The organism is Sorangium sp. So ce834 (assembly GCF_051521425.1).
In the GTDB taxonomy this organism is placed as follows: domain Bacteria; phylum Myxococcota_A; class Polyangia; order Polyangiales; family Polyangiaceae; genus Sorangium; species Sorangium cellulosum_D.
Genome location: NZ_CP150351.1, coordinates 807,400 through 922,742, shown reverse-complemented (window position 1 = coordinate 922,742; position 115,343 = coordinate 807,400). Strand labels below are relative to the sequence as shown.

89 protein-coding genes and 1 pseudogene (2 of these 90 only partly in view) are annotated in these 115,343 nt (G+C 73.2%); 41 read left to right on the top strand and 49 right to left on the bottom strand.

The genetic code is table 11. The features are described 5' to 3' along the window. Both WMF20_RS03480 and WMF20_RS03475 read right to left on the bottom strand, forming a co-directional pair. Positions 1–125, bottom strand: the start of a protein-coding gene (locus tag WMF20_RS03480; protein WP_129572999.1) for a hypothetical protein. 145 nt of this gene lie to the left of the window's left edge; 125 of the gene's 270 nt are visible here — the first part of the coding sequence; its start codon is at positions 123–125; its stop codon lies beyond the left edge, outside the window. Positions 126–163: 38 nt separating this feature from the next. Continuing rightward, positions 164–265, bottom strand: coding sequence for a peptidylprolyl isomerase (locus WMF20_RS03475; protein WP_165373769.1), 102 nt, complete (start codon positions 263–265; stop codon positions 164–166). A 513-nt stretch (positions 266–778) separates the two neighbouring features. On the opposite strand from WMF20_RS03475, the gene WMF20_RS03470 reads away from it, so the two are divergent. From WMF20_RS03470 to WMF20_RS03435, 8 genes are all read left to right on the top strand, one after another. After that, positions 779–3,079: a hypothetical protein gene (locus WMF20_RS03470; protein ID WP_437610651.1), complete on the top strand. Its 2,301-nt coding sequence runs from the start codon at positions 779–781 to the stop codon at positions 3,077–3,079. Position 3,080: 1 nt separating this feature from the next. Continuing rightward, complete coding sequence (locus tag WMF20_RS03465) at positions 3,081–5,597, top strand: hypothetical protein (RefSeq protein WP_437610649.1); 2,517 nt, start codon at positions 3,081–3,083, stop codon at positions 5,595–5,597. A 135-nt stretch (positions 5,598–5,732) separates the two neighbouring features. Continuing rightward, entirely contained in the window at positions 5,733–6,077 is a 345-nt protein-coding gene (locus WMF20_RS03460; RefSeq protein ID WP_437610647.1) for an HU family DNA-binding protein, read from the top strand. A gap of 173 nt (positions 6,078–6,250) precedes the next feature. Next, entirely contained in the window at positions 6,251–7,480 is a 1,230-nt protein-coding gene (gene tyrS, locus WMF20_RS03455) for a tyrosine--tRNA ligase (RefSeq protein WP_437610645.1), read from the top strand. Continuing rightward, entirely contained in the window at positions 7,473–8,513 is a 1,041-nt protein-coding gene (locus tag WMF20_RS03450) for a hypothetical protein (RefSeq protein WP_129572994.1), read from the top strand. Before tyrS ends, WMF20_RS03450 begins: the two co-directional genes overlap by 8 nt. Positions 8,514–8,550: 37 nt before the next feature. Beyond that, the gene (locus WMF20_RS03445; RefSeq protein ID WP_437610643.1) at positions 8,551–10,599 is read left to right on the top strand and encodes an alpha/beta hydrolase; all 2,049 of its coding nucleotides are present in this window, start codon (positions 8,551–8,553) and stop codon (positions 10,597–10,599) included. Positions 10,600–10,721: 122 nt separating this feature from the next. Next, positions 10,722–12,083 carry a metallophosphoesterase gene (locus tag WMF20_RS03440; protein ID WP_437610641.1) on the top strand — a complete coding sequence of 454 codons (1,362 nt, stop codon included), beginning with the start codon at positions 10,722–10,724 and terminating at the stop codon, positions 12,081–12,083. Positions 12,084–12,151: 68 nt separating this feature from the next. Continuing rightward, positions 12,152–12,757, top strand: a complete 606-nt coding sequence (locus WMF20_RS03435) for a Uma2 family endonuclease (protein WP_129572991.1) — start codon at positions 12,152–12,154, stop codon at positions 12,755–12,757. A gap of 36 nt (positions 12,758–12,793) precedes the next feature. On the opposite strand, the gene WMF20_RS03430 is transcribed toward WMF20_RS03435, so the two are convergent. The 6 genes from WMF20_RS03430 to WMF20_RS03405 form a co-directional block, all read right to left on the bottom strand. Beyond that, positions 12,794–13,378, bottom strand: a complete 585-nt coding sequence (locus tag WMF20_RS03430; RefSeq protein WP_437610639.1) for a DUF2914 domain-containing protein — start codon at positions 13,376–13,378, stop codon at positions 12,794–12,796. Positions 13,379–13,583: 205 nt separating this feature from the next. Then, positions 13,584–14,912, bottom strand: coding sequence for a multicopper oxidase family protein (locus WMF20_RS03425; protein ID WP_437610637.1), 1,329 nt, complete (start codon positions 14,910–14,912; stop codon positions 13,584–13,586). Position 14,913: 1 nt separating this feature from the next. After that, on the bottom strand, positions 14,914–16,395 hold the full coding sequence (locus WMF20_RS03420) for a TolC family protein (RefSeq protein WP_437610635.1): 1,482 nt from the start codon (positions 16,393–16,395) through the stop codon (positions 14,914–14,916). Continuing rightward, positions 16,385–16,828 carry a hypothetical protein gene (locus tag WMF20_RS03415; RefSeq protein ID WP_437610633.1) on the bottom strand — a complete coding sequence of 148 codons (444 nt, stop codon included), beginning with the start codon at positions 16,826–16,828 and terminating at the stop codon, positions 16,385–16,387. Before WMF20_RS03415 ends, WMF20_RS03420 begins: the two co-directional genes overlap by 11 nt. Positions 16,829–16,857: 29 nt before the next feature. Further along, a complete protein-coding gene (locus WMF20_RS03410) occupies positions 16,858–17,238 on the bottom strand; it encodes a cupredoxin domain-containing protein (RefSeq protein ID WP_437610631.1) in 381 nt (126 codons plus the stop codon). A 213-nt stretch (positions 17,239–17,451) separates the two neighbouring features. After that, positions 17,452–18,954 carry a L,D-transpeptidase gene (locus WMF20_RS03405; protein ID WP_437610629.1) on the bottom strand — a complete coding sequence of 501 codons (1,503 nt, stop codon included), beginning with the start codon at positions 18,952–18,954 and terminating at the stop codon, positions 17,452–17,454. A gap of 1,087 nt (positions 18,955–20,041) precedes the next feature. On the opposite strand from WMF20_RS03405, the gene WMF20_RS03400 reads away from it, so the two are divergent. Further along, positions 20,042–22,564, top strand: a complete 2,523-nt coding sequence (locus tag WMF20_RS03400; RefSeq protein WP_437610627.1) for a glycoside hydrolase family 31 protein — start codon at positions 20,042–20,044, stop codon at positions 22,562–22,564. Between the two features lie 205 nt (positions 22,565–22,769). Here WMF20_RS03400 and WMF20_RS03395 read toward each other — a convergent pair whose 3' ends face one another. The 3 genes from WMF20_RS03395 to WMF20_RS03385 all read right to left on the bottom strand — a co-directional run bounded on the left by WMF20_RS03395 (position 22,770) and on the right by WMF20_RS03385 (position 26,059). Further along, a complete protein-coding gene (locus tag WMF20_RS03395) occupies positions 22,770–23,705 on the bottom strand; it encodes a hypothetical protein (protein WP_437610625.1) in 936 nt (311 codons plus the stop codon). A 78-nt stretch (positions 23,706–23,783) separates the two neighbouring features. Then, positions 23,784–25,403 (bottom strand): S53 family peptidase, encoded by a 1,620-nt coding sequence (locus tag WMF20_RS03390; RefSeq protein ID WP_437610623.1) that lies wholly within the window; start codon positions 25,401–25,403, stop codon positions 23,784–23,786. A gap of 47 nt (positions 25,404–25,450) precedes the next feature. Then, a complete protein-coding gene (locus tag WMF20_RS03385) occupies positions 25,451–26,059 on the bottom strand; it encodes a hypothetical protein (protein ID WP_237244995.1) in 609 nt (202 codons plus the stop codon). Between the two features lie 346 nt (positions 26,060–26,405). Between WMF20_RS03385 and WMF20_RS03380 the strand changes: the two genes are divergently transcribed. From WMF20_RS03380 to WMF20_RS03370, 3 genes are all read left to right on the top strand, one after another. Continuing rightward, entirely contained in the window at positions 26,406–27,323 is a 918-nt protein-coding gene (locus tag WMF20_RS03380) for a homocysteine S-methyltransferase family protein (RefSeq protein ID WP_437610621.1), read from the top strand. A 168-nt stretch (positions 27,324–27,491) separates the two neighbouring features. Then, positions 27,492–28,184 carry a glutathione S-transferase N-terminal domain-containing protein gene (locus WMF20_RS03375; RefSeq protein WP_437617078.1) on the top strand — a complete coding sequence of 231 codons (693 nt, stop codon included), beginning with the start codon at positions 27,492–27,494 and terminating at the stop codon, positions 28,182–28,184. A gap of 425 nt (positions 28,185–28,609) precedes the next feature. Beyond that, a complete protein-coding gene (locus tag WMF20_RS03370; RefSeq protein WP_437610619.1) occupies positions 28,610–29,263 on the top strand; it encodes a hypothetical protein in 654 nt (217 codons plus the stop codon). A 221-nt stretch (positions 29,264–29,484) separates the two neighbouring features. Here the strand turns inward: WMF20_RS03370 and purU are convergent, their stop codons facing one another. From purU to WMF20_RS03355, 3 genes are all read right to left on the bottom strand, one after another. Continuing rightward, positions 29,485–30,381 carry a formyltetrahydrofolate deformylase gene (purU, locus tag WMF20_RS03365; protein WP_437610617.1) on the bottom strand — a complete coding sequence of 299 codons (897 nt, stop codon included), beginning with the start codon at positions 30,379–30,381 and terminating at the stop codon, positions 29,485–29,487. Positions 30,382–30,445: 64 nt separating this feature from the next. Next, positions 30,446–31,183, bottom strand: a complete 738-nt coding sequence (locus WMF20_RS03360) for a histidine phosphatase family protein (RefSeq protein WP_437610615.1) — start codon at positions 31,181–31,183, stop codon at positions 30,446–30,448. A gap of 123 nt (positions 31,184–31,306) precedes the next feature. After that, complete coding sequence (locus WMF20_RS03355; protein WP_437610613.1) at positions 31,307–31,612, bottom strand: hypothetical protein; 306 nt, start codon at positions 31,610–31,612, stop codon at positions 31,307–31,309. A 315-nt stretch (positions 31,613–31,927) separates the two neighbouring features. Between WMF20_RS03355 and WMF20_RS03350 the strand changes: the two genes are divergently transcribed. Continuing rightward, positions 31,928–32,533 carry a hypothetical protein gene (locus WMF20_RS03350; RefSeq protein ID WP_437610611.1) on the top strand — a complete coding sequence of 202 codons (606 nt, stop codon included), beginning with the start codon at positions 31,928–31,930 and terminating at the stop codon, positions 32,531–32,533. Positions 32,534–32,642: 109 nt separating this feature from the next. Here the strand turns inward: WMF20_RS03350 and mgtE are convergent, their stop codons facing one another. Beyond that, positions 32,643–33,977, bottom strand: coding sequence for a magnesium transporter (mgtE, locus tag WMF20_RS03345; RefSeq protein ID WP_129572979.1), 1,335 nt, complete (start codon positions 33,975–33,977; stop codon positions 32,643–32,645). Positions 33,978–34,346: 369 nt separating this feature from the next. Here mgtE and WMF20_RS03340 point away from each other — a divergent pair, with 369 nt between their 5' ends. After that, a complete protein-coding gene (locus WMF20_RS03340) occupies positions 34,347–35,396 on the top strand; it encodes a LacI family DNA-binding transcriptional regulator (protein ID WP_237244994.1) in 1,050 nt (349 codons plus the stop codon). Positions 35,397–35,453: 57 nt separating this feature from the next. Here WMF20_RS03340 and WMF20_RS03335 read toward each other — a convergent pair whose 3' ends face one another. Next, positions 35,454–36,071, bottom strand: a complete 618-nt coding sequence (locus WMF20_RS03335) for a Maf family protein (protein WP_437610608.1) — start codon at positions 36,069–36,071, stop codon at positions 35,454–35,456. Between the two features lie 552 nt (positions 36,072–36,623). Here WMF20_RS03335 and WMF20_RS03330 point away from each other — a divergent pair. Further along, on the top strand, positions 36,624–38,216 hold the full coding sequence (locus WMF20_RS03330; protein WP_437610606.1) for a right-handed parallel beta-helix repeat-containing protein: 1,593 nt from the start codon (positions 36,624–36,626) through the stop codon (positions 38,214–38,216). A 25-nt stretch (positions 38,217–38,241) separates the two neighbouring features. Here the strand turns inward: WMF20_RS03330 and WMF20_RS03325 are convergent, their stop codons facing one another. After that, positions 38,242–40,431, bottom strand: a complete 2,190-nt coding sequence (locus tag WMF20_RS03325) for a bifunctional alpha,alpha-trehalose-phosphate synthase (UDP-forming)/trehalose-phosphatase (protein ID WP_437610604.1) — start codon at positions 40,429–40,431, stop codon at positions 38,242–38,244. 100 nt (positions 40,432–40,531) lie between these two features. Continuing rightward, positions 40,532–42,220 (bottom strand): serine/threonine protein kinase, encoded by a 1,689-nt coding sequence (locus WMF20_RS03320; RefSeq protein WP_129572975.1) that lies wholly within the window; start codon positions 42,218–42,220, stop codon positions 40,532–40,534. A 467-nt stretch (positions 42,221–42,687) separates the two neighbouring features. Here WMF20_RS03320 and WMF20_RS03315 point away from each other — a divergent pair, with 467 nt between their 5' ends. Next, positions 42,688–43,659, top strand: coding sequence for a tetratricopeptide repeat protein (locus WMF20_RS03315; protein WP_437610602.1), 972 nt, complete (start codon positions 42,688–42,690; stop codon positions 43,657–43,659). A gap of 15 nt (positions 43,660–43,674) precedes the next feature. Here the strand turns inward: WMF20_RS03315 and WMF20_RS03310 are convergent, their stop codons facing one another. After that, positions 43,675–45,129, bottom strand: coding sequence for a hypothetical protein (locus WMF20_RS03310; protein ID WP_437610600.1), 1,455 nt, complete (start codon positions 45,127–45,129; stop codon positions 43,675–43,677). Between the two features lie 386 nt (positions 45,130–45,515). Here WMF20_RS03310 and WMF20_RS03305 point away from each other — a divergent pair, with 386 nt between their 5' ends. Next, positions 45,516–46,469: a hypothetical protein gene (locus WMF20_RS03305; RefSeq protein ID WP_437610598.1), complete on the top strand. Its 954-nt coding sequence runs from the start codon at positions 45,516–45,518 to the stop codon at positions 46,467–46,469. A 76-nt stretch (positions 46,470–46,545) separates the two neighbouring features. Here WMF20_RS03305 and WMF20_RS03300 read toward each other — a convergent pair whose 3' ends face one another. After that, positions 46,546–47,352, bottom strand: a complete 807-nt coding sequence (locus WMF20_RS03300) for a hypothetical protein (protein WP_437610596.1) — start codon at positions 47,350–47,352, stop codon at positions 46,546–46,548. 47 nt (positions 47,353–47,399) lie between these two features. Then, positions 47,400–50,114 carry a hypothetical protein gene (locus tag WMF20_RS03295; RefSeq protein ID WP_437610594.1) on the bottom strand — a complete coding sequence of 905 codons (2,715 nt, stop codon included), beginning with the start codon at positions 50,112–50,114 and terminating at the stop codon, positions 47,400–47,402. An 83-nt stretch (positions 50,115–50,197) separates the two neighbouring features. On the opposite strand from WMF20_RS03295, the gene WMF20_RS03290 reads away from it, so the two are divergent. Then, a complete protein-coding gene (locus tag WMF20_RS03290; protein ID WP_437610592.1) occupies positions 50,198–51,664 on the top strand; it encodes a WD40/YVTN/BNR-like repeat-containing protein in 1,467 nt (488 codons plus the stop codon). Here WMF20_RS03290 and WMF20_RS03285 read toward each other — a convergent pair. The 6 genes from WMF20_RS03285 to WMF20_RS03260 all read right to left on the bottom strand — a co-directional run bounded on the left by WMF20_RS03285 (position 51,661) and on the right by WMF20_RS03260 (position 59,380). Then, on the bottom strand, positions 51,661–52,359 hold the full coding sequence (locus WMF20_RS03285) for a YsnF/AvaK domain-containing protein (RefSeq protein ID WP_437610590.1): 699 nt from the start codon (positions 52,357–52,359) through the stop codon (positions 51,661–51,663). The two genes, WMF20_RS03290 and WMF20_RS03285, sit on opposite strands and share 4 nt — an antisense overlap. 349 nt (positions 52,360–52,708) lie before the next feature. Then, the gene (locus tag WMF20_RS03280; RefSeq protein ID WP_437610588.1) at positions 52,709–53,602 is read right to left on the bottom strand and encodes a hypothetical protein; all 894 of its coding nucleotides are present in this window, start codon (positions 53,600–53,602) and stop codon (positions 52,709–52,711) included. 16 nt (positions 53,603–53,618) lie between these two features. Next, positions 53,619–54,443: a hypothetical protein gene (locus WMF20_RS03275; RefSeq protein ID WP_437610586.1), complete on the bottom strand. Its 825-nt coding sequence runs from the start codon at positions 54,441–54,443 to the stop codon at positions 53,619–53,621. Positions 54,444–54,780: 337 nt separating this feature from the next. Next, positions 54,781–56,355 (bottom strand): vWA domain-containing protein, encoded by a 1,575-nt coding sequence (locus WMF20_RS03270; RefSeq protein ID WP_437610584.1) that lies wholly within the window; start codon positions 56,353–56,355, stop codon positions 54,781–54,783. An 11-nt stretch (positions 56,356–56,366) separates the two neighbouring features. After that, positions 56,367–57,653: a hypothetical protein gene (locus WMF20_RS03265; protein ID WP_437610582.1), complete on the bottom strand. Its 1,287-nt coding sequence runs from the start codon at positions 57,651–57,653 to the stop codon at positions 56,367–56,369. A 569-nt stretch (positions 57,654–58,222) separates the two neighbouring features. Continuing rightward, positions 58,223–59,380, bottom strand: coding sequence for a zinc-dependent alcohol dehydrogenase (locus tag WMF20_RS03260; protein ID WP_437610580.1), 1,158 nt, complete (start codon positions 59,378–59,380; stop codon positions 58,223–58,225). 182 nt (positions 59,381–59,562) lie between these two features. Between WMF20_RS03260 and WMF20_RS03255 the strand changes: the two genes are divergently transcribed. Then, complete coding sequence (locus WMF20_RS03255) at positions 59,563–60,615, top strand: DUF58 domain-containing protein (protein ID WP_437610578.1); 1,053 nt, start codon at positions 59,563–59,565, stop codon at positions 60,613–60,615. A 1-nt stretch (position 60,616) separates the two neighbouring features. Continuing rightward, the gene (locus WMF20_RS03250; RefSeq protein ID WP_437610576.1) at positions 60,617–62,698 is read left to right on the top strand and encodes a VWA domain-containing protein; all 2,082 of its coding nucleotides are present in this window, start codon (positions 60,617–60,619) and stop codon (positions 62,696–62,698) included. Positions 62,699–62,714: 16 nt separating this feature from the next. Here the strand turns inward: WMF20_RS03250 and WMF20_RS03245 are convergent, their stop codons facing one another. The 3 genes from WMF20_RS03245 to WMF20_RS03235 all read right to left on the bottom strand — a co-directional run bounded on the left by WMF20_RS03245 (position 62,715) and on the right by WMF20_RS03235 (position 65,792). Next, complete coding sequence (locus WMF20_RS03245) at positions 62,715–63,731, bottom strand: zinc-dependent alcohol dehydrogenase family protein (protein ID WP_437610574.1); 1,017 nt, start codon at positions 63,729–63,731, stop codon at positions 62,715–62,717. Positions 63,732–63,898: 167 nt separating this feature from the next. Then, positions 63,899–64,498, bottom strand: a complete 600-nt coding sequence (locus tag WMF20_RS03240; RefSeq protein ID WP_437610572.1) for a Uma2 family endonuclease — start codon at positions 64,496–64,498, stop codon at positions 63,899–63,901. 79 nt (positions 64,499–64,577) lie between these two features. Then, positions 64,578–65,792, bottom strand: a complete 1,215-nt coding sequence (locus WMF20_RS03235) for a serine/threonine-protein kinase (RefSeq protein WP_437610570.1) — start codon at positions 65,790–65,792, stop codon at positions 64,578–64,580. A 317-nt stretch (positions 65,793–66,109) separates the two neighbouring features. Here WMF20_RS03235 and WMF20_RS03230 point away from each other — a divergent pair, with 317 nt between their 5' ends. Further along, complete coding sequence (locus WMF20_RS03230; RefSeq protein ID WP_437610568.1) at positions 66,110–69,277, top strand: VWA domain-containing protein; 3,168 nt, start codon at positions 66,110–66,112, stop codon at positions 69,275–69,277. 84 nt (positions 69,278–69,361) lie between these two features. On the opposite strand, the pseudogene WMF20_RS03225 reads toward WMF20_RS03230, so the two are convergent. Together WMF20_RS03225 and WMF20_RS03220 are read right to left on the bottom strand one after the other, a co-directional pair. After that, positions 69,362–69,696, bottom strand: a pseudogene (locus WMF20_RS03225) (XisI protein). Further along, on the bottom strand, positions 69,666–69,845 hold the full coding sequence (locus WMF20_RS03220; RefSeq protein WP_129572958.1) for an element excision factor XisH family protein: 180 nt from the start codon (positions 69,843–69,845) through the stop codon (positions 69,666–69,668). Before WMF20_RS03220 ends, WMF20_RS03225 begins: the two are co-directional and overlap by 31 nt. 1,061 nt (positions 69,846–70,906) lie before the next feature. On the opposite strand from WMF20_RS03220, the gene WMF20_RS03215 reads away from it, so the two are divergent. The 4 genes from WMF20_RS03215 (at position 70,907) to WMF20_RS03200 (ending at position 76,977) form a co-directional block, all read left to right on the top strand. Then, entirely contained in the window at positions 70,907–71,353 is a 447-nt protein-coding gene (locus WMF20_RS03215; RefSeq protein WP_129572957.1) for a hypothetical protein, read from the top strand. Further along, positions 71,350–72,003: a PIN domain-containing protein gene (locus tag WMF20_RS03210; protein ID WP_207217731.1), complete on the top strand. Its 654-nt coding sequence runs from the start codon at positions 71,350–71,352 to the stop codon at positions 72,001–72,003. Before WMF20_RS03215 ends, WMF20_RS03210 begins: the two co-directional genes overlap by 4 nt. Positions 72,004–72,056: 53 nt before the next feature. Beyond that, a complete protein-coding gene (locus WMF20_RS03205) occupies positions 72,057–72,683 on the top strand; it encodes a JAB domain-containing protein (RefSeq protein ID WP_437610565.1) in 627 nt (208 codons plus the stop codon). Between the two features lie 172 nt (positions 72,684–72,855). Continuing rightward, positions 72,856–76,977 carry a restriction endonuclease fold toxin gene (locus WMF20_RS03200; protein WP_437610563.1) on the top strand — a complete coding sequence of 1,374 codons (4,122 nt, stop codon included), beginning with the start codon at positions 72,856–72,858 and terminating at the stop codon, positions 76,975–76,977. A 310-nt stretch (positions 76,978–77,287) separates the two neighbouring features. On the opposite strand, the gene WMF20_RS03195 is transcribed toward WMF20_RS03200, so the two are convergent. Next, positions 77,288–77,644 (bottom strand): hypothetical protein, encoded by a 357-nt coding sequence (locus tag WMF20_RS03195; RefSeq protein ID WP_129572952.1) that lies wholly within the window; start codon positions 77,642–77,644, stop codon positions 77,288–77,290. Positions 77,645–77,769: 125 nt separating this feature from the next. Next, complete coding sequence (locus WMF20_RS03190) at positions 77,770–79,164, bottom strand: styrene monooxygenase/indole monooxygenase family protein (protein WP_437610561.1); 1,395 nt, start codon at positions 79,162–79,164, stop codon at positions 77,770–77,772. Positions 79,165–79,806: 642 nt separating this feature from the next. Here WMF20_RS03190 and WMF20_RS03185 point away from each other — a divergent pair. The 4 genes from WMF20_RS03185 to pyrE are packed head-to-tail and all read left to right on the top strand — an operon-like array spanning position 79,807 to position 81,893. Then, positions 79,807–80,232 (top strand): bactofilin family protein, encoded by a 426-nt coding sequence (locus tag WMF20_RS03185; RefSeq protein WP_061623199.1) that lies wholly within the window; start codon positions 79,807–79,809, stop codon positions 80,230–80,232. A gap of 54 nt (positions 80,233–80,286) precedes the next feature. Beyond that, a complete protein-coding gene (locus WMF20_RS03180; RefSeq protein ID WP_020732660.1) occupies positions 80,287–80,601 on the top strand; it encodes a bactofilin family protein in 315 nt (104 codons plus the stop codon). Positions 80,602–80,604: 3 nt separating this feature from the next. Further along, positions 80,605–81,318: a bactofilin family protein gene (locus tag WMF20_RS03175; RefSeq protein WP_437610559.1), complete on the top strand. Its 714-nt coding sequence runs from the start codon at positions 80,605–80,607 to the stop codon at positions 81,316–81,318. Beyond that, positions 81,315–81,893, top strand: a complete 579-nt coding sequence (pyrE, locus tag WMF20_RS03170; RefSeq protein WP_129572949.1) for an orotate phosphoribosyltransferase — start codon at positions 81,315–81,317, stop codon at positions 81,891–81,893. The genes WMF20_RS03175 and pyrE overlap by 4 nt, the downstream gene beginning before the upstream one ends. Positions 81,894–81,974: 81 nt before the next feature. Here the strand turns inward: pyrE and glyQ are convergent, their stop codons facing one another. After that, entirely contained in the window at positions 81,975–82,922 is a 948-nt protein-coding gene (gene glyQ / locus WMF20_RS03165) for a glycine--tRNA ligase subunit alpha (RefSeq protein WP_437610556.1), read from the bottom strand. A gap of 277 nt (positions 82,923–83,199) precedes the next feature. On the opposite strand from glyQ, the gene WMF20_RS03160 reads away from it, so the two are divergent. Together WMF20_RS03160 and WMF20_RS03155 are read left to right on the top strand one after the other, a co-directional pair. Beyond that, positions 83,200–83,760, top strand: a complete 561-nt coding sequence (locus WMF20_RS03160) for a MarR family winged helix-turn-helix transcriptional regulator (protein WP_437610554.1) — start codon at positions 83,200–83,202, stop codon at positions 83,758–83,760. A gap of 1 nt (position 83,761) precedes the next feature. After that, positions 83,762–85,663, top strand: a complete 1,902-nt coding sequence (locus WMF20_RS03155; protein ID WP_437610552.1) for a chloride channel protein — start codon at positions 83,762–83,764, stop codon at positions 85,661–85,663. A 72-nt stretch (positions 85,664–85,735) separates the two neighbouring features. Here the strand turns inward: WMF20_RS03155 and WMF20_RS03150 are convergent, their stop codons facing one another. Both WMF20_RS03150 and WMF20_RS03145 read right to left on the bottom strand, forming a co-directional pair. Then, complete coding sequence (locus tag WMF20_RS03150) at positions 85,736–86,950, bottom strand: pyridoxal-phosphate-dependent aminotransferase family protein (RefSeq protein ID WP_129572946.1); 1,215 nt, start codon at positions 86,948–86,950, stop codon at positions 85,736–85,738. Positions 86,951–87,498: 548 nt separating this feature from the next. Continuing rightward, the gene (locus tag WMF20_RS03145) at positions 87,499–87,756 is read right to left on the bottom strand and encodes a GlsB/YeaQ/YmgE family stress response membrane protein (protein ID WP_020732654.1); all 258 of its coding nucleotides are present in this window, start codon (positions 87,754–87,756) and stop codon (positions 87,499–87,501) included. A 409-nt stretch (positions 87,757–88,165) separates the two neighbouring features. On the opposite strand from WMF20_RS03145, the gene WMF20_RS03140 reads away from it, so the two are divergent. Next, the gene (locus tag WMF20_RS03140) at positions 88,166–88,465 is read left to right on the top strand and encodes a CsbD family protein (protein ID WP_437610550.1); all 300 of its coding nucleotides are present in this window, start codon (positions 88,166–88,168) and stop codon (positions 88,463–88,465) included. A 97-nt stretch (positions 88,466–88,562) separates the two neighbouring features. Here WMF20_RS03140 and WMF20_RS03135 read toward each other — a convergent pair whose 3' ends face one another. The 3 genes from WMF20_RS03135 to WMF20_RS03125 all read right to left on the bottom strand — a co-directional run bounded on the left by WMF20_RS03135 (position 88,563) and on the right by WMF20_RS03125 (position 91,293). Continuing rightward, complete coding sequence (locus WMF20_RS03135) at positions 88,563–89,927, bottom strand: sigma 54-interacting transcriptional regulator (protein ID WP_129572944.1); 1,365 nt, start codon at positions 89,925–89,927, stop codon at positions 88,563–88,565. 201 nt (positions 89,928–90,128) lie between these two features. Beyond that, complete coding sequence (locus WMF20_RS03130) at positions 90,129–90,563, bottom strand: VOC family protein (protein WP_129572943.1); 435 nt, start codon at positions 90,561–90,563, stop codon at positions 90,129–90,131. 100 nt (positions 90,564–90,663) lie between these two features. Beyond that, entirely contained in the window at positions 90,664–91,293 is a 630-nt protein-coding gene (locus WMF20_RS03125) for a hypothetical protein (protein WP_437610547.1), read from the bottom strand. A 151-nt stretch (positions 91,294–91,444) separates the two neighbouring features. Here WMF20_RS03125 and WMF20_RS03120 point away from each other — a divergent pair, with 151 nt between their 5' ends. From WMF20_RS03120 to WMF20_RS03110, 3 genes are read left to right on the top strand one after another with little or no spacing between them, the layout of a single operon-like run. Further along, positions 91,445–92,830: a cystathionine beta-synthase gene (locus tag WMF20_RS03120; RefSeq protein ID WP_437610545.1), complete on the top strand. Its 1,386-nt coding sequence runs from the start codon at positions 91,445–91,447 to the stop codon at positions 92,828–92,830. A 32-nt stretch (positions 92,831–92,862) separates the two neighbouring features. Continuing rightward, the gene (locus tag WMF20_RS03115) at positions 92,863–93,132 is read left to right on the top strand and encodes an acyl carrier protein (protein WP_020732644.1); all 270 of its coding nucleotides are present in this window, start codon (positions 92,863–92,865) and stop codon (positions 93,130–93,132) included. Between the two features lie 10 nt (positions 93,133–93,142). Beyond that, complete coding sequence (locus WMF20_RS03110; RefSeq protein WP_437610543.1) at positions 93,143–94,732, top strand: AMP-binding protein; 1,590 nt, start codon at positions 93,143–93,145, stop codon at positions 94,730–94,732. 100 nt (positions 94,733–94,832) lie between these two features. Here WMF20_RS03110 and WMF20_RS03105 read toward each other — a convergent pair whose 3' ends face one another. The 4 genes from WMF20_RS03105 to WMF20_RS03090 all read right to left on the bottom strand — a co-directional run bounded on the left by WMF20_RS03105 (position 94,833) and on the right by WMF20_RS03090 (position 99,193). Beyond that, positions 94,833–95,300 (bottom strand): carboxymuconolactone decarboxylase family protein, encoded by a 468-nt coding sequence (locus WMF20_RS03105; protein ID WP_437610541.1) that lies wholly within the window; start codon positions 95,298–95,300, stop codon positions 94,833–94,835. A gap of 248 nt (positions 95,301–95,548) precedes the next feature. After that, entirely contained in the window at positions 95,549–97,093 is a 1,545-nt protein-coding gene (locus WMF20_RS03100; protein WP_437617077.1) for a PLP-dependent aminotransferase family protein, read from the bottom strand. A 145-nt stretch (positions 97,094–97,238) separates the two neighbouring features. After that, positions 97,239–98,372, bottom strand: coding sequence for a hypothetical protein (locus WMF20_RS03095; RefSeq protein ID WP_437610539.1), 1,134 nt, complete (start codon positions 98,370–98,372; stop codon positions 97,239–97,241). A gap of 296 nt (positions 98,373–98,668) precedes the next feature. Then, positions 98,669–99,193 (bottom strand): hypothetical protein, encoded by a 525-nt coding sequence (locus WMF20_RS03090; protein ID WP_129572937.1) that lies wholly within the window; start codon positions 99,191–99,193, stop codon positions 98,669–98,671. Between the two features lie 564 nt (positions 99,194–99,757). Between WMF20_RS03090 and WMF20_RS03085 the strand changes: the two genes are divergently transcribed. Both WMF20_RS03085 and WMF20_RS03080 read left to right on the top strand, forming a co-directional pair. Then, positions 99,758–103,660: a serine/threonine-protein kinase gene (locus WMF20_RS03085; RefSeq protein ID WP_437610537.1), complete on the top strand. Its 3,903-nt coding sequence runs from the start codon at positions 99,758–99,760 to the stop codon at positions 103,658–103,660. Positions 103,661–104,482: 822 nt separating this feature from the next. Then, positions 104,483–105,496: a squalene/phytoene synthase family protein gene (locus WMF20_RS03080; protein ID WP_437610535.1), complete on the top strand. Its 1,014-nt coding sequence runs from the start codon at positions 104,483–104,485 to the stop codon at positions 105,494–105,496. Here WMF20_RS03080 and WMF20_RS03075 read toward each other — a convergent pair. From WMF20_RS03075 to WMF20_RS03065, 3 genes are all read right to left on the bottom strand, one after another. Then, positions 105,484–105,852: a response regulator gene (locus WMF20_RS03075; RefSeq protein ID WP_044985472.1), complete on the bottom strand. Its 369-nt coding sequence runs from the start codon at positions 105,850–105,852 to the stop codon at positions 105,484–105,486. The two genes, WMF20_RS03080 and WMF20_RS03075, sit on opposite strands and share 13 nt — an antisense overlap. Then, positions 105,849–107,984 (bottom strand): HAMP domain-containing sensor histidine kinase, encoded by a 2,136-nt coding sequence (locus WMF20_RS03070; protein WP_437610533.1) that lies wholly within the window; start codon positions 107,982–107,984, stop codon positions 105,849–105,851. Before WMF20_RS03070 ends, WMF20_RS03075 begins: the two co-directional genes overlap by 4 nt. Positions 107,985–108,200: 216 nt before the next feature. Next, positions 108,201–108,980, bottom strand: a complete 780-nt coding sequence (locus WMF20_RS03065) for a glycosyltransferase (protein WP_437610531.1) — start codon at positions 108,978–108,980, stop codon at positions 108,201–108,203. Between the two features lie 121 nt (positions 108,981–109,101). On the opposite strand from WMF20_RS03065, the gene WMF20_RS03060 reads away from it, so the two are divergent. Further along, positions 109,102–109,677, top strand: coding sequence for a hypothetical protein (locus WMF20_RS03060; protein ID WP_129572934.1), 576 nt, complete (start codon positions 109,102–109,104; stop codon positions 109,675–109,677). 65 nt (positions 109,678–109,742) lie between these two features. Here the strand turns inward: WMF20_RS03060 and WMF20_RS03055 are convergent, their stop codons facing one another. Both WMF20_RS03055 and WMF20_RS03050 read right to left on the bottom strand, forming a co-directional pair. Next, positions 109,743–110,180: a rhodanese-like domain-containing protein gene (locus WMF20_RS03055; protein WP_129572933.1), complete on the bottom strand. Its 438-nt coding sequence runs from the start codon at positions 110,178–110,180 to the stop codon at positions 109,743–109,745. Positions 110,181–110,212: 32 nt separating this feature from the next. After that, a complete protein-coding gene (locus WMF20_RS03050; protein ID WP_437610529.1) occupies positions 110,213–111,436 on the bottom strand; it encodes a DUF1015 domain-containing protein in 1,224 nt (407 codons plus the stop codon). Positions 111,437–111,639: 203 nt separating this feature from the next. On the opposite strand from WMF20_RS03050, the gene WMF20_RS03045 reads away from it, so the two are divergent. From WMF20_RS03045 to WMF20_RS03035, 3 genes are all read left to right on the top strand, one after another. Continuing rightward, complete coding sequence (locus tag WMF20_RS03045) at positions 111,640–113,298, top strand: helix-turn-helix domain-containing protein (RefSeq protein WP_437610527.1); 1,659 nt, start codon at positions 111,640–111,642, stop codon at positions 113,296–113,298. After that, positions 113,291–114,793 carry an ArnT family glycosyltransferase gene (locus WMF20_RS03040; RefSeq protein ID WP_437610525.1) on the top strand — a complete coding sequence of 501 codons (1,503 nt, stop codon included), beginning with the start codon at positions 113,291–113,293 and terminating at the stop codon, positions 114,791–114,793. The genes WMF20_RS03045 and WMF20_RS03040 overlap by 8 nt, the downstream gene beginning before the upstream one ends. A gap of 148 nt (positions 114,794–114,941) precedes the next feature. Next, on the top strand, positions 114,942–115,343 hold the start of the coding sequence (locus WMF20_RS03035) for a hypothetical protein (RefSeq protein WP_437610523.1). The gene runs 471 nt beyond the window's last position; 402 of the gene's 873 nt are visible here — the first part of the coding sequence; the start codon lies at positions 114,942–114,944; the stop codon falls past the right edge of the window.

The window sequence follows — 115,343 nt, the reverse complement described above, 5'->3', positions numbered from 1 at the left end:
CAGAGCGTCGCGACCGCCCAAGGCGGCGCGAGGAGACCGGCGAACGCGTAAGCCGGGCCGATCACCAGGTGGACGGCGATCCCGACCCAGGGGACGATCTGTGATGCTCGACGCTGCAACTCCACTCGTGCGCTGATCCACCCCGGAGGGCCCGCCACGCTCACTATCGCGTCCGCAGGATGATGTGGAAGCCGAACGCCGTCTCCACGGCCCCGCTCAGCGAGCCGACAGCGACCTTCTCCAGCGCCTGCTCGAACTCCACCACGGATGCGCGCGGGTGACGGGCACGGCGGCGCCGGCCTCCGGCTCGGGCGCCGCAGCGTGGGCCGGCGCCGCGGCGGGGATCGCAAGATCGACCGCCTGCGGGCGCGAGGCCGCCGGTGGCGCCGTGCCCGCAGGCGGTGAGCGGCTCGGGTCGCCTGCGCCATCGGCCCGCGCCGCACCGCGATCCGGCGCATCGGTCCGCGTCGCGCCGGGGGTCACCAGCACAAAAAAACAGAGCGCCCATTCGACGGCCGGGGGGGGGAGACCGTCACGGGCGCTCTGGCCTCTGCCCTAAGCAGGAGGCGGGCCAAGGTACATCTTTCTCGTTTTCGGGCACTTTCCCCATGAAAATGGCTTACGCCTTTCAATCCTGAAGCGGCCGCTTGCAAACGTGCTGGACAGAGCCGTGGGCTGCGGGCGTTCACCCGTCTGCCCGCCCCTCCCCCGCGCCGGCGCCCCTCGCGGACCGGGCTCCGCGGGCTCGGGCCGCGCGAAAGTCGTGTAAAAGAGCCGCGTGTCACCGTCCAGCGCCGAACCCGTGTCCTCCGCGCCGCCCGGAGGAGCTGCGCCTCCGTCTCGGCCGAGCAGCGTCTCCCCTGGCGACACGAACGCCGCGGCCTCGCAGGGCGCCGGTCCGGCAGCGCCCCCGGGCTGGCCCGATCGCGTGGTCGCCGCCTGGCCGCGCCTCGATCCGGTCCTGTTCGCCGTCTACGCGGGCGCGTGCGTGCTCTACGCCGCCGCCGCGTTCTACCGCGCGATGCACGAGCAGACGGGCGGCATGTGGTCGGCGCCGCTCGATGACGTGTTCATCCACTTCGACTACGCCCGCGCCGCGGCGCGCGGATACCCGTTCGAATGGTCCGAGGGCAACGGCTTCTCGAGCGGGAACACCAGCCTGAGCTATCCGTTCGTCCTCGCGCTCGGCTACCTCGTCGGCTTCCGCGGCCTCCTGCTGATGCAGTGGGCGGCGATCGTCGCCTGCGCCTCGACGCTCGGCTTCCTGCTCGTCGGCGCGCGGCTCCTCGAGCCGATCGGGCGCTGGGCGAAGTACCTGCTGCCGCCCGTGGCGCTCTCCATCGGCGCGCTCGACTGGTCGCTGTTCAGCGGGATGGAGAACGCCTTCCACCTCGGCGTCTGGGCCCTCGCCACCCTCGTCGCGCTCTCGGTCGCCGGCGCGGCCGCCGCGCCGCCGGAGCGCCTCGCCCGCCTCGGCTGGCTCGCCGGCCTCGCCGGGGCGCTCCTCTACGCCACCCGGCCGGAGTCGGTCGTCTGCGTCGCGGCCCTGAGCGTGTACGCGGCCGCGGCCGTGGGGCGGGCCCGCGGCGCGCGCGCCGCGATCGCGACGCTGCTCCGGATGTCGGTGCCCGGCGCGATCGCGTGCGTCGCCCAGGCGGTCGCCAACCGCGTGTTCACCGGGGAGTGGTCCGCGAGCGGCGCCATCGCCAAGCTCGCGCTGAACAACCCGTACATGACGTCCCAGGAAAAGTGGGACACCTACGAGTTCCTCGTCCGCTACGTCATCGCCCGCAACGCCAACCACCACTTCTCGGACGCCCTCCCCTGGGGTTGGCTCGTCCCCGCCCTCGCGCTCGTCCCCCTCGCCTCGCGCCGGACGCGCGGGATCGCGGCGCTGCTCTGGGTCCAGGTCGCCGGCTGGCTCGCGCTCGTCGCCCTGAACGGCCAGGTGCGCTGGCAGAACGAGCGCTACACGATGCCCGCGGTCGCCTGGCTGCTTGTGCTCGCGGCGATGGGGCTCGCGCTGCTCGTCGCGCGCGCCGCGTGGGCCGCGCCCGACGGCGGCGCTCCCGGCGGCCTCGCGGCCCGCCTCGGCCTCGCGGGCCGCGGCCTCTGGGCCGCGCGCGTCGCGCTCGCGCTCGCGCTCGCCGCGCTCTTCTGGGTCCACCAGCTGCCCAGGATGCGCGACCAGATCTGGTTCTTCGGCCGCGCGAGCCGCAACATCCGCGATCAGCACCTCGTCGCCGGCAAGGTCCTCGCGCAGCTCGACGTGCGCCGCGTCCTCGTCGGCGACGCGGGCGCGCTCCTCTACGCGTCGGACCGGCCCGGGCTCGACCTCATCGGGCTCGGCGGCTACCACGACCTCCCGTTCGCGCGCGCGGGCGTCCACGGCCTCGGCGCGTCGCTGGAGCTCATCGAGCGCATCCCCGCCGACGACCGGCCCGACGCGCTGGCCATCTACCCGACCTGGTGGGGCGAGCTCCCGGCCATCTTCGGCAAGCGGATCGTCGGGATCCCCGTCGTCGGGAACGTCATCTGCGGCGGCGCCGAGAAGGTCATCTACCAGGCCGACTGGAGCCCGCTCGCGCACGGCGAGCCGCCCGCGTCGATGCGCGCCGGCGAGCAGGTGCTCGACGAGCTCGACGTCGCCGACCTCGTGAGCGAGCGGGAGCACGGCTACGCCTTCCCGCGGCCGCAGGCCGGCTTCGTCAGCTTCAGCGTGCTGCCGGATCCGCGCGGATCCGGGCGCGATCGGTTCGACGCGGGGCGCGTCATCCCGGGCGGCAAGAGCGAGACGGCCCGCCTGCGCGCCCCGCGCGGAGGCCCGGGCCGGCTCGTGGTCCGCACCGCCGCGTCCCGCCCCGCCAAGATCCGCGTGACCGCGGACGGCCGCGAGCTCGGCCACCTCGCCGTCCGCGAGAGCGCCGGCTGGACCGAGGCGTCGATCGACCTGCCCGAAGGGCTGCCCGAGACGTTCACGCTCGCGCTCACGCCGGTCGAGGGAGAGTGGGTCGATCACCACGTCTGGGTCCTCGAGCGCGCCGCGCGCTTCGAGGCGCGCCCGCTCGCCGGGCCGTGACGTGCGCGCCGGCCTGCCCCGCGATCCCGCGCAGTGGATCGCGCTCGCGCTCTCCCTCGCCGCGCTGCTCGCCGGCGCCTGGCTCCTCCGCCGCGGCCGCTCGTCCGCCGCCGCGCGCCCCGGCCCCGCGCCCCCGCGCCCCGGCGCCGCGGGCCTCGATCCACCGCCGCGCCCCGGCCCCGCACCGCCCGGCCCCGCGGCGCGCCCCGGCGCGCCCCGCGGCGTCGCCGTCGCGGCGGCCCTCGGGCTCGCCGCGGCGCTGATCTCGGCCGCGTACGTCGCGGTCTACCTGCGGGGCGGCCCCCGGATCATCGACGCGACGAGCTACTGGCTCGAGGCCCGCGCCATGGCCGCCGGGCACCTCGCGTGGCCGCTCGGCGAGCCCGAGGCCTCCGTGCTCGGCCGCTTCCTCGTCCGCAGCGACGCCGCCGGCGACGCGGCCCGGCGCGGCGCGGCCGAGGTCGCGGTCATCTTCCCCCCGGGCTACCCCGCCCTCCTCGCGCTGGGCTTCCTCGCGGGCGCGCCGCTCGCGGTCGGTCCCCTGCTCGCCGCGGCGCTGACCCTCGCCACGTACGACCTCGCCGCGCGGTTCGCGCCGGCAGCCCCGGCCTCCGCCGGGAGCGGCGCGCGGCTCCCCCTCGCGCCGCTCCTCGCCGCGCTCTTCTCGGCGCTCTGCGCCGCGCTCCGCTACCACACGGCCGACACGATGTCGCACGGGCTCGCGGCCCTCTGCTTCACGGTCGCGCTCGCGTCGGCGCGCCGCGCGCTCGACGAGGCCGCCGCCGCGGCGGGCGCGCCGCGCTGGTGGCGCGATCCCGCCGTCCGCGCCGCCGCGCTCGCGGGCGTCGCGGCCGGCTGGCTCGCGGCCACGCGCCCGCCGAGCGCGCTCGCCCTCGCCGCGGCGCTCCTCGTGGCGCTGCTGCCGGAGCGCCCGCCGGGCAGCGCCGCGGCCGGCCCTCGCGACGCCGCGCCGCGCCCGTCGCCGCGGCTCGGGCGGCTCGCCGCGGCGCTCGCGATCGGCGCCGTCCCCGGCCTCGCGCTGCTCGCCGCGCACCAGCGCGCCGCGACGGGCGCCTTCGCGTCGTCGCAGGGCGCCTACTACGCCGTCTCCGACGGCCCGCCCGGCTGCTTCCGCTACGGCTTCGGCGAAGGCGTCGGCTGCCTCTTCGAGCACGGCGACTTCGTCCGGCACAACCTCGCGGAAGAATACGGTTTTCTGGCCGCCGCCGGCACGACGCTGCGCCGCCTGAAGCTCCACCTGGTCGACGCGCTCAACGCCGAGCCGCTCTCGCTGCTCGTGATCGCCGGCGCCGCGATCGCCCTCCGGCGGCCGCGCTCGCGCGCCCTCGCGATCGCGCCGCTCCTCCAGATCGCCGCCTACGCCCCCTTCTATTTCGACGGCAACTACCCCGGCGGCGGCGCTCGCTTCTTCGCCGACGTGCTGCCGGTGGAGCACGCCCTCGCCGCCCTCGCCTGCGCCGCGATCGCGGAGCGCGCGGGATCGCCGGCCGCGCGCGGCGGCCTCGCGGGGCGGCTCCGCGCGCTCCTCCCGGTGCCGTTCGTTCCAGCGGCGCTCTTCGCGGCGGCGCTCCCCCTCGCCGGCTTCGCCTTCCGCGCGGGCTTCGACCACGCCGCGCTCCGCGATCGCGAGGGCGGCCTGCCCATGTTCGATCCCGCCGCCGTCGCGCGCGCGGGCGTCGCGCGCGGCCTCGTGTTCGTCGACACGGACCACGGCTTCAACCTCGGCTTCGACCCCGCCCCTGGAGACGTCGCGGTGCTGCGCTACCGCGGCGACGCGATCGACCGGATGGCGTGGGAGGCCCGCGGCCGCCCCCCAGCCTACCGCTACCGCTTCGCGATCCCGGACGGCGGCGGCCTCGCCTCGGTCTCGCTCGCGCCGCTCGCCTTCGACGCCGCCCCGCCCCGCGAGGCCCTCATCGAGGGCGAGTCGCTGTGGCCGCCGCGCGCCCAGCGCGGCGCCTGGGCGGCGCCCGAGCACGCCGGCGGCACGTGCGCGTCCGGGGGGCGCCTCCTCGCCGTGCACGCGGCGGCGAGCGGCGAGGCCGTCGTCCGGGTCGGCCTGCCCGCCCCGTGGCTCCGCGGCGCCCGGATCAGCCCGCGCGTGGCGGTCTCGGGCGACGGCGCGGGCGAGCTGGTCCTCGCCGTCGACGGCGCCCCGATCCACGTCTGGCGGGTCGAGCCCGCCGCGCCGGGCGCCCCCGGCGCGCCGCTCACCTGCGCCGAGCTCCCGCCCCACCCGATCCCCGAGGACGCCGTCGGAATCGAGCTCTCCATCGCGCGCGCGAATGCGCGCCAGCACGGAAAGTTGCGGCGGGACGCGCGCGAGGCCCCGCGCGACGAGGCCGGCGCCGCCGCGCCGACGGCCGCGAATGCCGCGCGGATCCGCGTCGGGACCGCCGCTGAGAGCGCTCCGGGAGGCCCGGGCGGCCCCGCGGCCGGAGGCCTCTTTGCGCTCGACGCGGTCGCGGTCGCGGGCGGGAATTCGGTTGACCGCTAGTCCCGTAACATGCGAGCTTTTCATAGGATTCTGTTGTCATGCGGCTCCTGGACCGGCGCATCTCCCGGAGCCCTGCGGTGGAAAGCGGCAAGTCGGGCGCCGGCGGCGGTCCGCTCGGGTGGGGGAGGTGGACCAATGACGAAAAGCGAGCTCATCGACGCGATCGCGGGACGGGGAGAGCTCACCAAGGCTCGAGCCGAGCTCGTGGTGAACTGCGTCTTCGACGCGATGACGCAGGCGCTCCAGCGCAACGAGGGCATCGAGATCCGCGGCTTCGGCAGCTTCACGGTCAGGCCTTACAAGCCGTACAGCGGCAGGAACCCTCGCACGGGCCAGCCCGTGCCCGTGCCCGCCAAGCGGCTCCCGTTCTTCAAGGTCGGCAAGGAGCTCAAGGAGCTCGTCAACGCGAGCCGCGCATACGCCATCTCGGGCGATGACGACGACGAGGACGACGAGGACGAGGACGCCGACGACGAATGAGGCGACGCGCCGGCGACGCCCATGATATCGCCGGCGGCGTGACGCGCCCGCGCACGCCCGCGACGTCGTCGATGTCGGCGACGTCGATGTCGACGCGGGCCGTGCGCCGCGCGCGGCGGGACACGCTCGCCCCCCTGGCGGGCAGTTCCGCTGCGCGGTAGAAGCGGGGCCCCATGGTCCCCGCCGAACGTCAGCTCGAGATTCTCTGCAAGGGTGCCGTCGACCTCCATGTCCGCGCCGAGCTCGAGGAGCGGCTCCGCGAGGGCAAGCCGCTGCGCGTCAAGGCCGGCTTCGACCCGACCCGCCCCGACCTCCACCTCGGCCACACGGTGGTCATGCAGAAGATGCGGGAGTTCCAGGACTTCGGGCACGCCGTCATCTTCGTGGTCGGCGACTTCACGGCGATGGTCGGCGATCCGACCGGCAAGAACGAGCTGCGCCCGCGGCTCTCGCGCGAGGAGGTCGTCGCCGCGGCCGAGACCTACCAGGCGCAGGCGTTCAAGGTCCTCGACCGGAACAAGACCGTGGTCCGCTACAACTCCGAGTGGCTCAACAAGCTCGATCCGACGCAGATGATCGAGCTCTGCGCGAAGTACACCGTGGCCCGCATGCTCGAGCGCGACGACTTCAAGAAGCGCTACGAGGAGGCGCGGCCCATCTACGTGCACGAGTTCATGTACCCGCTCCTCCAGGCCTACGACTCGGTCGAGCTCGAGGCCGACATCGAGCTCGGCGGCACCGATCAGCTCTTCAACCTGCTCGTGGCGCGCGACCTCATGCCCCGCTACGGCAAGCGCGCCCAGATGGTGATGACGATGCCGCTCCTCGAGGGCACGAACGCGCGAATCGAGGACGGCAAGGTCGTGGGCCCGAAGATGTCGAAGAGCGCGGACAACTACGTCGGCATCACCGAGCCGCCGTTCGACATGCTGCAGAAGCTGATGCTCGTCGATGACGGGGTCATCTGGCGCTACATGGAGCTCCTGTCGTCGCGCCCGCCCGAGGAGGTCGCCCGCCTGCGGGAGGCGGTCGTGCGCGGCGAGGAGAGCGTCATCGCGGTGAAGGAGCTCTTCGCGCAGGAGATCGTCGCCCGCTTCCACTCGGCCGACGACGCGCGCGCCGCCCTCGAGCGGCGCCGCAGCGTCGCGGCCGGCGGCCTGCCCGAGGTCGTCGAGGAGCTCCACGTCGCGAGCGACCGCGACGCGATCCCCATCGGCAAGGCGCTCGCGCTGGCCGGGCTCGCCAAGTCGACCTCCGAGGCGCTCCGCCTCGTGAAGGGCGGCGCGGTGCACCTCGACGGCGAGGTGATCAAGGACGACCAGCTCAAGCTCGAGCGTGGGAAGCGATTTCTGGTCCGCGTCGGCTCGAAGAACCGCCGCTTCGCCTACCTCGTCGTTGGCTGACGCGCCCGGGCGGGGGCTCGGCCGCCGCGGCGCGCTCGGCGGCGTCCTGGGCTGCGTCCTCGGCCTCGCGCTGCCGTCGTGCGGCGGCGCGCCGCGGCCGCCCGCTCGGCCGGGCCCGCCGCTGCCGCCCCTCGGCACGGCGGACCTCACGCGCCTCTTGCCGCAGGCGGGGCTCCGGTGGCTCGTCCTGGTCCGGCCCCGCGAGATCGCGACCGTGCCGTGGCTCATCCCCTCGATCGCGCTCGTGGCGCCCGAGGAGAACCTGGCCCGGCACGCTCGCGCGACCGGCATCGACCTGCGGCAAGTGCGCGAGGCCGCGATCGCGTCGTACGCGGGCGCGTCGGGCGAGGCCAGGTTCTACGTGGCGCGTCACAGCGGCGATCCCCGGACCATCGAGCGCCTCTTCCGACAGAGGCTCACGGGCAAGGAGCGGCGGGCGCTCGATCGCCCGGACGTCGTGCGCGTGATGGGCGACATCGGCACGGCGCCGCACGCGCTGGTGCTCCTCGGCGAGGACGTGGTCGGCGTGCAGGACGGCGGCAGCCCGCAGCGCGGGCCGGCGCGGGTGGCGTCGCTGTACGCGCTCGGCCGCCTGAAGCGCTCGCCGACGGCGCTGTCGGAGGGCCCGCTCGCGGCGCTCGCGGCCCGCTTCGGCCCGGCGCCCGCGCGCGCGTTCGCGCCGGGCCCGTTCGACGGGGAGCTCGCCCGCGGCGCGCGCGGCCTGCTCGCGGCGGCGACGGCCGTGGGCGCGGCCGCGAGGCCGAGCGCGCGCGAGGGCATCGCGCTCGCGATCGCGGTGGCGGGCGATTTCTCGACGAGCGGCGCGGCCGCCTCGGAAGAGCTGCTCGCGGCGTGGGAGGAGCTCGCGCACGGCTCGTTCGGCCACCTGCTCGGGCTCGACGCGCCGGTCGAGCCGCCGCTCGCGACGCACGCGGACGACGCGGTGGCCGTCGCCGTCGAGCTGGACCCGCGCGCGCTCGCCCGGGGGCTGGCCGCGGCGACGGGCGCGAAGGTCGAGGAGATGCTTCGATAGGCGCGGCCGCGCCTCGCCGGTAAACCTCATCGGAGCCATGCCCACCACGACCAGCGGCTACTTCCTGCAATGCGCCTCGCGCGGCACGCTCGAGCTCGTCGTGCCCGCCGCCGGGGCGCCGTTCGGCGTCGAGCACCACCGCCGCGAGGACGCCGCCGGGCCGTGGCGCCACGCGGCGACGTTCGCCGCGGACCTCGGCCCGGTCGGCGCGGTGGCGCTCATCCAGAGCAACTTCGGCGATCCGGGCCACCTCGAGGCGGTGGTGCGCGCCGGGGATCGGCTGGCCGCGCTCTGGTGCGCGCCCGCGCGCGAGCCGTCGTGGAGCGCGCCGCGCTTCTTCGCGGAGGGCGCGGCCGGCGACCCCGCCCTGATCCAGGGCGCCTCCGGCGGCCGGGGGAACTTCGAGCTCGTGGTGCCGCACGCGCGCGGCGGGATCGCGCACTACCACCGCGACAACGACACCGCGGAGCTCGGCTGGCACGGCCCGGCGATCTTCGGCGCGGAGCTCGGGCGGTTCGAGGCGGTCGCGATGGTCCAGCGCGGCGCCGGCGCGCCCGGCGCGCCGGGCGATCTCGAGGTGATCGCGCGCATCGGCGATCGCCTCGTGATGTTCCGGCGCCCTCCCGGGGCTGCGTGGCAGGGTCCCGAGGAGGTGGTCTCCGGGGTCCGGGGGACGCCGGCGCTCTTCCGGAGCGCGCCCGGCGGAGAGGGCGCGCTCGAGCTGTTCGCGCCGCTCGCGGGCGTGGGGCTCGCGTGGTGGCGTCGCGGCGACGGCGCCCCGGGCGCGCGCTTCCGCGGGCCGACGGTGTTCGCCACCGCGCTGGGCCGGTGTGAGGCGGTGTCCGTCATCGAGAGCCGCCCGCTCGCGCGGATAGAGCTCGCCGTGCGCGCCGAGGGGCAGATCGTCCACCTTGCGCGCGACGGCGAGCTCTGGTCGCGGCGCGCGGTGCTCCGCAGCGGGCTCGCTGCGGCGGACGCGCCCTCTCCGGCTGGGCCGGAGCCGCCGGCGTCTGCGGCCCCGCAGCCGCCCGCGTCCGCGACGCCGCAGCCGCCCGCGGCCGCGGCGCCGCAGCCGCCCTCGCCCGCCCCCGCCCCCGCAGCGCCGCGCCCCGCCAGCGCTGCGCCGCAGCTGCGCGCCGGGCCGCACCGAGCGGGGTTCCGGCGCATCGGCGCGCTCTCGCTGTCGGAGGACGCCCGCTACCCCGACACCTGGCCGTTCCAGGGCGCCCTCTACCGCTGCCCTGCGCAGGGCGCCGCGCTGCTCTACTACCCCGCGTCGGCGGACGGCGAGGAGGCGCCGCTCTCGCCGGGAGGTCCGTTCCCGGTCATCGCGATCGCCCACGAGCGACGCCTCCCCACGAGCTCCGTCACCGCTGGTGCTGGGTCGCCGGCCGGCATCGGCCAGGATTATCGCCAGCTCGCGGGCGTCATGGCGCACCTCGCGCGCTGGGGCTTCGTCGTCATCGCGCCCGATCTCTCGTGGCTCGCCCCGGACGACGCGCCGCTGCGCCGCGCCGCGGTCCTCCGGGACGCGCTCGCGCACCTCCGGGCCGGCTCGCGAGGCCCGCTCCTGGCCGACTTCGACCACGTGGGCGCCCTCGGCCACGGGCTCGGCGCGCAGGCCGCCCTCGCGCTGGCGCTCGATCCCGCGTGCCCGTTCCATGTCCGCGCCCTCGCGCTGCTCGCGCCGGCGGGCGAGCCGGAGGGATCCCCGCCCATCGACGCGCTCGCGCCTCGCCCGGTGCTCGTCGTCCGCGGCACCGCGGATCCGATCTCCGCCTCGGTCCCGGCGACGCTCTACGGCCGCGCGCGTGCGCCCAAGCACCTCGTGACCCTGCCGGGCGCGAGCCACTTCGGCTACACGACGTCGCTCGGCCTCGCCGAGCCGCTCGACGGCCCTGCCGAGCTCCCGCGCCGCGAGCAGCAGGCGATCGCGATGGGCTACCTCGCCGCGTTCTTCAGCGGCTATCTCCGGGATGCGCGGCGGTGCCTCGACGCGCTCTCGGGCAAGGAGTCGCTCGAGGGGCTCGAAGCGAGGGAGATCCCGGTGAGCGCGGAGACCGCTGGCCGCGGCGCTGGACTCTAGGGCTGGCCGCGCGGCGCGCCGCCGGCGCCGCCGCCGGCGCCGCCGCTCCTCGTGGAGGGGCCGCTCGTTCGTCGGGCGCAGGCGGCCGGACGATCGAGCGGCGCGATGCTACTTTCGAGCACGTGTTCCAGCTCGGCGGCCTCGTCGTCACGCTCGTCAACGCGCTCCTCGGCCTGCTCGTCTGGCGGCGGCTCCGCGCGGCGTTCCCGCGGCACGGAGCGCTGCTCGACGGGCTGTGCGCCGCGGGGCTGCTGCTTGTCGCGCACCCGGCGCTGCTCATGACCGTGGCGAGCTGGCCGGGGCTGCGCGCGCTCCAGCGCCACGTGCCCGAGCCGGTGTCGCTGATCGCCATGGGCGCTCAGGTGGCCCTGCTGATGTACGGGCTGCTCCTCGCGATCGCCGCGACCGCGGCCGCGGCCGTCCGGGCGCTTCGCTGCGGCCGAACGGCCCCGAACGCCGGGGCGGTCATGGGCGCTCAGGTCGACACGAACGCTCGGGCCGATTCAGCCGCTCAGGCCGATTCAGCCGCTCAGACCGCCAATGCTCCAGCCGCTCAGGCCAGCTGCGCTCCCGGAGAAGCCGAGACCGGACCGGAGCCCGTCGACGAGACCCGCCGTCGGCTCGTCGTCGGCGCGTCGTGGGCGCTGCCGGCGGCGGCCGTCGCGGTGTCGATGGGCGGCGTGCTCGCCTCGCGACAGCGTCCGGTCGTGGTGAGGGTCGCGCTGCCCGTGCGGCGCGAGCTGACGAGCCTCCATGGCGTCACCATCGCGCAGCTCAGCGACGTGCACGTCGGCAGCTTCATGGACGCGGAGCGGCTCGACGAGCTCCGCGACGCAATCAACGCGGTCCGCGCCGACATCCACGTCATCACGGGCGATCTGCTCGATCACCACGTCTCCCAGCTCGAGCTGTCCACGCGGCTGCTCCGGGGCCTGCGCCCCGCCCGGGGGCAGCTCTTCTTCTGCATGGGCAACCACGAGTACATCGCCGCGCGCTCGGCCAGCATCCCGGCGATCGTGAAGGGCCTCGAAGAAGCGGGCGCCCAGGTGCTCGTCGACGAGGCGCGCGAGGTCCGCCTCGGCGGCGATCGCCTGTGGATGGGCGCGATCGATTACCCGAGCCGCGCGCGCCCTGGAGAGCCCGCCCGGCGCCCGACGGCCGACGGGCTGGCCCGCGCGCTCGGGCAGATGCAGGACGACGGCGCGCCGCGCGTCCTGCTCAGCCACCACCCGGGCACGTTCCGCGCGGCGCGCGAGCTGCCGTTCGACCTGATGCTGTCCGGCCACACGCACGGCGGGCAGATCTCGCTGGGCCGGATCGGCGATTACGCCCTCACGCCGATGCTGCCGGCCGGGCTTTACCACAACGGCCTTTACGAGCACCGCGGCCGGCGCCTCCACGTCAACGCGGGCGCCGGCGGCTGGCTGCCGGTGCGCATCAACTGCCCGCCGGAGATCACGCTCGTCGAGCTCGTGCCCGCCTGACGCATCGGAGCACGCCGAACGCGGGCTCCGTGTGGACGCGCTCGGCGTCCTGGGTGAAAGTGAGGACCATGGCACAAGCCGCGGCGCGCACGGGCCTTTCGCCCCAGGAATACCTGGCTTTCGAGCGTTCCTCGCCGCTCCGCCACGAGTACGCGGACGGCGAGATCTTCGCCATGGCAGGCGGCACGCTGGAGCACAGCGCGGTCGCCGCGAACGTCATCGGCGAGCTGCGGAGCGCGCTCCAGGGTCGAGGATGCCGTGTGCTCACCTCCGACATGCGCATCAAGATCGCCGCGACGCGCCGCTACGTGTACCCCGACGGCGCGGTCGTCTGCTCGCGCCCCGAGTTCGAGGACGAGCAGCGCGACACGCTCCTGAACCCGCGCCTCGTGGTCGAGGTGCTCTCGGACTCGAGCGAGGCCTACGATCGCGGAGAGAAATTCGCGCAGTACAGGACCCTGCCGTCGCTCGAGGAGTACGTGCTCGCGTCCCAGAAGGCGCCGCGAATCGAGGTCTTCACACGCCAGCCGGACGGGGCCTGGCTGCTCCGAATCCACGGGCCGGGCGAGCGCGCGGCGCTCTCGTCCCTGGGCTGCGCGCTCGACGTCGACCGGGTGTACCTGGACGTCTTCGATCAGGGCGCGACGGGCGACGGGCCGCCGGCCGCGCCCTGACCGCGGCGGAGCGCCCTCCGCGCGCGGCCGCGCCGGCTACAGCGTCACCTCGAACGGCGCGCGCGCGAGCTCCTCGCCCGTCTCCGACCGCACGACGGCCGTCCACTCCCCCGCCTTGCGCACCCCGCGCGTGAAGGCCCACGTCCGCCAGCGCGGCGACGGCCCGACCCCGAGCGTCACGTTGCCGACCGGGGCCCCGCCGTCCGGCGGAACGAACGCCACCGTCACCTCGCCCTCCGCGTCGCCGCGATTCTCGATCTCCAGGAAGGCATAGAGCCGCTCCGTCTCCGGCGCGCGGAACGTCGTCCCCGGCGCCACCGGCTCGCGGTCCTTCACCCCCTCCGCGAGCACCAGCCGCTTCACCTTCAGCTCCGCCGCGCCACTCCCCTTCTCCCTGCCCGCCTTGCCGCCCTTGCCCGCCGCGGCGCTCGCGTCCGGCGCCGGCGCCGCCGCCGTCACCGCCGCGGCCGGCGGGCTCGCGGGCGGCGCCGCCGCGGCGACCACCGGCTCGGGGCACTGCGCCACCGCGGGGCTCGCGGCGGCGGCCGCCGCCGGAGGCCGCGCGTCGTGACGCTCACCGCAGCCAGCGAGCGAAACCGCGCAAAGCACCAGAAACGTCATCCGTCGTGCCATCCTCGTAGCCATCGAAGCACTCCTCCGTGTTCCGGGGCGTCCCCGTCTCGCCGTCGATATGGCAAGGCGCGGACCGCTGCTGATCCATCGGAATCATTGAGGATTTCTCCGGCCACTGTGGTCGCCGGGCCGCGCCCTGTGTGTCCGGCGCGACGGCCGGACCGCGCCGCCGCCGGAGACCACGTCGAGAGGCTCACCCGCCCGACTTCCCTCCTCCGGCCGGGTCGATCCCGTCGGCGCGCATCCTCTCCGCGCTCGCCGGCCCCGCCACGGTGCCGGCCGGGTGCGCGTACCAGCCGGAGGGATCCGCCGTGTCCGGCGCGTCGCGGACCTTCAGGAGGGTGAACATCCCGCCCATGTCGATGTACGAGAACGGCCCGGCCCCGCCGCGCATCGGCAGGCTGTTCGCGGGCATGGGCATGGGCATCTCGCCCATGCCGCCCATCCCCGTGGTCCCCATCGTCATGTAGTCGGGCATCACGCGGCTCATCCGGCGATCGAGCGCGCGGGTGTCGGCGCCGACCATGTTCGGGAGGCCGTGGCCCATCTGCATCATCGTGTGATGGGTCATGTGGCAGTGCACCGCCCAGTCGCCCGGCTCCTCGGGGACGAACTCGATGACCCGCGTGCTGCCGACCGGGACGAGGACCGTGGTCTCCGGGTACTGGGCGGACTCGGGGACATACCCGCCGTCGGTCGCCGTGACCTGGAACCACAGGCCGTGCAGGTGGATCGGGTGGTGATCCATGGGGCCGAGGTTCCCGAGGCGGATGCGCACGCGCTCGCCGCGGCCGACGAGGAGCGGCGCCGTCGCGGGGAACGCCTTGCCGTTGAACGTGAGGACGTTGAAGTCGCTCATCGCGTTCGGATCGGGCCGGCGCGCCCCGGCGTTGATCTTCCACTCGTGCGTCATCAGCACGAAATCCCTGTCCACGCGCGGGCCGCGGGGCCTCTTCGGGTGCACGACGAACATCCCCACCGCGCCCAGCGCGATCTGGGTCATCTCGTCGAAATGCGAGTGATACATGTACGTCCCCGGATACCGCGCGACGAACTCGTAAACATACGTCTCGCCGGGCGGGATCGGCCGCTGGTTGAGCCCGGCGACTCCATCCATGCCGTTCGGCACCACGAGCCCGTGCCAGTGGACCGTGGTGGGCTCGGGCAGCCTGTTCGTCACGTAGATGCGCAGGCGATCGCCCTCGACCGCCTCGATGGTCGGGCCGGGCGTGCTGCCGTTGTAGCCCCAGACCTCGCACTTCAGGCCAGGCGCGAACTCGTGCTCGAGGGGGCCCGCGACGAGGTGGCCGACCTTCACGCCGTCCACCGCCCGCAGCGGGAGCGTGCTGCCGTTCGGCGTCACCACGGCGGGCTGCCCCCCGGGCGCCGCGATCCGGCGGGGCGCCGGCGCCGCGGCGCCGGGCGGCGCGGCCGGGCGCTCCTGGGCGTGCGCGAGCCCGCGCGTGAGCAAGGCGGCGCCGGCGGCCAGGCCGCCCGCGTGAATGAACGAACGTCGATCCATGTCAGTGCCCTCCTTCGCCCGTGCCCGTGGTCCTCGGCATCGCGGCGGGCGCCTCCGCCCCCGCCGCCTCGACGCGGCGCCCCGAGAGGAGCGCGTCGAACGCCGCCTTCGCCGTCCAGTGCTCGCGCAGCGCCTCGACCGCCGCGAGCTCGGCGTCGAGCTGCTCGCGGCGCGCCGAGAGCAGCTGGAAGACGCCGACCTGCATCGCGTTGTACTGGAGCAGCGTCTGCTCCAGGACCCGCTTGCGCGCGGGGAGGACGACGCGCTCGTAGTGCCGCGCCCGCGCGTGCGCGGACACGAGCCGGTTCCGGGCGTCGCGGACCGCCGAGCGGACGTCGACGGCGCGCCCGTGGTAGCGCTCGAGCTGGCTGTCGAACTCCGCCGTCTGCGCGGCCTCGGCGCCGCCCCGCCGGTTGAAGATCGGGAGCGCGACGCGGAGCCCGGCGCCGAGGACCCACGGGTGCCCGTCGACCTCGCCGCGCTCGGGGAGCTCCCGCTCGCCGCGCACGCTGATCGACATGTCCGGCACCCAGCCCTCGGCGCGCAGGGCGCCGGCCCGGCCGGCCGCGGCCTCGAGGCGGCTGCGCAGCTCCGCGAGCTCGAGGCTCGCCCGCACGGCCTGCGTCTCGGCGCGCGCGGGCGTCGCGATCGCCTCGGGCGCCGACGGGAGCGCGCCGGCGATCGTCCACGCGGTCGCCGCGCCCGAGAGGCCGAGCAGCCGGTGGAGCCGCTCGCGCTGCGTGAGGAGCTCCAGCTCGATCTGCGCGGCCGTGACGCGCGCCTCCTCGTAGCCCGCCTCCTGGGTCGCCACGTCGAGCTCCGGGACGTTGCCCGCCGCGAAGAGCGCGCGGGCGGCGTCGCGCGCGGCGGCGAACGCGTCGAGCGCGCGGTTCGCGATGCCGAGGCGCTGCTCCGCCGCCTGCGCGGCGTAGAACGCGGCGCGCACCTGGTAGCCGAGCTCGATGACGGCGCCGGCGGCGCGGAAGCGCGCCGCCTCGTGCTCCGAGCGCGCGGCCCGCGCGCGGAGCGGCGACAGGAGCGCCGAGGTCAGGTCGATCTCGACCGCGAGCTCGACGTGCGTGTGCTCGAGCCCCTCCTGCCGCGGCGTGACCTCGACCTCGATCTCCGGGTTCGGCAGCGCGCCCGCCTGCTCGAGCTGGCCCCGGGCGACGCCGACCTCCTTGAGGGCGGCGCGCAGCTCGCGGTTGTTGAGCAGGGCGAGCCGCACCGCGGCGTCCGCGGTGAGCGGCCGTCGCGACGCCTGGCCGAGGGCGCGCGCGTCGCCGGCGGGCTCCGGATCGACGGCATCGGACGTCGCGCTCGGCGGGAGCTCCGCGCCGGAGAGCGCGCGGATCCGCGCGATGTCGGCGGCGGCCGAGGGGGCGCCGCAGCCGGCCGCGGCCGCGGAGAGGAGGGCGAGGGCCGCCGCGCGCGGCGCGAGGCGCGCGGCGCGCGGGCGCGAGCGACGGGGTTCAGTGGGCATGCGCGGGCTCCTTGGGCCTGGGCAACGCCTGGCCGGCCGGCGGCGCCGGGGCCGGCGCGGCGCCGGGGTCGTGGTGCTGGTGACCGCTCGGCGCCGTCGGGGCCGGCGCGGCGCCGGGGTCGTGGTGCTGGTGACCGCCCGGCGCCGTCGGGGCCGGCGCGGCGCCGTGGTGATGGTGGTGGTGATGCTGGTGAGGATCGGCGCCGGGCGCCGACGCGGGCTCGAGCCCGACCCAGCCGGCGGTGGGCTCTCCGGGCAGAGGAGGGTCCTCCGCGAGGGCGACGCCGATCCGCGGCGAGGGAGCCTCCGCGGCCTGCGGTGAGGCGGCAGACGATGCGGGGAAGCTCGCGGGAACGCTGCGCGGCGCGCAGCCGGCGAGCGCAACGACGAGCATCAGCAGGGCGTTCGGCCCGGCGAGGTGACGTGGTTTCATGGAAGCCGCTCCAGCATCGGCGAGCGCCATCACTTGCGGGGCTCGACGACGATGACGCCCCGTAGCATGTTCATGCCGCATTTGAACTCGATCTCTCCAGGGCTCAGCGCGGGAAGATCGATCACCACCGGCACGTTCGTCGGCAGCTCGCGCCGGATCCCGAGGGAAGCGAACACGACCTCGCGCGAGCACGGCGAATAGTCCCGCCGGACCAGCTTCAGGCGGACCCGCTCGCCCTCGGTGACGACGATGCGGCTCGGCTTGTAGCCGCCGTCCACCGCGATCTCGATCTCGCGGACGGTCTGGGGCGATGGGGTGGGCGCCTCCTCGGCCGCGGCGCTCGACACGAGCAGCGAGGGGGCGAAGAGCGAGGCAGCAAACAGACCGGAGACGACCAGGAGACGCGTCATGACCAGGGGTCCCTTCGTTCGGGGTTGTACCTGGCGGACGCGCACGCTCCGGCGGCATTACACCGCCTTCGATCGGATTCGTTGGCTGCCAGTCCGGAGTCTCATGGCTCAGCCTGCCCGGTGGCGTGTTCGGGTGTCCCGCCCGTCGTCGAGCCGGCCAGCCCGGACATGGGCGCTCTCGCGTGGTGACCCGGGGAGCTGCCCACGTCGAGGCTAGGCGTGGATGTACACGAGCGTCCCGCCCTTGTCGTTGAACGCGGCGTGCCAGCCCTCGGGGACGGGGGGATCGGTCCACTCGAACAGCCACGCGGCGTCGGCGGGCGAGAGGTTCACGCAACCGCTGCTCCGCACCTTGCCGAACGCGTCGTGCCAGTAGACGCCGTGCAGCGCATAGCTGTTGTGGAAGTACTGGACATAGGGCACGTCGCGCAGATCGACCGACGTCTCGCTGAGATCGTCGCCGTCCATCGTCGCCGTGACGTGCTTCTCGCGGACGAAGAACGTGCCCTGCACGGTCGCGCTCGTGGTCGTCGGGTCGGCGAGCTCGCCCCTGCCCGTCGACACCAGGGTCGCGAAGACGGGGCGCACGCCCTCGTAGGCGACGAGCATCTGGAGCTCGATCGAGATGTCGATCCACTTCCGGCCGCGCGCCGCGTGCCCCCAGAAGTCGCGGCCCAGCCGCGCGACGCGCAGCGCGGACGCGGGGATCCACGCGCCCGCGTCCGTCTCGACGTAGGCCCCGCCGGCGGCCGTCTTGCCCGTGAGCACCCAGCCGGACCGGTACGGCGCCCAGGCGTCCGGCTTGAGCTCGCCCGAGGCGTCCGGCTTCAGCATGCGCACCCCGTGGTGCATGACGAACGCGGGGGTCCCCTCGGTCTTCACCTCGACGCCGCGCATCGCCGTGGGGACGACGGCCGAGGTGCGGTCGATCGGGATGAGATCGAGCTCGGTCGTCAGGCCGAAGCGCCGCCCGGTCCACGCGAAGGTCGAGATCAGGCCGAAGGCCGAGTCGGCCCGCGCGCGCCCGCGGTGCGCGGGGAAGCGGACCTTCTCGGCGGCGCCGAACGGCTTCGGCAGGTCGCGGCGGCTCGCGAAGAACGGCGTGAGCGGCTCCGGCTCGCCGAGGAGCGCCTCGTCGCGGAGGGACCACGCCGGGGTGGCCTGGCCGCGCGAGCGCCCCTCGACGCGCCGCTGCTCCGCCTCGCTCGGCAGGTGGACATAGAGGTGCGGCGGCGGCTTCCGCGACACGACGTAGCGGTAGGGATACGGCTGCCCGCGGCGCGGGCCGGCCGGCGTGGCGGCGACGATCTCGTGATTCAGGTCGAGCGAGGCGCCCTTGCCGACGCACACGAAGCCGCGGGGGTGCACGGCGTACCACCCGCCGGGGCACCCCGCGTCGCCCGACGGCGCCGCCGCGCGCTCGATGACCGCGCCGGCCCGCAGGTAGCCCAGCTTGGCGGCGCCGCGCTCGGGCGCGGCGTACACGAACGTGCGCATCGCGATGCTCGCGAGCTTGTCGCCGCGCCCGGGGCGCAACGCCTCCCGGGTCGCCGCGGGCTCGGCCTCGCCGCCGGCGTCGAGGGCGGCGAGCAGCTCGGAGGCGCCCGAGTCGGCCGGCGGCTGCTCGGGGGCCGCCGGCAGCGCGGCGGCCGAGCGCCCCGGCGGCTCCTCGCCCGGGCCGCAGGCGGCTGCGAGGGCGGACGCCGCGAGCGCCATCGCGCGGAGCGACCTACCCGGGCCACCGCGATGCCGCGCGCGCGTTTCCAGGAAAGAGCAAGCCATCATCGACGACGGGCCTCGTCTAGCTCAGAGGCCGCCCGCCGGCCAGAGGGCGTCGGCGCACGGCGCGCCGCCGCGCTGCGCGTGCGCCGAGCTCGAGCGGACCGAGCAGCTCGGTGACTGGCTCCGCTGCCAGCCCGCGTCTCCCATCGTGTGCTGGAGCTGGGGGGCCCGACAGCATGCTATCGAGCAGATCCGCAACCCGAACGCCGAATGTTAACGATAACATATATGATGTGACCAGTCCGCGCGCGGCTATCCGCGACCTGGACTTGTGCGCACTGGTGCGCAGCGGAGGCCGGCCCCGGCGCGCGTGTACCCCCATGATCTCGGCTCGTACGAGCCCATTGGTTCCTGGGGAGGCACCGCCGCGGAGCCCTCGCGCAGGACCACCTCGGTCTCGACCACGACGCTCGACCAGGACCGCCGGTCGCTCGCGATCTGCGCGAGCGCTGGGTGGAGTCGCTGATGTCGAGCTCGGAGGAGCCCTGGCGAGCTCGTAGCCGGAACGCGCGCAGGAGTCGCCGCGCAGAGGAGGCGATATCTCGGCGCCGGCGGCTCCAGCGTTGAGCCGAGCGGGACCGCGGCGACGACGGTCCGGCGCCGGCTCTTCTTGACGCGGCGCTCCGGACGCGACCCGCCAGCCTTGTCCCTCGGTTTGAGAACAGTCGCCGGCCGGCTGATTGGAATTGACGCCCTCGAATGTTAACGTTAACAATATGGTCCTGCGGGGTACCGCCTTGTCTTGAAGGGAGAAGGAATCCCAAGCGCATGGAAACGTCAGGCCCCACCTGACTGCGCTGCCTGGCCGGCAGAGCGTCCTCCGTGCGATCCGGTCCCCCCTGGAAGAGCGACGCTATCTCAACAGGTCGTCCATGCATCCAAGGCGCCGCCCTCACGCCGCCGCCTGCGGGAGTTCGTCCAAAGTTGCCCCCGCGAAGGAGCGTTCCTGGCGAGGTCAGAGCCGGCGCAAACGGCTGAAATCGCGGCGATCCGCTATCAAATCCGTTGTTCGCGAGGAGTCATGCGAAGCTTAATCAATCGATATTTTTACGTGGCACTGATCGGCCTCATACCGCTCGGCGGCGCATGCTCGGACGGGCCCGACCCCGCCCCCGATCCGGGTACCGGCGGCACGGCGACCAACGCCGCTAGCACGACCGGCGTGGGAGGCGGCGCGGGCGGCGCGGGCGGCGCGGGCGGCGCGGGCGGCGCGGGCGGCGGGACCGGAGGCCAGGGAGGCGACGACCAACTCGTCTGCCCGCCCGCACCTGCAGAGACCGGGGCTTATGCTGTCGACGCGACCGGCGTCACCTTCACCTTGGGAGACGGTCTGCTGAAACTGGAGGTTTGCAACGAGAGCACCATCCGGGTCCAGTACACCACCGCCGCTTCGCTCCCCGACAAGATCTCTCTGTCCGTCAACAACAAGTGGGACACACGGAGCTTTTGCGTCGAGGAAGATTCGGGGGTCGTGACCATCACCACCACACGCATGAAGGCCAATGTCGACATGGCCAGCGGCTTGGTCAGCTATGCCGACTTGAACGGCAACGTCATCTTGTCGGAAGACAGCAAGGCCGTGACCCCCGCGACCGTCGAGGGGGTCAGCACGAACCGCGTCAAGACCGTCTTCAAATCGCCTCCTGATGAAGCCCTGTTTGGCCTTGGTCAGCACCAGGACAGCGTGATGAACCGCAAGGGCACCAAACGACGCATCATCAACGCCAACACGGAGATCAACGTTCCGGTGTTGGTGTCCAACAAGGGCTACGGAATCTTCTGGGACAACTACTCCAGCTCGGAGTTCGACGGGACCGATTCCAACAACACGAAGTACAGCTATTCGTCCGAAGCGGGCGAAATGGTGGACTACTATTTCTTCTATGGCCCGAGCATCGACCAGGTCGTCGCCGGTTACCGCACCGCGACCGGCGCAGCCCCGATGTTCCCGAAATGGGCTTACGGGCTCTTCCAGTCGAAGGACAAGTACGGCAGCCAGTCCGAGCTGCTGAGGGTCAAGGACGGCTACCGCGACAACAACATCCCGCTCGACTGCATCGTTCAAGACTGGGACTACTGGACCCCGTACGCGTGGGGCTCCCATCTCATGGATGAGAGCCGCTATCCCAATCCAGCGTCTCTCATCACCCAGATGCATGAAGACAACGTCCATACGATCATATCGATCTGGCCGTTGTACCAACGCGTAAACACGGAGAGGAAGGCGGGAGAGCTGGACAACTATCGCGCGCTCGACGAAATTGGAGCGCTGTACCCCAGCGGCGGCTCACACCATTTCTATGACACCTTCAACCCCGCCGCCAGAGCGCTGGTGTACCAGCAGATCCATGATCGCCTGCTGGGGCCGCATGGCTGGGACGGCATCTGGGCCGACAACACCGAGCCGCAGGGCTATCCGGACCCCGTCAACGTGCGGGCGGCCAGCACCGCGCTCGGCAAGGGGGCGCTGTACGTGAACGCTTATCCCCTGCAACACTCCGCGGGGTTGTACGAGCACTGGCGTGCCATCGGCCCGAAAGGGAAGCGAGTCTACAACCTCACCCGAAGCGCCTTTGCCGGCCAGCAGCGATACGCCACGACGTGCTGGTCGGGAGACATCAACAGCGATTTTGCGACCTATGTCAAGCAGATCCCTGCGGGGCTCAATTTCTCGCTCGCGGGGATGCCCTACTGGACCACGGACATCGGCGGGTACTGGGGCCACAACGTGAACTGGAGCACCAGCGCGAACAATGAGCTCTTCACCCGCTGGTTCCAGTATGGCGCGTTCTCCCCGATCTTCCGGATCCATGGAGGCGGGTCGAGGGAGCTGTACAGCAACAGCTGGAGCGCCGCCACCAAGGCCAACCTCCTCAAAATCGACAATCTGCGCTATCGGCTGATGCCTTACATCTACTCATTGGCATGGAAGGTGACCAGCGAAGGCTACACCATCATGCGGCACCTGGTCTTCGACTACCCCAACGATGAGAAGGTGTTCAATATCAAGGATCAGTTCCTGTTCGGTCCATCCTTCCTGGTCAATCCAGTGACCGCCGCGGGCGCCACCAGCCGCTCCGTCTATCTCCCCGCGGGGACCTGGTACAATTTCTGGACAGGCGCGACGACGAACGGCGGGAGCACGGCCACGGTCCCCGCGCCGCTGAGCGAGCTGCCGCTCTTCGTCAAAGCGGGCTCGATCGTCCCCATGGGTCCCAACATTCAGTACGCGACGCAGAGCATCGACCCGCTGGAGATCCGGATCTACAAAGGTCAAGACGGGTCCTTCACCCTGTATGAAGACGAGGGCGACAGCTATGATTATGAGGATGGGCAATACTCGCAAATCCCGCTCACGTGGGACGAGGCCACCCAGGACTTGACCATCGGCGCAAGGGAGGGGAGCTATGACGGGATGCCGGCCACCAGGACGTTCAAGATCGTGTGGGTAGGCGAGGGTCATGGCGCCGGCATCGACGTCACCGCCGCTGCAGATCAAACGGTCACGTACAACGGCTCGAAGGTGGTCGTGAGCGCAGACTGAGCGACGGCCCGCACCTCCCCGACACCTCGCGGCCTTGCGTCGACGCTCGGGCAGACGGATGCTCCACCGACCAGGCCGCTGGATGGCCAGCGCGCCCGCCGCCGCGGGCGTGCCGGCGGTCGCCGTGGTCGCACCGTGAGCAGCGAAACAAGGCCTCGCTGCGCCCGGTTCGCCGCGGCGAGCTCGTCCTTCGCCTTGCGCGGCCCTAGCGCGAGCGCCACCGCGCGTCGCCCTCGATCGCCCAGCCGAGCGCCCGCCGCGTCTCCTCGGCGATCGGTCCGTCGTACCGGTGCCCGGCCTCCTCGCTGCGCACCACGCGCGTGAGCACGCCAGCCTTCTCGAGGCGCGCGGCCGCCGCCTTCGCCGCGGCGCCGCACCCGGCCTGCGCGCAGACGAAGAGGACGCGCTGCCCGCCGCCGTCCGCGAACGCCCTGGCCGCCTTCGGGGTCCACTTGTCGTGTCCGCCCTCGACCAGCACGAGCCGCGGGAAGAGCGCCGCCCGCCGCGCGGCGATCGCAGAGCCCATGATCGCGCCCAGCGAGAAGCCGGTGTAGAGCACCGCGCCGGCGTCGACGTGCTCGGGAAAGCGCGCGCGCAGCGCCGCGAGCCCCGCGTCGATCTCCTGCTCCAGGCGGGCGTTGCTCTCGTACGTGAAGCGGACGTCGCTCGCCGACGGCGAGTCGGACCGCGCGACGCCGCGCGGGCACAGGATGAAGGCGTCGCCTCCCGCGATGCCGCGCCACACCTGGCACTGCCACTCGGGCCGGTCGTAGTTGCCGTGCGAGGCGATGAGCACCGGGCGCCGCGCCGCGGCGCCGATCGGCACCGACACCACGGCGCTCGCGAACCCGTCGACCGCGAGCTCCACGAACGGCGCGTCCGCGCGGAGCGGCGCGACCTGCGCGGCAGCCGACGCGGCGCCCTCCGCCGCCGGGGCGGGCGCGGCGGCATCCCCCGCCGGCGCCGCGCCCTCTCGCGCCGCGGCCGGCGCCGCGCCTTCCGGCGCCGCGGCGGGCGCGGCGCTGGGCGGCGCGGGCGACGGCCCGGCGGCGCGGCCCGCGCGATCGCATCCCAGCGCCGCCGCCGCGAGGAGCGCAAAGCAAACGAACGGGCGGGAGAGCGATGCGGCGGGGGGCGTCATCCGACCCAGGATGACGCATCGTCGCCGCGGAGACGACGCGCAGGCCGGCGCCAGATCGAGCGCACGAGGCGCCCTGCCCTACGGCAGCGCCTCGGCGAGCTTGTCCGCGAGCGGAGCGCCCCAGCCGGTCGGATAGTCCCAGCCGCGCCCCGCGCTGAACCCCTCGCCGTTCCCGTCGTCGGTCTTGCCCTCCGTGATGTCGCGGAAGGCCGCCTGCACCTTCGCGTCGGTGTAGAGCGCCCGGTTCAGCCACCCCACGACGGGCTTGCCCTGCGCGAGCCGCTGGCTGTTCACCGTCGCCATCAGCCCGGCGAACACCGGCGCGGCGAACGACGTGCCGCTGCGCCGCTCCCACTCGCCCAGGTAGTAGAGCCAGTACGTGGAGTCCCCCGAGGCGTTCAGCGCGACATCGGAGACGGCGCGCCGCCCCTGCGCGTCCAGCACGACGCCCTCCTGCCACCACGGGGTCTCGAACTGGCGCGATCGCCCCGACCCCGAGCCGCTCCACGCGACCTCGCGCGCGACCTCGCCGTCGCCGCCGAACTCGAGCCGGGTCCCGCCGACGCACGTCACGTACGGGCTCGACGACGGCACGTCGGGCTTCGCCGAGTCGCCGGCCGCGACGACGATCGTCATCCCGAGCGCCGCGCCCATCCGCGCCGCCTCGTGGTACTGCTGCCGGATCGGCTCCGCCTCCGTCTCCTCGCGGTGCGCGAACGACGTCGAGAGCACCGACACCTCGCCGGCAGCGATCGCCTCGTTCCACGCGTAGAGGATCGAGAGGGTGCGCGCATCCGGCCCCTCGTACGCGATGAGCTCCGCCTCGGGCGCCATCGCGCCCGCCCACTCCGTGTCCAGCGTCGTCTCGAGGTAGCGCGTCGAGACCGGATCCGCCGTGACCACGACCTCCGGGTTGTCGCGCGACGTGATGCCGAACGATTGCCAGAACGACTGGAGATCGCGGGTCTTGAACGTCGCCCCGACCACGATGCCGAGCTTCACGCCCTGCCCGCGGTGATCCTCGGCGTGGAGCTTGTCGACCGCGTAGGCGCGCGCGATCTGCGCTGGCGTGACCCCCTGCTCTTGCCCCTCCGGCGGCGTCTTCTCGATCGAGCCCGTCTCGCCGGGGAGCGGCGCGGTGTCCGCCGGGACGTCGACCGCGATGACGCCCGACGTGAGATCGATGATCTTCTGCGGCGGCCTGAGCGGATCCAGCGCGCCGAACGTGCGGAGCGGCTTGCCGCCCTTCGAGGGGTTCTCGCGCTCGAAATCGCGCAGCTCCGTGTCGAAGGCGGTGTTGAACTGCTCCACCGTGCCCGCGAACTCGAGCAGGAGCCGGTTCTTGGACCGGCGCCGGATCTCCATCTTGTGCTGGGTGAGCCAGGCCTCGACGGCCGCGATATCGCTCTCGGACGGGGCGTGGCGCTCCATCCACGCGTCGACCGACATGTACTTCCGGAACGTCTCCGGCTTCCCGGGATCGTACATGTCCTCGATCGCGCTCTCGAGCCCGGGGACGTCCCGGGTCGGGAACCCGATCAGCGCGCGGAAGCGGTCCTCCTCCGGCGCCGGGCCGAAGTCGAGGTAGACCCCCGCGAGCGGCCGCGGGAGGCCGCTCGGGAGCACCGGTCCATCATCCCCGCACCCCACCGCGGCGAGGGCGAGCGACGCAACGCACCAAACCGAGAGCGAACGCATCAATGAGGGCCTCGCGAGCGAGGGGGGAGGAGGTCGTCAGGCGAGGCTCAGCACCAGACGTGCTCGACGAGGTAGCAGGTGTACGTCCCCGGATACCAGGTCTCGGGGTGCCCGCCGGTGTCGTTGTCGACGCAGATCTCGCAGTACGCGTGGATGCACTCGGGGTCGGTGCTCTGCGGGCTCGCCCCCGGGGACTTCACGGGCTTCTCCGAGTAGAAGAACCCGTCGGCCTTCAGCTGATCGAGCTCGCTCGCCGACAGCTTGCCGAAGGCGGCCGCGTCCGCGGCGATGCTGAACCTGTCGTCCGAGCTCTCCGTCAGCACGGGCGCCGGGTAGTCGCCGTAGTCGGCGCTCTCCACCGCGGCCATCTGCTCCGAGAGCAGGACCTCCTTGCCGTTGCCGGTGGCGAGCTTGATGCGCGCGTAGTCGATCGGCGCCGCCGAGTAGTCGAGGGCGTAGACCGTCTTCTGGTCCATCTCGAGGCTCAGGAACTTCCCCTCCGGGATGTCGGCCTGCGTGATCCGCTCATGCGTCACCGCGTCATCGACGACCGGCTCCTCCGACGCGCCGCATCCGGTAAAACCGGCCGCCGCGATGACGCCGAGCGCAACACTGAGAGCGAGCGATTTGGAAGAACGGATGGACTGTCGAATCATGTTGGGCATTCCTTTCTATAGGCTCACTGACGGAGGTCACCTAGCCCCGAGCTGGCCAGAGGGAGCTCCACCCCCTGTCGGTCCTTCGAGCGATGGCTGCCTGTCGGACCCCACGACTCCCGCGAGTCGATCGGAATGAGGGGAAGATGATTTCAAACGGTGCCGCAGCCCCCCCATACCTGGCAAGTAAATTCCCGGGGCGAAAGAGAATTCCATCGTTCTTTCTGCGGCATAGTGGTCGGGACGGTGCGCTGTGCGGGCCCGGCATACCTGCTGCAGTACAGCGATCCCACGGCGGGAATCAGGGGTTGCCTTGAGAGCCGGTCACGGACATACCGGAGCCTACATGGTGGACGAGCAGCGCGCGCGGTCCGGGCGAGTCGAGGGGACGGCTGAGGCCGACATCGTGGTGCTTGACGGCCCGCTCGGGACCGAGCTCGCCGCGCGGGGGGTCGAGACGCCGGCGCCGCTCTGGAGCGCGGCGGCCCTGCTCGACGCGCGCGGCTGCGACGTCGTCCGCGCGATCCACCGGGACTACGCGCGCGCGGGCGCCACGGTGCACACGGCGAACACGTTCCGCGCGAAGCGGAGGCAGGCGGGCGCCGCGTGGGCCGAGCTCCTCTCGCGCGCGGTCTCGCTCGCGCGCGAGGCCGTCGGCGAGGTGGACCCGCGGCACCGCGTCGCCGGGAGCATCGCGCCGCTCGAGGACTGCTACCGGCCGGATCTCAGCCCGGCCGACGCGCGGCAGGAGCACCGCGAGCTCGCGCAGGCGCTCGCGGCGGCGCGCGTCGACGTCCTGCTCTGCGAGACGTTCCCGCACGTCGGCGAGGCGCTCGTGGCGCTCGAGGAGGCCGTCGCCACGGGCGTCGAAGCGTGGGTGTCGTTCACGGCGGGACCGGGCGCGGATCTCCTCTCGCCCGAGGACATCGGCGCCGCCGCGCGGGAGGCGGCCGCCCGCGGCGCGCGGGCCGTCCTGGTCAACTGCACCCCGGCGACGCGCACGCTCGAGCACGTCGAGCGGCTCGCGGCGTGCGGCGTCCCGTTCGGCGCCTACGCGAACGCCGGCGCGGAGGCCGAGGGGCTCGGCTGGGCCGAGGGGCAGGGCCGCGCTTCGGCCGCGCGCTACGCCGACCTCGCGCGCGGCTGGATCGAGGCGGGCGCCACGATCGTGGGCGGCTGCTGCGGGACGGGGCCCGCGCACGTCGCGGCGCTGCGCGCGCTCGCCGACGAGGCGGCGCGCCGCCCGGCGGGGCCTCTGCGCTGAGGCGGGGCCTCTGCGCTGAGGCGCCGATCGCCGGTTGCTCTTCCCGGGTCGACGTGCCACCGATGCCCGAGGCGCAGGGCGGCGCCGGCGCGGCGCCCTGCAGACGATCCAGATCCCGAGATGGCACGCAGTCGCGATCGGCGACACACCACGGAGACGGAGCGCACGATGATCGACCTCTATTACTGGCCCACCCCGAACGGCTGGAAGATCAGCATCATGCTCGAGGAGACGGGCCTCCCGTACAAGCTCATCCCGGTCAACATCGGGCGGGGCGATCAGTTCAAGCCGGAGTTCCTCGCGATCAGCCCCAACAACCGGATGCCCGCGATCGTCGATCACGATCCGCCGGGCGGCGGTGCGCCGATCTCGGTATTCGAGTCGGGCGCGATCCTGCTCTACCTCGCGGAGAAGACGGGGCAGCTCATCCCCTCGGACGTCCGTGGTCGTTACGACGTGACCCAGTGGCTCATGTGGCAGATGGGCGGCCTCGGCCCGATGACCGGTCAGGCGGGGCACTTCAGCCAGTATGCGCCGGAGAAGATCCCGTACGCGATCGAGCGCTACACGAACGAGGTCCGCCGGCTCTACGGCGTGATGGACAAGCGGCTCGCGGATCGGCCCTACCTGGCGGGCGAGTACTCGATCGCCGACATCGCGAGCTTCCCCTGGGCGATGCTGTACGAGCGCTACGGGGTGTCCGCCGACGAGCTCCCGAGCTTCAAGCGGTGGATCGACGCGGTGCGCGCGCGGCCGGCCGTCGCGCGGGGGCTCGCGGCGGGGAGCGAGCTGCGGAACCAGAGCCAGTCGCTCGACGACGAGGCGAAGCGCTGGTTGTTCGGCAAGAAGCCCCAGGCGTGAGCCGCCCGTCCGCGGGGCGCGTGAGGCGCGGCCTCCGCGCCCCGCGGCGGCGCGCTCGAGCGTCGCGGGCGCGCAACGCTTCGTGAACGGGGCTGCGGCCTGGGCGGACGGGTCGACCTCGGACGAACCGTCCCGTCCCGGCGCCCCGGCGATGCACACGCGGCTCGAGCGACGCGCCTCCGAGCAGGGCGAGGCCGGCGCGCAACGCGCCTCGCGGGCGGATCTGCGCGCTGCGCTTCGGAGGAGCGGTGCGCCCTGGCTGGACCCGGACGCCGCTCGCGCGCGCTGCATGTTCCGCCGCCCCAACGTCAAGCATGCCGGGAGCGGAAACGTATGCACACGTCGGATAGGCACACACTCTGCTCTGCGGTGAGCCGAGATGTCTGGGCCTGCTGGGCTCTCGTGGACATCGGGGGGAACCGATCATGTCGATGCATAGCAAGATGCTGGTGCCTGCAGTTCTTTTCGCTGCCCTCGCCGCCGGTTGCGCGGTGAGCACGGACGAGGCCGATCTCGATCAAGCCGAGCTCGACGAGGCCTCGATCGTGTCGGCCGAGCAAGCGCTCGAGGGGGCGCGGGGCGGATACATGGGAATGAGCACGTCCCAGCTCGGTCCGGGGCAGGCGGGGCTCGTCCCCAGCCAGGCGGGGCTCATCCCCAGCCAGGCGGGGCTCGTCCCCAGCCAGGCGGGGCTCATCCCCAGCCAGGCGGGGCTCGTCCCGAGCAAGGGCTCTTTCGGTCCGAGCAAGGGCTCTTTCGGTCCGAGCAAGGGTGAGATGATCCCGAGCAAGGGCTCTTTCGGTCCGAGCAAGGGCTCTTTCGGTCCGAGCAAGGGCTCTTTCGGTCCGAGCAAGGGCGGGATCCCGTCCAAGGCTGGGTTCGGCTACGGCCAGCAATCCGGCCAGGCGATGCTGGGTCAGCAGGCCGGCGTTGGCCAGACCGCCGCCCTCGGCCAGACGGCCATCGGCCAATCGGGCGCTTACGGCCACGTCGGCCAGCTGGGCGTCGGCCAGCAGTCGGGCTTCGCGCCCGGCGCCACGGGCCAGACCGGCGGGTACGGCCAGCAGCGCAACCCCTGATCTCCCCGCGCGCGAGCCCCTCCGGCTCACCGGAGCCGCCATGGGCCGCGCCCCGCGCGACGATCCGGAGCACGAGGCCGCCAAGACGCCAGGACCCAAGGAGACGTCCGCTGTCTCCCTCGCGCCCTCGGCGTCTCGGCGGTCGATCTCCTCTCGTCCGAGCCCCCAGGTGACCGCGTTCAGGGCAGGATCCGCCCCTGGATCCGCCGCGCCTCGGGCTGTCAGAACACGACGGTCCGGCGGCCCTCGACGATGACCCGCCGCTCCAGGTGCGCCCGGACGGCGCGAGAGAGGACGAGGCGCTCCACGTCGCGCCCCACCCGGGTCATCTCGTCTGGACCCAGCTGGTGATTCACGCGCGCGACGTCCTGCTCGATGATCGGCCCCTGGTCCAGATCCGGCGTGGCGTAGTGCGCCGTCGCGCCGATGAGCTTCACGCCGCGCGCGTGCGCCTGATGGTACGGCTTCGCGCCCTGGAACGCGGGCAGGAACCCGTGGTGAATGTTGATGACGGGCGGCCCCTCATCGAGGATCTGCTCGGACAGGATTTGCATGTACCGCGCCAGCACGACGAGATCGACATGGTGCCTCTTCAGCAGGTGGAGCACCTGGCGCTCCTGATCGCGCTTCGTCTCCGGGGTGATCGGGAGACAGAAGAAGGGGATTCGGAAGCTCTCGGCCACCGCCTCGAGCGTGGGGTGGTTGGAGATGACGAGCGGGATCTCGCACCGGAGCTCGCCCGCGCGCTGCCGGAGCACGAGATCGTAGAGGCACGCTGGATCCTTGGTCACCAGGATCGCCATCTTCGGGACGTGATCGCTGTAGTCGACCGACCAGCGGGCCGAGAGCGACGTGGCGAGCTCGCGAAAGGCGGCCTCGATCGCGCTGCGGGAGGCCGAGCCGCCCAGGGCGGTGACCGCGGCCGGCGAGGAGAGACCGGACAGATCGACGACGAGGCGCATGAAGAAGCGCGGTCCCTCGTCCGTGAACGCATCCGTGTGATTGCTCGCGTCGATGATGTTCAGGCCGATGTTGTAGAAGAACCCTGCGAGTCGCGCGACGAGACCGGGCTGGTCGGGCGCGGCGACGAGGAAGGTTGCGTGGGCAGGACCCGTCATGCGGGCCATGGTGCTCGCCCCGAGGCAGCGGCGCAAGCGCGGGGCGCGGCGGGCCGGCGGGGCGCTAGCGCCCCTCGCCGCTCTCCGAGGACGGCGGCCCCGACGGATCCTCCGCGCTCCTGGGCGCCAGCGTGGAGAGCTCCGCCCAGGGGATGCGCACGGTGCGCTCGACGTCGCGCAGGTGGGCGCTGTCGTTGTAATAGATGAGGTGCCACGCCTCCGCGCGCCCCCAGCGCCGCCGGCGCTGCCAGTGGGTGAGCGACGTGTGGCGGGTGGCGAAGTGCGCCACCGGAAACGCGAGCGCGTTCATCTTGAAGAAGTGGAGGAACGCGACGTCGATGAAGCCGCCGTGCGTGACGATCGTGATCGTCCGCCCCTCGTGCTCGCGGGTGATGCGATCGAGGGCGACGGAGACCCGCAGCATGAACTGAGCCCAGCTCTCCCCGCCGGGGCTCGCCGGGCGGTACGGCTCGCGCTCGAAATCGATCGCATAACGCACCATCGCCTCTCCGACGGGCATCCCGTCCGCCTCGCCGGGGCGGAGCTCCTGGACGTCGTCGTCGAGCGTGACGGGCAGCCCCAGGGCGGGCGCGATGATCTCGGCGGTCTGCTGCGCCCGGCGAAAGGAGCTCGCGATCAGGACATCGGCGGCGAGCTCGCGCGTCGCGGCCAGGCGATCGCGCAGCCGCTCCGCCTGGAGGACCCCGAGCGACGTCAGCCCGGTGTCCCCGCGCATCCCGCCCACGATATGGTTCACGTTGACGAGCGCTTCTCCGTGCCGGATGAGATAGAGGTTCGTCACGATCTGAGCCTCCGAGGCGCGCGACCTGGCGAGGGGGACGGCCGCGCGGGGCGGTCCGCGCCCGCTAGGAAGAGCAAGGCCCCCCTCGAATGTCAAGGGTTTGTGCCGCGGCCGCGCGGTCGCTCAGGGGCAGCCGTGGAGGAGCGCGAAGAAGGCCGCGCTCTCGGAGCAGACCTGCTCGGCGCGCAGGGCGCTGCAGAAATCGTCGGCCGTGCGGAAGAACTTCTCTCCCGTGCTGCCCTCGATGCAGGAGATCGAATAGACGAACCGCGAGCCGCTCTCTCCGGGGTCGCCGGGGCTCCCCGGCTCGGACGCGCCGCCCACCTGGGCGCCGGTGCCGCCGGCGTCCCCCGGCGGATCGACGCCGAACGCCGGGAATACCACGATGGGCAAGAGGCCGAAGAGGCCTGCTACGAAATGCGGGATCATGAGCTCACCTCCAACGTCGATGAAAATGCATCCGCGTACGAGGTAGCGAGTGCATCTGCCGTATCGATATGCATTCGACAGGCCAGCTCGGGTCATGTCCGCCCATTGCACACGGCCGCGCGGCGAGCGCGCTCCCGAGCGAGGGAGCCGGCCCGTCCGGGCCGGAGGCGCCGGGCCCGGTCGCCGCCGACGGGGACGCGCCGCCGCCCGGGGCCGCGCCGGCGGCGCGGGGGGCCGCGCTCGCCAGAGCGCGGGGCCGCGCTTGCCAGCGCGCTCGGACATGGCCTACAAGGCGGGCCCCCTGAAGGAGACCTCATGTACCGTCGCAGCTTCATCGCGGCCGCGCTGCTCGGCGTCGCGGCCCTCGCCGGGTGCGCGCCGAGCTGGCGCGTCGTGGCCCAGGCGAGCCCCGCTCCGTTCGTGGGCCAGCGGTATTTCGCCCTGATGCCCATCGACTTCGTGGGCCTCCAGATCATCGACCAGTCCGAGGACCGGTACCTCGCCGGCAAGGACGGGGACGACTACCAGCGCTTCATGGCCGACAAGGACTCCATCAACGAGGAGTTCGCGAAGGCCCTGGTCGAGGACGCCAAGGAGGAGGGCATCGAGGTCGCGGAGGCCACCGGCGCGACGTCGGCGCAGTTCGTGCTCAAGCCCTATGTCGGCTACCTGAACCCCGGCTTCTACGCGGTGGTCTCCTCGGCGCCCAGCCAGATCCGGCTGACCTTGCGGATCACGACGCAGGACGGCAAGGTGCTCGACGAGGTCCAGTTCTCGAGCCGCACGCCGTCGCCCATCCCGAACACGGCCATGAGCGCCGCCGAGGCGGACAAGCTGACGATGGGCGGCCGCTGGCGCGAGGACGCGCGCGTGATCGGCGCCTACGCGGCCCGCTATCTCGCGTCGCGCGTCGCCCCCTAGGGCGCCGCGGCGGAGCCGCCCTTCCCCCCTCCCCGGCGCCTCCAGGCCCGGGGAGCCGCGCCCGCGGGGCGCCGCGCGGGCCCCGCGCCGCAGCGGCCGCCCGCCCGCTTCACAGCAGGATCCCGCGGAGCAGGAGCTCGGCCACGCTGAAGTAGATCACGAGGCCGGAGACGTCGACGAGGGTCGCCACGAACGGCGCCGAGGCGCTCGCCGGGTCGAAGCCGAGCGCCCGGAGCGCGAACGGCAGGAGCGCGCCCGCCAGCGTGCCCCACGTCACGACGCCGACCAGGCTGAGGGCGACGGTCAGCGCGAGCAGCACGTAGTGCCGGCCGTAGGCCCCGAAGAGCTGCTCCCAGGCGAGGACGCGCAGGAAGCCGATCCCGCCGAGGATCCCGCCGAGCAGGAGGCCCGACGCGAGCTCCCGGCGGCTGACGCGGAAGAAATCGCCGATCCGGATCTCGCCGAGCGCCATCGCCCGGATGACCAGCGTCGTCGCCTGAGATCCGGAGTTGCCCCCGCTCGAGATGATGAGCGGCACGAAGAGGGCCAGCACGACCGCGCGGGCGATCTCGTCCTCGTAGTGCCCCATCGCGGTGGCGGTGAGGAGCTCGCCCACGAACAGCGCGGAGAGCCAGCCCGCGCGCTTGCCGAGCATCTTGAAGAGCGGGGTCCGGAGATACGGCGCGTCGAGCGCCTGCATGCCGCCGAGCTTCTGGATGTCCTCGGTCGCCTCCTCCTCCACGACGTCCACGATGTCGTCGGCGGTGACGATCCCCTTCATGCGGCCCTCGCCGTCGACGACGGGGATCGCCACGAGATCGTGCTCCGCGAAGCGCCGCGCGACCGCCTCCTGGTCGGCGTCCTCGTTGACCGAGACGACGTCGGTCCTCATGACGTCGCTGATCCGGAGGTGGCCGGGCGTGATCATGAGCTGCCTCAGCGACACCACGCCGCGCAGCCGCTGCTCGGCGTCGAGCACATAACCGTAGTAGATGGTCTCGAGGTGATCCCGGGCCTGCCGCTTGAGGTAGCTGATCGCCTCGTCGACGGTCGCCTCGGGCCGCACGCGCGCGAACCACGGGCTCATGAGCCCGCCGGCCTCGTCCTCCGCGTAGGCGAGGAGGGCGCTCACCTCCCGGCGCGTCGGATGGTCGAGCAGCGAGAGGAGCTCTTCCTGCTCGGCCGGGGACACCTCGAGGAGGATGTCCGCCACGTCGTCGGGCGCGAGCAGGCGGAGCCACAGCCTTCGCTCGCCCTTGCTGAGGGCGGCGAGGAGCGCGGCCTGGTCGGCGGTGGGGAGGCCCTGGAAGAAATCCTCCGCCTCTTCGCGCCGCAGGCGGCGATAGGCCTGCACCCGCTCCTCGTTCTCCAGGGCCGGCCACGACACGGACAGCTCGGCGGCCGAGAGCGTCTCGTTCGCCTGGATGGGCGGGCGTTCCATCATCGCCTCACCTCGTCGAGCGCCTGGCCCGCCCCGTCGGCGTCGCCCGGCAGAAGGTGCTCAGTCAGCGGAGCCCAGCGGCAAGCTCGGCCCTCGATCCACGGTGAGAGACGGGTTAGCAACGCGCGCGCCACGGCCGCGCCAGCCGCGCCGGCCGCGCCGACCGTGCCCGCGGCGCCGCCCGCCTGCGCCAGCGGCCAGCGCTACGCGTCAGCGCTCCGCCTCGGGCGGTCCAATCGCCCTCCGGCACATTCCGACATCCTCGAATTTTTCCTCGACCAATCGAACCGTGTCGACGCGCGGAGTTCGGTTTGACAGAAGCCAGCCGCGACGACTAGAATGGAAGCGCTTTCCTTCGGCTTGTCTTGTATCATGAAATCTTCGCCTCAGGCGGTCACGACGAACTCCGGCGCTCGGCCGTCGGTGCGCATGGAGGAGGTGGCCCGGCACGCCGGGGTGTCTCCGGCGACGGTCAGCCGGGTCCTGAACGACCGGGGCAAGTGCAGCGCGAAGACGCGCGAGCGGGTGCTCGCCGCGATACGCGATCTCGGCTACGTCGCGAACGCGGCCGCGAGGAGCCTCGCGCAGGGCCGGACAGGCTCCCTCGGCTTTCTCCTGCCCACCATCGGCACCGAGTTCATGTCGAGCTTCCTCCAGGTCGTCGCGAGCGCGGCCACCGAGGAGGGGTATGATCTCCTCATCGCACTGCGCTCGGAGAGCTCGCTGCGTCGGATGCTCGGCCGGCACAACACCGATGGCGTCCTGATCTTCGGCTCCGCGATGGGCGAGGCGAGCCTGAGGCGGCTCGCGGCCGAGGGGTTCCCGGCGCTGCTCGTCTATCGAACGCCGCCGCCGGACCTCTCCTTGCCGAGCATCGCCATCGACAACGAGGCCGGCGTGCGGGAGTCGATCGAGCACCTGATCCAGGCGCACGGCCGGCGTCGCATCGCGTTCCTGCGGGGCCCCGCGGGGAACGAGGACGCGGGGCGGCGCGAGGAGGCGTACCGGGCGACGCTCGTGCGCCACGGCCTCCCGGTCGATCCGCGCCTCTGCCGCAGCGGGCTCAGCGCCGAGGAGGCGCGCGCCTCGACGATGGCGTGGCTCCGCGAGCAGGCGGAGCTCGACGCGGTCGTCGGCTGGTGCGACGCCGCCGCGATCGGCGCGATGGATGCGCTGCGGAGCGAGGGCCGGGGCGTCCCCGCCGACGTGTCGGTGGTGGGGTTCGACGACATCGGTCCCGCCCGGCACCTCGATCCGGCGCTCACCACGGTCCGCCCGCCGACGGAGCTCGTCGGGAGGCTCGCCGTCCGGGAGCTCGTGCGGCTCGTCCAGAGCGGCGCCGCGCAGAGCGGCGCCGCGGAGCCGCAGCCACGGCTCCCCGTCGAGCTCGTCGTCCGTCGCTCCTGCGGCTGCTCGCGCTGACGAGCGCCGTTCGCGCGGCGGCGCGCGGCGGCGCGCGCCGCTCCCGCGGCGGGGCGCTCAGGCGGGCGCGGGCGGGCCGAGCGGATCGACCCCGAACCGGCGCAGGAGGCGGCAGAGCGGCACGAGCGGCAGCCCCACGATGGCGGTCTCGTCGGCGTGGCGCACGTCGTCGAACAGCCACGGCCCGTGCTTCTCGAAGAGGTACCCGCCCGCGCTGCCGATGGGCCGATCCAGCGCGACGTAGCGGCGGATCTGCGCGCGGTCGAGCGGCCGGACGCGGAGCTCCACCGTGACGGTCTCGACCAGCGTCCGCGGCTCCCCGGGCGCGAGCGGCAGCCCCGGAGGCGCGTGCACCGCGACGGCGGTGTGGAGGGCGTGGACGCGCCCGGCGAGCCGCCCGAGCTGGTCCGCCGCCTCGTCGAGCGACGCCGGCTTGCGGAGGAGCTCGCCGTCGAGATCGAGCGCCTGGTCGGCGCCGATGATCAGGGCGCCTTCATGCGCGGCCGCGAGGCTCAGCGCCTTCCCCTCCGCGAAAGCGCGGGCGCAGGCGACGGGCGCCAGCCCCTCGGGCGCGATCTCGTCGAACGCCGGCGCGACGGCCTCGTACGCGAGCCCGAGGCGATCGAGGAGCGCCCTCCGGAACGGAGACGTGGAGGCGAGGACAACCTGGGACATGGCCGGATCCATGGCACGGAACGGCGCCCGTGCCGAGGGGGACCGGTCCCCCTGCTCCGCGCGCCGCTCGGACGAGAGGGAGGAGAAGACCGCCAAGCCGCCAAGGACGCCAAGACGGGAACCGTGGGCTTCCCGTGTTCCTCGGCCGAGCTCTTCACCTCAGTTCTTCTTGTTTTCTTGGCGCCTTGGCGGTTTGCCCCGTCGCACTTCTCGCTCTCTTGGCGCCTCGGCGGCTTTCTTCATCTCGATTCATCGCAATCCAACTCCATCTCAATTTCAATCTCAGCTTCAGCTTCAATTCCCGTGCCAGGCGCACCCGGGCGCCGCTCGAATCCCCGCGAAAACAATCCGCACCTCGGCGCCGATTCGCCAACTGCATTCATTCCATCGAATTTGCCTGCGGACACGGAGAGTCAGCAACAGCAAAAACACCGGGGATCCGCGAAAGAATGGCGTACATTGGCCGCCGTAAGGTGTCGCCTGAATTACCCATCATGCATTTCATTAAAAAGCAGCTTGCACTTCGACTCCCCAGCACGTGAGATTGCGGCGATGCAGCAACTCAATACAAGACACCTCGTCACGCTCTCTCTCGTCGCGCCGGGCATCGGGCTCTCCGTGCTGCTCGCGGCCTCGCCGGCGAGCGGAGCGACGTACGAGGTGGGTCGAGGCAAGCAGTACTCGAGCCTCGCGGAGGTCGCCCCTCGCCTCGCTGCGGGGGATGTGGTCGAGGTCCAGGGCGACGCGACCTATCCAGGGGACGTGATCTTCAAGAAATCCGGCACCGAAGCGCAGAAGATCACCATCCGCGGCGTCCGCGTGAACGGCCGCCGCCCCGTGCTGTCCGGAGGGACGAACACGGTGGTCTTCGGTGGCAATCATTACACCTTCGAAGGATTCGAGATCACCCGGGGCGCGAGCCGCTGCGTGTTCAACCGCGCGCACGACGTCACCGTCCGCGACGCGGTGGTGCACGATTGCCCAGGCCACGGCATCCTAGGCGCCGACTCCGAGTCGGGCTCGTTCACGCTGGAGTACGTCGAGGTCTACGCGTGCGGCTCCGGCGACAGCAGGCACCCCATCTACATCGCGACCGACGAGGAGACGCGCCTCGGCTCGGTGTTCCGCATGCGGCATTGCTACGTCCACGACGGCAACGGCGGCAACAACGTGAAGAGCCGCGCCGAGCGGAACGAGATCTATTACAACTGGATCGAGGGCGCGAAATACCACGAGATCGAGCTCATCGGGCCCGACGGCCAGGACGAGGGGCTCGCGCGCGAGGACTCGGACGTGGTCGGCAACGTCTTCGTCAAGACGGGCCAGCACTTCCTCGCGCGCATCGGCGGCGACGGGACGGGGCAGACGTTCGGTCGCTTCCGGTTCGTCAACAACACGTTCCTGCTCGCCCCCGGCTCGCGGCCGGCGATCCGGATGTTCGACGGCATCGAGAGCGTCGAGATGAGCAACAACGTGTTCTATCGGCGCGGCGGCGGCGGCGTGGAGGTCTACGTCGACAGGTCGGCGAGCTGGGTGACGGGAGCGGCGCTCATCGCGGGCGCGAACAACTGGGTTCCGTCCGGCTCCTCGGCCATCCCCGCGGCGTGGACGGGCACGCTGCAGGGCGCCGATCCCAGGTTCGCCGACGTCGGCTCGCTCGACCTCCGCCCGGCGGCGGGCAGCCCGCTCATCGACGCCGGCGCCCGGTGGACGCCGAGCCCGGCCGGGCACCCGTTCCCGAGCCCGCTCGCCGCGCCGCGGTCCGCCCCCGCCAGGGGCGTGCGCGCGGCCAGCGGAGCGCCGCAGCGGCCGACCACGGGCGCGATCGACATCGGCGCCTACGAGTTCGGGCCCGGCCTCGCCGACGCCACGATCGCCATGAGGGCTGCCGACGAGGACGACGCCGGCGGCGCCGCGGCCGAGAGCGACGGCGTGGACAGCGACGCCGCCGGCAACGACGGCGCGGACAGCGACGCCGCCGGCAACGACGGCGCGGAGATCGACAGCGACGCCGCCGCCAGCCACGCCGGCTCGTGCAGCGCCGGCGGGGCGCTCGCAGGTGGCCCGCTCGCCGGCTCCGGCGCCGCCGCCGCCGCGGCCGCCGCGCTCCTCGGGGCCGCCCTCCGGCGCCGCGGCCGCCGCTAGCTCGCGTGCGCCGCAGCGCGGGCGCTCACGCCACGAGCGCGCGCAGGAAGCGCCGCGCCGCGGCCGGATCGGGCAGCTGAAACGCCGCGGAGCTCTCCCCGCCGCCCACGTGGATGGTCAGGGCCGTCGGGGGGAGCGCCGCGAACAGATCCTCGTCCGTCCGGTCGTCGCCGAGCGCGACCACCATCGCCTCGGGCGGCACCGTCGCCAGCACCCGCGGCACGATCACCCCCTTGTTCACGCCGCGCAGCCGCACCTCGAGCACCTTCCGGCCGGGGATCAGCTCGAGGTCGCGCTCGCGCAGCACCTCCTCGAGCTTGGCGGGCACCTCGCGCGCCATCTGGCTGGCGAGCTCCGGGTCGGCCGACCGGTAGTGCCACGCGATCGACGCCACCTTCTCCTCGATGAAGCTGCCCGCCGTGCGGTCGACGAACCCCTGGAGGACGTCGCGGACCCGCGGCTTCCAGTCGAGCGACGCCTCGCGGAGCGCGACCCAGGGCTCGCCGGGGGCCGCGCGGGAGAAGAACCCGTGCTCCGCGTGCAGGCTGATGGGCAGCTCGCCCAGCCAGCGATCGAGATCCTCGCGCGGCCGGCCGCTCACCACGTGCACCTGCGTCCGCGGGCGCGCCGCGAGCTCGCGCAGATCCGCGATGAGCTCCTCGTCCGGCGGCGCGAGCTCGGGCATCGCCGCGAGCGGGACGAGCGTGCCGTCGTAGTCGAGTATCACGACCAGCGACGGGGCGCTGCGCGCGCTCGCGATCGTGTTCAGCTGGGGCGCGTCGGCGCGCCGCCGGACCGCCCCGACCTCGGGCGCCGCGCTGCACGCGCGCTCGAGATCGTTCAGGAAGCAGTGCGCCCAGCGGTGCACGTCGTGCGTGACGACGCGGCGCCGGAGCGCCTGCATCCGGACGCGCTGCTCGGACGGCCGCATGACGAGCGCCCGCTTGATCGTCGCGGCCACCGAGTCGATGTCGTACGGGTTGACCTGGAGCGCCTCGATCAGCTCGGCGGCCGCGCCCGCGAACTCGCTCAGCACGAGGGCGCCGGTGTCGTCGATCCGCGAGGCCACGTACTCCTTGCAGACCAGGTTCATCCCGTCGCGCAGCGGCGTCACCATCATCACGTCGGCCGCGAGGTAGAGCGCAACCACCTCGGACATGGGCATCGACCGGTGCAGGAAGTGGATCGGGACGTCGTCGAGCGTCGCGTAGCTGCCGTTGATGCGGCCGACGAGCTCGTTCACGGTGCGCCGGAAGTCGGCGTAGGCGTCCACCTTCTCGCGCGTCGGCACCGCGAGCTGGATGAACCGGACCTTGCTCCGGAGCTCGGGCTCGCGCTCGAGGAAGCGCTCGATCGCGAGCATGCGCCGCGGGATGCCCTTGGTGTAGTCGAGCCGATCGATGCCGAGCACGATCTTCCGCCCCTGGGCGCGCTCGCGGATGCGCCGCGCCTCGGCGCGGACCTCCTCGTCCCGGGCGAGCCGCACGAGCTCGTCGACGTCGATGCTGACCGGGTAGACGCCGAGCCGCACCTTCCGCCCCTCGACCGCGAGCGTCTCGAGGTCGGGATCGAGGCCGAGCACGCGCGCGGCGGAGTAGACGAAGTGGTACCGATACGACGCCGTGTGAAACCCGACGACGTCCGCGCCGAGCATGCCGCGCAGCACCTGCTCCCGCCACGGCAGGCTCCGGAAGACCTCGGCCGCGGGGAACGGGATGTGCAGGAAGAAGCCGATCCGCGCGTCCGGGATCCGCTGGCGCAGCATCGCCGGCACGAGCGTGAGCTGGTAGTCGTGGATCCAGACGCGGTCGCCGGGCCTGTGCTGCGCGACGATCGCCTCGGTGAAGCGCTCGTTCACCTCGCGGTAGGTCTCCCAGTCGCGCCGGGCGTCGAGGTGGACCTTCTCGGTCAGGTAGTGGAACAGCGGCCACAGCACGCCGTTCGAGAAGCCGTCGTAATAGCGCCGCACCTCGGCCGGCGTGAGGTGCACCGGGACGGTGCCGAGCTGCCGGAGCTGCTCCTCGAGCGCCGCGCGCTGCGCCGCGCCGAGGCGCGAGACGTCGCCCGGCCAGCCCAGCCAGAGCCCGCCGTGGCGCTCGTGGGGGCTCCGCATCGCGGTGACCAGGCCGCCCGCCGACGGGGCGACGGAGACGTCGCCCCGATCGACGTGAACGGTCACGGGCAGGCGGTTCGAGACGATGAGCAGGCGGGACATGCGCGGGCGAAAAAGCTAGCGCATGGCGACCGCGCCGCGCCCTCGCGGCGCGGCGAAATCAGGGACGAGCCGATACGGCTGTTCGGGCTCGTCCTGAACGTCAGCGGTCGATCCGGATCGGGGGCGCGGTGTTCTCGGGGGTGGCGGGCTTCGTCGTGGGCGGAGGCGCGGCCGGGCGAACGGAGCGGCCCCAGTTGCGCTTGCTGCCCGAGTTGGACGGCTCCTCCGTCTTCGCCGGCGCCGCCACTTGCGCGAGCCTCGCGACGGTCTGGACGGACATCTCGGACGGCCCCTGCACGATGGAGTAGGGCTGGAAGCCTTCCTTCTGCAGCGTCAGCCGGCGCGGCGCCGCGCGCACCTGCTCGTTCTCGATCGAGAGCTGGAGCGGCGTGAGCCCGAGCGACTTGCCGTCCTCGAGGACCTCGGCGCCCGGCGGGATCGACTCGATGATGAGCATGAACGACGGCGCGCCCTTGTGCTCGCTGGGCGCGCTCGTCGTCGGCGGCGGCGCGGCGGCGGGCGGGGGCTCGGTCGTGGCCTCGCTCTGCGCGGGGCTGCGGGTCAGCACGAACACGACCGCCGCCACGACGACGGCGCCGATCGCGGCGAGGATCGCCGCCTTGCGTCCGCCGCCGGGGCGCGCCTCCTGCGACCCCGCGGCGCCCTTCGACGCGTCCGCCGTGGTCGCCGCCGAGACCCCCGTGCCGACGCCCGAGGTGCGGCCGCTCGCCTCGTCGTCCGTCGACGGCGCCGGGAGCGTCACCGCCTCCTTGAGCGCCTGCACGGTCGACGAGCGCGACGAGATCTGCACGCCGGGCAGCGACTCGAACGAGGTGATCTGCGTGCCGCCGAACGCGGTGGTCACGCCCATGCCGCGGGCGCACTCGCCGAGGCCCTGGATGAGCGCGTCCATCGTCGCGGGCCGCCCGTCCGGATCCTTCGCCAGACAGCGCATCACGAGCGCCTCGAGCGGCTCCGGGATGTCGACGTCCGGGTTCCGATCCTTCATGCGCGGCACCGGCTGCTGGAGGTGCGCCATCAGGATCTGGATCGACTTCTCGGACTCGAACGGGACCTTCCCGCAGAGCATCTGGTAGAGGATCACGCCCAGCGAGTAGATGTCGGTCCTGAGATCGACCTTGCCGTGCGAGATCTGCTCGGGCGACATGAAGCGGGGCGATCCGAGGAACGCGCCCTGCTGCGTGAGCTCCTCCGAGTCGTCGCCGAGCTGCTTCACCAGGCCGAAGTCGAGGATCTTGACCGCCTCCTCCGAGTCCTCGTTGGAGACGAGCATGACGTTCGACGGCTTGAGGTCGCGGTGGACGACGCCGTGCTTGTGCGCCTCGCGCAGCCCGCGCGCGATCTGCCGCGCGATGCGCATCGCCTCGGGCGGCGGCAGGCGCCCCTGCCGGCGCACGCGCCGGAAGAGCGTCTCGCCCTCGAGGAACTCCATCGCCATGAAGAACCGGTCCTGATCGTCGGCCTCGATGCGGCCGTAGTCGAAGACGGTGACGATGTTCGGGTGCTGGAGGCGCGCGAGGATGCTCGCTTCGAGGAAGAAGCGCTTGTGGAAGTTCGGGTCGAGCTGCCGCGACGCCTGGTTCGGGATCAGGACCTTGATCGCCACCGGGCGCCCGAGCGGGATCTGCTCGCCGCGATAGATCGTGCCCATGCCGCCGGTCGCGAGCATGGACAGGATCTTGAACTTGCCGTTGAGCACCTTTCCGAGCAACGGATCGATCGGCTCGCTGCGCGCTACTTCATCGACGACGTTTTCGTTGGCACTCATATGAACTCCGTCGCCTTCCCCGTGCGGGCGCGGGCGAGCCCTCCCCTCGGTAACGATGCCTCGCGATGCGTGAGCTTGGACCTCATGATCGTGGGGGGCGTCGGTGCGTGGGGCCGTCGGGGCAGTCTAAACGGAAGAAAAGTCCTTGGCGACCTTTCCTCGATCGCCCCGTCCGCGAGGCCGAGTGTCCCCTGCCAGGGGCCCTTCCGGAAGCCCTGCCCGAGGCCGGGCGGGAGGCGCTGCACCATGCGCCGAGCGCCATAGCCCCGATCGACGAGGACCGCCAGTTGCTGGCACCGAGCGTCTGCATCCCACCTGCGCACCACGAGACCCTGCGAGCAGATTACACTGCTCCGCGCCGGCGCAACGCTCTTCCGATCGCCCCCGCCTCGCGGCGCCGCCGCGGGCGCCGGACGTCCCCGCCGGCCCTCTCGCCCCGGCGGGTGGGGACGAGGTAGTAGAGAAGGATGCGACCCGATCGCGCCCTGCGGCGCTGGTGGAGGGGGAGAGAGTACCGGCGCCTACTCGACCAGGCGGCGTCCGAGCTGGCCGGCTCCCGCCACGCCGAGGCCGAGGCGACGTGCGCCCGGGCGATCGCCATCGCCGAGGAGATTTACGGCGCCGGGGACGCCGAGCTCACGGGGCCGCTGTACGCGCTGAGCTCGGCGCAGCTCGCGCAGGGGCGGCTCTCCGAGGCGCGCGCGAGCTCCGCCAGGGCGATCGCCATCGCCGAGGCGGCGGGGGCGGGCGCGGACCCGCCGCTGCCGAGGCTGCTCGAGCAGCTCGCCGCCATCCTGGAGCGCCAGGGGGCGGCCGAGGACGGCGAGGCGCTGTTCCGCCGGATGCTGGCGGGCTACGACCGGATGCGCGACCCCGATCCGCTCGAGCTGTCCGCGCTGCTGAACCGGCTCGGCCTGCTGCTCGGCCGGAAGGGGGCGCGCGCGGAGGCGGCGCCGCTCTTCCAGCGGGCGGTCGCGCTGCGTGAGGGGGCGCTCGGCGCCGGCCACCCGCTCGTCGCGGAGGCGCTGTACAACGCGGCCACGTTCTTCGAGGAGGACCGTCCGGCCGCCGAGCGGGAGGCGATGCTCCGGAGGGCGCTCGCGATCGCCGAGGCGGCCCCCGCCGTGGAGGGGGCGCTGCGCGCGTCGATCCTCCACAACCTGGCGGCCGCGCGGGAGGCGCTCGGGGACGCGGCCGAGGCGGCGACGCTGTACGAGCGCGCGCTCGCCGCGCGGGAGGCGCTCGTCGGGGACGCCCACCCGTCGCTCCGGCCGACGCTGGTCCGGCTCGCGCAGGTCCACCACGCCGCGGGGCGGCCCTCCGCGGCGCTGCCGCTCTACGAGCGGGCGCTCCGGCTGGCCGAGGCGGAGCTCGGGTCGGATCACCCGGTGGCCGGGGCGATCGAGGCCTGGATGGACGAGGCGCGGAGCCGGAGCTGACGGGGGCGATCGGGTTCAGCGGGAAGGCGGCGCGGGGTCGCCGCCCTCGCGCCAGCGCTCGACGAGCTCGGGGAGGACGGTCGAGGCCATCTGGAGCAGGTGCGCCATGTGGTGCTCCGGCGTGTTGCCGCGGAACCCGCGGACGCGGAGCTCGCCCACGGCGGCCTCGGTGGTCGGGATCATCTGCTTCTCGAGCTTCCTCGAGACGGCGCCCTCGGCCGCGCGCAGGCGCAGGTGCGGCGGCGCCTCGAGCGAGCGCGAACGCTCGACGGGGTGCCCGGCCGCCGCGCCGAGCAGGTAGTTGGCCGTCGCGCTGGAGCTGGCGTACGTGATCGGGTCGATCTCCGAGTGCGTGATCGTGAACAGCACCTGCCCCGCGGCGGCGAGCTGCGCGGCGCGCGCGAACGAGGCGAGCTGCAGGGTATTGAGCCCGCTCGGGTGGTCCGGGACGAAGCCGCAGTGGATGCCGTCCGTGACGAGGATCGCGTCGAGCGCGTCGATGCCGCGGCGGAGCTCCAGGATCTTCGCGATCGCGCCGTAGCCCGCGCTCCACGAGGAGAGCGCGAGCCGGCGGAGCTTCGGGGTCGGCAGGCCGCGCTGCGCGAGCGCCCGGTCGATGTCGGCGAGCAAGCTCTCGTAGACGCCCGGCTGCGCATAGAGCTCCTCGTAGGCGCCCGAGCCGATGCCCAGGTTGATGACGGCGACCGCGGCGTTCAGCCCGGCGACCTCGGCGCTCTCGCGGACGAGCTGGGTGTTGCCGTGGAAATGGATCACGAGATCGTAGCTCGAGCCGGCGGGCCTGAACGTCTCGGGCGTGAAGAGCACGCCGCCGCGGATCGACGCGTAGCCGTCGTGCCGGATCTCGGGCGGCGGCGTCGCCCCCTGCCAGCGCGCGAACACCTCGGGCGCGACGAGCACCCTTGCCGCGGCGCCCTCGGCCACGGAGCGCGAGGCGAGGAGCAGCGCGCGGCTGACGGGCGTCATGGCGCGGAAGGCCTCGCCGTTGACCGGCATCCTCGCGGCGATCCCGCGCGCGGTGAGGACGACGACGGCGATCACGGTCGCCGCGGCGAGGGCGAACGCGCCGAGCGCGCGCCACGTGCGGGCGCGGCGCTCGCTCGGCGACGGCGCGGAGAAGGAGCCGTACGGCCCGACCCCGGCGAGGTGGAGCGGCGCCCCCTGCAGCGCGGGATCGACGAGGCCGGGCGCGAACCCCGGCTCCACCGGACCGGGCGCAGCGCCGGAGGGCGGCGGATCCTCGAAGAGCGGCCCCACCGGACCGGGCGCAGCGCCGAGGGGCGGCGGATCGAAGAGCAGCCCTTGCTCCAGCGGATCGGACGCCGCGCCGAGGGGCGGCGGGTCGAGGGGGAGACCGCGATCCAGGGAGCCCTGGACCACGGTGACGGGCGGCGGCGTGGGCGTCGGCGAGAGGTCCACAGGCGACCCGTCTGCGCACACGGTTCCCTTCATGTCGATACGCCTCCTCACATCGGGGACGTAGCGCTCGGCCTTGGGTGCCAGGCGCTGCTTCTGTTCGGTGAGCGCGGTGCACGTGCGGCGCCGCGCTGCGTTTCTGCTCCTGCCATGAGCCTGGAAGGCGCCGTGGCAGCGGGAGGATCGACCAGCACGGCCACAAGCTCAAGCGGCAACCGTGCCGTAGGCGCAGATTTAAGCGTGACCGTAATACTGTGTGCCCTGCTGGATCACGCGTGGGTGAGCCCGCCGGGCGGCGAAGCGGGGGAGCGAGAGGGATGTGCTCGCGACGGCGCAGGGTGAGGTGCGCGCCGTGAACAGAGCATGGCGGCGATGAAACGCGCACTTGCACCCCTCCCCGTCACCCAGCAAGGTGCTCGCGCTTGTTCCCCCGTGAGGCCCGCTTTCTGCTCGCAGCGACGCTGCTCCACGCTGCCATCCCGTGGCTCTCGCGGATCGCGGACCGCCCGGCTGCGCTCGTGGCCCGCTCGAGCGGCGCTTACAGCGAGGTCGAGATCGAGGTGCAGCCCGTCGCGCCGCTCGCTCCGCCGCAGGACGAGCCGCGCGCTCCGGACGTGGCGCGGCCGCGCGAGGACGCGGCGCCGGCCCTCGGGCGGACGGCGCGCCGCGATCGCCGCGCGCCGGAGGCGCCCGCGCCGCCGGAGGCGCCGGTCGAGCCGCGGGAGGGCCCCGTCGCGCCTCCGGCGCCGGCGCCGCCTTCCGAGTACGACGGGCCGCCGAGCGCCGAGGGGCCGCCGGGCGTGGCCGGGGTCGGCGGCGTGCCAGTGTGGCAGCTGCCCGGCGTGCTGCCGGACCGCGCGCCGCCGCCGGCGGCGCCGACCGCGCCCCCCGCGCCGCGCGAGATGTCGATGGACAGGGGCGGCGAGGTGCTGCGCGAGGCGATGCGCGATCGGGACAAGACGCTGGGGCTGGATCTGCCCGCCGCCGGCACGGTCGCGTCCGTGGTGGCGGACGCGGTGCGCGCCTCCGACACGCCCGAGACGGCGCGCGCGGTGTTCGAGGTGCAGCTGAGCGGCGCCGGCGCGGTGCTCGGGGTGCGCGCGCTGTCGTCGACGGCCGGAGCCGCGGCGCTCTGGGCGCGGGTGGCGCGCGAGGCGGCGGCGCAGCTCGCCGGGCGCGTCCTCGCGATGACCGCCGCGTTCGCCAAGGGCGCGAAGGTCTACGTGACGGTGAGCTCGTCGGTGAAGATGCCGAGCGGCGCCACGTCGGGCGGGATCCACCACCAGGGCGCGGGCTTCGGGTTCGACGTGGCCGACATCGGCGCGGGGCGTCACCGCCTGGTCCAGTCGAGCTTCCGCGTCGAGGCGATCGACTGAGGCGCGCGGGGGCGCGACCGGAGCGCGGGCGATCCGCCACCGGCGCGGGGGCGCTCGGCGGCCGGCGCGCGAGCGATCAGCGGCCCCGCGCGGTCCAGCGCCGGTAGCGCGCGGCGCTCGCGGCGAGGCCGATCCCGAGCAGCCCGAGCAGGCTCAGCGCCGCGGGGACGCCGGCGAGCCACACGAGCGCCGGCGGCGAGGGGCGCGTCGGGCAGACGCGCCGCGTGGCGAAGCGGCAGGCGTGGTGCTGCTCGAGCGCGTCGGCGGCGGCGCGGACCTCGGGCGCGTCCTCGGGCAGGCCGCGCAGGGCCGCCGAGGCCATCATGTAGGCCGCGGCGGCGGAGCGATCGTGCGCCGGATCGGGCGGCACGCGGTCGCGCGCGAGCTCGAGCAGCCGGGCGGCGCGCTGCGCGGGCGCCTGCTCGGCCAGCGCTCCGGCGAGGTGGCGCGCGAGCGCGTCGTCGAACTGCAGGGCGCAGGCGACGGCGCGGTCTTCGCCGGCCGTGAGGTAGACCGTCTCGCCCGACGCCGTCTGGCGGGGCTCCGTGCCGGACACCGCGACCGGCCTGCGCAACGCGACCCGCGCCCCACGGACACAGCGGGGGACCTTCGGGAGCTCGCGCAGGTGCGCCGCGGCGTAGCGCTGGTACGCGACGCCGGCGACCGCGCCGAGCGAGAGCGCGAGCGCGAGGAGCGCGGCGATCCAGCGCGCGCCGACGCCGGGGCGCGCGGCGCGCTGCTCGCTCGCGCCGACGCCGGGGCGCGCGGCGCGCTGCTCGCTCGCATCCGGCGCGGCGTGCTCCTCGCGCGCATCCGGCGCGGCGCGCTCCTCGCCGGTCCCCGGCGCGGAGGCAGGCTCGCCCGAGGGCTCTCGAGACGACATGGCCGCGGGTATGGCCAGCCGCGACGACGCTGTCAATCGATGCGCCGTCAGGCAGGGGGCGCCGCGCCGGCGAGGCGCGCCACCTGCGTCCACGTGCGGGCCGCCTCCTCGTGCCCGGTCGCGGCCGCGAGCCTCGCCAGGAACTGCGCGCACGCCTGCTCGCCGCGGCGATCCGCGGCCTCGCGGGCGCGCGCCAGGGCGCTCAGCGCCTCGAGCAGGGCGCCCTCCGTGCGGCCCGCGGCGGCGAGCGCGATCCCGTAGACGAGCAGCGCCCGCGCCTTCTGCGCAGACGACGCCTCGGCCTCCGCCGCGATCCGGAAGCGCCGCAGCGCCTCCTCCTTCGCGCCGCGCCCGAGCGAGATCAGCCCCGTCATGCGCTCCACCAGCCCCGGGTGCTCGCCGGTGCGGCGGAGCTCCTCCACGAGCCGCTCCAGCGTGCGGAGCTCGCCCTGCACGAGCGCCTGCTTGGCCAGCTCGGCGAGGCGGACCGCGATGTCGTTCATCGACAGGACGGGCGACTCCGAGGTCTTCGCGAGCGGATCGCCCGAGGCGTCGGCGAGCGGAAAGTCCTCCTCCAGCAGCGGCACGTCGGGGGAGCCCGCGGGCGCCCCGTCCGGGAGCGCCGCCGCGACGTCCGGCCGCGACGCGCGGGGAGCGCCGTCGCGCGCGCCGCCGCTCTCGACCGGCATCGTGGAGCCCCGCCGGCGCGCGGCGCTGTCGGCCGCCTCGCGCGACGCGTCGGCGAAGGAGCGATCCGAGACGGGCGCGCCGCGCTGCGGATCCGGCGCGTCGCCGACCACCTCGATCGGCGTGCGGAAGGTGGGCGGCTGGCTCGAGGTGCTGTCCGGCGCCCCGTCGAGCCGGTGCTCCCGCGCGGTCTCCTGCTCGTCGGCGAACGCGAGCAGCTCGGCGGCCGACGACTCGAGCAGCGCGTCGCCGGCGGCGCGCGCGGCGCGCCCGGCGAGATCGGCCGCGGAGCGTCGATCGCCCGCCTTCGCGGCGTGCCACGCCGCGTCGGCGAGGCCGAGCACGCCGGCGTGGTCCTCGACGACGCGCGCCGCGGCGAGGTGCCACGCGGAGCGCTCGCCCGGCGGGACGGCCGCGAGCAGGACGTCGCGCAGCGTGCGCGAGGAGAGCTTCAGCCAGCCCGGCTCCGGGCGGACGACCCAGCCGGCGCCGAGCAGCGCCGCCTGGGCCGCGGCGACCTTCGGGGCGCCGGTGCCGTCGCACAGGGCGTCGATCGCCGACTCCGACGCGTCGCCGCCGAGCGTCGCCAGCGCGGTGAGGACCGTGCGCGGGCCGATCGCGAGCAGGCGCAGGCGGCCCTCGATCGCGCGGGACGCGGGCGGCGCCGCGAGCTCGGCCCCGGTCATGGTGCGCGCGGGCCCGCCCCGCCCGGCGCTGCGCCGGCGCGGCGCCACGCTCCTGCCGATCCAGCGCAGCGCGCCGCTCTCCAGCGCCTCGCAGATGAGCTCGCGCAGGGCCAGCGGGAAGGCCGGCGCGCGCGCGGCCCACCTCCGCGCGCCCGCCTCGTCGATGCAGCCGTCGAGGAGGCGGCGGACGAGCTCCTGGGCGCCCGCGGCGGAGAGCGGCCCCAGCGCGGCCGTCGCGGCGAGGGTCATCGCGTTGAGCGGCGCGGGGAGCGGATCCGCGCGCCCGAGCCGGACGACGGCGCGCAGGCCGCCGCCCATCTCGAGCGCGATCGCGAGCACCTCCAGGCTCGCGGCGTCGACCTCGCCGGCGTCGTCGACCAGGATGAGGCCGGAGCGGGCGCCTTCCGGGGCGAGCCACGAGGCGACCACCTCGGCGGCGGTCCACGGCTCGACGCCCTCGCCGGCGATGAGCGTCGCGAGCGCGGGCCTCAGCCGATCCGGGAGCGAGGGCGCGCAGGCGCGGCCCTTCTCGGCGCGGATCGCCGCGCGCGCGAGGGCGCGCCGGAGCGCGCCGAACGGCTCGCGCGAGGCCCCGATCGGCGCGACGAAGAGGCTCCGCGACGGGGCGAGGACCCGGCTCAGCTCGAGGAGCAGCCGCGAGCCGCCGGCGCCGGGCTCGGCGCGGACGAGCGCGAGGGAGCCGGGGGGCACGGCGAGCGCGGCGAGCTCGCCGTCGCGGCCGATCAGCGGCGGCCGAGAGAGGCGCGCGACGCTCTCGGCGACCTGCCGGCGCAGCGGCTGCTGCGCGTCGAGGCGCAGGCCGCGCACCCGGCGCGCGCCGTCGACGCCGCGGTGGGCGCCGAGGGTCATGAGCTCGCCCGCGAGCACGGCGGGCAGCGCGGGGTCGAGGAGCACGTCGCCCGGGAGGGCGATGCGGGCGAGCATGACGGCGACGAGCAGCGGCTGCCCCCACGAGAGCGCGGTGAAGCGCCCGGCCTCACCCACGTACGTCATCTCCCCCTGCGCGATGCCGACCGCGAAGCGCGCGTCGGCGTGCACGGACGCGTCCTCCGCGGCGAGCGCGGCGAGCAGCACCGCCTCCTCGATGTCGTCCGGCGTGAACTCGAAGGAGAAGGTCTGCGCGCTCCAGGCGCACAGGGTGGCGCCGAGCGCCTCGGCGCGCTTCTTCAGCGCGAGCGCCCGCGCGAGGTAGCTCTCCTCGCCGCGCGCCGCGCCGCCCGCGTCGCGCGGCGCGCCCCGGTGGCGCGAGGGCGGCGCGGCCGCGCGCGGGGCGCCGCGTCGGCCGGGCCACGGCAGGACCGCGTCCGTGCTGTCCGGTCGCGAGAGGGCCGCAGTACCTCGAAAGGACACGACGATGCGCTCCGGCATTGCGGCGAGTGTAGCGGGGCGCGGGAAGCGCGTGGGCGGTTCTTGGCGTGCGCGCGCCCGCCCCGCGGTACGATGGATCCTCGATGCGATCGCCCCCCGCGCGCGCCGCAAAGGCGCGCTCTCGCCGCGCGCGCGCCGCCGCGCTCGCCGCCGCGGCGCTCTCGGCGCTGCCCTCCCCTGCCGCTGCGAACGGCGTCTTTCCCTCCGCGGACCAGATCGTCTTCGACCCGGCGGACCCGGCGCGCGCCGTGGCCCGGATGACGTACGGCCTGCTGGCCACGCGGGACGGGGGCGCGAGCTGGCGCTGGATCTGCGAGGGCGCGGTCGGGTACGACGACACGGGCGCCGTCGCTCCGCCCATCGCGGCGGCGGAGGGCGGCAGGGTGCTCGCCGCGCTGAGCGACGGGCTCGCGATCGGCGCCGAGGGCGGCTGCTCCTTCACGCGCGCCGCCGAGCTCGAGGGGAAGGCGGTGATCGATCTCTCGGTCCGGCAGGGCGACCCGTCGCGCGTCGTCGCCATCGTCGCGGGGCCGAGGCACGGCCTCTGGGCGTCGCGCGACGGCGGCGCGCGCTGGGCCAGCGCGGGGGCGCTCCTCCCGGCGGGCTTCCAGGCGCGGACGGTCGACGTCGCGCCCTCGGATCCGCGGCGCATCTACGTGAGCGGCCTCGCGGGCGGAGGCGGCCCCGTCAAGGGGGAGCTCGCGCGCTCGGCCGACGGCGGGGAGACGTGGGAGACCTCGGTGGTGCCGGGGAGCACGACGTCGCGCGAGCCGTACATCGCGGGGGTCGATCCGCGCGACGCCGACGTGCTGTACGTGCGCATCGCGAGCGCGCCGGGGCGCCTGTTCGTCTCGAGGGACGGCGGCGCGACGTTCGAGCCGGTGTTCGACACGCAGGGGTTCGTGCGCGCGTTCGCGATCTCGCCGGACGGCGCGGAGGTGACGGTCGGCACCGACGTCGACGGCGTCTTCCGCGCGCCCTCGTCGACGCTCTCGTTCGAGCGCGTCTCGACGGTCGCGCCGCGCTGCTTCGCCTGGACGGAGGCGGGCCTCTACGCGTGCGCGAGCGAGTTCCTGGACGACTTCACGATCGGCCGCTCGCTCGACGGCGGCGCGACGTTCGAGCCGCTGCTCCGGCAGGCGTGCATCCGCGGCCCGCTCGACTGCGCGACGAGCACCTCGGTCGGGGCGCTCTGCCCGCTCGACTGGCCGCGCATCGCGATGATGACGGGCCACGAGGACTGCGCGCCGGACGCCGGCTCCCCCGCGGCCAGCAGCGGCGCGAGCGCCAGCGCGACCGGCGCGACCGGCGCCGGCGGAGCGACGGCGGCGAGCGGCGGCGCGGCGAGCGGCGGCGGAGGCGCGGCGAGCGGCGCCGGGGGCGCGGGCGGAGCGCTCGAGGTGTCCGCCGGCGGGGCGCAGCCTGCCAGCGGCGCGCGGCCGAGCGACGGCGGCTGCGGCTGCCGCACGGGCGGCGGGAGCGCGGGCTGGGCCGGCGCCGTCGCCGCGGCGTGCCTGGCGGCGGCCGCGGCGGCGCGGCGGCGCGCTTAGCGCCTCCTGCCGCCCGTCCCGGTCGCCAGCTCCGGCGGCATCTGCTCGGGCGCCGTGTCCGGCGTGTCCTCGCGCCCCACCTGCCCTTCGGTCCGGACCTCGGCCTCCTCGCGGCGCACGGTCGCCCTCGCCTGCGCCTGCTCGTGGACGACCTCCTTGCTGATCCGGAGCTCTTCCTTCACCACGGGCCGCTTCGAGATCTCCACCTGCTCCTCGCGGACAGGGACGCTGATCGACCCCTCCTCGATCGTCGTTCCGGACGCGATCGGGCGCGCCTCGCTCGCGGGGACGCGCTCGACGTGCACGACCTCGCGCGCCACGGGCACGGTGACCTGCTTCTCCTCGGTCACGACCTCTTTCCTGACCTGGACCCGACCGACCTCCTTCACCGTCTTCCCGGCCGTGAGCTCCTCCTCCACGAGCGGCACGCGGATCTCGTCGCTCGCCGCGATCGCGCCCTCGGCCCCGCGCCCCTGGTCGCGCGCCCCGGCGAGCTGGTCGCGGGCGTGCTTGAGGATGATGTCCCCGTCCCGGATGCCGAGCACCTCGTCGTAGCGCACGGCGTACTCCTTCGGGAAGAAGAAGCCCTTTTCGATCTCGAACGCGTCCGCGTCGAGCCGCGTCACCTTGCCCAGCTTCTCGCCGTCCGAGCTCCGGACGACCATTCCACGCGCGATCTCCTGTTGCTTCACCATGATCTACCCCCAACCCCGGAATCCTCCGGACCTGCATCGCGAACGGGCGCCGCCGGCACGGGCCGCTCGGCCCCCCCGCTGAGCGGCGCCCGCTCGGCCCACCGATCTCGGGCGACCGCTCGCTTTGCCCTATCGCGGGTCGCGGCGCCCTCCGCTGTCCCTCCCCGCCATGCAATCGTCATGCAATCCGAGCGTCGACAGAGCGTCGACAGAGCGTCGGCAGAGCGTCGGTGATCCTGGCGTCGCCGTCGCGCCCGAGACCGACGTCGTCGGGAGCGCGCCGCCGCGCCCGTCCGGCTCCGTGCGTCGCGGTGACAGCGGCGCGATGCTCGGGTCGCTGCGCCAGGCGTCAGGGGGCGATGACGACCCGCTGCGCGGCCGTCGCCGCGTCGCCGTTCGGGTCCTCCAGGGTGACCTCGACGTCGAGCGCTCGGCCCCGGACGGCCTCGACCGACAGGCCTCGATCCACCTGGAAGCGGATGCCGTAGATCTCGCAGCGGCCTTCCCCTGCGCGGCGCAGCGTGACCAGCGCGGTGAAGGGGAGCAGCTCGAGATCGAGCTCGGGGAAGTAGCCCCCCACCCGCAGGCGCGAGCCCATCTGCCGGAGGCCGGTCGTGCGCAGCGCGAGCCACACGTGGTGCCCCCCTTGAGGGCCCGCCTCGATCGGCACCACCTCGCCCTCGTCCAGCGGGGCGAACGCGCTCTCCCCCTGCCCGATCACGATCGCCGGATCGCCCGAGGAGGGCGTCTTGCACGCGTCTTTCGCCGAGGCGATCCACATCGGATCGTGGTCGTCGAGGGCGGACGGGGCGATGAAGGGATCGACGCATGCCCCCGCCGCGCAGGTCGCGCCGGCGGCGCAGGCCACGCCGGAGCACGCCGCGTCGATCGAGACCGGCAGGAGCAAGCTTCGCCCGCTGACCGCGCGGGTCGCCGCCCGCCGCGTCACGACGGGCGCCGCCTCGCCGTCGCGGAGCGCCGCGATGGACAGCTCGATCTCGGCGCCGTCTCGCGCTGGCCCGATCGGGAGCTCCGCCGGCAGCGACAGATCGCCGCTGCCGTACGAGAGGCGCTCGGCGCGGGTGACGACGCCATCCACCGTCGTGGTGCTCTCGATCGCGTGGACCTCGAAGCCGATCGCCATGTCCGTCGTGAGGCCGACCACCACGCGCCCGTCGGCCTCCTCGCCCCCGCAGGCCGAGAGGGCGAGCAGCGCGAGCAGCGCCTGGAGTGCCGGCCGCATGACCACGTGGAGCCGATCAGCGCGACGCGCGCCTGCGCCGCCGCGCGAGCCAGCCTGCCGCCGCGGCGAGCGCGGCGAACGGTGCGGCGAGGGGGGCCTTGCTCCCCGGGCTCACGGCGCACATGCCGGCGGACAGATCCCCCGTCACGCCGTCGGGACCGATGGAGACCTGGGCCTCGACCTCGACGGAGATGCCCTGCGCGAGCAGCGCGTTCACGCACGCCGGGACCTGCGATCCGGAGATGATGTACCTCCCCCCGCAGAAGAGCGCGCCGTCCCCGCTGCAGGAAGCATCGCAGTTCGCGCGGAACTCGTGCTCGCACTCCTCGAAGATCTCGTCCTGGCAGGTGGTCTGGCAGTCCATGTTGGCGTCGGCGGTGCACGAGCCGCCGCAGCACTCGATACAGTGCTGATAGCAGCCTCCATCCACCGTCACGCACTGGGCGTCGCACTCGCTGTCGCAGTTCGCGTCCCACGTCGCGGAGCACCTCCCTGGATCGGCGGCGGCGGCGCACTCGCCGTCCCGCTCGGTGGTGCACTCGACGAAGCAGTTGTGGGAGCAGATGACGTTGACGCCCCTGTCGCAGTCCGTCTGACACTGCGTCGTGCAGCTGTCCGTGCAGGTCGCCTCCGCCGACAGGGAGCACTCCGTCTTGCAGACCGGTACGAGCTTCGTGGCGCACGCCGTCTTGTAGATACCGAGCTCGCTGCAGCTCGCCTTGCACTCGGCCGTGACGCGCACCTCGCAGTCCGAGAGCCCGTCGAAGCGGATGTTGCCGCACGCCTCGACCCCCGCGCTCGCGGGGAGCGCGGCCGAAAGACCTGCGGCGATGCTCGCCAACCCAAGAATTCTCGATACTCTCACGATGAGCTCTCCTTTTCGAACGGCCGCAAACACAGGATGTTACACAGGGCAAATCTCGTCAGGGAAGCGCTATTTGCGCGGCTCTGGCTCGCGGCGTGGGGAGCGTTTCAGGGCGCGTCGGTGCGCGTCGGTTTGCGTCGGTTTGCGTCGGTTTGCGTCAGTCCGCGTCGGTTCGCGTCAGTTTCAGGACACCGGGCGCGCCTGTGAACGCCAGTTGATGGGATCCATGTGAATGCCGGGCGACGGGTTCGGCCGTCCCGCGAGGCCGCCGCGGCGCATCGCCGGCCGGCGGCCTCGCGGGATGAGCGCGGAATCAATCGGCGGGCCAGGGGTTCGGCGGCTCGGCCGGCGTGTAGGGCTGCACGCTCGCCTCCACCGTGATGAGGTTCTCGATGAACAGGTCGACGTAGCGCAGGTCGTCCTCGACGTCCGGGTCCGGGTGCTCCTCGAGCCACGCCTCGACGTTCGGGCGCAGCGCCTCGAGCGTGCGGCGCGCGGTGCGGGGATCGGCGTCGGCGGCGAGCTGGGCGGCGAGCTTGAAGCCGGCGTAGAGGTTCAGCATCACGAAGCCCTTCTCGACGGTATCGCCGGAGAAATAGCCGCCCTTCGGCGGCGCGTCGGGCGTGCTCGGCGCCTCGATCTCCACCTCCTGCGCGTGGATCTCGCCGGTCAGCGGGTGCCTCCACGACAGCGCGAGGGAGCCCACCGCGTGCGGGTCTTCGACGCCTCGCTGGTCGGGGTTCGGCACGAGCTCGATCAGGATGGCGCCGCCGCCGCCGCGCCGGCCCGAGCCGACGGGCTCCGCGGCGCTGGTCCGGCCGGCGAGGAAGAGGCTCGGGATGTGCACGGCCCCGCCGCGCTCGCCGCCCTGCCAGCCGTTCGTGCCGTAGGCGCCGCGCACGACGTAGCCGTCGCCCACGTCGACGTCGAGCTCGACGTCGAGCGCCAAGGGCACGAGGAACGTCTTCACCTCCTCCGTGAAGACCTCCTCCACCGCCTTCGGGTCCTCGAGGAAGTAGAAATTGCCCGCGCCGATCTGGCTGATCCCGCGCATCGCGTCGACGTCGAACTCGGCGCCGACGCCGACGGCCGTGACGCCGATCCCCATCTCCGCGTACCCGCGCGCGAGCGAGACGAGCCGCTCCGGAGAGGTGAGCCCCGTGGTCGCGACGCCGTCGGACAGAAAGATCACGCGGTTCTGCCAGCCCGGATCGAGGTGCCGCTCCGCGACCGCGAACGCGGTGAAGAGCCCCTCGTAGAGGTTGGTCGACCCGGCCGCCACGAGCCCCTCGAACGCCTCGGCGAGCGCCTCCCGGTCCGAGCCCTCCGCGTGCTCCAGGACCACCTCGGCGGTGTTCGAGTAGCGGACGAGCGAGATCCGGTCGGTCGGCCCGAGCGCGTCGATCATCTCGACGAGCCCCGCCTTCAGGTACTCGATCGGGTCGCCCATCATCGAGGCGCTCGTGTCGACCGCGAGGACGAGGTGCAGCGGCGGCCGCTCGAGCGCGCCGAGATCCACGGGCGAGTTCATCCCGACCTGGATGAGCGTGCAGGGCGACCCGCTGATCATGTTGCCCATGATCCCGAGCAGGCCGTGCATGCACACGTCGTCGCCGCACGTCGCGGCGGGGTAGTCGAGCTTGTGCTCGGCGAAGAAGCCGACGTCGTCGAGCGTGTCCGGCCCGGGGATCTCGCCGTCCTCCAGGATCTGGCGGAACAGGCCGAAGTCCTGCGAGCCGCCCTGGGAGACGCCCACGCTGCCCGGCGGGGCCCCCGGCGCGCTCGGCTCGGCGAAGCCGCCGGAGTCGCTCGCGTCGTTGCCGCAGCCGAGCGCGCCGAGCGCCGCGGCGGCGCAGAGCGCGAGGAGAGGATGGATTCGAAGCTTCATGGCGTGACCTCCTACGGCGCCGCGGCGGCGGCGATCCAGACCGACTCGAGCAGGCGGGGTTGATCGATGGGGGCGGTGAAGCAGTCCGCGTTGCGGACGGGCATGTCCTCGGCGCGCACGACGAGGAGCGTCTCGGCGCCCTCCGCGAGCTCGGCGATCTCTCCGGCGCGCAGCGAGACGACGCCGGAGACGCCGTCGCCGAGGAGCGACACCTCGAGCGGCTCGACCAGGCTGCCGCACGCGTCGTGGAACCCGCGGCAGCCCTTGAGCGGGGTGAGCTCGGCCCGGAAATCGACGGACGGCTGCCGGCCGATCATCGATCCGCGGGCGAGCACGTTGCCGCGCAGCACGAGCACGGCGTGCGTCTCGCTCTCGATGTGGATGCCGCGCGCGAACGCCCGCTCGTTCTCCGGGCGCTCCGGGTAGACGCCGCCGTCGATCTCGACCGGGCTCAGGTGGAGGAGGTCGCCCGCGCCGAACGGGATCGCCTCGGCGGGAGCGCAGAGGAAGAAGGTCTCGCCGCGATCGAGCGCGAGGGCGTGGCACCCGTCCGGGGACGACATGATGCCGGTGAGGACCGCCGCCTTGGAGACGGGCACGGTCCAGTCGAGCCGGCCCCCTTTCACCGAGACGCCGCACGCCTCCGCGGGCGGCCGGGGCTCGGCGGGCGGCGCGTCGAACACCGCCGGGTGCTCGGCGAGCGCGAGCCTGGCGCCGTCGCGCTGCAGCGCGATCACCCGGCCGGGCAGCGAGTTGTCCGTCGTGGTGACGAGGAGCTGCTCCGGGAACTGCTCCGCCGACCACGCGAGCAGCGTGAGCGGCAGCCCGTCGGCGTCGATCAGGTAGGCGTCGCACCCCGCGTTGTCGAGCGGGAGCGCGCGGCCAGGCGCGATGAGCCAGGTCTCGGCGTTCTCGAACAGATCGCGCGAGAGGGCCCCCTCCGGATCGGCGAGCATGACGCTGCAGTCGACCCGCGCCGTCTCGCGGAGCCGGCGCACGCGGAGGAGCTGCTCGGTCTCGGTCGCGTTGCCGATCAGGAGCGACGCGACCTCCTGCGGCGGCGGCGGTGCCCACGGATCGCACCCCGCGCCCTCGTCGCACGGCTCCGTCGGTCTGCTCGTGGCCGCGCACGCGAGGCTGCCCGCCATCAGCGCGAGCCGGTGCGCGATCGGGCGCCGCGCGGGCTCGGGCCGCCGCGCGGCCTCGCCGAGCACGCGGTACGACACGACGAGCATCGGCAGGGCGATGAGGTCGGTCGGGTCGACGGTGATGCGCCACGGGAGCGGCGTGAGCGCCATGAGCGCCTCGACCGCGCGGGCGGCCTCCGGAGCGAGCTTGATGGCCGAGAAGACAGCGCCGGTGGCGACGTGCGCCCCGAGGAAGCCGCGGCGCGAGGAGAGGCGGAGCAGCGCGGCGAGGACCGCGGGCGCGACCAGGAGACCCGCGAAGTCGCTGAGCTTTCCGGTCGCCCATCCGGGGAGCAGGCCAGACCCCTTGAGGGCGTGATCGTTGAGGACGAGGAGCGCCAGGGCTCCGATCCATAAAGGGTGAAGGAGCGGTCGATACGAGCGCAGATCTCTGGGCATCGGAGCTGTCCTTCCGTGCGATGAGGGCCAGCACGGTGGCCAAGCAAGCGAACGAAGGGCTTGCCGAGGACCGCCCCAAGGCAAGGGCCATACCCCACAAAAATGTTCGTAGATTCGATAGCTTATGCGTCTACGCCCCGGCGCGCCCCCTGACGCGGATGTCAGGCGGCCGGGCTCCGCGCCCCACGGCGCGGGCGCTGGAGCGACCGCGCCGGCGGCGGGGCGGCGGCCCGGCGCGGAGGGCGCGGCGCGCGGACGCGCGGAGAGCGGGGGAATCCGGGTCAGGGCTTGAGGACGACCTTGACGCAGTCTTCGAGCTTCTTGTTGAAGACCTCGTAGCCGTGCGGGGCGCGCGAGAGCGGCAGGCGGTGGGTGATGATGTCGTCCGCGCGGAGGTGGCCCTCCTGGATGTGCCGCAGGATCTGATCGACGAAGTTGTGCGCCGGGGCCTGGCCGGCCCTCATCCTGAGGCCCTTGTCGAAGAACTGGCCCAGCGGGAAGTTGTCGTACGGCACGCCGTAGACGCCCACGATCGGCACGACCCCGCCGCGGCGCACGGCGCTGAAGGCGAGCTTCAGGGTCGATATCGTCCCGACCTGGCCGTGAAGCACGTTGGCGGCCTTCTCGAGGACGGTGCGATGCGCCTCCATCCCGACGGCGTCGACGCACACGTCCGCGCCGCGCCCATCGGTCATCGAGCGGATCGCCTCGACGGCGTCGGCCTTGTCGATGTTGATCGTCTCGGCCTGGGCGACGTCGCGGGCCTTCTTCAGGCGGTACTCCTCGCGATCGACGCCGATGACGCGCCCGGCGCCGCGCAGCCAGGCGATCTTCATGGTCGCGAGCCCGACCGGCCCGCACCCGAACACCGCGACCGTCTCTCCGCCCTTGAGCTCGGCCCACTCGATCGCCGTCCACCCGGTGGGCAGGACGTCGGTCGTGAAGAGGACCTCCTCGTCGGTGAGCCCCTCGGGCACCCTCCGCGGCCCGAAATCGGCGTACGGGACGCGCACGAGCTCGGCCTGGCCGCCGTCGTAACCGCCGTAGAGATCCGTATACCCGAACAGGGCGCCGCCCTTGCTCTCGATCACGCCGCCCTCGGGGCCGTAATGCTTGGGGTTGGATCGCTCGCAGTGGCCCGGGAGCTCCGCCTGACAGAAGAAGCAGTGTCCACACGCGATGGGGAACGGGACGATGACCCGATCACCCTTCTTCAGCTTCGTGACCTGCGGGCCTGTCTCCTCGACGACGCCCATGAACTCGTGGCCGAGCACCATGGGCCGCGCCTGCGGAAAGAAGCCGTTGTAGATATGGAGATCGGAGCCGCAGATCGCGGTCGCGGTGACGCGCACGATGGCGTCGGTGGGCTCTTTGATGCTGGGATCCGGGACGTCTTCGACGCGGACGTCGGAAGGTTTGTGGAAAACGAGCGCCTTCACGATGCCTCCTCCTCTGGTGAACCCTCGGTACAGGGCGATCGACGGCTCTACCCGGTCGAGCCCACGCACGAACGGCTGGACAGCGGCGCTGGCTCGCATAAAGCGAGCCACGGAGGGAACGCGCGCCCGAGGACGGAATTCGGAGGGCTGCGGAGAATCCGAATGTGGCGCGGAGCCCCAGGGTGGCGCTTTGTCTCGGAGCCGCCGGGCAGCCGCGGGCCGGGCCCCGCCCGCCGCCCCTCTCGCCGCGCGGGCGGCCGTTCCTCCGCGACGCCGCTGGCCCCTTCGCCGGCGCCGAGGTCTACTCGTCTCCGATGCTCCCCTCGTCCTCTTCCGGTTCCGGTTCCGGTCCCGGTCCCGGTCCCGCGCCGCTCCTTGGCGCGAGCTTCGTCCGCGAGCTCGAGGTCCTGCAGCGGCGGCTCGAGATCCGCGCCCGCTCCGGGGGCGCCGGCGAGCACCTCGCGCGGCGCCGCGGCGGGTCGGCCGAGTTCAAGGAGCACCGCGCCTACGCGCCCGGCGACGACCTGCGGCGCATCGACTGGGCCGCCTACGCCCGCACCGGCGAGCCGGTGCTCAAGCTGTTCCGCGCCGAGGAAGACGTCATCGCCCGGCTCGTGTGCGACGCGTCGGCGTCGCTCGACTTCGGGGAGCCCACGAAGCTCGACGCCGCCCGGCGGCTCGCGGCCGCGGTCGGCTACATGTCGCTCGCGCGCTCCGAGCGCGCGCAGCTCTTCGTGGCGGGCGACGGCATCGCCCGCGAGCACGCGCCCGTGCGCGGGCGCGCCGGGCTGGCCGCGCTCCTCCGCGCGCTCGACGGCGTGAAGGCGGCCGGCGGGACGCACCTCGCCCGGGCCATCGACGCCGTCGTGCGGCGGAGCGCCCGGCCGGGCCTGCTCTGCGTCGTCTCCGATTTCTTCGATCCCGGCCCGGTCACCGCCGCGCTCGGGCGCGCGGCGCAGGCCGGCCACGACGTCGCGCTCCTGCAGGTCGTCGCCGCCGAGGAGCTCGCGCCGAGCTTCGAGGGGGACCTGACGCTCGAGGACGCCGAGACCGGGGCGCTCGTCGACGTCACCATGGACGCCGCGGCCCTCGCCGCCTACGCGGCGCGCTTCGCCGGGCTCTGCGAGGCGCTGCGCGGCTGGGCCCGCCGGCACGGGGCGACGTACGTGCGGGCGCGGAGCGACGAGCCGCTCGAGGGCGCGGTCCGCCGCTTCGTCGCGAGGAGCGTCGACTGACGTGGCCGCGCCGCTCGCCCAGGCCTCCGCGGGGACCCCGCTCGCGCTGCTCTCGCCGAGCGGCCTATGGCTGCTCGCGCTGCTCGGCCCGCTGGTCCTCCTCTACATCCTCAAGATCAAGCGGAGCCGCCGGCGCGTCCCCTCGACGTGGCTCTGGGCCACCGCGCAGCGCGACCTCATGGCGCGCGCGCCCTTCCGGAGGCTCCTCGCCCAGCTGCCGCTCGTCCTGCAGGCGCTCGCGCTCGCGCTGCTCGCGCTCGCCCTCGCCCGCCCCGCCTCGCGCGGGCGCGAGCTCACCGGCGATCACGTGGCGATCATCCTCGACGCGAGCGCCTCGATGTCCGCGGCCGCGCGGGGCCCGTCGGGCGAGGCGACGACGCGCATCGAGCTCGCCAAGCAGCTCGCCAGGGATCTCCTCTCCGGCCTCGCCCCGGGCAGCGACGCGCTGATCCTCGAGGCGGGGCGCGACGCGCGGCTCGTCGCGGCGCTCGATCGCGATCTCGTCCGGCTCAGGGCGGCGATCGATCCCGTCGCCGCGCGCGACGTCGAGGGCGATCTCGGCGCCGCGGTCGCGCTCGCGGTCGACCGGCTCCGGCAGCTCGGCGGCGCCCGCCGGATCGTCGTGATCACCGACGGCAACCTGGCCCGCCCCGGCGCGCTGCGCGGGGTGTCGCTCCCGCTCGACGTCATCACCGTCGGCGATCCTGTCGACAACGCCGCCATCGTCCGCGTCGACGTGCGCTCCGGCAGCGCGGGCAGCGCGAGCGGCGAGCCGCCGGAGGCCGGCGAGGAGGTGCAGGCCTTCCTCGTGGTCGCGAACTTCGGGGCGCAGCCGCGCGACGTCTACGTGACGATGCGGCAGGACAGCGCCCTCGACGTGCTCAGCTCGCGGCGCGTGCTGGTGAAGCCGGGCGAGCGCCTGCCGGTCGTGCTCACCTTCCGCCCGTCGCCCGGCGACTACCGCAAGGGGCTCGTCTTCGAGCTCTCGCCGCGCGACGCGATGCCGCTCGACGACGTCGCCTACGGCCGCGTGCCGGCCGGCGACGAGCTCCCCGTCTTCCTCGCGTCGGCCGGCGCGGGCCGGGCCGATCCGGGCGCGGGCGCGCAGCCGGGCGCGGGCGCGCAGCCGGGCGCGGGCGCGCAGCCGGGAGCGGCCTCCGGCGGCGCCCCCTGGATCGAGCGAGCGCTCGCGTCCGACCCGATGACCTCGGTCACCTCGGGCGGGCTCGCGGATCTCCTGGGCGCGCCCGGGCTCGATCCCGACACGTTCGTGGTGATCGACGGCGCGTGCCCGCCCGACCCACCGGGCGGCGATCTGCTGATCGTGAACCCGCCGCCCGGGCGCTGCTTCGGCACCGTCGTCGGGGAGGCGCTCGAGCGCCCCACGATCACGTCGTGGGACACGGCCGATCCGCGGCTGCGCTTCCTCACGCTGGACGGCGTGCACCTCCGCGCCGCCTCGTCCCTTGCCCCGGAGGCGGCGGCGCAGGCGCTGATCCATGCCCAGGAGGGCGCGATCGCGACCGACATCTCCACGTCGTCGCGGACGGGCACGCTGCTCGGCTTCGACGTCGGCGAGAGCGACTGGCCGCTCAAGGCGTCGTTCGTGCTCTTCGTGCGCAACCTGCTCGAGCAGGCGCGGGCCCACCGCGCGCACGGCATCACCGGCCCGGCGCGCACCGGCGAGCCGCTGCGCGTGAGCGTCCCCGCGACGGCGCGGGATCTCCAGGCGATCGGCCCCGCCGGCGAGCGGCTCGACGTGGCGCAGCGGGCCGGCGTCGCGGTGGTCGCCGAGACGCCGCGCGCGGGCCTGTACCGCCTCGCCTGGCAGGGGCCGCAGGCGGGATCGGTCGTGGTGCCGGCGAACCTCACGAGCGTCGCCGAGAGCGATCTCACGCCGAGGCCGGTCCTCGCGGAGGGCGGCGGCGAGGTCGCGGTCTCCAGCGCGGCGGGGGAGCCGGAGGCCCACACCGAGTGGACCTGGCTCGTCGCCCTCGCGGCGCTCGCGTTCGTGATCGTCGACGTCTGGTACTTCACGCGCGTGCCCCGGCCGCTGCGAGGCGGCGGCAGCCCTGCTGGCTAGTCTCGGGTCGGGCCGTTCAGACGCGGATCACCACCTTCCCGAAGTGCGCCCCCGACTCCAGGTGCCTCATCGCCTGGCGCGCCTCCTCGAACTCGAACACCCGATCGATCACCGGCTTGATCCGGTGTGCCACGAGCACCCGGTTCATCTCCTCGAACATCACCCGGCTCCCGACGAACACCGGCATCGCCCGGAGCTCCTTCTGCTCGATCTCCTTCGGATCGGGCGCCCCCCATTTCCCGCTCAGGAGCCCGATCAGCGCGATGTGCCCCCCTCGCCGCGTCGCCCGGATCGACCTCGGCAGGGTCTCCTCCCCGCCCACCTCCAGCACGTGATCCACCCCCTGCCCTCCTGTCGCCGCCAGCACCTGCTCCTCCCAGTCAGGGTGCTTCCGGTAATTGATCCCCTCGTCCGCCCCGAGCTCGCGCGCTCGCGCCAGCTTCTCGTCCTTGCTCGACGTGACGATCACCCGCGCCCCGAGCGCATGCGCGAGCTGCAGCGCGAAGATGGACACCCCGCCCGTCCCCTGCACCAGCACCGACTGCCCCGCCTGCAGCTTTCCCTGCGGCACCAGCGCGTTCCACGCCGTCACCGCCGCGCACGGCAGCGTCGCCCCCTCCTCGAAGCTCATGTGCTCCGGCAGCGGTACGAGCCCCTCGGCGTCGAGCGCCACGAGCTCCGCGAGCACCCCGTCCGTGCTCCCGGCCCCCAGCGCCCTGTCCCCGAGCTGCGCCCGCGTCGCCTCGCCGTCGGTCCACGTCTGGAAGAACGTCGGCGTCACCCGGTCGCCCACCTTGACCCGCGTCACCCGCTCTCCCACCGCCACGACCTCGCCAGCCCCATCCGAGACCGGGATCACCGGCCGCGTCACCGGCTGCAGGTAGCCGCCCTTCGCGATCAGCAGATCGCGGTAGTTGAGCGACACGGCCCGCATCCGCACCAGCGCCTGCCCGGGCCCTGCCTTCGGCGCGTCCCTCTCCACCGGCACCCACGCGTCCGCTCCCCCGGTCTTTTGCAGCTCATACGCCTTCATGGGCTCATCCTCTCCTGTCGTTCGAATGCCGCTCGAAGGATGCGACCCTGCGCCGCTGAACGCGAGCTCAAAGCTCGCGCTCCAAACACCGAGGCTGCCCTCGGATCGTGTCGAGCAGGAGCGAGAGGTGTCCGCTTCGGCCGCTCCTGGGGCGCCTCCCCTGGGGCTCAGGCCTCGTCGTCCAGGTCCTGCTCGAGCCCTTCCCACCACTCGGCCAGATCGATCTCGACGTCCTCGAACGGCGCGGCGCGCACCTTCTCGTCGCGCCCGTGGAGACCCAGCTCGACCCACCGCCCGTTCTCGAGCTGGCTGACCAGCAACGTCCGCCGGGCGGGATCCACGTACCAGAGGTGAGGCACGCCGATCTCGGCGTAGAAGCGGCGCTTCACGAGGTTGTCGTAGCTCGCCGTGCGCGGCGAGAGGATCTCGCAGCACCAGTCGGGAACGAGGGCAATGGGCTCCTTGGGCGGCGGCGGCACGGGCATGCGCGCGCGGCGCCAGCCTGCAACGTCAGGCGAGATCTCGGGCGCGCGCTCGAGCTGGATGCCCGGCTCGGAGAGGATCCACCAGCCTCCTGGACCGCCCTTGCCCCGCTGGTAGGGGTTCTTGAGGTCGGCCGTGATCAGGTCCTCGATGTTCGCGTGAGCGAAGCGCGGACGAGGAAAGGCGTACAGCGTGCCGTCGATGATCTCGCCCCGCCAGCCGGGCGGCAGCTCATCGAGATCGGCGAGCGTGGCGGGCCAGACGAGCTTCTCCGCGAGATTCATGCACGACCTGCGCGAGCATACACCACCGTGGGCTCCGGGGGCCGGGGCTCCCCGACCGCTCAGCAGCTCGCCCCCTCCCTCACGGGCAGACCGCCTGCTCGCCCTGAGGCCGCCCCCGGTGCAGCCGGTGCCCCCGGCGGCGCGACGACCACCGGCGGCTTGGCCGGCCGCGCTCTTCCAACCATGAAAGGCGTGGCGTTACGCCACAGCTCACCGGCGCGCTGGCCTCCTCGCGCGGGAGCCACTCGCCCTCGAGCGACACGCCCCGCACGTCCTCCCGGACGCCCCGCGCCCTCAGCCACGCGGCGAGCGCCTCGCCGAGCTCGCGCATGCTCGACCAGCGCAGCGACGGCTCCTTCTGCAGCCCGCGCTCGACGATCGCCCAGAGCTCCGCGTCGAGACCGCACGCGTCGACCAGCGACGGCACCGCGTCCTGCAGGACCGCGCGCAGGCCGTCCAGCGCGTTCTTCGACGAGAACGGCGGCCGCCCCGAGAGCAGCTCGTACAGCGTCGCGCAGAACGACCAGACGTCGGCCCGGCGATCGACGTCAGGGACGGCGAGCGCCTGCTCCGGCGGCATGTAGTCCGGGGTCCCGAACACCTCGAAGGCCCCCGTCGCCTGCCCCTCCTCGCGCTCGGCGACGAGCTTCGCCACGCCGAAATCGACGACCTTCGGCTGCAGCCGGCCGCCGCCGCGGCGCACCAGCATCACGTTGTCCGGCTTGAGATCGCGGTGGACCACCCCCTTCTCGTGCACCGCGTGCATCGCGCCCGCGACCGGCAGCAAGAGCGCGATCGCCCGCTCCGGCGCCATCCCCCCCTCGCGCGCCAGCACGCTCCTCAGCGACTCGCCCTCGATGAGCTCCATCACCAGGTAGGGATCGCCCTCGGCCGTCTCGCCGAGGTCGAAGATCCGGACGATCTCCGCGTGGTTCAGCCTTCCTGCGGCGCGCGCCTCGCGGAGGAAATAGTCGGTCAGCTCCGCCGACCGGAGCTCGGGCCGCATCAGCTTGATCGCGACCTCCGATCCGACCGCGACGTTTGTCGCGACCCAGACCGTGCCCATCGCCCCCTCGCCGATCTTGCGGACCAGCCGGTACTTGCCCGCGACGAGATCCCCCTCCTGGTAGTGCACGCCGCACGGGGCCTCACCGAACCCCTCGTCGAGGTCCCATGAGCTGTCGTCCGAGGTGCTCCAGGCATCCGTGGTCTCGATGCGCGACATGATCTCTCCTGCCCCCTGCTGCGCGGCCTCGCCGCACCGGTGCCCGCGCTGAAGCAGACGTCGTGCCATCTTTGACAAACATGGAAATGTGAACAGGAAGGGCCAAAACGCCGCCTGGTACCCGCTCGAGACCGACAGAGACGCCGCACGGCTGCCCCGATGGGGCACTCGGCCACACCCGCGGAAGCGGCATCCCCGGAGCGCCGCAAAGATGATTTACTGCGGCACGACCGCATGCGGACCGAACGGAGGCCTCCCTGATCCCGGCGGCCGCGCTGCGCGCCCTGCCCTATCTCGCCACGCTGGCCGGCGCGCTCCTCTTCGCCGCGCTGCTCCGCCTCGCCCTCCGACAGGGTGCGCTCCGCCGCCCGATCCTGCTCGCCTGGATGCTCGCGGGCGCGCTCCCGGCGCTCTACGTGGGGCTGGTCTGGTGCGGGGTGCTCTCGGGCGCGCAGCTCCGGCTCGCGCGGCCCTGGGGCGCGCTGCTCGCGGCGGGCGCCACGTCGTTCGTGGCGCTCCGGTACCTCGCGCTCGCGCTCGCGTCGCCGCACGCCCGCAGGCAGGGGGCGTGGCGCGCGCGGCTCGGGGATCTCCTTACGCCCTTCGCGGCGTTCGCCGCGGCCATGGCCGTGGCCGGGCCAGAGATCGGCCGGCCACTCGACCGGCTCACCGTCCTGGTCGCGATCGATCGCAGCCGCTCGATCGACCTCGTGCCGAACGCCGACACGCGCGTCGCGCAGGAGCTCTCCGTCGCCGAGCTCGGCATGCGCGAGGACGACCGGATCGCCACCATCGCGTTCGCCGCCGGCGCCGCCACCGAGGATCCGCCGCGCCCGCGCTCGCAGCTCCCCGCGCCGCAGCGGGTCGCGCTCGGCCGCGACGGGACGGACCTCGCCGCGGGCATCCGGCGCGCCCTCGCCGAGGTGCCGCCGGACTCCGCGGCGCGCGTCGTGCTCGTCACCGACGGGGTCGCCACCCGCGGCGACACGATGGCCGCGGCCGCGGCCGCCGTCGCCGCCGGCCTGCCGATCGACGTGCTCCCGCTGGAGCAGCGCATGGTCCCCGACGTCCGCGTGGTCGCCCTCCGCGCGCCCGCGCGGGCCGACGAGGGCGAGGCGCTCGATCTGCGGCTCGTCACCTCGTCGCCGTCGCCGGCCGAGGTCGAGATCCGCCTGCGCCGCGACGGCGAGCTCATCGCCCGCGCCGACGCCTCGATCGCCGCCGGGGAGGACGTGCTGCGCATCCGCGAGAAGGCGCCGGGGCCGGGGCTGCACCGCTACGACGTCGAGATCACCGCGAAGGATCCGCGGCTCGACCAGGCCGCGGAGGACAACGCGGCGAGCGCGTTCCTGCGCGTGCGCGGGGCCGCGGCCGCGCTCGTGCTGGAGGGCGACGCCGGTCAGGGCGCGTTCATCGCGCGGGCGCTCGCGGACGGCGCGTTCCGGGTGGACGAGGGGGGCCTCGACCGCGTCCCGGCCGACCTCGGGGAGCTCGCCGGCTACGACGTGGTGGTGCTCAGCGACCTCCGCGCGGCGGACCTGTCGCCGAACCAGATCGAGGCGCTCGCGAGCTACGTGCGCGATCTCGGCGGCGGGCTCGTCCTGATGGGCGGCGACCGGAGCATGGGGCCCGGCGGCTACGCGCGGACGCCGATCGAGGAGGTCTCCCCCGTCTCGTTCGACCTGAAGCAGGAGCGCCGGCGGGCGAGCCTGGCCGAGGTGATCGGCATCGACATCTCCGGCTCGATGGCGGCGAGCGCCGGCGCGCACACGAAGCTCGAGCTCGCCAACGAGGCCGCGGCCCGGTCGGCGTCGCTGCTCGGCCCCGGCGACCGGCTCGGCGTCGCGCACGTCGACACGGCGGTGCGGTGGAGCGTGCCGCTCGGGCCGGTGGCGGACAAGGCCGCGATCGACAGGGCGATCCGCGCCGTGGGGCCGGGCGGCGGCGGGATCTACGTCGACATCACGCTCGACGCGGCGTACCGGGCGCTCGACCGGGAGGCCACGAACCTGAAGCACGTGCTGCTCTTCGCCGACGGGTCGGACGCGGAGAACATGGGGCCGTGCCGCGCGATGGTGGGGGCGGCGATGCGCCGCGGGATCACGACGAGCGTCGTGGCGCTGGGCCAGGGCGCCGACGTGCCGGAGCTCGAGGCGCTGTCGCGCCTCGGCGGCGGCCGGTTCTACCTGGTGGAGGACGCCGGGCGGCTGCCGGCGGTGTTCACGCAGGAGACGATCCTCGCGGCGAGGAGCGCGATCGTGGAGGAGCCGTTCCAGGTGGCGCTGGGCGCGCCGTCGTCGATCACGGCCGGGGTGCCGTTCGGCGAGGCGCCGCCGCTCGCGGGCTACGTGGTGACGGTCCCGAAGGGCCGGTCGACGGTGCTGCTGTCCGGGCCGGAGGGGGATCCGGTGCTCGCGGTGTGGTCGGCGGGGCTCGGCCGGGCCGCGGCGTTCACGAGCGATCTGAAGGGCCGCTGGGGGGCGGCGTGGACGCGCTGGCCGGGCGCGGCGCGGATGATGGCGCAGGCGGCGCGCGACGTGGCGCGCAAGGCGGAGGATCCGCGCGTGCGCCTCGAGGCGGACGCGTCGGGGGGCGAGCTGTCGGTGCGGGCGACCGTGATCGGCGACGACGGGCGGGCGCAGTCGTTCCGCCGGCTGGTCGTGCACGTGGCGGGGCCGGACGGCTTCGCGCGGGAGCTCCCGCTCGAGGCGACGGGCGCGGGGGCGTACACGGCGACGCTGCCGCTGTCGCGGCCGGGCACCTACGTGGCGGTGGCGCGGGACGAGCTGACGGGGGAGGCCGTGGGGACGACGGGGGCGGCGATGACGGCCGGCGAGGAGCTGCGCCCGACGGGCAGCGATCTGTCGCTGCTCGGGCGGATCGCGGAGTTCACCGGGGGCAAGCGGCGCGACACGCTGGCGGGCATCTTCGAGGACCGGGCGTCGAGGCGGTTCGCGTACCGGGACGCGACGCCGGGGCTCGTCGGCCTGGCGGCGCTCGCGCTGCTGCTCGCGGTGGCGGCGCGGCGGCTCGCGCTGCCGGAGGCGGCGTGGGCGTGGGCCGCGCGGGCCGGGGAGCGGCTGCGGGCGCGGCGGTCGGGAGCGGCGGTGGAGGAGGCCGGCGCGGGCGAGACGGTGGGGGCGCTGCTGTCGGCGCGGGAGCGGGCGAGGACGGCGCGAGAGGGGGGGCAGGCGCGGGCGGCCGGGGCGAGAGCGGCGGCGATGTGGACGGCGCAGCCTGGGTCGGCGGCGCAACCTGGGTCGGCGGCGCAACCTGGGTCGGCCGCGCAACCTGGGTCGGCCGCGCAGCCTGGGTCGGCCGCGCAACCTGGCTCGGCCGCGCAACCTGGGTCGGCCGCGGGGCAACCCGGGTCGGCGGCGCAACCCGGGTCGGCGGCGCAACCTGGGTCGGCCGCGCAACCTGGGTCGGCCGCGGTGCCTCGCTCCGCGCCGTCACAGGGAGCACACCTGGCTGGGGCGCCAGGAGCGACGCCGGAAGGACGGCCGCTCACCGCCGCGGAGAAGATCCTGGCGCGCCGCCGCGGTCGCCTGTGACATGGCTTCTCGGCCATCGCGAGGCGGGCGCGACGTCGAGGGAAACCATGTACTTGCGGCGCCACCAGGCCGCAGCGACCGCGCTCACGCAGCGAGGACGTCGGAGTAGCGATAGGGGCCGTCCGAGGAGAACGCGAGCACGATCCGCTCCGCTGGAATGCCGCCGCGGACCAGCGCCGGCGCCATTCCGCGCTCGGTGCCGTCCGCCTGAATCCAGATCTCGTCACCGATCCGATCGATGTGACCAGGCAGCCGTGAACGCGCCGTCGCTTCTCGCGCCCGATGATCATGAGCAGGTAGTGGTCCGAGTCCCGATCGAACACCGTTTGCGTCGCCACGTCATCGTGGGCGTACGGGATGGCAGCATACTCGGAGAGCACCTTTTCGATCACCTCGCGGTCGGCGGTTCGGGCGTCCATCGTTCAATGACCTCCGTCTCGGCGTTGAACACAAGCAGCTTCATCCTCCTGTTGTCGAGGAGGATCTCCCCCAGGGCATCCTCGAAGATATCGACATAGGCCGTGTCGCTCACGGCGAGGTACAGCTCGCGATCGGGCGGACGGGGCAGCGCGAGGGCCGCTCACGCCTCGACGGCCTTCGCCCACGGAGCTCGCGCGGGGTACACGGCCTGCATCCGGCACAGGAACGCGAAGTCGCTCTCGCCGCGCTGCAATCCGGCGGCCAGCGCACATCTCCCGGCACACTGCCGTGCCCTGCCGGCTCCTCCAGGTCGGCTGCCAGCAACTCCCCGCACGTCGCCAGCACCTCCCGGCATGCCGCCAGCAGCCCCGGGATGCCTGCCGGCACCCGCTGGTGCGGCTGCTCGGACCTGCTGGTACGGCTCCTCGGACCTGCTGGTGCGGCTCCTCGGACCTGCTGGTACGGCTCCTCGGACCTGCTGGTACGGCTCCTCGGACCTGCTGGTACGGCTCCTCGGACCTGCTGGTACGGCTCCTCGGACCTGCTGGTACGGCTGCTCGGACCTGCTGGTACGGCTCCTCGGACCTGCTGGTACGGCTCCTCGGACCTGCTGGTGCGGCTCCTCGGACCTGCTGACACGATTCTGGCCGTCTCGCCGCGTGCTGGCCGCGCTCCCGGCCCGCTGGCCGCGCTCCGCGGTCCGCTGGGTGTGCGCCCCGGCCCGCTGGGACGCGTCCCGGGCGCGCTGGCGTAGCTACGCGGCGACACAACCGTGCTCTCCGGATCACCGGAGCACGCCTGGAGCGCTGCGAGCTCTGCCGTCGTGCTACGCCTGCGCGCTCGCCACCCCACTGGAGGTAGGTTCATGGGAATCGAATTGTCGCAAGAGCAGCACACGGTCCTGAAGGAGACCCGCGCGGTCGCTACCCCCGCGGAGTTTCACGCCCTTAGGGGCAAGGAATGCGGGAAAGAGAGAAACCGCAAGGGCGCAAGGGGCGCAAGGAATCAGAGACCAGATGATATTTCTCTTTCCCTTGCGCTCCTCGCGCCCTTGCGGTTTCTCTGCCGCTTTTGTTGATTTCTTCAAAACTCCAACGTGATCGGTGCTCTAGACATCCCGCGCCCGTCTGTCAGCTTTCATCCCCCTTCAGCTTTCATCCCCGTGAAGACGACCTGGACCATCGTGCTGGAAGGTGGTAGGATTCTTGTATGTCGCGAGATACCTACGAGATCGTTGATGAAAGTAGCGGCGACGATCTGCGCCTGGTGCTTCGGGTCGAAGGGGAAGCTGCGGCCACTGCCAGCGCGTCATCGGACGCAGTCACGCAGATGCGAGATCAACTCGGCATGACGCGAGAAGACGTTCTCGCCGAGTTGAGGAATGCACTCGAGAGTTTGCACCGGAACCAACTCGACAAGGTCACGATCCAGCGCCTCCGGGAGCAGACCGAAGGCTCCCGATATTTTATAGCTTCTTACATATCTCGAGACTTCAATAAGGTCACCGAGGGCATCATCTGGTACGATCTGCCCAACGGAACGACCGGACCGAGCGACGTTCCGGCGCTGGTACGGAACAAACTGCGATATGATGTTCATGGTCACCTGACGGCTGGCAACGCCAGCGCTGAGGCCCTGCGGAGGGCCCTGCGATGACTGCTGCCGCACCCGCTGGGGCAACCGCTCTGCCCCTCGTCATGTTCGACACCAATGTCATCTTCGACTTTTTCTTGGGACGCGATCCCGAAATCCTTCTTCTCGCGCAGCTTTCTCGTCAGCATGTCGAGATTCGTATCCCCGAGTTCGTTCTCATGGAATTTCGGGGATCGATTCTTCGAGAACTCGGAGGCAAGGAGAAGGCTCTATCCTCCGTCCGGCAACTCGCGAACGAATTGGAGCGCGCTGATCACTGGATGAGCGGAGTTGACCGGCTCCGCGCTGGATGTGAACTCGTCATGGAGGATATTGCTCGCCTCCGAGGCAAGCTCGACACGTTCTTGGATGTGGTTCGTAAGCAATTCGACGTCGAGCCGCATTCACCCGACATTCATTACAAGGGTGACCTTCGGTACGTTCAAGGGCTCCCTCCGGATGAGCCCAAGCGCGGAGTCCAGGACTGCAGGATCTTTGAGGCCGCTCTGGCGATTGGGCGGGCGGACGCGACAAACAATAGGCCGGCGCGATTCTTTCTCACCAAAGATTCAGATTTTCTCAAAAAGGTCGGCGTGAAGGACGAGCTGGACGCGCTTGGAATCGAGCTTGTCGGTTCAGCAGGCCAGATCTACGGGCGGTTCGCCCCTCGGTAGCTCGCGACGCGTGGCGCGTGGACGGCGCTCACCCGCAAGCGGAGGTGGCCGCGATGAGCAGCGAGAGCGTCGATGCCCCCACCGAGACGGCGGTGGATGTCCTCGCCGCGACGGAGGTCGGCTTGATCGAGATGGTGCTCGGCGTCCCGGGCGTGGCGCCGCGCATCCTCGGTACGGGCGCCCTCGCCGCCCTCGCTCGCCTTTCTCCGGCGGCGCTCGCCGCGCGGGCGCAGATCGCGCTGCTCGACGCCACCCGGCTCGTGGCTGCCTTCGAGCTCGGCCGCCGCGCCCACGCCGCACGCGCTCGCCGGGGCGCGCGTCTCACCGATGCCGCCCGCGTGGCGCGCTACTTCGGCCCGAGGCTCGCTTGCCTCGTCCACGAGGAGCTCTGGATCGCGGCGCTCGATGTCCACGGTCGCGTGCGCGAGGCGCGCATGCTCGCGCGCGGTGGCGCCGATGGCGTGTACGTCGGCCATGCGGACATCCTGCGCGCGGCGCTCGACATGGCAGCCCAGAGCTTCGTCCTCGCCCACAACCATCCGAGCGGCGACCCGGCGCCTACCGAGGTGGATCAAGCCATGACCCAGGAGCTGCGCGCTCTCTCCTACGCGCTGAACGTGCCGCTCCAGGCTCACGTCATCGTCACGCCCAGCGGGCGCTACGCCGCCGTCCTGGAGTAGCCGTCGCGAGGCCATGTCCGCGACCATGTAGAGCCCCTCAGGCTCGCAGAGGTCCGGCGAGGAGCGTACGGTCCGTCGCCGCCCGACCGGCGCGGCCGGCGTCGCGTTCGCATCCGCGTCGGGCGGGTCCCGATTGTATGCCCGACAGGGTGTGAGCGAAATTGCTGCTGCCATGAGCAAGGTCACGGCGCTGGGGCTGGATACGGTCCACGAAGGTTCTGGACATCAGATGACCGGCATGGCCGTCAGCGTGTGCACGACGCCGGCGGCGCCCAGCCCGCTGCCGATTCCATATCCCACGATGGGCACGGTGGCCGAAGGGGTCATCGACGCGCCGATGCGGACGAAGCTCGAAGGGAAGAAGATCCTGACGGTCGGCGGGTGCATGAAGGCGTGTCACGGCAACGAGCCGGGCACGTTGAAGGAGACGTTGAGCCTCAACACGGGCGGTCCGTGCTTCCCGTGGCTCGGCGCGCCGAACGTGCTCGTCGAGCTGGGGATGGCCGGTATCACCGGCAGCATGGGGCAGATGAACAAGTCGGTCACCGCCGGCGCCGGGACGAGCGCGAGCGGGGCGGGCGGCGCGGGGGGCGGCGGCGGCGGGGGCGGCGGCGGCGCGGGGGCGCCGGGCGGGAGGAAGCCGAGCACGCCGGGCGGCGGCGGGGGCGGCGGCGGCGGGAGGAGCCACAAGGGGGCGACGGCGGGCAAGTCGTCATCGCCGCCGGTGGACCAGTGCACGACCGAGGGGCACCCGGTCGACGTCACGGACGGCGCGGTGGTCGACGCGGCGACGGATATCGAGGTGGCGGGCATGATCCCGCTCACGTGGGCGCGGCACTACCGCTCCTCTCGGTACGAGGAGCGCAACGCGGCGCTCGGCCCGGGGTGGGCGTTTTCTTACGAGCAATGGATCGAGGAGGGAGAGCAGGTCCTCGCGCTGCGGGACGGCCAGGGGCGGTGGATCTGGTTCGAGAAGGTCGGGCCCGGAGAGCGCGCGTTCCACCGGCGCAAGCGGCTGGAGCTGCACCGAGACGGAGCGCGGGAGTACCGGGTGGTGGAGCTCGGGTCGCGGCAGGTGCGGGTGTTCGCGGCGGAGGGCGGATCGGCGAGGGCGCTGTTGCGCGCGATCCGGGACGTGCACGGCAACGAGATCCGCCTGGACTACGAGGGGGATCGGCTCGTCCGGATCGTGGATACGGCGGGGCGGGAGCTCGGGGTGTGGTGGAAGGACGGGCGGATCACGCGCCTGGAGCTGTGGGCGGAGCGGCGGCTCTGGCAGTGGGTGGATTACCGGTATGACCGCGCGGGGAGCCTGATCGCGGCGGTCGATGCGGTGGGAGGCGTCGAGGCGTACGAGGTCGACGTGCGCTGCCGGATGACGGCGACCACGCTGAAGAACGGCGAGCGGTTCTGGTACGCCTACGAGAATCCCCACGGGCACCGGTGCCGGAAGACTGGAGGGCGGGACGGGCTCTATGAGGTGGAGTTCCGGCGCGACGAGCGGGCGAGGACGACCGAGGTCCGCGGCGAGGAGCCGCGGGTGTACACCTGGAACGCCGACGGCCTGGTCACGCGCGCGGCGCTGCCCGATGGGACGGTGCTGTGGGAGCGGGCGTACGACGAGGACGCACGCCTCGTCGCCGAGGTCAACGGCGACGGCGAGGGCGTGCAGACCTGGCATGACGCCCGCGGGAATGTGGTCCGGGAGATGGACGCGCTCGGCAACGAGACGCGGTGGGAGCACGAGGGCGACCTCGTGGTGCGCGAGATCAGCCCCGAGGGGCTGGTGACCCAGGTGATGCGCGACGCGCGCGGCGAGGTGAGCGCGGTGCTGCTGCCGGCGGGCGAGGCGGTCTCGTTCGCGCGCGACGAGCGCGGGCGCGTCACGGGCGTGTACGCGCACGGCGGCGAGCAGGGCGGGCTGCTGTTCGGCTACGAGCACGACGCGCAGCACAACGTGATTGCCGAGATCGACGCACGCGGCGCGCGGACGACGTACGCGCACGACGGGATGGGGAGGCCCGTGTCGAGGACCGACGCGCTGGGGCGGACGACGCGCGTGACGTACGATCCGATGGGGCGGCCGATCCGCGTGGAGCGGCCCGACGGGACGAGGACTGTTGCGACCTACGATCGCATGGGCAACCCGGTGCGGCTGGTCGACGCACTGGGGCAGACCACGCAGCTCGCCTACCAGGGCACGGGCGTGCTGGCGCAGGTCGTCGAGCCGGGCGGGGGCGTGTGGCGCTTCGAATATACGAGCAAGGAGCGGCTGCACGTCATCACGAACCCCAAGGGCGAGAAGTACGTCTTCGGCTACGACGATGCAGGAAGGGTGACGCGGGAAGAGACGTTCGACGGCCGCAAGCTCCGCTACGGCTACCGGAGCTCGGGGCGGCTCGGGCGCATTGAGCTCGCGGCCGACCGGACCTGGTGGCGCAACCTGTTCTACGACCGCGCGGGCAACCTCACCGGCGACGAGACGCCCGACGGGGTGATCCGCTACGCGCGCGATCGGATGGGGCGGCTGCTCGGGGCCGCGCTCGAGGAGGCGAGCGGGCTGCGCGTCGAGACGTGGTTCGAGCGCGACGGGCTCGGGCGCGTGGTGTGCGAGCGGCAGGGCGACCGTGCGATGCGGTACGCCTACGACACGCGCGGCCGGCGCATCGAGCGCGTCATGCCGAACGGGGCGAGGACGAGGTATGCCTACGACGCGCTCGACGCGCTGAGCGCCGTCGAGCACGACGGGCACCGCGTCGCGATCGAACGCGACGCGCTGGGGCGCGAGGTGCAGAGGACGAGCCGCGCGCCGGGCGAGGACGACGCGGCGGGCGAGGCCGCGGCGATCACGGTGCGGAGCAGCTACGATGCGATGGACCGGCTCATCGAGCAGCGCGCGACCGCGCCGGCGCCGGGCGTGCCCAAGGTGCTCGTCGCGCGGCAGTGGCTGTACGACGCGCGCGGTCGTGTCGAGCGCATCGACGACGCGCGCTGGGGCGCGACCGCGTACCGCTACGACCGCGTCGGCCGGCTGCTGTCCGCGCAGCGTGGGACCGTGCGCGAGTTGTTCGCCTACGACCCGGCCGGCTCGATCACGCGCATGCTCGAGGAGCTCGCGGGCAACGACGATCTGGGGCCGCTCGCGCCGGCGACGCAAGCGCAGCAGCCCCAGGGCTGGACGCAGCCGTCGTGGAGGCTCGAGCCCGGCGGCGTGCTGCGCAGGACCGAGACCGCGGCCTACGAGGTCGATGCGCGCGGGCGCCGCACCGCCAAGCTCGAGCTGGCGCGCTACCGCGAGAACCACCCGAGCGGCGGCGCCGCGACCGAGCAGGACATGACCCGCTACGTCTGGGACTGCCGTGACCGGCTCAGGGAGGTGCGGCTGCCCGATGGCACCCGCGTCATCATGACCTATGACGCCTTCGGAAGGCGCGTGAGCAAGGAGGTGCTCCGTGAGGCCGTCGTCGGTCTGCCGTGCAGGATCGAGTTCGTCTGGGATGGCGATGTGCTGGCGGCCGACGTCGACAACGAGCGCGGGGCGCGCACGTTCGTCCACGCGCCGGGGACCTTCGTGCCGCTGCTCCAGCAGCAGGACGGGCGCGTGCTCACCTACGTCAACGACCACCTCGGCACGCCCAAGGAGCTGCTCGACCCGCGCGGGCTCGTCGCCTGGTCGGCGGCCCACTCCGCCTGGGGCAAGGTCATCGACGTGTGGCGCGATCCGGTCAGCGTCCTCAACCACAGGACCACCGTCGAGTCGCCGTTCAGGCTGCTCGGGCAGTACGCCGATGACGAGACGGGGCTCTGCTATACGAGGTTCAGGTTCTTCGATCCCGAGACCGGCGGCTGGTGCAGCCCGGATCCGCTTGGAGCGGCCGGCGGACGGCACCTGTTCATGTTCGACGGCAGTCCAACCCTCCACATCGATCCCCTCGGTCTCGCGAAGGGCAAGGTATTGGGCGAAGCAGGAAAAGCTTGGGAAGATGATGTCCGGAGGGTTAGCGGAGGGACATCTCAAATAATCGATGACCGAGAAATTGACTCAGTGACGTCCACGGAGCTCATCCAGGCGAAGGACTCACCGAGCGCAGTCACCAAGCCCAAGAATTTCCTCGGCAAGAGCACCAGAAATCAGATCAAGGAGACAGTCCGCCTCGCGGGCGAGCACGGCAAGAAGCCGGTCTACTGGTTCAAAGAGGAGCCACACCCTGAAGTTCGCAGCTACATCGAAGAAAAGGGCGCGGAGGTACGCGTTGGCCTGCCCTCATCAACAAAAGGAAGCTGCTCCTCCTAATGTCTGCGCACAAGGCGCAGCGCCGACACAACCATAGAGCAACGAGGCGATACACATGTCGTATTTCTATTCGGTCCGCGGCTGGCTGGAAGTGTCGCCCGACATTTTTTCCAGCATAACATCCACCATATCAACGATTCGAGAACGATGGCGCGACAATGAGAAAGCACATCTCTATATGAAAGGCTGGTGCTGGAGCAACGACTCGATCAATTGGACGCGCTACCTATTCTACGGTGCGGACGTCACAGAGGAAGGCCTGACAATATTCCGTAGCGTCATCAACGATCTAATTCTTCTCAAAGCCGATCTATCCGGATATTTCCACGCTCAGGGCGAAGACGGGGAGAAGAGCATAGTCTTCAGGATCGAGAACGACGTTCTGCTCGAAGAGGCGCGATTGGGGGTTTAATGCCGACGGCCTGGTGACGCGCGCGGCGCTGCCCGACGGGACGGTACTGTGGGAGCGGGCGAGCTGCATGAACCGGTCGTGCGGCTCCTTCACCCAGACCTCCAGCCGGACGAGAGGGGCGTCCGGATCGGCTCGGTCCCGCGCCTGGTAGAGCTCGGTCCCCTGAGGGCTCTTCAGCCGGCGATGGATGCGATAGGGCCCGAGGTCGTCGCCCATCCCGAGGGGCACGAGAGGCTGGTCGTCGAACGACTTCATGACACTCCGGCCGGCCGGCGCGGAGCCACGCGTTGCGCGATGGCGGTGGGCTGCTCACCGCGTCGCGAAGGAACCTCCGGGCTCGGCGGCGCGCGCAGCCCGCTCCGGGCTGGCCGGCGCGGGCGTTACGCGAATGCTCCCCCGGCGTGCGCCGGCGCCCTCGGGTGCCCGGGCGGGAGCCCGAGGCGCTGCCGCACCTGCGCGAGGCCGACGCCCACGCCCCCGGCGGCGAGCGCGAGCGGCCACGGCTTCCCCGTCGTCTGCCCGATGAACGCGCGCACCCGCCCCACGTCCTCGAGGACCGGCGTCATCTGCGCCGGATCGTTGAAGTTGTTCACGAAGGCGTTCGCGAGCGCCTGCGGTCGGCTCGCGTTGTCCGCCCGCCCGTCGCTGCCGTACTGCGCGAAGAGGAGGTGGAATATCCCCGCGGACGCTCCGGAGAGGAGGAGATTGTTGAACCGATCGGTCGGCCCGCCGTGCCGCGCGTAGAAGCGATCGAAGGTGCGCGTCATCCATTCGGCGTCGAAGGGCCGGTCGCCGTGCTGCACGACGCACTCGAATAGGTTGCGCGCCATCTTGTTGCCGGTGTTGGCGCCCTGGCCGCCGATCGGGTCGAGCGACATCGCCGTGTCGCCCAGCGGCGTCACGATGCGGCCGGAGGGCAGCCGCCCGACGGGCTTGCGCACCGCCGGGACGACCCGACCCTTCTGCCATCCATGCTTGTCCGACAGCTCGGCTGTCCTGAACCACTCGTAGTCCCAGGGGATGAGCTCCTTCACCAGCTCCTTCGTGATCGCGACGATCTCCTCGCCCGTCGTCGCGCCCTGGAACCGGTCGAACGCCCCACCGGGTATCGCCTCGATGATACAGTTCCAGCTCGGCCCCACGTCCTTGTGGTGGTAGGGGATCCAGAACGCCTCCCCGAGGCCGGCGAACAGGTTGAACTTGACGGGGAGCAGCGGGACGCCGTCGAACCCGAGCTTCGGGCCGGTGACGCACATCATGACGAGGTTGCGCTGCGCTTCGGTGTGGACGCTGCGCGCCGGGTCGCGCTCGAACAGGTTGCACAGGTCGCCTCGTCCCGCGGCGACGATGGTGAGATCGTTCTCCGCCGCGATCGCGTCGAGCCGCGGGACGGTGACCGGCTCGATCGCGATCTTGCCCCCGCGCCGCTCGAGCTCGAGCATCCACCGGTGGCTCTGGAGCCGGAGATCGATCGCCCTGAAGGGCCGCTCCAGGCGCCCTGCCAGCGTCAGGAGGCGGTTGCCCGGCGCGGGGCACGCGGTCAGCTGGACGCCCTCGCCCGGGGGCGCGGCGTCCTCCCAGAAGGCCAGGCCGAGCTCGCGCTCGAGCTGGAGCGCCCTGTCGAACCGGGCGGCGGTGCCGGTCGGCTTCGATTCGTGGAGCCACTGCTCGGGCGTGCGATCCGAGTAGAGCGTCACGCCGTAGCCGGCCTTCACCAGCGCGTGCGCCGCCAGCAAACCAGCCTGTCCAGACCCCACGATAGCAATCTTGCGCATAAGGAACCCCCAGGTTGCGTTGGTCTGCGCTCGTCTCACGACGACGCGCGCCGAGCCATCCAGGTCGGTTCGCCGTCAGGGGCACCGGAGGCGTCGCGAGCGAGGGAAGCCCAGTCAAAGGAGACCGTATCACCTCGGCCAGGAGCGCCGGAAGCCTCCTACGAGGTGCTGGACGACCGACAACCGGAGAGGCCCCCCTCCATCGGAGAGAGCCCTCGGGGGGAGGGGGTGTCGCGCGGGGGGCCGAGGGGGAGGGCCCCACGAACCCGAGCGCCGGCCCGCATCGCAGCGGGTCGCCCATGGACTCGGCATCTCCGTACAGGAAGCCATAGCCACCACGAGGCGCGAGTTCGTGGGAGGGCCCCCCTCGGCCCCCCGCGCGACACCCCCTCCCCCCGAGGGCTCCGTTGCAGCGCGCGGAGCCCGCCCTGCACCGAGGCCCCCGCACCGAGCCCCCCGCGCCGAGGCACCGCCCACCGAGCCCGCCCGCCGGTTGCGAGGCGCAGCGCCTTGGAGTAGCGTCCGCGCCGCCGCAGGGCCGGGCGACGCCGATCGCCCCGCCCGAGCGGACGAGCCGGGCCTCGAGTGCGCGCCCCGGCTCGCGCGGCCCCCTCGCGCACTGGACGCGCACTGGAGACGAGAATGGCCCGAGGCTCGACAACCACGCACCGCGAATCGGACGCCGCCGAGTCGCTCATCGGAAGGGGCTCCCGCATCCGCGGGCGCGTCCACGGCGATGGCTCGCTCCGGGTCGAGGGCAGCGTCGAGGGGAACATCCAGCTGACCGGCGATCTCGAGATCGAGGACGGAGCGTCGGTCACCGGGGACGTCGAGGCGAGCTCGCTCGTCGTCGCCGGACAGCTCACGGGAGACGTGACGTCGCGCGGCCCCGTCACCATCCGGGCGACCGCGCAGTACGCCGGGAACGTGGGCGGCAGCGAGGTGATCCTCGAGGAAGGCGCGGCGTTCGCCGGCCGCATCGAGGCGGAGTTCGACCTGCCGGCCGAGCTCTCGGAGCGGACCGGCGGGCGCGCGCAGAGCCCCCGGCGCGAACCGGCGGGGCGGTAGCGCGCGTTGACGGACGGACAAGCGCGCCGCGACGGCGCGACGAGGAGCACGAACGTGGCGGGTACGATCATCGGAAACGGGCTCACGATCGAGGGCGAGATCACCTCCGACGACGAGGTGATCGTCGCCGGGACGGTGCGCGGCAAGCTCACCGTCGAGGGGCCTCTGACCATCGACGCAGGGGCGCTGGTCGAAGCGGACATCGGGGCGGCGTCGCTCCAGGTGGGCGGCAACGTGACCGGCAACGTCACGGCGGCCGACCGCGTGGACCTCCTCGCGGGCGGTCGCCTCGTCGGCGACGTGAAGGCGTCGCGGCTGACCATCGCGGACGGAGCCTCGTTCAAGGGCAACGTCGACATGGACGTGTAGCCGATGGCCGCCCAGTCCTCGATCGGGCCGACGACGGCCATCCGCGGGAACGTGCAGGGCGACGGGGATCTCGAGATCCTCGGCCGCGTCGAGGGGAGCGTCGTCATGACCGGCGACGTGACCATCGGCGAGGGCGCGCTCATCCAGAGCGACGTGCGGGGGCGGCGCGTGGTCGTCCGCGGCGCGGTCGCCGGGAACATCTCCGGCGAGGAGGCCGTGATCCTCGAGCCCGGCGCGCGCGTGGTCGGCGACCTCGGCGCGCCGCAGATCGGCATCCACGCCGGCGCGCTGGTGCGCGGCAACGTCACCACGGGCGCCCCGCTCGCCGTGACGCCCGCCCCGGTCCGGGCCGCCGCCCCGGCAGCTGCGCCGCGCGCCGCCGCCGCCGCGCCCGCGGCTGCGCGGCCGGCGCGGGCGCCGGCGGAGCGCGCGCCGGCGCCGGCCGCGCGGCCCGCGGCCCGCCCCGCGCCGGCGCCCGCGCGCCCCGCGCCGGCGGCCCGCCCGGCCCCGGTCGAGGCGAGGCCCGCGCCCGCGCCCGAGCCGCGCCTCGCGGCGGCGCAGGACGAGGAGGAGGCCGATCTGTCGGCCTCCGCCGCGGGCGGCGAGGGCGACGAGGCCGAGGCGGGCGAGGGCGCCGGCGGGCCGCCGCCGCCCGTCGTCCCCGCGCTCCGGAAGGGGGCCGCGAAGGCGTCGCTCCGCAAGCGGGGCGGGCGGTGAGCGCCGCCGGCACGTCCGAGCGGGAGCGGTTCGTCGCGCTGCTGCGCGAGCGATCGTTCGAGCAGAAGCGCGTCGTCCTCGCGTCCGGCCGCGAGAGCGACTTCTTCATCGACTGCAAGCAGTCGGTGCTGACGGCCGAGGGCCACGCCCTCGTCGGCGCGCTGATGTTCGAGGCGCTCGACGCGCTCCCCCGGTGCGAGGCCGTCGCCGGCGTCGAGCTCGGCGGCTGCCCCCTCGCGAGCGCGGTGTCGCTCACGAGCTTCCTGCGCGGCCGCCCCCTCCCCGCGCTGTACGTGCGCAAGGAGGTCAAGGACCACGGCTCGCGCCGCCTGGTCGAGGGCGATCGCGGGCTCGTGCCCGGGATGCCCGTCGCGATCCTCGAGGACGTCATCACGACGGGCGGCTCGACGCTGAAGGCGGTCGAGAAGCTGCGCACCGCGGGCGCCTCGGTGGTCGGCGTGATCGCCCTGGTCGACCGCCTCGAGGGCGGCGCCGAGGCGATCCGCGCGGCGGGGCTGCCGGTCGTCTCGATCTGCACGCGCCGCGATTTCCTCCCCGACAGCCCGCTCGGCTGAAGCGGGCGGCCCGGGCGAGGCGGCGCGCAGCGGCGCCGCCTCCGCTTTGCGGCGCGCTGCTCCGCCTCCGCCCGCGGCGCGCTACTCCGCCGCCTTCGCCAGCGGCTCGCCGAGGAGCGGGTAGCCGAGCGCCTCGCGCTGCGCGAGGTACGTCTCGGCGACCGCCCGCGCCAGCGCGCGGACCCGGCCGATGTAGCGCTGCCGCTCGGTCACGCTGATCGCGCCCCGCGCGTCGAGCACGTTGAAGCGGTGCGCCGCCTTCACCACGAAATCGTACGCCGGGAGCACGAGCGCCTTCTTCGGATCGATCGCCGCCCCCTTCGCCGCCGGATCCGCGCCCCGGTAGAGGAGCCGCTTCACCTCGGCCTCGCACACGTCGAACGCCGCGAAGTGCTCGGGGATGTCGGCCTCCTCGAAGTTGTACGTCGACCACTCCCACTCGGCGCGCTGGTAGAGGTCGCCGTAGCGCACGATCTTCCCGCCGCTGTCCGAGTAGACGACGTCGTAGATGCTGTCCTTGTCCTGCAGGTACATCGCGATCCGCTCGAGGCCGTACGTGAGCTCGCCGGACACGGGGCGGCAGTCGATCCCGCCGATCTGCTGGAAGTAGGTGAACTGCGAGATCTCGAGCCCGTCGATCCACACCTGCCAGCCGAGCCCCCACGCCCCGAGGGTCGGCGACTCCCAGTCGTCCTCGAGGAACCGGACGTCGTGCTCAAGCGGGTTCGTGCCGATCGCCCGCAGCGACTCCAGGTAGAGGTCCTGGATGTCGATCGGGCTCGGCTTGAGGATCACCTGGAACTGGTGAAACTGCTGCATCCGGTTCGGGTTCTCCCCGTAACGACCGTCCGCGGGCCGCCGGGAAGGCTCGACGAAGGCCACATTCCAGGGCTCGGGGCCGAGCGCGCGCAGGAACGTCGCCGGGTTGAAGGTGCCAGCGCCGACCTCCGAGTTGTACGGCTGCACGATGAGACAGCCGCGATCGGCCCAGAACTTCTGCAGGGTGAGAATGAGGTCTTGGAAGGTCATGGTGGGAGGGCCGGTTCTTAGCCTGGATCGCCCGCGCAGGCGACGCCCCGCGAAGGATCGCCCGCACGGTCCGCCCGAGGGGCGGCGCGTCGCGGGCGCCGCGCCGAACGCCCCTCCTGGCGTAAACCCCGTCGAGGACGGCCCCGCCTCGGCCCACGCCGACCCGCCTTGGCCACGCCGGCCCGCCTCGGCCCACGCCGACCCGGAGGCGCCGCCCGCGCCGCCCTGCCGGCCGCTTGCGCCTGTCCGGCGCATGGCGTAGCTTCCGGCGCGTTGTATGGGCTCCCATGCATCTCCAGCGGCGCGGCGGAAGACCGCCGCGCGGAAGGCCCAGGGCGGGCCGGACGCGCGGCGGGTCATGGACGCGATCCGCGCCATCGTGCAGCGCCTGCGCGTCTCCTCGCGCGCGTGCGAGCGGCAGCTCGGCCTGAGCAGCGCGCAGCTGTTCGTGCTGCAGCAGCTCGACCAGGCGGCCGCCGCGTCCGTCGCCGAGCTCGCGCAGCGCACGCTCACCCACCAGAGCTCGGTCTCGGTCGTGGTGACGCGCCTCGCCGAGCGCGGGCTGGTCTCCCGGCGCGCCTCGCCGGAGGACGCGCGCCGGACCGAGATCTCGCTCACCCCCGCCGGCCGCGCGCTGCTCCGCCGCGCGCCGCGCACCGTGCAGGCCGAGCTCGTCGCCGCCGTGGACCGCCTGCCGGAGGACGAGCGCCGCGGGCTCGCGCAGAGCCTCACCACCCTCGCCCGGGCGCTCGGGGCCGGCGACGAGGCCCCACCCCTGTTCTTCGAGGGCGAAGACGCCCTCGCCGGCACCGCGGCGGCAAACCGCGAGGAGAGCTGACATGTCCAGCGTGCACGCCCCAAATGCCGCGGCCGGCGAGAGCATCCCGGTCGCCCCCTCGATGAGCCCGACCCTCGCGGACCTCCGCGTCCCCGCCCCGGGCGCCGCCGTCGACCGGCGCGTCGTCCTCGTGAGCGGCCTCGCGATCGCGATCGCCGGCGCCGCGTTCCTCGCGGCGGAGCTGCTCACCGCGCTCATCGCCGTCATCACGAACCTCGCGTTCTTCGGCCGGCTCTCCGCCGCGCACGCCTCCCCCGCCGAGCACCACGCGGGCGCGCTCGTGCTCGTCATCCCGATCGCCGGCGCGCTCGTCGTCGGCCTCATGGCGCGCTACGGCTCCCAGGCGATCCGCGGCCACGGGATCCCGGAGGCGATGGAGCAGGTGCTCTTCAACCAGAGCCGCATCCCGCCGCGGATGACGCTGCTCAAGCCTCTGTCCGCGGCGATCGCGATCGGCACCGGCGGGCCGTTCGGCGCGGAGGGGCCGATCATCGCGACCGGCGGGGCGCTCGGCTCGCTGGTCGGGCAGCTGCTCCGGATCACCGCGGACGAGCGCAAGACGCTGCTCGCCGCGGGCGCGGCGGCGGGCATGTCGGCGACGTTCGGCAGCCCGGTGTCCGCGGTGCTCCTCGCGATCGAGCTCCTGCTCTTCGAGTACCGCCCGCGCTCGGTGATCCCCGTCGCCCTCGCCACCGCCACGGCGGCCGCCGCGCGCCTCGCCGTCGGCGCGACCGCGCCGGCGTTCGAGATGCCGGCCGTCGCGCCCTCGACCGGCCCCGCGCTCGCCTTCTACGTCGCGCTCGGCGCGGTGCTCGGCGTCGCGGCCATGGGGGCGACCCGCGCCATCTACGCGATCGAGGAGGCGTTCGAGCGGCTGCCGATCCACTGGATGTGGTGGCCGGCGATCGGCGCCGTCGCGATCGGCGCCGTGGGCTACGTCGCGCCGCGGACGCTCGGCGTCGGGTACGACAACATCGACGACATCCTGAGCGGCCGCCTCGCGCTCACCGCGCTCGTGTCGCTCTCGGTGCTGAAGTTCGTCTCCTGGTCGATCGCGCTCGGCAGCGGCACCTCGGGCGGGACGCTCGCGCCGCTCTTCACCATCGGCGGCGGGCTCGGCGCGATCCTCGGCCTCGGCGCCGCCGCGCTCTTCCCCTGGCTCGGCGTGGACGCGCGCGTCGCCGCGCTCGTCGGGATGGCGGCGATCTTCGCGGGCGCCTCCCGCGCGCTCCTCGCCTCGGTCGTCTTCGCCTTCGAGACGACCCGGCAGCCGATGGGGCTCTTGCCGCTGCTCGGCGGCTGCACCGCGGCGTTCCTCGTCTCGAGCCTGCTGATGCGGCACTCCATCATGACCGAGAAGCTCGCCCGCCGCGGCGCGCGCGTGATGGTCGAGTACGCGGCCGACCACCTGGCGCAGATCCTCGTGCGCGACGTCGCCTCGCGCCCGGCCGTGACGCTCGCCGCCGACGACACCGTCGAGTCCGCCCGCGCCTTCCTGCTGTCGCGGGCGGAGGGCTCGCGCCACCAAGGCTTCCCCGTCGTGGACCGCGGAGGCGAGCTCGTCGGCGTGGTCACCCAGCGCGACCTGCTCGCCGAGCAGCCCAGCGCGCTCTCGATCCGCGACCTCCTCCGGCGCCCGCCCGCGGTGGTGTTCGAGGACAGCTCGCTCCGCGAGGCCGCCGATCACATGGTCGCCGAGGAGGTGGGCAGGCTCCCGGTGGTGTCCAGGGAGGCGCCCCGCAAGGTGATCGGGATGCTGACGCGCAGCGACCTGCTCGACGCGCACCGGAGCCGAATCGATGCCGGGCAGCGGCGCGAGCTGGCGCTCGCCGCCGCGAGGCGGTTCGGCGGCCGGGCCGCCGTCGCTGGTCTGACGGCCGATGGCTCTGCCGGGCGCAGCTAGCGGCGGGCGGCGAGCGCCGCGCGGCGGGCGGCGAGCGCCGCGCGGCGGGCGGCGAGCGCCGCGCGGGCGGAGCTAGTCGACGAAGTAATCGCGATCGCCCGCGAGGCCCTGCTCGAGCGCGGCCATGCCCTTGGCGACGTCGAGCTTCACGCCCTCGCGCCGGAAGCTCATGCCCATGGCGTAGAGCGTCTTGAACAGGTTGTGCGAGCGGCACTGCTCGCCCATCTGGCCCACGCGCACGATGTTGAGGCCGAAGGCGCCCGAGATCTCGACGCGGAACGCCTTGGTCATGTACTCGCGGACCCGGGCGCTGTCGACGCCGCTCGGCAGCTTGATGGCGAGCACGCTGTTGAGGCGCACGTCCTTCGACGCGAACAGCTCGAGCCCCATCGCCTCGAGGCCCGCCTGCATCGCCAGCGAGCTCATCTCGTGGCGGCGGAACCGCCGCTCGAGCGTCTCCTCGCAGACGAGGCGCAGCGCCTCGTGCAGCGCGAGCACGCCGGGCACCGGTGCGGTGTAGTGGTATTGCTGGTACCCCCAGAACCGCTGCGCGCGCGTGGCGTCGTAGCACCAGTGCGGGCGCGGCGAGGGGCGCTCCTCGACCGTCTTCCACGCGTCCTGCGAGAACGCGCAGGCCGACACGCCCGGGATCGACGACAGCGCCTTCTGGCCGCCGACGATGCCGACGTCGATGCCCCACTCGTCCATGTGCACCGGCATGGCCGTGAGCGTGACCACCGCGTCGACGATCGTGAGGGCGCCCTGCGACTTCGCGAGCTTGCAGATCTCCGGCAGCTCCACCATGCGGACGCCGCAGGACGTCTCGCCGTGCGCCATCGTGACCACGTCGTAGCGCTGCTTCTTCATCGCCTCGCGCGCGTCGGCGAGCGTCACGGGCCGGCCGGGCGGCCCCTCGAGGAAGGTCACGTCGGCGCCCAGGCCGAGCGCCATCTCGCCGAGGCGGCCGCTGAACGTCCCCACCTTCAGGCAGAGGACCTTGCGCCCGGGCCAGCACAGGTTCGAGACGGCCATCTCCATCGCCGCGGACGCCGGCCCGGCGATGCCGATGATCTTGTCGCTGCGCGTCTGGAACGCGTAGGCCGCCATGTACTTCACGTTCTGGATGACGCGGTCCATGGTCGGGCCGAGGTGATTGATGATGACCCCGTTCGCCTGGGCCACCGCCTGCGGGATCGGCACGGGACCGGCGCCCATGAGGAGCAGCGGCTCGGACGGCAGGATCGCGGCGAGGGGCGTGATCGGCGGGGGCAGGATGGAGAACGACATGGCCAGGAACCTTGGGCGAGAGCGCGGAGCGCGCTAGCAAGCCCAATGCATCCTGCGGCGTCAAGCGCTACCGGGCAAGCCGGCGAGGCCCGCGACGGACCCGGGCATGGCGCGGGACGGCCTGAGAGCGCGCCGGACGCCGGGCCGAGGCGACAAATTCATCGCGTCCCGGGTTTCCCGGGGGGCCGGTCCGCGGGCTGCCGGCCCGAAGGGACCCGGCTCGTCGCACGGCCCTGGGGGGCGAGCCATGCGACGAGCGAGGCCCCCTCCGGCCTGCCGAGGAGGCCCTGCTCGTCGCACGGCCCTGGGGGCGAGCCATGCGACGAACAGGGCCCCCTCTGGCCTACCGCGGGGAGGGAGGAGGGCGCCGCGGCGCTCGAGCCCGAGATCGAGCTCATGCACGACGACGCCTCATCCCTGCTCCTCGTGCGGTCGGCCCGAGGTGATCCCGGACGTCACGGGGCGCGGCAGCGGAGCGAGAGCTCCTCCTCGTCGCGCCCCGAGACGGCATCGGGCGTAGCGCCTCACGAGAGGGTCAATCGACCCTTTCATACCACCGAGCGGCGGCGCGAGATCGCCTGATAGGCGGCCGTGAGCAGGATGGCGCCGATCAGGGACATGAAGAACCCGGCAGGCTCACCCTCGCGGTACATGAAGAGCATGCGGCCGAGCAGCCCGCCGACGAACGAGCCGACGACGCCGATGATCATCGAGACGACCCACCCGCCAGGCTCACGCCCCGGGACGATAAGGCGCGCCAGAGCGCCGACGACGAGGCCAAACAGGAGAAAGAGAATGAACGACATGATGAACCTCCCAGAGTGGAGCGAAGCGCTCCTGGTTGCTATGCAGTCTGTTCAGCAAGCGCCGCGCCATGCCGCGGAGTCCGGCCTCTCCACAGGCCCTCAGGCGAGCTGAACGGCCAGGACAGCGCGCCGGGCCACCTTATCGATCGCAAAATCCGACCGCGGCGGGGAATGCGCCCTGGAGAGCCGGGACGGTCGGATCGAACCGTGGGATTGCTCGCGTCGCGACGCCGTGGCGGATTGCCTCAGACGGGCTGAAAAGCAGAGCGCGGGCGAGGTAGCCTGCCCCATTCGCCTCCACGACCTCGACAACGCGCCTCGCGCGGCGGTGGCGCAGCGATTGCTATCTCCAGAGGGCAACGGCGCGCCGCGGAGATGCTCTGCGGGCGTTCACCATGAGGAGGGTACGATGAGCAACGAGAGCGATCGGAATGAAGGGGCTGCCGAGGAGATGGGCGGCAAGCTCAAGAAGGGCATCGGCAAGCTGCTCGGCGACGAGCAGATGGAAGCGGAGGGCCGCGCCAAGGAGCTCCGAGGAAGGGTCCAGCAAGAGGACGCCAAGGCGGATGAGCGCGCGCGGGGCGCGCTCGAGGAGGCCGCCGGCGCCATCAAGAACCGGGTCGGGAAGCTCGTCGACAACGAGCAGATGGCGGCCGAAGGAAAGGCCAAGGAGCTCCGGGGAGAGAACCGGCAGAAGGCCAATCAGTAGGGTGCGCGCCCTGCCCGCCCGCGCGAGCGGGCGCGAGAGGGCCCGCTCGACGGGAGCCCGGCCCTCCCCGGCCGGGCTCCTGCGCGGCCTCGCGCCGTCACACCTCGGCCGCCGAGACGCCGTGCCGCTGGAGGAGCTCGCGCAGGTGGCTCCGGTCCATCCGCGCCGCGCGCGCGGCGCGCGAGAGATTGCCGCCGTTCGCGCGCACCAGCGCCGCGAGGTACGTCCGCTCCCAGCGCGCCACGGCGCGCTCCTTCGCCTCGCGGAACGACAGGCTGAGATCGTCGTCCCGGAGCGCCTCCACCGCCGGGGCGCCGCCTTCCTTCTCTCCCGCCATCACCGCCTCGCGGAACAGCGCCGGATCGATCATCAGCACCGCGCGCTCGACCGCGCCGCGCAGCTCGCGGACGTTGCCGGGCCAGTCCTGGCGCATGAACGCCTCCAGCAGCTCGCCCGGCGGGCTCTGGTCCGGCCCCTGCGCGAGCTGCCGGTAGAAATGCGCCGTGAGCAGCGCGATGTCGTCGGGGCGCTCGCGCAGCGCCGGGACGCGGAGGCGGACGATGTTCAGCCGGTAATAGAGATCCGACCGGAAATTCCCGCGGTTCACCTCCTGGCGGAGATCGCGGTTGGTCGTCGCGATGACCCGGATGTCGAGCTTGATCGGCTCGATCGTGCCGATGCGCCGGATCTGCCGCTCCTCGAGCACGCGCAGGAGCTTCGGCTGCATGTCGAGCGGGAGCTCGCCCATCTCGTCGAGCAGCACGGTGCCGCCCCGCGCCGCCTCGAAGGCGCCGGCGCGCGCCGCCTGCGCGCCCGTGAACGCGCCCTTCGCGTGGCCGAAGAGCTCCGCCTCGATCAGGGTCGGCGGGATGGATCCGCAGTCGATCACGACGAACGGCCCGCCCGCGCGCGGGCTGTTCTCGTGGATCGCCTCGGCGAGCAGGCCCTTGCCCGTGCCCGTCTCGCCCTCGATGAGCACCGTCGAGTCCGACGCGGCGATCCGCGGCAGCGCCGCGAAGATGCGGCGCATCGCGGTGCTCTGCCCGAGCACCCGGCCGTACCGGTCCTCGTCGCCGAGCGGCTCGCGGATCTCCTCGGCGAGCGGCTCGAAGCGGAGCGTCGACTGCCCGAGGCCGAGCGTGGCGCCCGGCTGGAGGTAGGCCGCCTCGACGCGGAAGCCGGAGAGGGTCGTGCCGTTCTTGCTGCCGAGATCGCGGAGCAAGAAGCCCCGCGGGGTGACGGTGATCACGCAATGGTGCCGCGAGACGGCCCGGTCGCTCAGGATGAGCTGGTTGCCGGGCGCCGTGCCGATCACGAACTCGGTGGCGTCCGACACCTGGGACGACCCGGCGTCGGGGCCGTTCGTCACCTGCACGCGGAAGCGGGTGAACGCGATCTCTTTGGAGCGGACCTTGAGGAGCGCCGTCTCGGCGCTCGGGTGAACCTTCGGCTCGGAGCCCATCGCGCCAGCCTACCACGACGGTGCCGCGCATGGCCGGGGCTGGCCGGCTTCGGCGGCCTCGGGGCGGCCGCGGCCGCGAGGCGCTCGTCTCCGCCCTCGCGGGCCTGCCGGTCCGCCCTCGCGGGCCTGCCGGTCCGCCCTCGCGGGCCTGCCGGGCGCCCCGGCGGCCGGCGTTCGGAGCGCGCGCCGGCCCTGGCTCGCTCAGCCCGAGGTCGCCAAGAGCTCCGCGTCGCGCGCCTCGGCGCCGGGCCCGAGCGGCTGGCCATACGAGAACTCGACGTAGTTGCCGTCCGGGTCCTTGAGCGCGCAGAAATACGCCACCGGATAGGGCAGCTCCTTGGGCGGCCAGACGAGGTGCTCCCGGCCGCGGCGCGCGATCTCGTCCACGGCGTCGCGGCTCTCGAGCGCAAACCCGAAATGGCTCATGTCCTCCGGCGCCTGCGGCGCGCGCCGGCCGCCCTCGATCATCACCAGGACGAACGCCCGCTCCTTCCCCTCCTCGGCGAGCCAGGCGACGCGCGTGCCGGCGTCGTTGCGCTCGTGAACCACCTTGAGCCCGCAGAACTCGCGATAAAAGGCGATCGTCGCGTCGAGATCGCTCACGTGGAGCGCGACGTGGGTCATCAGCGGTTTCATTGTAAACTCTCCTACTTTTTTTCTCCGGATAGACGACCAGACGAACGAGCACGGCAGCAGCAGAGGCGCTCCCCCCGATGCTCGATGAGGGGTTGCCGCCCTATGCGGGCTCGAACGCCTTGCTCGCCGCGTACCCGCGCGCGGCGGACCGGATCTTCTCGATCTGCGCTCGATCGAAGGAGACGGGCGCCCCGGTGCGCGTGTAGCTCATCACGTTGTCGTCGACGCCGCTGTGCCCGAGCCCGAAGAAGTGCCCGAGCTCGTGCGCGAGCACGGTGGGCCGCGCGTTCGCCGCGATGATCACGCAGCGGCGCTCCGGCGTCGCCCGGTTCCGCCAGTGCACGCCCATCCGGAAGCGCCGCGGATCGTCGACGTCCCGCAGCGACGCGACAACCATCACGTTGATCCGGCGCGCCTCGAGCACCGCGGCGAGCGCGTCCCGGTCGGCGCGCGTCTCGAGCCGCAGGAAGCGCGGGGCGAGCGCGCGCGAGCCCACCTTGCGCAGCGCCACGCCGGCGGGCTCGAACAGCCGGACCGCCTCGGCGATCTGCGCGTCGATCCAGGCGTCGTCGCGCACCGGCTTTCCCGCCGCCTCCTCCGCCACGGCGATCGACAGGGGAAACGCCGGGAGGGGCGCGGGCGCGCGCCCCTCGGCGCGGGCCAGGCCCGGGGCGAGCGCGCCGGCGAGGAATGGACCGGCTGCGGCGAGCACGACGCGGCGGGAGATCATGGATAAGACCCTATCTCATCGACCACCCCACGATCGCGAAAACGCCCGTGAGCCGCCGCCCTGCGCCGGCGCGCGAGGCGATGGTGCGCGGCCCGCCGCGGCCGCTTGCTCCCCTTGTGGCTGCGGCGCGCGGCGGGTAAGAGGTCTCCCCATGATGCGAGGCGCGCTCAGCGATATCACGAGGGCCGTCGGCCACACGCCGATCGTCAAGCTGAACCGGGTGACCGAGGGGCTCGAGAGCGACATCTATGTCAAGTGCGAGTACCTGAACCCGGGCGGCAGCCACAAGGATCGGGTCGCGCTGAACATGATCCGCGACGCCGAGGCGAGCGGGCTCAGGCCGGGCGGGACCATCGTCGAGGCGACCAGCGGCAACACGGGCGCCGCCCTCGCCATGGTCGCGGCCATCCGGGGTTACAAGTGCGTCTTCGTCATGCCAGACAAGATGTCGCAGGAGAAGATCGCGACCCTGCGCGCCTACGGCGCCCGCGTCGTGGTCTGTCCCACCGCCGTCGAGCCCGACGACCCGCGCAGCTATTACCAGGTCGCGAAGCGCATCGCCGACGAGACGCCGAACTGCTTTTACGCGAACCAGTACCACAACCCGTCGAACCCCGAGGCCCACGTCGGCTCCACCGGCCCAGAGATCTGGGAGCAGTGCGGGGACGAGCTCGACGTCTTCGTCGCCGGCATGGGGACCGGCGGCACCATCAGCGGCGTCGGCAAGTTCCTCAAGCAGCGGAGGCCGGACATCAAGATGGTCGGCGTCGATCCGGTCGGCTCGCTCTATTACGATTACGTGAAGACGCAGCGGATCACGAAGCCTTTCGCCTACAAGGTCGAAGGGATCGGCGAGGATTTCTTCCCGAGCACGATGAACCTCAAGATCATCGACGAGATCATCCGGGTCGACGACAAGGAATGCTTCCTCATGACCCGGGATCTCGTGCGGCTCGAGGGCCTCTTCGTGGGCGGCTCCGCGGGCGCGGCGGTCGCCGGCGCGATCAAGTATGCGCGGCAGAGCGGGAAGAAGGAGAACATCCTCGTCCTCTTGCCCGACGGCGCGTCAAAGTACATCTCGAAGATCTTCAACGACGACTGGATGCGCGAGAACGGCTTCCTCGAGGAGGACAAGGGCCTCGGGACGGTGCGCGATCTGCTCGCCGTCAAGCCGAGCGGCGCGGTGGTCACCGCCGACGCGAACGCGCGGGTCCGCGAGGTCATCGACATGATGAAATCGCACGGGATAAGCCAGCTCCCGGTCACCGAGGGCGGCAAGCTGCGCGGGATGGTCCACGAGGTCGACCTCTTGCGGCACCTGGTGGAGGGGAGCGGCACGCTCGACTCGAGCATCGGCGGGCTCGTCGAGAGCGACTACGCGACCGTGACGCCGGCGACGAAGGTCGAGCTCCTGAAGGGCGTCCTGAGCGACGCGAAGATCGCGCTCGTCGTCGACGAGGAGACGGTGCTCGGCGTCGTGTCCAAGATCGACCTCATCGATTATCTTGCCCGCAAGGCGACGCCGGCGCTCGGCTGAGCGGCTTTACAGGACAGGAAAGGGACACCGCGGTGACACACGACCTCGAGACGGTGCGGCGCGCGCTGCACGACCATATCGTGAACGAGATCCTGCTGCGCAAGGCGCCGCTCGCCCTGGACGAGGATCTCTTCGAGGGCGGGTCCGGGTTCGACTCCATGTCGCTGACGCGGGTGCTCGTGTTCATCGAGCAGCGCTTCGGCGTGAAGATCCCGGACGAGGAGGTGGACCTCGACGCGGTGTCGACCGTGGACCGCATGGCGCGCTTCGTCGCCGGCCGCATCGCGGCCGCGCGGGGCTAGCGGGGCCGCGGTGGCCGCCCCCTACCGGCTGCGCGCCGAGGACCTCTCGGCGCGCGGCGACGCCGTGGCGCTCGCGTCGCGCGGCGCCGCGGTGACCTACGCCGAGCTCGCGGCGCGCGCGGCGGACGTCGGCGCGGCGCTCGCCGGGGCGGGCGTGCGCCCGGGCGACCGGGTGGCGCTGCTCTCCTCGGGCCGCGCGCACGACGAGCCGGTGGCGCTCGTCGGGGTGCTCACGGCCGGCGCCGTGGCGGTCCCGCTCGACGCGACCGCGCCGCCCGCGCGGCTCGGGCGGATCGCGCGGGGCCGGGGGTGCCGGGCGCTCGTGCTCGACGCCGCGGCTCGCGGCCTCGCGGACGGGATCGACGCCGCGCTCGGCGGCGGCCTCGCGCGGGTGGAGCTCGACGCCGAGGGCCGGGTGCTGCGCGGGGCGGCGCCCGCCCGCGCGGATGGCGACGATGGCGCGAGCCGCGAGGGCGGCGCCGCAGGCGCGGGCGAAGGCGGCGCTGGAGGCGCCGGCGGCGAAGGTGCCGCCGCAGGCGCGGGCGGCGAAGGCGCCGCCGAGGCGCAGGAGCTCGCGTGCATCCTGCACACCTCCGGCAGCACGGGCGAGCCGAAGCCGGTGCCCATCACGTGGGCCGGGCTCGACGCGTTCACCGCCTTCTGCATCGATCTCATCGGCCTCGCGCCGGCGGATCGGGTGCTCCGGGTGGCCGAGCTGGTCTTCGATCTCGCGTGGTTCGACCACCTCGCGACGCTCCGCGCCGGCGCGACGCTCGCGACCATGGCGCGGCGCGATCTCGCCTCGGGCCGCGCGCTGCGCGACGCGGTCGCCGCGCTCGCGCCGACGGTCATCTACGGCGTGCCGTCGATGTTCATGAAGCTCGTCGCGGCGCTCCCCGCGGCGGGACCGGGCGCGCCGGCCGGGGCGCTCTCGCCGCCGGTGCGCGCCATCCTCTTCGCCGGCGAGGTGTTCCCGCCGCGCGAGCTCGCGGCGCTCGCGGCGCGCGCCCCCGGCGCGGCGCTCTACAACCTGTACGGCCCGACCGAGACGAACGTCTGCACGTTCCACCGCGTCGACCGCGCGGCGCTGGACGGGGTGAGCGAGGTCCCGATCGGCGTCGCGTGCCCCTACGCGGCCTGCGCCTTGCTCGCGCTGGACGCCGACGGCGAGGGCGGCCGCGCCATCGAGGGCCCTGGCACGGGCGAGCTCGTGGTCTCGGGGCCGACGACCGTGGGCGGCGGCCCGTACCGGACGCGCGACCGGGTGGAGCGCAAGGCGGACGGGCTCTTCTACTTCCGCGGCCGCATCGACCGGATGGTGAAGATCCGGGGCTACCGGGTCGAGCCGGGCGAGGTCGAGGCGGCGCTCGCGGCGCACCCCGCCGTGCGCCAGGCCGCCGTGATCGCCGTCGAGGACGCGCGGCTCGGCAAGACGCTCCGCGGCTTCGTCGCGCTCGCAGGCGACGCGGACGACCGCGCGCTCCGGATGCACCTCGCGGAGCGGCTGCCTCCGTACATGGTCCCGGAGACGATCGTCACGATGGACGAGCTGCCGCGGACCCCGACGGGGAAGATCGATTATCGCGCGCTGCCCGGCTGAGCGCGCGCGGCGCGCCGCGGCCACGCGCGCTCGCGCAGACCGCAGCTCGCGCCGCGCTCGCCGGCCGTGGGCGTCGCGATCCGCCCGACCTGGCGGGGCCTCAGTCGTTCGACCGCTCCGGGGGCTCGTGCGAGCCGGGCTCTTTCCGGAACGAGACGGCCATCCGGTTCCAGGCGTTGATCGTCGCCACGAGCCAGGTCAGATCCGTGAGCTCCCGCTCCGAGAAGTGCCGACGCACAGCGTCATACGCGGGATCGGGCACATGATCCTGGGCCACGAGGGTCACCGCCTCCGTCCAGGCGAGCGCCGCCCGCTCGCGCTCGTTGTAATAGGGGGCCTCGCGCCATGCGCTGAGCCCGTACAGCCGCTGCTCGCCCTCCCCGGCCGCCCGCGCGTCCTTCCAGTGCATGTCGATGCAGAACGCACAGCCGTTGATCTGCGAGGCGCGGAGGAGCACGAGGTGCTTCAGCGGCCCCTCGAGCGAGCTGCGCTTCACACAGGCGCTCAGCGCCAGCATCGCTCTGTAAGCCTCGGGGTTGACGCTCGCGTAATCGATGCGTGATTGCATGCTCATCCTCCGTGGGCATCCCTTCTGCGCCGGCCACGCCGCGCGCGACAGCCCACCTTTAAGCGGCGCGCGGCGCCGCGGCGAGGGCCACTTCGCCACGATCGACGGGATCCACCCGCGCGGCGCGCTCGCGCTCGCGCGCGCGCCGGGGCTCGCGCAAAGACCCAATACATCTATTTGTCGTTTTGCGCCTTCGCGCCTTTGCGCCTTTGCGTTGAGCTCTCCCTGCGGATCCCTGGCGGGTGGAACTAACGCAAAGCCGCCCTGAGCCGGCGCGCGCCCTCATCGATCTCGTCCTCCCCCGCCGCGGCATAGCCGAGCACCAGCGCCCCCGGCCCGGCCGAACGCACGCGGAGCTCGGACAGCGCGACGCACCGCACGCCGTTCGCGGCCGCCCTCTCGGCCGCCGCGCCGTCCGCGCGCCCGACCGGCAGCCAGCCGAGCAAGTGCATGCCGGCGGGCGCAGCGCGCACCTCGAGCAACCCCCGGAGCTCCCGCTCCGCCGCCGCCACCAGCGCGGCCTGGCGCCGCTCGTACAGCACCCGCATGCGGCGCACGTGGCGCGCGAAATGGCCCTCGGCCATGAAGTCCGCCAAGACCGCCTGCTCCAGCGAGGGCGACGACACGTCGGCCAGCGCCTTGGCCGCGACGAACGCGTCGACCAGCCCCTCCGGCACCACGACGTAACCGAGCCGCAGCGACGGCGACAGCACCTTGCTGAACGTGCCCGCGTAGATCACCCGCGCGCCCGGCGACAGGCCCTGCAGGGCGGCGAGCGGCCGGCCCGCGTAGCGGAACTCGCTGTCGTAATCGTCCTCGAAGACCCAGCCGCCCGACGACCTCGCCCAGTCGAGCAGCGCGAGCCGGCGCCCGAGGCTCATCGTCACGCCCAGCGGGAACTGGTGCGACGGCGTCACCACGGCGAGCCGCGCCGGGAGCCGCCGCGCGACGGCCGACGCCACGTCGAGCCCCTCCTCGTCGACCGGCACCGGGACCGGCGTCGCCCCGGCCGCCACGAGGGCGCTCCGCGCCGCGGTGTAGCCCGGATCCTCGACCCAGACCGGATCGCCCGGATCGAGCAGCACCTCGGCCGCCAGCGAGATCGCCTGCTGGGCGCCGCCGACCACGATGACCTGCTCCGGCGTGCACCGCACGCCCCTCGCGGTGACGAGGTAGTCGGCGATCGCCCGGCGCAGCGGCGCGTACCCCTGCGGCTCGCAGCGCGGCACGAGCGCCCGCCACGAGCGGTCCCAGCGCCGGCTCATCAGCCGGCCCCAGACGGCGGCGGGGAAGGCGTCGAACGCGGGCACGCCCACCTGGAACGCCCAGCCGGCAGGCCCGAGCTGCGCGGCCGCGCGCCGGAACGGCGACGCGGCGCCCGCCACGAGGACGCCGCGCCTCGACAGGGCCCCAGCGCCCGGCGAGGGCGAAGGCCGCGGCTCGGGCCTCGGCCGGGCGAGCAGCAGGCGCTCCGGCAAGGCGTCGGCGACGTACGTCCCGGAGCCGATCCGGCCGCGCAGGTACCCCTCCGAGAGGAGCTGCGCGTACGCGCCGAGCACCGTGTTGCGCGAAAGGCCGAGGTGGGCCGCGAGCGCCCGCGTCGACGGCAGCTTGCTCCCGGATCGCAGCCGTCCGGCGAGGATCGCGCCGCGCACCGCTTCGTAGACCTGCCGGTGGAGCGGCGCGCTCGACGCCGGGTCGAGCGCCACGGCCGTCACGGCGCCGGCGGGCGGAGAGGCCCGCCGCGGCCGCTTCGTCGAGGTCGCCCGCGCCCTCGTCGAGGTCGCCCGCACCTTCGTCGAGGTCGTCCGCGCCTTCGTCGAGGTCGTCCGCGTCAACGAGGCGATCTCCGGCGCCGCTGAAGAGATCGGTGGGAAGAACGGGAGGGAGCGCCAGCCGGTCGGCCTGCGCCGCGCGCCGCTCCCCCCGGGGCGCCCGTCAGTGCGTCCCCACCTTCGCGCCCGCGCTCGCGCGCGCCGACGCCGACGCCTTGAAGCTCGGCTTGGGGATCGAGATGCTGGGCGCCTTGATCTGCACGTTCACGCTCGGCGGCGTCACGCGGACGCTCGGCGCCTTGACGTTCACGTTCGCCTTCGCGTGGGCCTTCGCGCCGGCGCCGGTGTGGACGTGGACCTTCGGGTCGAGATCGGCCTTCGCCTTCAGGTCGGCGTGCGCGTGCGCGTGCGCGTGCCAGTCGGTCTTCACGCGCACCTTCACGCGCGGGGCGTGCGCGTGGACCGCGAACGCCGCCCCGGCCCGGTAGCCGCAGAGGGCCACCGCCGAGCGGCCCGCGTTCCGCACGGCGACCGTCACCTTCAGCGGATCGGCCGCGAGCGCGAGCTTGCCGGTCAGGTACGCCCCTGCCGAGACCCCCGCGGTCGCGGCCACCGGGGCGAGGACGACCACCTGCGGCGCCTCGGCCACCACGCCGAGCGTGACCTTGCGCTCGCCGATGTCGATGGGCTTCAGGTCGACGTCGAGCACGTAGACGCGGACCTCGCCGGTCACCTCGTCGACCAGGAGCTCGAGGCGGTCGTCGCCGACGATCTCGATGCGCCCGCCGTGCGGGCCGAGCTTGCCCTCCGGGAGCCCGAGGTCCGCCGCCCCCTTGGCGTTGGCGTAGAGCTCGGCGGTGCCGCCGGCGGGGACGTGCAGGGTGCCGTTCCACGGCTTGCCCGCGACGTTGAGCGTGTAGCCGATCTCCGTGAGATCCGCCTCGAGCTTGGGGCCGGCGGCGACCAGGAGCCCGGTCTTCGCGTCGAGCGTCAGCGGCAGGGTCTTCTCCCCGGACGCGTCCTTCCACAGCAGCGTGCCGCTCACGTCCTCGCCGATCGGCTTGCCGTCCGGGCCGCTGACCGCGGCCTTGACGTTCCCGTCCGCGGCGACGTTGAAGGCGGCCTTGCCGCTCTCGTGCTCCTCGACGTAGGCGCCTTCGCCGATCGCCGACTCGGCGGTGGCGGTCACCTCGACCGTCGCGTTCGCCTCTGCCGGCTGCTCTTCCTTGCCGCACCCGGGCGCGGCAAGGCCGATCAGCAGCAGGGCGAACACTCCGGAAAGCTTGGTGATCTTCATGAAATCCTCCTCGGTGCGAGCGAGCCCTCGGCGGTGAGCCGCGGCCTCGCTCGGGCCGGCGCGCCGGAGCCGAAAGCTCCCCGGACGCGCCAGCGTCGGAGCGCATCATACGACGAGATGCCCCGGAAGGCGCGGACGAGCGCGAATATCGGTGGGAATCAAAAGATCCAGAAGAACCGAGGTGGGACAACGGGGCTCACGGCCGCTGAGCGGCCGTGTCGGGCCTACCCGCAATTCGTTCAGGCAGCGGGCCGCGCGTCGATCGATTCCCGATCACGCGCGCTGCGGCGCCCCGATCAGGGGCTCTCGGCGCCCTGGCCTTCGGTCGCCTGCGTCGCGATGAGCTGCGGGCACTTGCGCGACACGGCGTCACAATCCGGAGGAACGGTATCCAGCGAGCTCAGGGAAGAGTCGCACGTGAGCGCCCGGACCTGCTGCGTCTGGGCGACCAAGCAGACCTCGTACTCGGCCACGGTGGCGGTGCAGCCCGCGCGCTGGTCGGTCGGAGGCATGCAGTCCGGATGGGCGACCTCCTCCTCGGCCGGCTCCTCCGCGGAGACGCACTCGTCCCTCAGCGTGCCGCACGGCTTCCCGAGGGCGGTAGACGCTAGGAGCCCCAGGTATTCACAGGCATCTTCCTTGGTGAGCTTCACCCTCGCCTCGAGCGAATCGCAGGCGGACTGGACGTCGTCGGCCGTCAGGTCCTTGAGCTGCTTGCTGCTCATGGCGGTGTCCGTCGGGGCGGAATCTGCACCTTCGCCGCCGCACGCGGCGAGGGAGAGGACGGTCAGAAATGCCCCGAGATGAGTCGATCGCTTCATTCGCTATCTTCCTTTCTAAGTGCGGCCGCGGGCGCGGCCTTGGGGCTCCCGGGAGCAAGCCATGTACCTCGTTCTCAGTTGTGCACGATTGAGCCGCTCGACGGGGCGGCGGCCCCGCAAAACAGGACATCGACCACGGAGATGCGGAATCTGCCGAGCGAGAAAAGAGAACCATTCTCGACAACCCGAGCGTCCCGAGGGCGCCGAGACGTCCTGGCCCGAGCGCCGCGCCGGGAGGTCCTCCGCCGCTGTCGCGCCGGGGCGCCGGCGGAGGGCCGCAGCCTCGCCTCACCCCTCGTCGCGTGTGGTCGTCTGTCGGTGCGATGCCCTCACCGCGGCGCTCGTGCGATGATCGGGGCTCGACGCAGACTTGTTGTAGGATCGGCCGCCTCGTGACATCATCGCAGCCCCTCGGGTGGATGTACTCAGTCCCAGCGGCGATGTGGGGAGACCGCCTTTGGCCTACCACCTGGAGCGAATCCCGGCCCAGGCCCGGGGGGCCGCGGTCCCCAGATGATCACGACGCCAAGCTCGGGACAGGCTAGGCACGCTCCGGATCTCCCCGTGTCCATCGGGCCGTGGCGGGTGCTCGCGCAGCTCGGCCGCGGCGGCATGGGGGTCGTCTACCGCGCCCAACACAGCGGGACCGGCGCGCTCGCGGCGCTGAAGACCGTCTGCGTGGGCGACGCGAGCCTCGTCTCCAGCATCCGCCGCGAGATCCACGCGCTCCGGGGCGTCCAGCACCCGGGCGTCGTCCGGATCCTCGATGAGGGCGTCCAGGGCGGGATCCCGTGGTACGCGATGGAGCTGCTCGAGGGGCGCACGCTCCGGGACCACAACCAGGAGCGCTGGCGCCCCCGCGGGACCTCGAACAGCGAGGTGACCGTGAGCGTGTCCGCGATCCTCGACGCGGAGACGAGCACCGCCACGGCCGAGATCGCGCCCGACTCGATCATCCCGCGCTCGTACCAGCCGTTCGCGCCGCGCCCGTTCCACCGCGCGGCGGGCGGCGCGCTCCGCCAGGCGCTGGCGCTCCTCCGCGCCATCTGCCGGCCGCTCGCGTACGTCCACGGCCGGGGCGTCGTCCACCGCGATCTCAAGCCGGACAACGTGTTCATCCGCGAGGACGGGGCGCCGGTGCTCTTCGACTTCGGCCTCGCCTTCCGGTTCGAGGGCCACAAGGGGCGCGACGAGCTCCAGGCCGGCGGCCGGCTCATGGGCAGCCCGGATTACATGTCCCCCGAGCAGATCCGCGGCGATCTCGTCGACGCGCGCGCGGACCTCTACGCGCTCGGCTGCATGCTCTACGAGGCCGTCACCGGGGCGGTCCCGTTCCTCGGCGACTCCAGCGCGGTCGTGCTGTCCATGCACCTCTACGCCGAGCCGCTCCCGGCCTCCGAGCTCGTCGCCGACGTGCCCCCCGAGCTCGACGCCCTCATCGCGCGGCTCCTCAAGAAGCGCCCCGAGGACCGGCTCGGCTACGCCGACGACGTCGCGAACGCGCTCGCCGCGCTCGGCGCCGACGACGCGCCGCCGCCGCGCGACGAGGCGCCCGCGCCGCCGGCGCAGCCGTACCTGTACCGGCCGCGCCTCGCCGGGCGCGGGGAGGCGCTCGGGCAGATCAACGCGGCGATCGAGCGCGCGAACGAGCGCCGCCAGGGCAGCCTCGTCCTCGTCGGCGGCGAGAGCGGCGTCGGCAAGACGCGCCTCGCGGTCGAGGCGGTGCACCAGGCGGCGCTCGTCCACATGGCCGTGGTCACGGGCGCGTGCGCGGCCGTGTCCGCCGAGGGCGAGCGCGACGGCGCGGTCAGGGCCGCGCCGCTGCACCCGTTCCGCCCCCTCCTGCTCGCGGTGGCCGACCGGTGCAACGAGCTCGGGCCCGGCGGCTACGACGCGCTGCTCGGCCCGCGCGGCCGGGTCCTCGCGCCGTACGAGCCGTCGCTCGCCCAGCTCCGCGGCCACGAGCGCACCCCGGAGCCGCCGGAGCTCTCGCCGGACGCGGCCCGCTTCCGGCTGCGGACCGCGCTCGCCGACACGCTCGCCGCGTTCGCGGCCACGAGGCCCGTCCTGCTCGTGCTCGACGACCTCCAGTGGGCCGACGAGAGCTCGCGCGACGTCCTCGAGCACCTCGACGACGCCTACTTCGCGGCCCACCCCGTGGTCCTGCTCGGCGCCTACCGGACCGAGGAGGCGACGCCCGCGCTCGCCCCGCTGCTCGGCGCGCCCTGGGCGTCGCGGATCGAGCTCGGGCGGCTCGATCGCGCGTCGGTCGGGCGGATGGTGCGCGACATGCTCGCGCTGGACGAGCCGCCCGAGGCGCTCGTGCGCTACCTCTTCGAGCAGTCGGAGGGGAACCCGTTCTTCATCGCCGAGTACCTCCGGGCCGCGATCCAGGAGCGGATGATCTACCGGGACGAGGCCTACGTGTGGCGCATCCGCGCGAGCGCCGAGGGCACCGCGGCGCAGGCGCTCGCCCGCGCCGCGCGCGCGAGCCAGCCGCCCCCGTCGCTGCCGCTGCCGGGGTCGCTGCGCGAGCTCGTCGCGCGCCGGCTGTCGGGCCTGAGCCCGGGGGCGCTCGCGCTCGCGCGGCTCGCCTCGGTGCTCGGCCGCGAGCTCGAGGAGCGCCTGCTCCTCGGCGCCGCCGGCCTCGCCGAGGTCGAGGCGATGGACGCGCTCGCGGAGCTCGCCGGCCGCCACGTGCTCGAGGAGACCGAGCCGGGGCAGCTCCGCTTCGTGCACGACAAGCTGCGCGAGGTCGTCTACGCCGGCATCCCCGAGCCGGGGCGGCGGGCCCTGCACGGCGCGGCGGCGCGCGCGATCGAGCAGCGGCACCGCGACGCGCCGGACCTCGCGCTGTCGTACCCGCTCCTCGCCCACCACTACGCGACCGCGGGCGTCGTCCAGAAGACGCTCGAGTACCTCGACAAGGCGGGCGCCCAGGCGCTCGCGACCGGCGCGTCCGGCGACGCCGTCGATTTCTACCGGAGGGCGCTCGATCTGGACGGCGCGCTCTCGCCGGAGGAGCGCGCGTCGCCGCTGCGGCGCGCGCGCTGGGAGCGGCGGCTCGGCCAGGCCCACTACAACGTGGGCGACCTGATCGGCGCGGAGCGGCACTGCGCGGCGGCGCTGGAGCTGCTCTCGCGGGGCGGCGCGGGGTGGCTGCGCGCCTCGGGCGGCGGCGCGCCGCGTGGGGAGCGCGGCGGCGCGCCGATCGGGGAGCGGCTCCGCGCCGCGGCGGCCTCGATGAAGCAGCTCGGCCTGCAGCTCGCGCACGTCGCGGGCCTGCCGATCCCGGTCGCGAGCGACGCGGCCGAGCGCGAGCGCTTCACGGAGGCGTCGCTCGCGGCGGAGAAGCTGTCGGAGACGTACCTGTTCCGCAACGAGCCGACGCTCGCCTTTTTGGCCGCGCTGGCGGCGACGAACGCCGCGGCGCGGCTCGGTCCGTCGCTCGCGCTCGCGCGCGGCTACGCGACCCTGAGCGTCGCGTTCGGGTATGTCCCGTGGAAGGCCGTGGTGGACGCCTACGCCGCGCGCGCGGCCGAGGCCGCCGCGGCGCTCGACGATCCGCGGGGCGTCGCGTCGGTGTCGTTCCTGCGCGGGCTGACGGCGCTCGGCGAGGGCCGGTGCCGGGACGCGCGGGCGCTGCTGACGGAGGCGGAGCGGCTCGCGGAGGCGCTGCAGGACCGCCGCCGCAAGGAGGAGTGCCTCGCGCTGCTCGCCGGGGTGGCGCACACCGAGGGCCGCTGGGCGGAGGCGCTCGACCGGTACGGGGCGCTCGCGGACGCGGCGCGCGCGAGCGACAACGCGCAGGGGCACCTCTGGGCGGAGAGCGGCCGCGCGCAGTGCCGGCTGCTGCTCGGCGACGGCGAGGGCGCGACGGCCATCTTCGAGGCGCTGTCGGCCGAGGTGCAGCGGATCGGCGACCGCACGCAGCAGATCACGCACGGGCAGGTCGCGCTGGGGCACCTGCTCCGCGGCGCGCGCGACGACGCGCGCGCGGCCGCCGAGCGGACGCTCCCCATGATCCGCGACGGGCAGCCGGCCGGCTATCACTGCCTGTACGGCTACGCGGCGACGTGCGAGGTGCTGCTCGCGCTGCTCGAGGAGGCCCGCGCCCCGTCGGAGCGGCGCGAGCTCGGGCGGCGCTCGGCCGAGGCGTGCCGCGCGCTCGGCCGGTACGCGCGCGTCTTCCCGCTCGGGCGCTCGATCTCGCTCCGCCTGCGGGGGCTCGCCGCGTGGCTCGCGGGCGGCCGCGCGCGCGCGCGGCGGCTCTGGGCCGCGGCGATCGGCGAGGCGCTGCGGCGCGGCCTGCCCGTGGACGAGGCGCGCGCGCGGTTCGAGCTCGCGCGGCACCTCGAGCGCGGGGATCCGGGGCGCGAGCGGCAGATCGCGCGCGCGGTCGCGCTCTTCTCGGCGCTCGATCTGCAGTACTGGCGGGACCGGGTGGCGCGGCTGCGAGAGCGGTAGTCGAGGAGGCCCGGCCGCCCCCTCCATGGCTTCTCGCTCGGACGTCCGCCCATCTCCGCGCCGCGCGACCTGCTCCCTCGACGGGACGTGTCGTCTTCCTATGTCTGGAGCGGATGACCGTACAGGCACGGATGATGGCCTGGCGTCGTGACCACAACCACAGAGTCGCCGCGTTCACCGCAGCACGAGCTGTGTGGCAACAAACGCTGAATCATCCAGCTCACGAGTGCGTCTAGCATCGCGCCGGATCGCGCCTCGGATCGAGCCGATCGCCCCACGCGCCGTGGCGGGCTGAGCGACACGGAAAAGGGGGCTCGCCCCGCGACGCCCGCGCGCGCCCCGCCGGACGTCATGTAGGCAGAGCAGCGATCCACCCGGAACTCCGGAAAGGCCATCTGCCCTGGACGCCTGAGAGGCCGCCGCGACGGAGAACCAAGAAGCGAAAACGTCGAGCCAATCCCGGTCTTATCCGTTGGACAACGTATGAACCCAGGGTATACACCGACGATCATTGCCGGCGCGCTCCCAACACATGGGCAAAAACGCACAGGGAATCCATGCATTATCTGCGGAGCCCGTGCCCTGGACGACGAATTTCCGCGTCGACTGGGAGACTATAAGGTCTCATAAAGGAAGGCGAGCACGCGTCACCCCGCATCCGGCGGAGGAGCGGAAAGTTCTACAAGACTGAGGGCCACGAGCATCATCAACACAGGTGATCCCAAGTAGCCAGATTGGGCCATGCCCATAATCACCGACGCTCGCGCGCGAGCCCGGGGCGACACCGGAAACAGTCACCATCAACGTTCGGCACTCGACGTCGTGAAACCTATTCAACCCATCTCCCCCCGACTGCCTTGCCTGCCCGCCGCGGCGCCGGCGTCGGAGCGGACTGCCTACCAGACCATCTCCGCGGTCGTCGGCTCATCGCACTATCGCGCGCTGTCCGACGACGCCTTGAAGGACGAGGACAACGCCGCCTGGGTGCTCGGCCTCGATCCGGACGTGAAGCAGGCGTGGCTCGACCGCATCCGCTGGATCCGCATCGTCGATCGCCTCGCCGAGAACGAGCGCATCGAGCCCCACGAGCGGCGCTTCAGCCGGTTCATGGAGGCCTGGAGGCTGCTCCGTTCACGCGGCTTCGTCGATCCGAGCTGCCCCTTCGCGAGCGAGCTCTCGGCCATCCGCGCGCTGTGGCTCCGGGACGCGATCGGCCCAGGACACGACCCCCCCGCCGACCAGGACGACATGCAGGTGCGCGCGCTCGCCGCCTGGGACGCCTACCTGCGCGCCCTCGCCGACTACCACGCTCCCGGGCTCCTCATCCGCACGATGAAGGAGCACGACACCATGCTGGCGCGGCTGTCAGGGCATATCTTCCAGCTGGTTCCGTTCCTGACGAAGGAGCACTGGGACGCAGCCGGGGAGTTCGGCCGGCTCGACCAGTTCTTCAACAACCTGAGGGACATGCAGGAAGACGCCGATCGCGGCCTCTGCTACCTGCCCGAGGAGGAGCTCACGCGCCACGGCGTCACGCGCGCTCAGGTGATCTCCGGACGGTGCGTCGAGCTGCCCGGATACCAGCGCCTGATGCGGTCCTGGCTCGAGGAGGTCATGCCTTCGCTCTACGCGCGGGCAGCGCCGTTCATCGGCGCGCGCGGCCTCCACCCCTCGCTCGAGATCATGAGGGAGTGGAGCCTGCGCCGTTATGCCCGCATCGCGCGGGTGTTCCGCGCGACCGGCTTCGATCACCGCCGGTTCCCCGCGCGGTACTGGGCCGAGGTGCGGCGCGACCTCGCCGAGCGGCGGCAGCTCCCCCGCGCTCACCCCGCGTAACGCCTCACCGTCGAGAGCAGCGCGTCCGGGTCGAACGGCTTGCCCAGCCACGCGTCCGCGCCGACCTCGGCCGCCCGCCGGTGCGCGTCGGCCGCGGCGGTGAGCACGATGATGGGCGCCTGCCGCCCGTGACGCACCTCGAGCTCGCGCGCGAACTCCGGGCCGTTCATCACCGGCATCTTCATGTCGAGCAGGATGAGATCCGGGAGATCGTGCTCCAGCTTGGCCAGCGCCTCGCGGCCGTTGCACGCGATCTTGACCCGGTAGCCGTCCTCCTGGAGCACGAGGGAGACGAGCGCCACGAGGTCCGCGTCGTCCTCCACCAAGAGCACCGTCTTTGCATGTCTTTCGCTCATCGTCGGTCCACCGCGGTGGCCTCGCTGCTGAGTGGGACGGTGAAATAGAACGTGCTGCCCTTGTCCTCCTCGCTCTCGAACCAGATGCGACCACCGTGACGGGTGATCATGTCCTTCGCAAGGAACAGCCCGATGCCCATCCCGCCGTAGTCGTGTCGGGTGTCGGTGTGGGCACGGAAGAAGCGCTCGAAGATCCGCTCCTGCTTGTGCGCCGGGATGCCGACGCCCCGGTCGCGCACCGACACGACCGCCTCGAAGCCGGGGGTCGAGCCGTGGCGCTGCGAGAAGAGCGCGGCGTCGCAGCGGGGCGGCGAGGACACCGGCGCGCGCTCGGCCACGGCGACGCTGACGTCGATGTCGCCGCCGTCCGGCGAGTACTTCACCGCGTTGTCGAGCAGGCTCGCGAGCACCTGGCGCAGCCGCTCCGGATCGGCGCGCACGACGGGCGGCCGCTCGGCGCCGAGCGAGAGCCGCACGCGGTGGCGGCTCGCCGACTTGGCCACGCGGTCGACCGTCTCCTCCAGGAGCTCCTTCAGATCGACGTCCTCCTCCGAGACCTGGAGCACGTCGAGCGTGACCTGCGAGATCGCCAGGAGATCGTCGACGATGCGGTTGATCCTGTCCGCGCCGCGGTCGATGGCCTCGAGCATCTTGCGGCGGGGCGCCGGCAGGTCGCTCGTGTTGCGCAGGAGCGCGAGCGCGTAGCCCTTCATGATCGCGACCGGCGTCTTGAGCTCGTGCGCGCCGACCCGGATGAACTGGTCCTTGACGAGATCGAGCTCCATGAGCTCCGTCACGTCGCGGGCGACCGTGACCGCGCCGAGGATCGCCCCGCCCTCGCTGCGGATCGGCGCCGCGCTGGTGCGCAGGAAGACGTCCCGGCCCGCGCGGCCGTTCGCGAGCACCTGCTCCTCCTGCACGATGGTCTCGCCGGCGAGCGCCCGCACCATGGGCAGCTCGTCGCGCGTGAAGGCGCGGCCGTCGGTGTGGCGCATCCGACTGAGGTCCATCACCTCCTCGACGATCCGGCCGGCCTGCTCGGAGCGGCCCGACAGGCCGAGCAGCCTGAGCCCCGAGGCGTTGATCATCGTCAGCCGGCCCTGGCGGTCGCACGCGAACACCCCCTCGACGAGGTTGTCCAGCACGGCGCCGAGCTGCGCCGCGCGCTGCGCCGCGTCCTGCAAGAGGCGCTCGCGCTCGGCCAGGTAGCTGCGCATGCGCCGGGACGACTCCTCCAGGCGATCGACCATGGCGTTGACGCCGCCCGCCAGGGCGCCGATCTCGTCCTTGAAGTAGACCGGGATCCGCTCCAGCCGGTCGACCTCGCCGCGCTGGACGATCTTCTGGATGACCGCGGCGACCTGCTGGAACGGGCCCGCCAGGGCGCCCGCGAGGAAGCCGGCGCAGACGGGCGCCCAGGTGACCGCGACCATCGAGAAGATGGCCAGCGTGAGCTTCAGGCCAGGCTTGGCGGGCCCCGCCGTCTCGCCGAGCACCATCGCCGCCATCCAGCTCGTCGGCGCGATGGCGAGGCAGGCGCCGAGGATCACGAGGCGGACGGCGAGCGAGTAGCCCTTGCCGGGCACGGACAGGCCGCGCTCGCGGGCGATGAGCGAGATGACGCCGGCGGCGGGCGAGAGCAGGCGGCCGAGGATGCTGTAGGCGAGCGGCAGCGCGGCCGCGAAGAGCGCCAGCGCGAACAGGGCCAGCGCGACGCCGCGCTGGACGTCGAGCGGGCTCTGGTCCGGCGCGATGTAGTAGAACGCTACGGTGACGGGCAGGTACAGGAGCGCCCAGGACACGGCCCAGACCGTCGCGAACGAAAGCGGCGTGTCGTAGGCGGCGTTCGCCGCGGCGAGGATGAGCTCCTCCGGGGGCGCCGCGCCGCCCAGCTCCTCGACGCCCGCGCCGCTCCGGAGCGGGTGGGCCACGGCGTACCGCCGGAGGTGCTCGATCGGACGGAGCATGTGGACGAGCAGCGCGACGAGGCCCGCCGTCTTCACGACATACATGAGCCCGATCAGCCCGAGCATGCGCGCCTGGACCGACGAGTCCACGACGCCGAGGAGCCGCAGGTGAGCGACCGGGACGAGCAGGCTATACGGCAGCTCGATGCCGAACGCATAGGCCACGACCCGGGGGGTGAAGGATGGAGTCCGGGCCCTCCCCGGATTCCAGATTCTAGACCAGGCGGCTCGGCTGATCGCCACGTCCGTCACCCCCCATGTTGAAGCATGGCTGCGGGGTCCGCGCCTGTGGGGTCCGCCGCGCCAAGCCGATGAGTCAGGTCGCCAGGCCGCTTTGCTATGGAACCGATGCGCGGATTGTCGACCTATTTGAGCGACGGCTCATGTCGATTCGCTCGACTCCGACTCACGCGTTCCGTCCTGGCCTGGGCGATCTTTCGGTTTCCCTGATGAGCTCAGGCGGTGCCTTATGGCGCTCCTGGCGATCAAGAAAAGGATGGTGATCACGTGGCGCGCGCGCAAGCCGCTCGCCTCGCCGCGGTAGACGGGGCGCACGCTGACCTCGCGGACGCGGAGGCGGCGCGCCGCGAGCGCGGCGAGCAGGTCGTTCGGGTAGCCGTAGCGGGGCCAGAGGCCGTCGAGGTCGAGCGCGTCGATCGCGCGGGACGAGATCGCGGTGTACCCGCACTGGCTGTCGGAGAGGGCGTCGAGCCTCGCCGCGCGGCGGGTGAGCGCGGCGAGCGCCGCCGTGGCCGCGAGCCGCGGGAGGGGCATGACGCGGAAGACGTCGGGGTGCCGCAGCCGATCGCCCTTCACATAATCGGCCTCTCCCGAGAGGATCGGGGCGACGACGCGGGGGAGGTCGCGCGGGTCCATCTGCCCATCGCCGGCCATGACGGCGACGGCGGCGGCCCCGCGGGCGCGAGCGCGCCGGTAGCCGGAGACGATCGCCGCGCCGACGCCGCGGCACTCGGCGTGCACGACGACCTCGAGGCGCTCGTCCCCGGTCCCGCGCGCGAGCTCGGCAGTGCCGTCTCGACTGGCATCGTCCACGACGATCACGTGGTCGACGAAGGCGGGGACGGCCCCCACCGCCTCGGCGATCCACCCGGCCTCGTCCCGCGCGGGGATGACCACTGCGACGCGCGCACCGTGGAGCACGCGGGTTCCTAGCGGAAGGCGCGGCCCTCGGCAACGCGCTCGGCGCCACGTCGCGCGCCGCGAGCCCCTGCGCGCCCGGGCGTGGTAGAGGGAGCGCGCTCCGCTCCACACCGCTCCTGCCATGCACCGCCGCACCGCCATCGCCCTGGGGATCACCGCCGCCGCGTGTGGGCTCACGGGCTTCACCGTCATGCGCCATCCCGGCGACACGACCCCCGAGAGGGCGTATCTCCGCCTCGCGAGCGCGCTCGGCCGCGGCGACGTCCGGCCCACCTTCACGGCCCTCGACGATGAGGCGCAGCGCGCCTGCCACGACATCCGCGACCATCGACAGAAGACGAGCGACCGGATTCAGGAAAGCTACCCGGAGCCGGAGCGCTCGAAGCTGCTCGCGCTGTACAGGGCCCACGCCGAGGCGCCCGACGGCGCGGACGTCTGGGTCGAGATGGCGGCGCGGCTCGGCTGGATCGCCCGCCTCCGCCGGGATCTGTCCGGTGTCGCGCGGGTCGAGGTCGACGGCGATCGCGCGGTCGTGGAGACCGCGCGGGGGACGCGCTACCCGTTCCGGCGGCGCGAGGGCGGCCTCTGGGGGCTGTCGATGTTCACCGCGGAGCTGGTCGCCGAGGCGGAGCGGGCCGCCCGGGACTGGGACGTCGTGGAGCGCGCGGCGCTCGATTACGATGGATTGCGGCGATGACGACCGCGCGCGGCCGTGAGCGCCGCGCGCGCGGTTGTCATCGCCTGCGGGGCCCGGTGGGGCCGTCACCTGCCTGCCTTCTGCCGGAGCTCGGCGTACGACGCGCCGGGCGTGGTCGTCTCGGCCGGCAGCCCGGCGGGCCCCCACCCCTTCTCGGTGAGCGCGCCGAACGCGTCGCGCGGCCCCTCGAAGCCGGCGCGCTGATCGATGACGGCCGTGTAGCCGGCGGACACCATGGCCTCGGCCGCGCGCATCGAGCGCTGTCCGGACCGGCAGCCCACGATGATCTTCGCGTCCTTGGGATAGAGGGAGCAGACCACATCGAGGAAGTCCGGGTTGGGCTTCATGCCGCCGGCGGCGGCGTGCATGAGCGGCACGTTGTGCGCGCCGCTCGGGTGCCCGGCCGCATATTCCGGCTCGCTCCGGACATCGAGGTAGAGATACCCCTCCTCGTCGATGAGCCTCTTTGCCTGTTCGGGTGATACGCGCTTGATGTCCGCCATGGGCGCAGTCTACCTCTGGCGCGGCGCTGTCGTCAGAACGTATGGATGAAGAGCCCGCTGCGGAGCTTCGGCTCGAACCACGTGCTCTTCGGCGGCATGAGCAGCCCCGCGTCGCTGACCGCGAACAGCTCGCCGATCTGCGTCGGATAGAGGCGGATCGCCATCGTGAACGCGCCCGAGTCGACGCGCCGCTCGAGCTCGGCGATGCCGCGGATGCCGCCGACGAAATCGACGTGCTTGTCCCGGCGGGGGTCGCTGACGCCGAAGATCGGGCCGAGGATCTGGTCCTGGCAGATGGAGCAATCGAGCGAGGCCACCGGGTCGTTCGCGTCGAACGACCCCGGGCGGGCCTTCGCGGTGAACCAGCGGCCGCCGAGGTAGAGCCCGAAGGCCCGCGGGCCGGCCGGGGCCGCGGCCGCGCCGTCCTGAGCCGGCGCGACGTCGAGCCGCTCGCCGAGGGCGGCGAGGATCGCCTCCGCGCTGCGGCCGGCGAGGTCTCGCACGACGCGGTTGTACGGCATGATGTTCATCTGGTCGTGCGGGAAGACCACGGCGAGGAAGACGTCGTGCTCGCCGCCGTCGCCGCGCAGCTTCCTGTGGACGCGCGCCGCCGCGGCGCTGCGGTGGTGGCCGTCGGCGACGTAGAGCGTCGGGATCGCCTGGAAGCGCTCCTCGAGGTCGGCGGTCGCCGCGCGGCCGAGGACCCAGAGCTTGTGCTCGACCCCGTCGGCGGTCGTGAAATCGTAGATGGGCGGCGACTGCGTGGCCGCCGCGACGGCGCGGTCGATGCCCGCGTCGGCGCGGTACGTGAGGAACACCGGCTCGTCGTGGGCGCCGAGCTCCTCGATGTGGCGGGTGCGGTCGTCCTCCTTGTCGGGGCGCGTCTTCTCGTGCTTCTTGATGACGTCCTGCTCGTACTCCGCGACCGAGGCGCAGCCGACGACGCCGATCTGCCGGTGATCGCCCATCTTCTGGGCGTAGAGGTAGAGGTGCGGCTCCGGGTCCTGCGCGAGGTCGCCGCTGGCGATGAGGTCGGCGAGGTTCTGCGCGCCGCGGGCGTAGACGGCGTCGTCGTGCTCGTCCGTCCCTTCGGGCAGGTCGATCTCGGGCCGGGAGACGCGGAGGAAGCTGTGCAGGCCCCCGGCCGCGAGCGTGCGCGCCTCGGCGGTGGAGATGACGTCGTACGGCGGGCTGGCGACGCGGGCCGCGTGCGCCTGGGGAGGTCGGTAAGCGCGGAAGGGTCGGACGGTGGCCACGGGGAGCGACTAGCCCAACGGCCGGGGCGCGTCGAGACGGCTCCGGCTGCGCCGAGCAGGGCGAGCAGACCGCGCGCGCCCGCGCCGACGCCGGCGACGTCGGCGCTGATGGCGGCGCGCGGCGCGTGCTAGAGGGACACGCGCGCTCCGCGAGCAGCCGCAGCCGCCGACATCGCCCCCCGCACGCCGCACGAAGAGGAACCTTGTCCAGCTCCGGTGAGTCCTACCCTCCGTCGCGCTTCTCGACCCTCCCGCCCGGCTCGTCGGACGACGACCTCGCCCTGCCGGGCGAGGTCCCCTCGTTCTCCAGCTCGCGATCCCGCCGGGTGATCGCCGTCGGGGGCGGCCGCGGGGGCGTCGGGAAGGCGACGCTCGCGGTCAACCTGGGCGTGTACTTCGCGCAGCTCGGGCGCGACGTGATCATCATCGACACCGACGCCTACAGCCCGGGGTTGCACGCGGCGCTCGGGATCGAGGCGCCGCCGCTCGTCACGCGCGAGGACATCGAGGAGGGCAAGGCCGAGCCGATCGCGACCACGGTGCCCGGGCTCCGGCTCGTCCCGACCGCGTACGACCCGATGACGGCCACGCCGCTCCGGCCGAGCCGCGCCGCCTACTGGATGAAGATGATCCAGGAGCTCGACGTCGACTACGTCATCGTCAGCCTCGGCGCGGCGACCGGCTCCTCGACGCTCGACCTCTTCCTGCACGCCGACGTCAGTATCTGCGTCACCACGCCCGAGCCGCTCGCGGTCGAGCACTCCTACCGCTTCTGCCGCGCGCTCTACCAGCGCACCCTGCGCCGCGCGCTCATGAAGGAGCGCTTCAAGATCCGGCTCGTCGAGAAGGTGGCCTCGTCGCTCCCGGCGCTCGCGACGCCGCGCGACTTCATCATGGAGGTGAAGCGCTTCGACGAGGGGGTCGCGTCGCTCGCCGCCGCGCAGCTGCCGCGGGTGAAGCCGCACCTCGTCGTCAGCCAGACGCGGCACCGCTCGGACCTGGAGCTCGGCCCGGCGATGAGCGCCGTCTCGGAGCGCTTCCTCGGCATCTCCCTCGATTACCTCGGGCACATCGAGCACGACGACGCGGTGTGGCTGACCGCGCGGCGCCGCCAGCCGCTCCTCATCGACAGCCCGACCTCGAAGAGCGCGCGCAACCTCGAGCGCGTGGCCCGGCGCATCCTCGCGCTGCTCGCCGCGCGCGACTCGCGCCCGGCCGAGGCGCACGCGCGCGCCCTGGCCGCCGCCTCGAAGAGCGCCGCGCCGGCCACCCTGTACGAGGCGCTCGGCCTGGCCCGGACGGCCGCGGACGACGAGATCCGGCGCGCCTACAAGCGGCAGCGCGACATCTACCGCGAGGGGAGCCTGCCGGTCGTCAGCGTGCTGAGCCCCGCGGTGCTCCAGAAGGAGCAGGCGCGCATCGAGGAGGCGCACGACACGCTGCTCGATCCGGTGCGCCGCCGCGCCTACGACCTCTCGACCTACCCGGACGACCCGCGCATGCCGCTCGGCCCGGCGCGCGCCGAGAACGCCGCCGCCGCGGCCGAGCTCGCCATGCTCCAGGCCGAGCTCGCGCGCGAGATCAACGCCGAGACGCAGTTCAGCGGCGCGCTCTTGCGCAAGGTGCGCGAGTCGCAGGGGGTCGAGCTCACCGACATCTCGCAGCGGACGAAGATCTCGCTCGCGCACCTCCAGGCGATCGAGAACGAGGCGATGGGCGACCTGCCGGCGCCCGTCTATGTCCATGGATTCATTCAGGAAATCGCGAAGTTCCTGCGGCTCGATCCGGCCCAGGTGGCGAAGACCTACATGCGCCGACTGCGCGAGATCTCCGCCGGAACACGCCCCAGGCAGCATGGCTGAGGCAGCGCGCGCCGGCGCCGAGGCCGCGCGCGTGGGCGGGGAGGCGCCGGGCGCCGGCGGGGATCTCGCCTTCTCGGCGCTCGCGTTCGTGCTCGCGCTCCTGCCGCGGCTCTACGTGGCGATCGCGTGGGCGCACGAGCCGGTGTGGGACGGCCATTACTACGACTTCGGCGCGCGCCGGATCGCCGCTGGTCTCGGCTACTCGGACGATCTCATCGTCGGCGGCCAGGCGGTGTGGCACCCGTGGTGCCACTACCCGGTCGGCTACAGCGGCTTTCTGGGCCTCATTTACAAGCTGTTCGGTGCCGGGCCGCACGTGGCGACCGTCGCGAACGCGGTGACCGGCGCGCTGCTCGTCGTCGTGCTCCATCGCCTCGCCCGGTACGCGACCACGCCGGCGCGCGCCCGCGCGGCGGCGCTCCTCGCGGCGCTCTCGCCGGGGCTCGTCCTCTATGCTGCGCTCGTCATGACCGAGCCGCTCGCGGCGCTCGGCCTGGTGACGGCGCCGTGGCTGCTCGCGCGCGACGCGGCCCGCGGGCGGCCGGTCCGCGGCGCGATCCTCGCGGGCGCGGCGCTCGGGCTGGCGACGCTGGTGCGGCCGCAGAGCCTGCTCTGCGCGCCGGCGTTCGCGCTGCTCGCGCGCGGCGGCCCGGGCGGGGCGACCGGCGGGGTACGGGCCGCGTGGCGGCGCGGCGCGCTCGCGGCCGCGCTCGCGACCGCGACGGCCCTCGCCGTGGTGGCGCCGTGGACGATCCGGAACTGCCGCGTGATGGACGGCTGCGCGCTCGTCTCCACGAACGGCGGCTGGAACCTCGCCATCGGCGCGTTCCCGCGCGCGACGGGCCGCTTCGAGACGCTGCGCGCCGGGGACGGCTGCCCGATCGCGCGCGGACAGGTGGCCCAGGACCGCTGCTGGATGGCCGAGGGGCTGCGGTGGATCAAGAACGATCCATCCCGCTGGCTGGGCCTGATCCCGAAGAAGCTGAGCTTCACGTTCGATCACGAGTCGTTCCCGGTCGGGTACCTGGGCGAGGCGAACCCGGCGGCGTGGCCCGAGGGGCGGCGCGCGGCGTGGCGCCGGGTGCTCACGACGTCGCACCTCGCCTTGCTCTCCGTCGCGGGGCTCGGGGTGGTGGCGCTGCCGCGGCCGAGGCCGTGGCGGGCGCTCGTCGCGCAGCTGCTGGCGCTCGCGGCGGTGCTCGGGCTCGTCGCGTGGGGGGTGCTCGGGGACGAGCACGCGTTCTGGCCGCTCGCGGTGGCGATCCCGCTCCTCGCGGCGCTGCCGCTGCCGGGCCGGCCCGCGAACGGGGGCGTCGTCGGCTACCTCGCGTTCGCGGTCGCCTCGGTGGCGCTGACGCACGCGGTGTTCTTCGGCGAGGATCGGTATCACATGGTGGTGACCCCGGCGCTGTGCATCCTGGCGGCGTGCGCGCTGCGGCGTGGGGAGGCGACGCGCGAAGCAGGGCAGGAGGCGGCAGACCGCACGATGGGTTGAGGCTTGCAGCAAGCCCGATGCGTTGAATACGGACTTCGCCGCGCGCTCGTTCTGGAATCGCACGGACGCATCGCCGGGCGCCCCCGGCGTCATCGTCGCACGCCGGGTGGTTGGCCCTCTGTCCGGGCCTATGCGAAGGCGCCTCGCCATGGTCTCCATGCGCCACGAGGTCCTCGTGGATCTCTTCAGAAACCGACCTTCCCTCGCCGCCGAGATCCTCGTCGAGGTCCTCGGCGTCGCGCTCCCGACGTACAGCGAGGCCCGAGTCGCCTCCATCGATCTGACCGAGACCACGCCCGCCGAGTACCGGGCCGATGTCGTCGTCGTGCTCCTCGATGGGGACAAGCCAGTGCGGGTCATCATCGTCGAGGTCCAGCTCAGGAAGGACGACAACAAGCCGTTTAGCTGGCCCGCCTATCTGACGGTCTCGCGCGATCAGCACCGCTGTCAGGCGGGCCTGCTCGTCGTCGCGCCCGACCCCCTCGTCGCGGACTGGTGCGCGCAGCCGATCGAGATCGGTGTGCCAGGCTTCGTCCTGCGCCCGCCCGTG

Excerpts from the sequence above, each read along its gene's own strand:
- WMF20_RS03075 (WP_044985472.1), bottom strand. The coding sequence starts at position 105,852 with ATGAGCGAAAGACATGCAAAGACGGTGCTCTTGGTGGAGGACGACGCG.
- WMF20_RS03435 (WP_129572991.1), top strand. The coding sequence starts at position 12,152 with ATGGCACAAGCCGCGGCGCGCACGGGCCTTTCGCCCCAGGAATACCTG.
- WMF20_RS03370 (WP_437610619.1), top strand. The coding sequence starts at position 28,610 with ATGTCGATGCATAGCAAGATGCTGGTGCCTGCAGTTCTTTTCGCTGCC.
- WMF20_RS03230 (WP_437610568.1), top strand. The coding sequence starts at position 66,110 with ATGCTCGCGGGCGCGCTCCCGGCGCTCTACGTGGGGCTGGTCTGGTGC.
- purU (WP_437610617.1), bottom strand. The coding sequence starts at position 30,381 with ATGACGGGTCCTGCCCACGCAACCTTCCTCGTCGCCGCGCCCGACCAG.
- WMF20_RS03445 (WP_437610643.1), top strand. The coding sequence starts at position 8,551 with ATGCCCACCACGACCAGCGGCTACTTCCTGCAATGCGCCTCGCGCGGC.
- WMF20_RS03285 (WP_437610590.1), bottom strand. The coding sequence starts at position 52,359 with ATGGTGAAGCAACAGGAGATCGCGCGTGGAATGGTCGTCCGGAGCTCG.
- WMF20_RS03290 (WP_437610592.1), top strand. The coding sequence starts at position 50,198 with ATGCGATCGCCCCCCGCGCGCGCCGCAAAGGCGCGCTCTCGCCGCGCG.
- mgtE (WP_129572979.1), bottom strand. The coding sequence starts at position 33,977 with ATGATGGAACGCCCGCCCATCCAGGCGAACGAGACGCTCTCGGCCGCC.
- WMF20_RS03325 (WP_437610604.1), bottom strand. The coding sequence starts at position 40,431 with ATGTCCCGCCTGCTCATCGTCTCGAACCGCCTGCCCGTGACCGTTCAC.
- WMF20_RS03270 (WP_437610584.1), bottom strand. The coding sequence starts at position 56,355 with ATGAAGCTTCGAATCCATCCTCTCCTCGCGCTCTGCGCCGCCGCGGCG.
- glyQ (WP_437610556.1), bottom strand. The coding sequence starts at position 82,922 with ATGACCTTCCAAGACCTCATTCTCACCCTGCAGAAGTTCTGGGCCGAT.
- WMF20_RS03095 (WP_437610539.1), bottom strand. The coding sequence starts at position 98,372 with ATGAAGATCACCAAGCTTTCCGGAGTGTTCGCCCTGCTGCTGATCGGC.
- WMF20_RS03120 (WP_437610545.1), top strand. The coding sequence starts at position 91,445 with ATGATGCGAGGCGCGCTCAGCGATATCACGAGGGCCGTCGGCCACACG.
- WMF20_RS03125 (WP_437610547.1), bottom strand. The coding sequence starts at position 91,293 with ATGATCTCCCGCCGCGTCGTGCTCGCCGCAGCCGGTCCATTCCTCGCC.
- WMF20_RS03185 (WP_061623199.1), top strand. The coding sequence starts at position 79,807 with ATGGCCCGAGGCTCGACAACCACGCACCGCGAATCGGACGCCGCCGAG.
- WMF20_RS03295 (WP_437610594.1), bottom strand. The coding sequence starts at position 50,114 with ATGCCGGAGCGCATCGTCGTGTCCTTTCGAGGTACTGCGGCCCTCTCG.
- WMF20_RS03395 (WP_437610625.1), bottom strand. The coding sequence starts at position 23,705 with ATGACGCCCCCCGCCGCATCGCTCTCCCGCCCGTTCGTTTGCTTTGCG.
- WMF20_RS03355 (WP_437610613.1), bottom strand. The coding sequence starts at position 31,612 with ATGATCCCGCATTTCGTAGCAGGCCTCTTCGGCCTCTTGCCCATCGTG.
- WMF20_RS03400 (WP_437610627.1), top strand. The coding sequence starts at position 20,042 with ATGCGAAGCTTAATCAATCGATATTTTTACGTGGCACTGATCGGCCTC.
- WMF20_RS03175 (WP_437610559.1), top strand. The coding sequence starts at position 80,605 with ATGGCCGCCCAGTCCTCGATCGGGCCGACGACGGCCATCCGCGGGAAC.
- WMF20_RS03235 (WP_437610570.1), bottom strand. The coding sequence starts at position 65,792 with ATGGCACGACGTCTGCTTCAGCGCGGGCACCGGTGCGGCGAGGCCGCG.
- WMF20_RS03150 (WP_129572946.1), bottom strand. The coding sequence starts at position 86,950 with ATGTCGTTCTCCATCCTGCCCCCGCCGATCACGCCCCTCGCCGCGATC.
- WMF20_RS03415 (WP_437610633.1), bottom strand. The coding sequence starts at position 16,828 with ATGAAACCACGTCACCTCGCCGGGCCGAACGCCCTGCTGATGCTCGTC.
- WMF20_RS03155 (WP_437610552.1), top strand. The coding sequence starts at position 83,762 with ATGTCCAGCGTGCACGCCCCAAATGCCGCGGCCGGCGAGAGCATCCCG.
- WMF20_RS03060 (WP_129572934.1), top strand. The coding sequence starts at position 109,102 with ATGCACCGCCGCACCGCCATCGCCCTGGGGATCACCGCCGCCGCGTGT.
- WMF20_RS03160 (WP_437610554.1), top strand. The coding sequence starts at position 83,200 with ATGGGCTCCCATGCATCTCCAGCGGCGCGGCGGAAGACCGCCGCGCGG.
- WMF20_RS03315 (WP_437610602.1), top strand. The coding sequence starts at position 42,688 with ATGCGACCCGATCGCGCCCTGCGGCGCTGGTGGAGGGGGAGAGAGTAC.
- WMF20_RS03310 (WP_437610600.1), bottom strand. The coding sequence starts at position 45,129 with ATGAAGGGAACCGTGTGCGCAGACGGGTCGCCTGTGGACCTCTCGCCG.
- WMF20_RS03135 (WP_129572944.1), bottom strand. The coding sequence starts at position 89,927 with ATGGGCTCCGAGCCGAAGGTTCACCCGAGCGCCGAGACGGCGCTCCTC.
- WMF20_RS03105 (WP_437610541.1), bottom strand. The coding sequence starts at position 95,300 with ATGCAATCACGCATCGATTACGCGAGCGTCAACCCCGAGGCTTACAGA.
- WMF20_RS03195 (WP_129572952.1), bottom strand. The coding sequence starts at position 77,644 with ATGAAGTCGTTCGACGACCAGCCTCTCGTGCCCCTCGGGATGGGCGAC.
- WMF20_RS03320 (WP_129572975.1), bottom strand. The coding sequence starts at position 42,220 with ATGAGTGCCAACGAAAACGTCGTCGATGAAGTAGCGCGCAGCGAGCCG.
- WMF20_RS03390 (WP_437610623.1), bottom strand. The coding sequence starts at position 25,403 with ATGCGTTCGCTCTCGGTTTGGTGCGTTGCGTCGCTCGCCCTCGCCGCG.
- WMF20_RS03190 (WP_437610561.1), bottom strand. The coding sequence starts at position 79,164 with ATGCGCAAGATTGCTATCGTGGGGTCTGGACAGGCTGGTTTGCTGGCG.
- WMF20_RS03340 (WP_237244994.1), top strand. The coding sequence starts at position 34,347 with ATGAAATCTTCGCCTCAGGCGGTCACGACGAACTCCGGCGCTCGGCCG.
- WMF20_RS03145 (WP_020732654.1), bottom strand. The coding sequence starts at position 87,756 with ATGTCGTTCATTCTCTTTCTCCTGTTTGGCCTCGTCGTCGGCGCTCTG.
- WMF20_RS03200 (WP_437610563.1), top strand. The coding sequence starts at position 72,856 with ATGAGCAAGGTCACGGCGCTGGGGCTGGATACGGTCCACGAAGGTTCT.
- tyrS (WP_437610645.1), top strand. The coding sequence starts at position 6,251 with ATGGTCCCCGCCGAACGTCAGCTCGAGATTCTCTGCAAGGGTGCCGTC.
- WMF20_RS03420 (WP_437610635.1), bottom strand. The coding sequence starts at position 16,395 with ATGCCCACTGAACCCCGTCGCTCGCGCCCGCGCGCCGCGCGCCTCGCG.
- WMF20_RS03280 (WP_437610588.1), bottom strand. The coding sequence starts at position 53,602 with ATGCGGCCGGCACTCCAGGCGCTGCTCGCGCTGCTCGCCCTCTCGGCC.
- WMF20_RS03040 (WP_437610525.1), top strand. The coding sequence starts at position 113,291 with ATGGCTGAGGCAGCGCGCGCCGGCGCCGAGGCCGCGCGCGTGGGCGGG.
- WMF20_RS03240 (WP_437610572.1), bottom strand. The coding sequence starts at position 64,498 with ATGAATCTCGCGGAGAAGCTCGTCTGGCCCGCCACGCTCGCCGATCTC.
- WMF20_RS03130 (WP_129572943.1), bottom strand. The coding sequence starts at position 90,563 with ATGAAACCGCTGATGACCCACGTCGCGCTCCACGTGAGCGATCTCGAC.
- WMF20_RS03140 (WP_437610550.1), top strand. The coding sequence starts at position 88,166 with ATGAGCAACGAGAGCGATCGGAATGAAGGGGCTGCCGAGGAGATGGGC.
- WMF20_RS03245 (WP_437610574.1), bottom strand. The coding sequence starts at position 63,731 with ATGAAGGCGTATGAGCTGCAAAAGACCGGGGGAGCGGACGCGTGGGTG.
- WMF20_RS03375 (WP_437617078.1), top strand. The coding sequence starts at position 27,492 with ATGATCGACCTCTATTACTGGCCCACCCCGAACGGCTGGAAGATCAGC.
- WMF20_RS03300 (WP_437610596.1), bottom strand. The coding sequence starts at position 47,352 with ATGTCGTCTCGAGAGCCCTCGGGCGAGCCTGCCTCCGCGCCGGGGACC.
- WMF20_RS03205 (WP_437610565.1), top strand. The coding sequence starts at position 72,057 with ATGAGCAGCGAGAGCGTCGATGCCCCCACCGAGACGGCGGTGGATGTC.
- WMF20_RS03265 (WP_437610582.1), bottom strand. The coding sequence starts at position 57,653 with ATGGCGCTCACGCCGCTCCCGTGGCGCATCACCGTCGACCCGACCGAC.
- WMF20_RS03430 (WP_437610639.1), bottom strand. The coding sequence starts at position 13,378 with ATGACGTTTCTGGTGCTTTGCGCGGTTTCGCTCGCTGGCTGCGGTGAG.
- WMF20_RS03335 (WP_437610608.1), bottom strand. The coding sequence starts at position 36,071 with ATGTCCCAGGTTGTCCTCGCCTCCACGTCTCCGTTCCGGAGGGCGCTC.
- WMF20_RS03405 (WP_437610629.1), bottom strand. The coding sequence starts at position 18,954 with ATGGCGCTCGCGGCGTCCGCCCTCGCAGCCGCCTGCGGCCCGGGCGAG.
- WMF20_RS03090 (WP_129572937.1), bottom strand. The coding sequence starts at position 99,193 with ATGAAGCGATCGACTCATCTCGGGGCATTTCTGACCGTCCTCTCCCTC.
- WMF20_RS03215 (WP_129572957.1), top strand. The coding sequence starts at position 70,907 with ATGTCGCGAGATACCTACGAGATCGTTGATGAAAGTAGCGGCGACGAT.
- WMF20_RS03410 (WP_437610631.1), bottom strand. The coding sequence starts at position 17,238 with ATGACGCGTCTCCTGGTCGTCTCCGGTCTGTTTGCTGCCTCGCTCTTC.
- WMF20_RS03330 (WP_437610606.1), top strand. The coding sequence starts at position 36,624 with ATGCAGCAACTCAATACAAGACACCTCGTCACGCTCTCTCTCGTCGCG.
- WMF20_RS03460 (WP_437610647.1), top strand. The coding sequence starts at position 5,733 with ATGACGAAAAGCGAGCTCATCGACGCGATCGCGGGACGGGGAGAGCTC.
- WMF20_RS03380 (WP_437610621.1), top strand. The coding sequence starts at position 26,406 with ATGGTGGACGAGCAGCGCGCGCGGTCCGGGCGAGTCGAGGGGACGGCT.
- WMF20_RS03425 (WP_437610637.1), bottom strand. The coding sequence starts at position 14,912 with ATGGATCGACGTTCGTTCATTCACGCGGGCGGCCTGGCCGCCGGCGCC.
- WMF20_RS03350 (WP_437610611.1), top strand. The coding sequence starts at position 31,928 with ATGTACCGTCGCAGCTTCATCGCGGCCGCGCTGCTCGGCGTCGCGGCC.
- WMF20_RS03055 (WP_129572933.1), bottom strand. The coding sequence starts at position 110,180 with ATGGCGGACATCAAGCGCGTATCACCCGAACAGGCAAAGAGGCTCATC.
- WMF20_RS03210 (WP_207217731.1), top strand. The coding sequence starts at position 71,350 with ATGACTGCTGCCGCACCCGCTGGGGCAACCGCTCTGCCCCTCGTCATG.
- WMF20_RS03385 (WP_237244995.1), bottom strand. The coding sequence starts at position 26,059 with ATGATTCGACAGTCCATCCGTTCTTCCAAATCGCTCGCTCTCAGTGTT.